101 protein-coding genes, 1 tRNA gene and 4 pseudogenes (1 of these 106 only partly in view) are annotated in these 113338 nt (G+C 70.7%); 61 read left to right on the top strand and 45 right to left on the bottom strand.

Features of this window, described 5'->3' with window-relative positions:
- Positions 1-171 precede the first annotated feature (171 nt).
- From mmsA to iolC, 5 genes and pseudogenes are all read right to left on the bottom strand, one after another.
- A complete protein-coding gene (gene mmsA / locus AC3ETA_RS02775) occupies positions 172-1674 on the bottom strand; it encodes a CoA-acylating methylmalonate-semialdehyde dehydrogenase (protein ID WP_432191189.1) in 1503 nt (500 codons plus the stop codon).
- Positions 1671-3572: a 3D-(3,5/4)-trihydroxycyclohexane-1,2-dione acylhydrolase (decyclizing) gene (gene iolD / locus AC3ETA_RS02780; RefSeq protein ID WP_432191190.1), complete on the bottom strand. Its 1902-nt coding sequence runs from the start codon at positions 3570-3572 to the stop codon at positions 1671-1673. Before iolD ends, mmsA begins: the two co-directional genes overlap by 4 nt.
- A gap of 37 nt (positions 3573-3609) precedes the next feature.
- Positions 3610-3921: pseudogene (locus AC3ETA_RS02785) on the bottom strand (5-deoxy-glucuronate isomerase); the annotation flags it as partial.
- Between the two features lie 64 nt (positions 3922-3985).
- Positions 3986-4867, bottom strand: a complete 882-nt coding sequence (locus tag AC3ETA_RS02790; RefSeq protein ID WP_432191191.1) for a Cgl0159 family (beta/alpha)8-fold protein — start codon at positions 4865-4867, stop codon at positions 3986-3988.
- Positions 4864-5814 (bottom strand): 5-dehydro-2-deoxygluconokinase, encoded by a 951-nt coding sequence (gene iolC, locus AC3ETA_RS02795; protein ID WP_432191192.1) that lies wholly within the window; start codon positions 5812-5814, stop codon positions 4864-4866. Before iolC ends, AC3ETA_RS02790 begins: the two co-directional genes overlap by 4 nt.
- A 513-nt stretch (positions 5815-6327) precedes the next feature.
- On the opposite strand from iolC, the gene AC3ETA_RS02800 reads away from it, so the two are divergent.
- Both AC3ETA_RS02800 and AC3ETA_RS02805 read left to right on the top strand, forming a co-directional pair.
- The gene (locus tag AC3ETA_RS02800; RefSeq protein ID WP_030959066.1) at positions 6328-6528 is read left to right on the top strand and encodes a helix-turn-helix transcriptional regulator; all 201 of its coding nucleotides are present in this window, start codon (positions 6328-6330) and stop codon (positions 6526-6528) included.
- Between the two features lie 52 nt (positions 6529-6580).
- A complete protein-coding gene (locus tag AC3ETA_RS02805) occupies positions 6581-6703 on the top strand; it encodes a hypothetical protein (protein ID WP_432191193.1) in 123 nt (40 codons plus the stop codon).
- Here the strand turns inward: AC3ETA_RS02805 and AC3ETA_RS02810 are convergent.
- Entirely contained in the window at positions 6684-7727 is a 1044-nt protein-coding gene (locus tag AC3ETA_RS02810; RefSeq protein WP_432191194.1) for a zinc-dependent alcohol dehydrogenase family protein, read from the bottom strand. The genes AC3ETA_RS02805 and AC3ETA_RS02810 overlap by 20 nt on opposite strands.
- A gap of 196 nt (positions 7728-7923) precedes the next feature.
- Positions 7924-10149, bottom strand: coding sequence for an MMPL family transporter (locus AC3ETA_RS02815; RefSeq protein WP_432191195.1), 2226 nt, complete (start codon positions 10147-10149; stop codon positions 7924-7926).
- Positions 10150-10309: 160 nt separating this feature from the next.
- Here AC3ETA_RS02815 and AC3ETA_RS02820 point away from each other — a divergent pair, with 160 nt between their 5' ends.
- The 3 genes from AC3ETA_RS02820 to AC3ETA_RS02830 all read left to right on the top strand — a co-directional run bounded on the left by AC3ETA_RS02820 (position 10310) and on the right by AC3ETA_RS02830 (position 13821).
- Positions 10310-10993 carry a TetR/AcrR family transcriptional regulator gene (locus AC3ETA_RS02820; RefSeq protein ID WP_432191196.1) on the top strand — a complete coding sequence of 228 codons (684 nt, stop codon included), beginning with the start codon at positions 10310-10312 and terminating at the stop codon, positions 10991-10993.
- A gap of 240 nt (positions 10994-11233) precedes the next feature.
- Positions 11234-11473, top strand: coding sequence for a heavy-metal-associated domain-containing protein (locus AC3ETA_RS02825; RefSeq protein WP_432191197.1), 240 nt, complete (start codon positions 11234-11236; stop codon positions 11471-11473).
- A gap of 8 nt (positions 11474-11481) precedes the next feature.
- Entirely contained in the window at positions 11482-13821 is a 2340-nt protein-coding gene (locus AC3ETA_RS02830) for a heavy metal translocating P-type ATPase (protein WP_432191198.1), read from the top strand.
- 631 nt (positions 13822-14452) lie between these two features.
- On the opposite strand, the gene AC3ETA_RS02835 is transcribed toward AC3ETA_RS02830, so the two are convergent.
- The 6 genes from AC3ETA_RS02835 to AC3ETA_RS02860 form a co-directional block, all read right to left on the bottom strand.
- Positions 14453-15742: a citrate synthase gene (locus AC3ETA_RS02835; protein ID WP_126899815.1), complete on the bottom strand. Its 1290-nt coding sequence runs from the start codon at positions 15740-15742 to the stop codon at positions 14453-14455.
- 267 nt (positions 15743-16009) lie between these two features.
- Complete coding sequence (gene recD2, locus AC3ETA_RS02840; protein WP_432191199.1) at positions 16010-18265, bottom strand: SF1B family DNA helicase RecD2; 2256 nt, start codon at positions 18263-18265, stop codon at positions 16010-16012.
- 135 nt (positions 18266-18400) lie between these two features.
- Positions 18401-19567: an ATP-grasp peptide maturase system methyltransferase gene (tgmC, locus tag AC3ETA_RS02845; RefSeq protein WP_432191200.1), complete on the bottom strand. Its 1167-nt coding sequence runs from the start codon at positions 19565-19567 to the stop codon at positions 18401-18403.
- Positions 19551-20525, bottom strand: coding sequence for an ATP-grasp ribosomal peptide maturase (gene tgmB, locus AC3ETA_RS02850; RefSeq protein ID WP_432191201.1), 975 nt, complete (start codon positions 20523-20525; stop codon positions 19551-19553). The genes tgmC and tgmB overlap by 17 nt, the downstream gene beginning before the upstream one ends.
- A gap of 5 nt (positions 20526-20530) precedes the next feature.
- Positions 20531-20782: a putative ATP-grasp-modified RiPP gene (tgmA, locus tag AC3ETA_RS02855; RefSeq protein WP_432191202.1), complete on the bottom strand. Its 252-nt coding sequence runs from the start codon at positions 20780-20782 to the stop codon at positions 20531-20533.
- A 464-nt stretch (positions 20783-21246) separates the two neighbouring features.
- Positions 21247-21669 (bottom strand): ATP-binding protein, encoded by a 423-nt coding sequence (locus AC3ETA_RS02860; RefSeq protein ID WP_432191203.1) that lies wholly within the window; start codon positions 21667-21669, stop codon positions 21247-21249.
- A 227-nt stretch (positions 21670-21896) separates the two neighbouring features.
- Here AC3ETA_RS02860 and AC3ETA_RS02865 point away from each other — a divergent pair, with 227 nt between their 5' ends.
- Positions 21897-23153 (top strand): NsdA family TPR-like regulatory protein, encoded by a 1257-nt coding sequence (locus AC3ETA_RS02865; RefSeq protein WP_432191204.1) that lies wholly within the window; start codon positions 21897-21899, stop codon positions 23151-23153.
- On the top strand, positions 23150-23677 hold the full coding sequence (locus AC3ETA_RS02870; RefSeq protein WP_432191205.1) for an NUDIX domain-containing protein: 528 nt from the start codon (positions 23150-23152) through the stop codon (positions 23675-23677). Before AC3ETA_RS02865 ends, AC3ETA_RS02870 begins: the two co-directional genes overlap by 4 nt.
- 329 nt (positions 23678-24006) lie before the next feature.
- Here AC3ETA_RS02870 and AC3ETA_RS02875 read toward each other — a convergent pair whose 3' ends face one another.
- Positions 24007-24597 carry a TetR/AcrR family transcriptional regulator gene (locus tag AC3ETA_RS02875; protein ID WP_432191206.1) on the bottom strand — a complete coding sequence of 197 codons (591 nt, stop codon included), beginning with the start codon at positions 24595-24597 and terminating at the stop codon, positions 24007-24009.
- 160 nt (positions 24598-24757) lie between these two features.
- On the opposite strand from AC3ETA_RS02875, the pseudogene AC3ETA_RS02880 reads away from it, so the two are divergent.
- From AC3ETA_RS02880 to AC3ETA_RS02945, 14 genes and pseudogenes are all read left to right on the top strand, one after another.
- A pseudogene (locus AC3ETA_RS02880) lies at positions 24758-25320 on the top strand (hypothetical protein).
- 167 nt (positions 25321-25487) lie between these two features.
- Positions 25488-26507 (top strand): LacI family DNA-binding transcriptional regulator, encoded by a 1020-nt coding sequence (locus tag AC3ETA_RS02885; protein WP_432191207.1) that lies wholly within the window; start codon positions 25488-25490, stop codon positions 26505-26507.
- A complete protein-coding gene (locus AC3ETA_RS02890) occupies positions 26504-28036 on the top strand; it encodes a sugar ABC transporter ATP-binding protein (RefSeq protein WP_432191208.1) in 1533 nt (510 codons plus the stop codon). Before AC3ETA_RS02885 ends, AC3ETA_RS02890 begins: the two co-directional genes overlap by 4 nt.
- A complete protein-coding gene (locus tag AC3ETA_RS02895) occupies positions 28026-29981 on the top strand; it encodes an ABC transporter permease/substrate-binding protein (RefSeq protein WP_432191209.1) in 1956 nt (651 codons plus the stop codon). Before AC3ETA_RS02890 ends, AC3ETA_RS02895 begins: the two co-directional genes overlap by 11 nt.
- A 122-nt stretch (positions 29982-30103) precedes the next feature.
- Positions 30104-31093 (top strand): ribokinase, encoded by a 990-nt coding sequence (locus AC3ETA_RS02900; protein ID WP_432191210.1) that lies wholly within the window; start codon positions 30104-30106, stop codon positions 31091-31093.
- Complete coding sequence (gene rbsD / locus AC3ETA_RS02905) at positions 31090-31479, top strand: D-ribose pyranase (protein ID WP_126899806.1); 390 nt, start codon at positions 31090-31092, stop codon at positions 31477-31479. The genes AC3ETA_RS02900 and rbsD overlap by 4 nt, the downstream gene beginning before the upstream one ends.
- Before the next feature lie 297 nt (positions 31480-31776).
- Entirely contained in the window at positions 31777-32193 is a 417-nt protein-coding gene (locus AC3ETA_RS02910) for an NUDIX hydrolase (RefSeq protein ID WP_432191211.1), read from the top strand.
- 11 nt (positions 32194-32204) lie between these two features.
- A complete protein-coding gene (locus AC3ETA_RS02915; protein ID WP_432191212.1) occupies positions 32205-32600 on the top strand; it encodes a hypothetical protein in 396 nt (131 codons plus the stop codon).
- A 128-nt stretch (positions 32601-32728) separates the two neighbouring features.
- The gene (locus tag AC3ETA_RS02920) at positions 32729-33760 is read left to right on the top strand and encodes a hypothetical protein (RefSeq protein ID WP_432191213.1); all 1032 of its coding nucleotides are present in this window, start codon (positions 32729-32731) and stop codon (positions 33758-33760) included.
- Positions 33761-33770: 10 nt separating this feature from the next.
- Positions 33771-34544 (top strand): MBL fold metallo-hydrolase, encoded by a 774-nt coding sequence (locus tag AC3ETA_RS02925; protein ID WP_432191214.1) that lies wholly within the window; start codon positions 33771-33773, stop codon positions 34542-34544.
- Positions 34545-34563: 19 nt separating this feature from the next.
- Positions 34564-35205: a hypothetical protein gene (locus AC3ETA_RS02930; protein ID WP_432191215.1), complete on the top strand. Its 642-nt coding sequence runs from the start codon at positions 34564-34566 to the stop codon at positions 35203-35205.
- A 12-nt stretch (positions 35206-35217) separates the two neighbouring features.
- A complete protein-coding gene (locus tag AC3ETA_RS02935; protein WP_432191216.1) occupies positions 35218-35943 on the top strand; it encodes a hypothetical protein in 726 nt (241 codons plus the stop codon).
- A 257-nt stretch (positions 35944-36200) separates the two neighbouring features.
- A complete protein-coding gene (locus AC3ETA_RS02940) occupies positions 36201-37121 on the top strand; it encodes an ATP-grasp domain-containing protein (RefSeq protein ID WP_432191217.1) in 921 nt (306 codons plus the stop codon).
- 23 nt (positions 37122-37144) lie between these two features.
- A complete protein-coding gene (locus AC3ETA_RS02945) occupies positions 37145-37669 on the top strand; it encodes a GNAT family N-acetyltransferase (RefSeq protein ID WP_432191218.1) in 525 nt (174 codons plus the stop codon).
- Between the two features lie 67 nt (positions 37670-37736).
- On the opposite strand, the gene AC3ETA_RS02950 is transcribed toward AC3ETA_RS02945, so the two are convergent.
- From AC3ETA_RS02950 to AC3ETA_RS02960, 3 genes are read right to left on the bottom strand one after another with little or no spacing between them, the layout of a single operon-like run.
- Positions 37737-38543: a sugar phosphate isomerase/epimerase family protein gene (locus tag AC3ETA_RS02950; RefSeq protein WP_432191358.1), complete on the bottom strand. Its 807-nt coding sequence runs from the start codon at positions 38541-38543 to the stop codon at positions 37737-37739.
- Between the two features lie 35 nt (positions 38544-38578).
- Entirely contained in the window at positions 38579-39730 is a 1152-nt protein-coding gene (locus tag AC3ETA_RS02955; protein WP_432191219.1) for a dihydrodipicolinate synthase family protein, read from the bottom strand.
- Positions 39727-40884 (bottom strand): Gfo/Idh/MocA family protein, encoded by a 1158-nt coding sequence (locus AC3ETA_RS02960; protein WP_432191220.1) that lies wholly within the window; start codon positions 40882-40884, stop codon positions 39727-39729. The genes AC3ETA_RS02955 and AC3ETA_RS02960 overlap by 4 nt, the downstream gene beginning before the upstream one ends.
- A gap of 336 nt (positions 40885-41220) precedes the next feature.
- Between AC3ETA_RS02960 and AC3ETA_RS02965 the strand changes: the two genes are divergently transcribed.
- Positions 41221-42267, top strand: coding sequence for a LacI family DNA-binding transcriptional regulator (locus AC3ETA_RS02965; protein ID WP_432191221.1), 1047 nt, complete (start codon positions 41221-41223; stop codon positions 42265-42267).
- Positions 42268-42328: 61 nt separating this feature from the next.
- Here the strand turns inward: AC3ETA_RS02965 and AC3ETA_RS02970 are convergent, their stop codons facing one another.
- Both AC3ETA_RS02970 and AC3ETA_RS02975 read right to left on the bottom strand, forming a co-directional pair.
- Positions 42329-42553: a DUF397 domain-containing protein gene (locus AC3ETA_RS02970; protein WP_432191222.1), complete on the bottom strand. Its 225-nt coding sequence runs from the start codon at positions 42551-42553 to the stop codon at positions 42329-42331.
- Positions 42540-43034, bottom strand: a pseudogene (locus AC3ETA_RS02975) (DUF5753 domain-containing protein); the annotation flags it as partial. The gene AC3ETA_RS02970 and the pseudogene AC3ETA_RS02975, both read right to left, overlap by 14 nt.
- Before the next feature lie 53 nt (positions 43035-43087).
- Here AC3ETA_RS02975 and AC3ETA_RS02980 point away from each other — a divergent pair.
- The 3 genes from AC3ETA_RS02980 (at position 43088) to AC3ETA_RS02990 (ending at position 45610) form a co-directional block, all read left to right on the top strand.
- Positions 43088-43684, top strand: coding sequence for a dihydrofolate reductase family protein (locus tag AC3ETA_RS02980; protein ID WP_432191223.1), 597 nt, complete (start codon positions 43088-43090; stop codon positions 43682-43684).
- Between the two features lie 115 nt (positions 43685-43799).
- Entirely contained in the window at positions 43800-44732 is a 933-nt protein-coding gene (locus AC3ETA_RS02985; RefSeq protein WP_432191224.1) for a bifunctional helix-turn-helix transcriptional regulator/GNAT family N-acetyltransferase, read from the top strand.
- A gap of 77 nt (positions 44733-44809) precedes the next feature.
- Positions 44810-45610 (top strand): sugar phosphate isomerase/epimerase family protein, encoded by an 801-nt coding sequence (locus AC3ETA_RS02990; protein ID WP_432191225.1) that lies wholly within the window; start codon positions 44810-44812, stop codon positions 45608-45610.
- A gap of 20 nt (positions 45611-45630) precedes the next feature.
- Here the strand turns inward: AC3ETA_RS02990 and AC3ETA_RS02995 are convergent, their stop codons facing one another.
- Positions 45631-46044, bottom strand: coding sequence for a hypothetical protein (locus AC3ETA_RS02995; RefSeq protein WP_432191226.1), 414 nt, complete (start codon positions 46042-46044; stop codon positions 45631-45633).
- Positions 46034-46504, bottom strand: a complete 471-nt coding sequence (locus AC3ETA_RS03000; RefSeq protein ID WP_432191227.1) for a plastocyanin/azurin family copper-binding protein — start codon at positions 46502-46504, stop codon at positions 46034-46036. Before AC3ETA_RS03000 ends, AC3ETA_RS02995 begins: the two co-directional genes overlap by 11 nt.
- Positions 46505-46676: 172 nt before the next feature.
- Between AC3ETA_RS03000 and AC3ETA_RS03005 the strand changes: the two genes are divergently transcribed.
- Together AC3ETA_RS03005 and AC3ETA_RS03010 are read left to right on the top strand one after the other, a co-directional pair.
- Positions 46677-47252, top strand: a complete 576-nt coding sequence (locus AC3ETA_RS03005; protein ID WP_432191359.1) for an RNA polymerase sigma factor — start codon at positions 46677-46679, stop codon at positions 47250-47252.
- A gap of 5 nt (positions 47253-47257) precedes the next feature.
- Positions 47258-47920, top strand: a complete 663-nt coding sequence (locus tag AC3ETA_RS03010) for an anti-sigma factor family protein (protein WP_432191360.1) — start codon at positions 47258-47260, stop codon at positions 47918-47920.
- Here the strand turns inward: AC3ETA_RS03010 and aroA are convergent.
- Positions 47917-49161, bottom strand: a complete 1245-nt coding sequence (gene aroA, locus AC3ETA_RS03015; protein ID WP_432191228.1) for a 3-phosphoshikimate 1-carboxyvinyltransferase — start codon at positions 49159-49161, stop codon at positions 47917-47919. The genes AC3ETA_RS03010 and aroA overlap by 4 nt on opposite strands.
- Positions 49162-49596: 435 nt before the next feature.
- Between aroA and AC3ETA_RS03020 the strand changes: the two genes are divergently transcribed.
- Entirely contained in the window at positions 49597-51465 is a 1869-nt protein-coding gene (locus AC3ETA_RS03020; RefSeq protein ID WP_432191229.1) for a glycoside hydrolase family 3 protein, read from the top strand.
- A 141-nt stretch (positions 51466-51606) separates the two neighbouring features.
- Positions 51607-52263, top strand: a complete 657-nt coding sequence (locus tag AC3ETA_RS03025; RefSeq protein WP_432191230.1) for a hypothetical protein — start codon at positions 51607-51609, stop codon at positions 52261-52263.
- A gap of 34 nt (positions 52264-52297) precedes the next feature.
- Here the strand turns inward: AC3ETA_RS03025 and AC3ETA_RS03030 are convergent, their stop codons facing one another.
- The 6 genes from AC3ETA_RS03030 to AC3ETA_RS03055 all read right to left on the bottom strand — a co-directional run bounded on the left by AC3ETA_RS03030 (position 52298) and on the right by AC3ETA_RS03055 (position 60526).
- Entirely contained in the window at positions 52298-53707 is a 1410-nt protein-coding gene (locus tag AC3ETA_RS03030; RefSeq protein ID WP_432191231.1) for an aminopeptidase, read from the bottom strand.
- A 115-nt stretch (positions 53708-53822) separates the two neighbouring features.
- On the bottom strand, positions 53823-54215 hold the full coding sequence (locus tag AC3ETA_RS03035) for a hypothetical protein (protein ID WP_432191361.1): 393 nt from the start codon (positions 54213-54215) through the stop codon (positions 53823-53825).
- Between the two features lie 102 nt (positions 54216-54317).
- Positions 54318-58037 (bottom strand): ABC transporter ATP-binding protein, encoded by a 3720-nt coding sequence (locus AC3ETA_RS03040; protein ID WP_432191232.1) that lies wholly within the window; start codon positions 58035-58037, stop codon positions 54318-54320.
- Between the two features lie 94 nt (positions 58038-58131).
- Positions 58132-59163 (bottom strand): esterase-like activity of phytase family protein, encoded by a 1032-nt coding sequence (locus AC3ETA_RS03045; protein ID WP_432191233.1) that lies wholly within the window; start codon positions 59161-59163, stop codon positions 58132-58134.
- Between the two features lie 75 nt (positions 59164-59238).
- A complete protein-coding gene (locus AC3ETA_RS03050) occupies positions 59239-60117 on the bottom strand; it encodes a serine hydrolase (protein WP_432191234.1) in 879 nt (292 codons plus the stop codon).
- Between the two features lie 124 nt (positions 60118-60241).
- Positions 60242-60526 (bottom strand): hypothetical protein, encoded by a 285-nt coding sequence (locus tag AC3ETA_RS03055; RefSeq protein ID WP_432191235.1) that lies wholly within the window; start codon positions 60524-60526, stop codon positions 60242-60244.
- A gap of 190 nt (positions 60527-60716) precedes the next feature.
- Between AC3ETA_RS03055 and AC3ETA_RS03060 the strand changes: the two genes are divergently transcribed.
- Complete coding sequence (locus tag AC3ETA_RS03060) at positions 60717-60917, top strand: DUF397 domain-containing protein (protein ID WP_432191236.1); 201 nt, start codon at positions 60717-60719, stop codon at positions 60915-60917.
- 4 nt (positions 60918-60921) lie between these two features.
- On the opposite strand, the gene AC3ETA_RS03065 is transcribed toward AC3ETA_RS03060, so the two are convergent.
- Positions 60922-61344, bottom strand: coding sequence for a winged helix-turn-helix transcriptional regulator (locus tag AC3ETA_RS03065; RefSeq protein WP_432191237.1), 423 nt, complete (start codon positions 61342-61344; stop codon positions 60922-60924).
- 129 nt (positions 61345-61473) lie between these two features.
- On the opposite strand from AC3ETA_RS03065, the gene AC3ETA_RS03070 reads away from it, so the two are divergent.
- The 3 genes from AC3ETA_RS03070 (at position 61474) to AC3ETA_RS03080 (ending at position 63739) form a co-directional block, all read left to right on the top strand.
- Positions 61474-62352: an aldo/keto reductase family oxidoreductase gene (locus tag AC3ETA_RS03070; protein ID WP_432191238.1), complete on the top strand. Its 879-nt coding sequence runs from the start codon at positions 61474-61476 to the stop codon at positions 62350-62352.
- A 205-nt stretch (positions 62353-62557) separates the two neighbouring features.
- Positions 62558-63364, top strand: coding sequence for an endonuclease I family protein (locus tag AC3ETA_RS03075; protein WP_432191239.1), 807 nt, complete (start codon positions 62558-62560; stop codon positions 63362-63364).
- Between the two features lie 117 nt (positions 63365-63481).
- On the top strand, positions 63482-63739 hold the full coding sequence (locus AC3ETA_RS03080) for a DUF2147 domain-containing protein (RefSeq protein WP_432191240.1): 258 nt from the start codon (positions 63482-63484) through the stop codon (positions 63737-63739).
- Here AC3ETA_RS03080 and AC3ETA_RS03085 read toward each other — a convergent pair.
- The 3 genes from AC3ETA_RS03085 to AC3ETA_RS03095 are packed head-to-tail and all read right to left on the bottom strand — an operon-like array spanning position 63729 to position 67912.
- Positions 63729-65417, bottom strand: coding sequence for a thiamine pyrophosphate-binding protein (locus tag AC3ETA_RS03085; protein WP_432191241.1), 1689 nt, complete (start codon positions 65415-65417; stop codon positions 63729-63731). The genes AC3ETA_RS03080 and AC3ETA_RS03085 overlap by 11 nt on opposite strands.
- Positions 65414-66394, bottom strand: coding sequence for an agmatinase (gene speB / locus AC3ETA_RS03090; protein WP_432191242.1), 981 nt, complete (start codon positions 66392-66394; stop codon positions 65414-65416). Before speB ends, AC3ETA_RS03085 begins: the two co-directional genes overlap by 4 nt.
- A gap of 57 nt (positions 66395-66451) precedes the next feature.
- Positions 66452-67912, bottom strand: coding sequence for a sodium:solute symporter family protein (locus AC3ETA_RS03095; RefSeq protein ID WP_432191243.1), 1461 nt, complete (start codon positions 67910-67912; stop codon positions 66452-66454).
- 191 nt (positions 67913-68103) lie between these two features.
- On the opposite strand from AC3ETA_RS03095, the gene AC3ETA_RS03100 reads away from it, so the two are divergent.
- Together AC3ETA_RS03100 and AC3ETA_RS03105 are read left to right on the top strand one after the other, a co-directional pair.
- Positions 68104-70218: a PucR family transcriptional regulator gene (locus AC3ETA_RS03100; RefSeq protein ID WP_432191244.1), complete on the top strand. Its 2115-nt coding sequence runs from the start codon at positions 68104-68106 to the stop codon at positions 70216-70218.
- Positions 70219-70292: 74 nt separating this feature from the next.
- Positions 70293-71084 carry a phosphatase gene (locus tag AC3ETA_RS03105; RefSeq protein ID WP_432191245.1) on the top strand — a complete coding sequence of 264 codons (792 nt, stop codon included), beginning with the start codon at positions 70293-70295 and terminating at the stop codon, positions 71082-71084.
- Positions 71085-71175: 91 nt separating this feature from the next.
- Here AC3ETA_RS03105 and AC3ETA_RS03110 read toward each other — a convergent pair whose 3' ends face one another.
- The 3 genes from AC3ETA_RS03110 to AC3ETA_RS03120 all read right to left on the bottom strand — a co-directional run bounded on the left by AC3ETA_RS03110 (position 71176) and on the right by AC3ETA_RS03120 (position 74001).
- Positions 71176-72069 carry an acyl-CoA thioesterase gene (locus AC3ETA_RS03110; protein WP_432191246.1) on the bottom strand — a complete coding sequence of 298 codons (894 nt, stop codon included), beginning with the start codon at positions 72067-72069 and terminating at the stop codon, positions 71176-71178.
- Positions 72070-72107: 38 nt separating this feature from the next.
- Positions 72108-73265, bottom strand: coding sequence for an acyl-CoA dehydrogenase family protein (locus AC3ETA_RS03115; RefSeq protein ID WP_432191247.1), 1158 nt, complete (start codon positions 73263-73265; stop codon positions 72108-72110).
- Between the two features lie 142 nt (positions 73266-73407).
- Positions 73408-74001 carry an SACE_7040 family transcriptional regulator gene (locus tag AC3ETA_RS03120; protein WP_381452850.1) on the bottom strand — a complete coding sequence of 198 codons (594 nt, stop codon included), beginning with the start codon at positions 73999-74001 and terminating at the stop codon, positions 73408-73410.
- Positions 74002-74110: 109 nt separating this feature from the next.
- On the opposite strand from AC3ETA_RS03120, the gene AC3ETA_RS03125 reads away from it, so the two are divergent.
- The 10 genes from AC3ETA_RS03125 (at position 74111) to AC3ETA_RS03170 (ending at position 87245) form a co-directional block, all read left to right on the top strand.
- On the top strand, positions 74111-75763 hold the full coding sequence (locus AC3ETA_RS03125; protein ID WP_432191248.1) for a carboxyl transferase domain-containing protein: 1653 nt from the start codon (positions 74111-74113) through the stop codon (positions 75761-75763).
- Positions 75764-75780: 17 nt separating this feature from the next.
- Positions 75781-77706: an acetyl/propionyl/methylcrotonyl-CoA carboxylase subunit alpha gene (locus AC3ETA_RS03130; RefSeq protein WP_432191362.1), complete on the top strand. Its 1926-nt coding sequence runs from the start codon at positions 75781-75783 to the stop codon at positions 77704-77706.
- The gene (locus AC3ETA_RS03135) at positions 77706-78641 is read left to right on the top strand and encodes a hydroxymethylglutaryl-CoA lyase (protein ID WP_432191249.1); all 936 of its coding nucleotides are present in this window, start codon (positions 77706-77708) and stop codon (positions 78639-78641) included. Before AC3ETA_RS03130 ends, AC3ETA_RS03135 begins: the two co-directional genes overlap by 1 nt.
- 6 nt (positions 78642-78647) lie before the next feature.
- The gene (locus AC3ETA_RS03140; RefSeq protein ID WP_432191250.1) at positions 78648-79808 is read left to right on the top strand and encodes an acyl-CoA dehydrogenase family protein; all 1161 of its coding nucleotides are present in this window, start codon (positions 78648-78650) and stop codon (positions 79806-79808) included.
- A gap of 200 nt (positions 79809-80008) precedes the next feature.
- Positions 80009-81055 carry an ABC transporter substrate-binding protein gene (locus AC3ETA_RS03145; RefSeq protein ID WP_432191251.1) on the top strand — a complete coding sequence of 349 codons (1047 nt, stop codon included), beginning with the start codon at positions 80009-80011 and terminating at the stop codon, positions 81053-81055.
- 117 nt (positions 81056-81172) lie between these two features.
- Positions 81173-82027, top strand: a complete 855-nt coding sequence (locus AC3ETA_RS03150; RefSeq protein WP_432191252.1) for a siderophore-interacting protein — start codon at positions 81173-81175, stop codon at positions 82025-82027.
- 188 nt (positions 82028-82215) lie between these two features.
- Positions 82216-83658, top strand: a complete 1443-nt coding sequence (gene desA, locus AC3ETA_RS03155) for a lysine decarboxylase DesA (protein WP_432191253.1) — start codon at positions 82216-82218, stop codon at positions 83656-83658.
- Positions 83642-84925, top strand: a complete 1284-nt coding sequence (locus AC3ETA_RS03160) for a lysine N(6)-hydroxylase/L-ornithine N(5)-oxygenase family protein (RefSeq protein ID WP_432191254.1) — start codon at positions 83642-83644, stop codon at positions 84923-84925. The genes desA and AC3ETA_RS03160 overlap by 17 nt, the downstream gene beginning before the upstream one ends.
- Entirely contained in the window at positions 84922-85476 is a 555-nt protein-coding gene (locus AC3ETA_RS03165) for a GNAT family N-acetyltransferase (protein ID WP_432191255.1), read from the top strand. The genes AC3ETA_RS03160 and AC3ETA_RS03165 overlap by 4 nt, the downstream gene beginning before the upstream one ends.
- Positions 85473-87245 (top strand): IucA/IucC family protein, encoded by a 1773-nt coding sequence (locus AC3ETA_RS03170; RefSeq protein ID WP_432191256.1) that lies wholly within the window; start codon positions 85473-85475, stop codon positions 87243-87245. Before AC3ETA_RS03165 ends, AC3ETA_RS03170 begins: the two co-directional genes overlap by 4 nt.
- 143 nt (positions 87246-87388) lie before the next feature.
- Here AC3ETA_RS03170 and AC3ETA_RS03175 read toward each other — a convergent pair whose 3' ends face one another.
- Complete coding sequence (locus AC3ETA_RS03175; RefSeq protein ID WP_432191257.1) at positions 87389-88981, bottom strand: beta-N-acetylhexosaminidase; 1593 nt, start codon at positions 88979-88981, stop codon at positions 87389-87391.
- Between the two features lie 95 nt (positions 88982-89076).
- Here AC3ETA_RS03175 and AC3ETA_RS03180 point away from each other — a divergent pair, with 95 nt between their 5' ends.
- From AC3ETA_RS03180 to glmS, 3 genes are all read left to right on the top strand, one after another.
- A complete protein-coding gene (locus AC3ETA_RS03180) occupies positions 89077-89961 on the top strand; it encodes a DUF4429 domain-containing protein (protein ID WP_432191258.1) in 885 nt (294 codons plus the stop codon).
- A 120-nt stretch (positions 89962-90081) separates the two neighbouring features.
- Complete coding sequence (locus AC3ETA_RS03185) at positions 90082-90339, top strand: hypothetical protein (protein ID WP_030944376.1); 258 nt, start codon at positions 90082-90084, stop codon at positions 90337-90339.
- A gap of 14 nt (positions 90340-90353) precedes the next feature.
- Positions 90354-92171, top strand: coding sequence for a glutamine--fructose-6-phosphate transaminase (isomerizing) (glmS, locus tag AC3ETA_RS03190; RefSeq protein ID WP_432191259.1), 1818 nt, complete (start codon positions 90354-90356; stop codon positions 92169-92171).
- Between the two features lie 193 nt (positions 92172-92364).
- Here glmS and AC3ETA_RS03195 read toward each other — a convergent pair whose 3' ends face one another.
- Together AC3ETA_RS03195 and AC3ETA_RS03200 are read right to left on the bottom strand one after the other, a co-directional pair.
- Entirely contained in the window at positions 92365-92931 is a 567-nt protein-coding gene (locus AC3ETA_RS03195; RefSeq protein WP_432191260.1) for a GPR1/FUN34/YaaH family transporter, read from the bottom strand.
- A gap of 151 nt (positions 92932-93082) precedes the next feature.
- Positions 93083-93610 (bottom strand): universal stress protein, encoded by a 528-nt coding sequence (locus AC3ETA_RS03200; protein WP_030944387.1) that lies wholly within the window; start codon positions 93608-93610, stop codon positions 93083-93085.
- A gap of 346 nt (positions 93611-93956) precedes the next feature.
- On the opposite strand from AC3ETA_RS03200, the gene AC3ETA_RS03205 reads away from it, so the two are divergent.
- The 5 genes and pseudogenes from AC3ETA_RS03205 (at position 93957) to AC3ETA_RS03225 (ending at position 97209) form a co-directional block, all read left to right on the top strand.
- The gene (locus AC3ETA_RS03205) at positions 93957-94274 is read left to right on the top strand and encodes a hypothetical protein (RefSeq protein WP_030944390.1); all 318 of its coding nucleotides are present in this window, start codon (positions 93957-93959) and stop codon (positions 94272-94274) included.
- A gap of 377 nt (positions 94275-94651) precedes the next feature.
- Positions 94652-95890, top strand: a complete 1239-nt coding sequence (locus AC3ETA_RS03210; RefSeq protein WP_432191261.1) for a helix-turn-helix domain-containing protein — start codon at positions 94652-94654, stop codon at positions 95888-95890.
- Between the two features lie 106 nt (positions 95891-95996).
- Positions 95997-96599, top strand: coding sequence for an oligoribonuclease (orn, locus tag AC3ETA_RS03215; RefSeq protein ID WP_432191262.1), 603 nt, complete (start codon positions 95997-95999; stop codon positions 96597-96599).
- Between the two features lie 117 nt (positions 96600-96716).
- Positions 96717-96789 (top strand) — tRNA-His (locus AC3ETA_RS03220).
- Between the two features lie 40 nt (positions 96790-96829).
- Positions 96830-97209 (top strand): annotated as a pseudogene (locus AC3ETA_RS03225) (GNAT family N-acetyltransferase).
- 72 nt (positions 97210-97281) lie between these two features.
- Here AC3ETA_RS03225 and AC3ETA_RS03230 read toward each other — a convergent pair.
- The gene (locus AC3ETA_RS03230; protein ID WP_432191263.1) at positions 97282-98337 is read right to left on the bottom strand and encodes a LacI family DNA-binding transcriptional regulator; all 1056 of its coding nucleotides are present in this window, start codon (positions 98335-98337) and stop codon (positions 97282-97284) included.
- Positions 98338-98716: 379 nt separating this feature from the next.
- On the opposite strand from AC3ETA_RS03230, the gene AC3ETA_RS03235 reads away from it, so the two are divergent.
- The 4 genes from AC3ETA_RS03235 (at position 98717) to AC3ETA_RS03250 (ending at position 103536) form a co-directional block, all read left to right on the top strand.
- On the top strand, positions 98717-100042 hold the full coding sequence (locus AC3ETA_RS03235; protein WP_432191264.1) for an ABC transporter substrate-binding protein: 1326 nt from the start codon (positions 98717-98719) through the stop codon (positions 100040-100042).
- A complete protein-coding gene (locus tag AC3ETA_RS03240) occupies positions 100039-101067 on the top strand; it encodes a carbohydrate ABC transporter permease (protein WP_432191265.1) in 1029 nt (342 codons plus the stop codon). Before AC3ETA_RS03235 ends, AC3ETA_RS03240 begins: the two co-directional genes overlap by 4 nt.
- On the top strand, positions 101064-101966 hold the full coding sequence (locus tag AC3ETA_RS03245) for a carbohydrate ABC transporter permease (protein ID WP_432191266.1): 903 nt from the start codon (positions 101064-101066) through the stop codon (positions 101964-101966). Before AC3ETA_RS03240 ends, AC3ETA_RS03245 begins: the two co-directional genes overlap by 4 nt.
- A gap of 139 nt (positions 101967-102105) precedes the next feature.
- The gene (locus AC3ETA_RS03250) at positions 102106-103536 is read left to right on the top strand and encodes a GH1 family beta-glucosidase (protein ID WP_432191267.1); all 1431 of its coding nucleotides are present in this window, start codon (positions 102106-102108) and stop codon (positions 103534-103536) included.
- A gap of 180 nt (positions 103537-103716) precedes the next feature.
- Here the strand turns inward: AC3ETA_RS03250 and AC3ETA_RS03255 are convergent, their stop codons facing one another.
- From AC3ETA_RS03255 to AC3ETA_RS03265, 3 genes are all read right to left on the bottom strand, one after another.
- Positions 103717-105183: a glycoside hydrolase family 18 protein gene (locus AC3ETA_RS03255; protein ID WP_432191268.1), complete on the bottom strand. Its 1467-nt coding sequence runs from the start codon at positions 105181-105183 to the stop codon at positions 103717-103719.
- 106 nt (positions 105184-105289) lie between these two features.
- On the bottom strand, positions 105290-106708 hold the full coding sequence (locus AC3ETA_RS03260; protein WP_432191269.1) for a sensor histidine kinase: 1419 nt from the start codon (positions 106706-106708) through the stop codon (positions 105290-105292).
- Positions 106705-107409 carry a response regulator transcription factor gene (locus AC3ETA_RS03265; protein WP_432191270.1) on the bottom strand — a complete coding sequence of 235 codons (705 nt, stop codon included), beginning with the start codon at positions 107407-107409 and terminating at the stop codon, positions 106705-106707. The genes AC3ETA_RS03260 and AC3ETA_RS03265 overlap by 4 nt, the downstream gene beginning before the upstream one ends.
- Positions 107410-107518: 109 nt before the next feature.
- On the opposite strand from AC3ETA_RS03265, the gene AC3ETA_RS03270 reads away from it, so the two are divergent.
- Positions 107519-108040, top strand: coding sequence for an RAD23 family protein (locus AC3ETA_RS03270; protein WP_432191271.1), 522 nt, complete (start codon positions 107519-107521; stop codon positions 108038-108040).
- A 53-nt stretch (positions 108041-108093) separates the two neighbouring features.
- Here AC3ETA_RS03270 and AC3ETA_RS03275 read toward each other — a convergent pair whose 3' ends face one another.
- Both AC3ETA_RS03275 and AC3ETA_RS03280 read right to left on the bottom strand, forming a co-directional pair.
- Positions 108094-108963 (bottom strand): spermidine synthase, encoded by an 870-nt coding sequence (locus AC3ETA_RS03275; RefSeq protein ID WP_432191272.1) that lies wholly within the window; start codon positions 108961-108963, stop codon positions 108094-108096.
- A 43-nt stretch (positions 108964-109006) separates the two neighbouring features.
- Positions 109007-109462, bottom strand: a complete 456-nt coding sequence (locus tag AC3ETA_RS03280; RefSeq protein WP_185844160.1) for a hypothetical protein — start codon at positions 109460-109462, stop codon at positions 109007-109009.
- A 266-nt stretch (positions 109463-109728) separates the two neighbouring features.
- On the opposite strand from AC3ETA_RS03280, the gene AC3ETA_RS03285 reads away from it, so the two are divergent.
- Entirely contained in the window at positions 109729-111207 is a 1479-nt protein-coding gene (locus AC3ETA_RS03285) for an NsdA family TPR-like regulatory protein (RefSeq protein ID WP_432191273.1), read from the top strand.
- Between the two features lie 228 nt (positions 111208-111435).
- On the opposite strand, the gene AC3ETA_RS03290 is transcribed toward AC3ETA_RS03285, so the two are convergent.
- Positions 111436-112032, bottom strand: a complete 597-nt coding sequence (locus AC3ETA_RS03290; protein WP_432191274.1) for a histidine phosphatase family protein — start codon at positions 112030-112032, stop codon at positions 111436-111438.
- 187 nt (positions 112033-112219) lie between these two features.
- Between AC3ETA_RS03290 and AC3ETA_RS03295 the strand changes: the two genes are divergently transcribed.
- Together AC3ETA_RS03295 and AC3ETA_RS03300 are read left to right on the top strand one after the other, a co-directional pair.
- Positions 112220-113218: a phosphatase PAP2 family protein gene (locus tag AC3ETA_RS03295; protein WP_432191275.1), complete on the top strand. Its 999-nt coding sequence runs from the start codon at positions 112220-112222 to the stop codon at positions 113216-113218.
- Positions 113169-113338, top strand: partial view of a hypothetical protein gene (locus AC3ETA_RS03300; RefSeq protein ID WP_432191276.1) — the beginning only. The gene runs 964 nt beyond the window's last position; the window shows 170 of its 1134 coding nt (coding positions 1-170); it begins with the start codon at positions 113169-113171; its stop codon lies beyond the right edge, outside the window. The genes AC3ETA_RS03295 and AC3ETA_RS03300 overlap by 50 nt, the downstream gene beginning before the upstream one ends.

The raw sequence follows: 113338 nt of genomic DNA on the forward strand, positions 1-113338 counted from the left end.
CATCGCGTCAATGGGTGTTCACCTACGGAATCCGTGGTCCCGGGGCCCGCTTTCACGCGTTAACGTCGCTTCAAGGCCGCATACAGGGCGACTTCCACGAGTGCGGGAACCGCAGCTCGGGCGCACAAAAAAGTGGGACCGTCCGCAATGCGGACGGTCCCCCACCGGGTGTCAGTGGTTGCGCGGGAAGCCCAGGTCGACGCCGGTGGGGGCGTCGGCCGGGTCGGGCCAGCGGGTGGTGACGACCTTGCCGCGGGTGTAGAAGTGCGTGCCGTCGTTGCCGTAGATGTGGTGGTCGCCGAAGAGGGAGTCCTTCCAGCCGCCGAAGCTGTGGTAGCCGACGGGGACCGGGATCGGGACGTTCACACCGACCATGCCGGCCTCGATCTCCAGCTGGAAGCGGCGGGCGGCGCCGCCGTCCCGGGTGAAGATCGCGGTGCCGTTGCCGAACGGCGAGGCGTTGATGAGCGCCACGCCCTCCTCGTACGTCTCGGCGCGCAGCACGCACAGGACGGGGCCGAAGATCTCGTCCTGGTACGCCTTCGCGGACGTGGGCACCTTGTCGAGGAGCGAGATGCCGATCCAGTGGCCGTCCTCGAAGCCGTCGACGGTGTAGCCGGTGCCGTCGAGGACGACCTCGCAGCCCTCGGCCGCGGCGCCGGTGACGTAGGAGGCCACCTTGTCGCGGTGGACGGCGGTGATCAGCGGGCCCATCTCGGAGGCCGGGTCGTTGCCGGGGCCGATCTTGATCTTCTCGGCGCGCTCGCGGATCTTCTCCACCAGCTCGTCGCCGATGGAGCCGACGGCCACGACCGCGGAGATGGCCATGCAGCGCTCGCCCGCGGAGCCGTAGGCGGCCGAGACCGCGGCGTCGGCGGCGGCGTCCAGGTCGGCGTCCGGCAGGACCAGCATGTGGTTCTTGGCGCCGCCGAGCGCCTGGACGCGCTTGTGGTTGGCGGAGGCGGTGGTGTGGATGTAGCGGGCGATCGGCGTCGAGCCGACGAACGACACCGCCTTGACGTCGGGGTGCTCCAGGAGGCGGTCGACGGCCACCTTGTCGCCGTGCACGACGTTGAAGACACCGCCCGGCAGCCCGGCCTCGGCGAGCAGCTCGGCGATCCTGACCGACGCCGACGGGTCCTTCTCGGACGGCTTCAGCACGAAGGTGTTGCCGCACGCGATGGCCAGCGGGAACATCCACAGCGGCACCATCGCCGGGAAGTTGAACGGCGTGATGCCCGCGACGACACCCAGCGGCTGGCGGATCGACGACACGTCGACACGGCTGGCGACCTGCGTCGACAGCTCGCCCTTCAGCTGCACGCTGATCCCGCACGCCAGGTCGACGATCTCCAGGCCGCGGGCGACCTCGCCGAGGGCGTCGGAGTGCACCTTGCCGTGCTCGGCGGTGATCAGCTCGGCGATCTCGTCGCGGTGGGCGTCCAGCAGGGCGCGGAACCTGAACAGGATCGAGGTGCGCTGGGCCAGCGAGGACTGGCCCCAGGTCAGGTATGCCTCCTTGGCGGCCGCGACCGCCGCGTCCACCTCGTCGACCGAGGCGAAGGCGACGTTCGTGGTGACCGCGCCGGTGGCCGGGTCGGTGACCGGCCCGTACGTGCCCGACGCGCCTTCGGCGGTCTTGCCGCCGATCCAGTGGTTGACGATCTTCGTCATGACCGGTTACTCCTTCGCAGATGGCGGCGTCGGGTCGAGACGTGCCGTTCGTACAGCTCACGTGCCTTGACCGCCGACGGTCGGGTCGCGGTCTCGGCCACGGGAACATCCCACCAGGCCTGCGCGGGCGGCGGGCCCGACACTGTGTCTGCCGTTTGGGTCTCGACGTAGACACATGTGGGAGTGTCGGCCCCGCGGGCCTCGGCGAGCGCCTCACGAAGATCGCTGACGGTCTTCGCCCGCAGCACCCGCATGCCCAGGCTCGCGGCGTTGGCGGCCAGGTCGACGGGGAGCGGGGCACCGGTGAAGGTGCCGTCGGCCGCCCGGTGGCGGTAGGCGGTGCCGAAGCGCTCGGCGCCCGTCTCCTGCGACAGTCCGCCGATGGACGCGTACCCGTGGTTCTGCACGAGCAACACCTTGATCGCGACGCCCTCCTGCACGGCGGTCACGATCTCCGTCGGCATCATCAGATAGGTGCCGTCACCGACCAGCGCCCAGACACGGCGCTCGGGAGCCGCCAGCTTCACGCCGATCGCGGCCGGGATCTCGTAGCCCATGCAGGAGTAGCCGTACTCCAGGTGGTACTGGTCGCGCGAGCGTGCCCGCCACAGTTTGTGCAGGTCGCCGGGGAGGGAGCCGGCCGCGTTGATGATCACGTCCGACTCGTCGACGAGCGCGTCCAGGACGCCGAGCACCTGCGGCTGCGTCGGCCGTACGTCGGGTTCGTCGGCCTCGTAGCAGGCGTCGACGCGCTGCTCCCAGCGCTCCTTGTCCTCGGTGTACTCGGCGACGTAGGAGGCGCCGACCCGGTGGGCGTGCATGTCCAGGGCCGCGGTCAGCTCCATCAGGCCGCTGCGGGCGTCCGCGATCAGCGGCATCCCGGCGAGCTTGTGGCCGTCGTAGGGCGCGATGTTGAGGTTGAGGAAGCGGACGTCCGGGTGCGCGAAGAGGGTGCCGGAGGCGGTGGTGAAGTCGGTGTAGCGGGTGCCGACGCCGATGACCAGGTCGGCGGTGCGGGCGAGTTCGTCGGCGGTGGCGGTGCCGGTGTGGCCGATGCCGCCGACGTCCTGGGGGTGGTCGAAGCGCAGGGAGCCCTTGCCGGCCTGGGTGGCGGCGACGGGGATACGGGTGACCGCGGCGAACTCGGCGAGGGCCTCCTCGGCGCGGCTGTGGTGGACGCCGCCGCCCGCGACGAGGAGGGGGCGGCGGGCGCCGCGGATCGCGGTCACGGCCTCGGCGAGTTCGGTCGGGTCGGCGCCCGGCCGGCGCACCACCCAGGTGCGCTCGGCGAAGAACTCCTCGGGCCAGTCGTACGCCTCGGCCTGCACGTCCTGCGGGAGCGCCAGTGTCACGGCGCCGGTCTCGACGGGGTCGGTGAGCACACGCATGGCCTGGAGGGCCGACGGGATCAGGGCTTCCGGACGGGTGATCCGGTCGAAGTACCTGGACACCGGGCGCAGACAGTCGTTGACCGACACATCGCCCGCGTACGGCACTTCGAGCTGCTGGAGGACCGGGTCGGCGGGGCGGGCGGCGAAGACGTCGCCGGGCAGAAGCAGGACCGGGAGGTGGTTGACGGTCGCGAGGGCGGCGCCGGTGACGAGATTGGTCGCGCCGGGGCCGATGGAGGTGGTGACGGCGTGGGTGGACAGCCGGCCCGACTGGCGGGCGTAGCCGACCGCCGCGTGGACCATCGCCTGTTCGTTGCGGCCCTGGTGGTACGGCATGACATCGCCGTACTCGACGAGCGCCTGGCCGATCCCGGCGACGTTGCCGTGGCCGAAGATGCCCCAGGTGGCGCCGATCAGGCGGTGGCGCGTCCCGTCGCGCTCGGTGTACTGGGCGGACAGGAAGCGGACGAGTGCCTGTGCGACCGTGAGCCTCGTCGTTGAGGTCATCGGTAACCCTCCGTAGGTGCCGGATGGAAGCGGATCAGCGATCCTGCGCGAGGGCGTCGGATCCGCCCTCACGCGAGGGGAATACGCGCTGATGACCGAAACCGTTCGGGACCTCCGGCGCGGGGCCGTAGCGGGCGGGGAGTCTTCGCTCGCACTTCGCTCCTGCCAAAGCAAAGCGGCCTTCCGCGCCGGAGGCGATCTGTGCCCGGGCGGCACGGGACACGTGGGCGAAGTCGCAGACTCCACTGAACACGCTCTCCCTGCCCGGGAGTTGGTACTTCTCGTTCTCGACGTCCACAGTGCATCCGCCGTTCAGCGGAGGCACGATCCATGCACTGTCGCCGGTGGTGTCCTGCGGGACGCGGGGTCCGCTGCTCGTCCCGGCGTACGGCTCGCGGTTCGTCATCAGGCCCTCACAGCAGTCCTACGGCGGTGTCGACGGCGGCGGCCACGTCCCCGTCCGCCGGGTAGAGCAACGACCGTCCCACCACCAGACCCCGCACGGTGGGAAGTTGCAGAGCGCCCCGCCACTTCTCATATGCCCCGTCCTGGTCGTCGCCGACCTCGCCGCCGAGAAGGACGGCCGGGAGGGTGGAGGTCCCCATGACCTCGGCCATGTCGTCGGGGTTCTCGGTGACCGGGAGCTTGAGCCAGGTGTAGGCCGAGGTGCCGCCGAGTCCGGAGGCGATGGCGATGGACTTGGTGACGGCCTCGGCGGACAGGTCGTTGCTGACCTTGCCCTCGGGGGTGCGGCTGCTGAGGAACGGCTCCACGAAGACGGGGAGCCGGCGGGCGGCCATGTCGTCGATCGCGCGGGCGGTGGACTCCAGTGTGGTGAGGGAGCCCGGGTCGTCGTAGTCGACGCGTAGCAGCAGCTTGCCCGCGTCGAAGCGCAGCCGCTCGATGTCCTCGGCGCGGTGGCCGGTGAAGCGGTCGTCGAGCTCGAAGCTCGCGCCCTGGAGGCCGCCGCGGTTCATCGAGCCCATGACGACCTTGCCGTCGAGGGCGCCGAGCAGCAGCAGGTCGTCGAGGATGTCGGCGGTGGCGAGGACGCCGTCGACGCCGGGCCGGCCGAGGGCCAGGCAGAGCCGTTCCAGCAGGTCGGCGCGGTTGGCCATGGCGAGCTTGCGGTCCCCGACGCCGAGGGCACCGCGGGCCGGGTGGTCGGCGGCGACGATCATCAGCCGGCCGTTGTCGCCGAGCAGCGGCCGGCGCCTGCGCCGGGCGGCGGCCTCGGCCACGGCCTCCGGGCGCTGGGTGCGCAGACGGACCAGTTCGCAGATGTCGACGTTCACTTGACGGCCCCCGCGGCGATCGCGGCCTCGATCTCGTCGGGCGTCGGCATCGCGGAGGAGCACTCCAGGCGGGAGGCGACGATGGCGCCGGCGGCGTTGGCGTGCCGCATGGTCCGCTCCAGGTCCCAGCCTTCGAGAAGGCCGTGACAGAGGGAGCCGCCGAAGGCGTCGCCGGCGCCGAGGCCGTTGAGGACGTTCACGGGCAGCGGCGGGACCTCGGCCGCCTCGCCGTCGCTGTCGACGGCGAGGACACCCTTGGGGCCCTGCTTGACGACCGCGAGCCGCACGCCCGCGTCCAGCAGCGCGCGGGCGGCGGCGTGCGGTTCGCGTACGCCGGTCGCGACCTCCACCTCGTCGAGGTTGCCGACGGCGACGGTGGTGTGGCGCAGCGCCTCCTTGTAGAAGGGGCGGGCGGCGGCCGGGTCGCTCCAGAACATGGGCCGCCAGTCCAGGTCGAAGACCGTCGTCCCGGCCTTGGCGCGATGGGCGAGGGCCGCGAGCGTCGCCGTGCGGCTGGGCTCCTCGCTCAGGCCGGTGCCGGTGACCCAGAAGATCCGGGCGTCGCGGATGGCGTCGAGGTCGAGCTCATGGGCGTCGATCTCCAGGTCGGGGGCCTTGGGCAGGCGGTAGAAGTACAGCGGGAAGTCGTCCGGCGGGAAGACCTCGCAGAAGGTGACCGGGGTGGGCAGGCCGGGGACCGGGGTGACCCATCGGTCGTCGACGCCGAAGCCCTTGAGGGCCTCGTGGAGGTAGGTGCCGAAGGGGTCGTCCCCGGTGCGGGTGATCACCGCGGTGCTGCGGCCGAGGCGGGCGGCGGCCACCGCGACGTTCGTCGCCGAGCCGCCGAGGAACTTGCCGAAGGAGGTGACCTGCGGCAGCGGGACGCCGGTCTGCAAAGGGTAGAGGTCCACCCCGATCCGCCCCATGGTGATCAGGTCGTACGCCATCGGTTTCCCTCGGTCTCCCTGTGTCGCGGCACCCTTGCCGACGCCGACGCGTGCGCTCGCGGTGTGTCGGGTCTCTCCGGCTTTGTAGCCCTGGTCGGGGAGGCCTGTCAATGTTTTGTCCAGACATTCGAACCATACGCTTGCCGGGTGGCCGGACGCCCTTGCGTCTGCCGGGTTCGGTTCGGGGGCGGGTGCGGCTTGCGGGGGGTTTGTCGCGCAGTTCCCCGCGCCCCTGCCGGGGTTGCTGCGGGACTACGGCCGAGCCGTCCGTTGTCAACGCGCCACGCCCTTGCGCCCGCGTACGCCTTTGCGTCACCTGTGTCACAAAGGCCCCTCCCCTGTCACACATGTCCCGTGTACGCGGGCCCTGCGTCACACCCGCGCACGGACCCTGTCGCGTTCTCACTCTGCGTCGTTGACCGGACACAGGCTTTGTGATCGCCAGCGCAGCGCACGGTCCCCCCGACGACCGGTCCCCGGTCGCCACCGCGGCGCGCGCGGGGAGGTGCACCGATGACCGACCGAAGGCTCTGGTCCTACAAGGAGATCGCCGCGCACATCAAGGTGCAGCCGGACACCGTGCGGTCGTACCGCAAGCACGGGCTGCTGCCCCCGCCGGACCATGTCGAGGGCGGCAAGCCCTTCTGGTACGCGGACACCGTGCGGCTGTGGGTGGCGTCCCGGCCCGGCAACCGCGGCCGAAGGCCGGACTGACCTCCCGGAAAACCACCTGTGCCCCACCCGGTGTGTGGGGCACAGTCGTGGCATGAGCGACTTCTCCAGGGACGGGCAGTGGCGGGACTGGGTGATGATGGCCGTCCTGGACCGCGAGTGGGCCGGCCACCACGGCCACCCCGATACCGGCGCCCTCAGCTCCAGGGCTCGATGACCGTCACTCCCGCGCCCGGCGCCGACCCCATCACCGCCAGCGCCGCCGGCACCGCGTCCAGCGCAATCGTCGACGTCACCAGCAGATCCGGCCGCAGCACACCCGCCCGGACGAGCTCCAGCATCGGCGGGTAGGTGTGCGCCGCCATGCCGTGGCTGCCGAGGATCTCGAGCTCCAGGGCGACGGCGCGGGCCATGGGGACCGGGGTCGTCCCGGACTCCGAGGGCAGCAGGCCGACCTGGATGTGCCGGCCCCGGCGGCGCAGGCCGGCGACGGAGGCGGCGCAGGTGGCGGGCGAGCCGAGGGCGTCCAGGGAGACATGGGCTCCGCCGCCGGTCACGGCGTGGATCGCCGCCGCGGTGTCCGGCACCTTCGACGCGTCCACGCACTCGGCCGCCCCGAACTTCCGCGCCAGGTCCAGGGCCCGCGGTGAGACGTCCACCGCGACGACCCGGGCACCCGAGGCCGCCGCGATCATCACCGCCGACAGACCCACCCCGCCGCAGCCGTGCACCGCGACCCACTCCCCCGCGGCCACCCGCCCCTGCTGCACGACCGCCCGGAACGCGGTGGCGAACCGGCAGCCCAGCGAGGCGGCGGTCGCGAAGGACATCTCCTGCGGCACGGCGACGAGGTTGACGTCCGCGTGGTCCAGCGCCACGTACTGGGCGAAGGAGCCCCAGTGGGTGAAGCCGGGCTGGGTCTGGCGCTCGCACACCTGCTGGTCGCCCGCCGCACATGCCGCGCAGCTGCCGCAGGCACACACGAAGGGCACGGTGACCCGGTCGCCGGGCCGCCAGCCGGTCACCCGCTCTCCCACCGCCTCGACGACCCCGGCGAGTTCATGACCCGGCACATGCGGCAGCGTGATGTCCGGGTCGTGCCCCTGCCAGCCGTGCCAGTCGCTGCGGCACAGCCCCGTCGCCTCGACCCGGACGATCACTCCGTGGGGAGCGAGGTGCGGGTCGGGCACGTCGCGTACCTCGGGCTGTTCCCCGTAGCGCTCGAACACCACTGCACGCATGCCTTCTCCTTTCGGTCACGCCCTTGCCCGGAGATCACCGCGAACGCTGGACGCTCCGTCGGCTGTGTCGACATGCGGCTCCGTCGCAGGGCGCGGCGGTCGCTCGACCGTCTGCGGCACCATCGTGGCTGGTCGCGCCCACGCGGTGGAGCCCGCATATCGACACAGCCCCGCGCCCCTTTCGGGCGCGGCCGGGTCAGCCGGGCGTGCTCACCTTGTCCCGCTCCCGTTCCGGCTCGGCCGCCGGGGACTCCGTCGGCTCCCCCTCGCTGAGCCCGAACCGCTCATGGAACCGCCTGAGCGGTCCCGGCGCCCACCAGGTCGCCCGCCCCGTCAGACGCATGACCGCCGGGACCAGCAGGCTGCGGACGATCATCGCGTCCATGAGGACCGCGAGCGCGATCCCGAGGCCGAGCATCTTGGTGTTGGTCACCCGGGAGGTGCCGATCGCGACCATCACCACCGCGAGGATCACCGCGGCCGCGGTGATCAGACCGCCCGTGCGCTGAAGCCCGTGCCGCACGGCCTCCTCGTGGTCACCCGTCGTGTCGTACTCCTCCTTGATGCGGGAGAGCAGGAACACGCCGTAGTCCATCGACAGCCCGAAGGCGACGCAGAACATCAGCACCGGAAGGGTCGTCTCGATCGAGCCGGGGCTGGTGAAGCCGAGCAGGCCGGACAGATGGCCGTCCTGGAAGACCCAGACCACCGCGCCGAACATCGCCGTCAGGCTGAGCGCGTTGAGCACCACCGCCTGGATCGGGATCAGCACGCTGCCCGTCAGCAGGAACACCAGCAGCAGGGTGACGATCGCGATGAAGGCCGCCGCCAGTGGCAGACGTTCGGCTATGGCGTCCTTGGAGTCGACCAGGACCGCCGCCGCGCCGGTCACCCGGGTGTCGAACGGCGCCTCGGTGGCGCGCAGGTCGTCGACCAGGCCCTGGGCCGGGTCGTCCACCGCCTCGCCCTTCGGCAGCACCGTGAAGTACGCGGAGTCGCCCTTCACCAGGGGTCCGTCGACCCGCAGCACCTCCGGGAGGGCGCCGATGCGCTGCTTGTAGTCGGCGTACTGCGCCTCGGTGGCCCGCCCCTCGGCGAGCACCTCCAGTCCGCCGCCGGGGCTGCCCGGGAAGCCGTCGCGGATGTGCTGCTGCACGACATGGGACTCGGCGCTCGACGGCAGCTGGCGGTCGTCCGCGGTGCCGAACTTCACGCCGAGGAACGGCAGTCCGAGCAGGACCAGGACGGCGGTGGTACCGAGGGCGAAGAAGGGGGCCCGGCGCATGACGAGGTTCGCCGTACGGGCCCAGCCCCTGCCCTCCGCCGCTCCGGCCGCCCCGTCGGACTCCTTCGCCCGCCCGCGCCGCAGCAGCTTGCGCAGGTCCAGGGCGTTGACCCGGTGTCCGAGCAGGACCAGTGCCGCCGGGAGCAGGATCAGGGCGGCCGCGGCGGCCAGCAGCACCACCGCGATGCCGGCGTAGGCGAAGGACCGCAGGAAGTACTGCGGGAAGAGCAGCATCGCCGCCAGGGACACCGCGACGGTGAGGGCGGAGAAGAGGACCGTGCGTCCGGCGGTGCGCAGGGTGGTGCCGACCGCCGCCAGGGGCTCGGCACCGCTCGCGAGTTCCTCGCGGAAGCGGCGGACGATGAACAGGGCGTAGTCGACGGCGAGGCCGAGGCCGAGGGCCGTGGTGAGGTTCATCGCGAAGACCGACACATCGGTGAACTCGGTCAGGCCGCGCAGCACCGCGTTCGTGCCGAGGATCGCGACGATGCCGATGCCGAGGGGCAGCAGGGCGGCGACCGCGCTGCCGAAGACCATGACCAGCAGCACGAGGGTGACCGGCAGGGCGATCACCTCGGCGCGCACCAGGTCCTCCTGGATGGTGGTCTGCATCTCGTGCCGCACCGCGACCGGGCCGCCGACGCTCACCTCCACCGGCCCGTGCGCGCCCCGGAACTCGGGGGCGAGGCGGTCCAGTGTCTCCCCCATCCGCTTCTCGTCTCCGGTGATCCGGGCGGCGATCAGCGCCTCGTGACCGTCCTCGGCGCGCAGGGCCGGCGACTTGGTCTGCCAGTAGGAACCGACACCCACGACGCCCTGCTCGCCGGTCAGGCGGGACACCAGGCGCTGTGCCTCCGCGGCGACCGCGGGGTCGTCCACCGAGGCGCCGCCCGCGTCCACGAGGAGCAGGAGGTTGGGCTGGGAGGCGGGGAACTCACGCTCCAGCGCCTTGGTCGCGTAGGTCGACTCGGCGTCCGGGTCCTCCCAGCCGCCGCTGCCCAGCCGGTCGGCGACGCCGCTGCCGGCCAGCACGGCGAGCGCGGTGATCACCAGGGCCACGAGCAGCGACAACCGGGGGCGTGCCGTCACGAAGCGGGTCCAGCCTCCGACTCGGGGTGGCCTGTTGACTTCGGTCATTGTGCGGTGTCCCCTTCACCCTGATCCATGCTGTGCACGGCAGGCAGCATGGAGCTGTCACTGCCATAGACTGGCAAACACGAGACATCGCTCGCGTTTCTCAAGAATGCGAGCGACCGCTCGCGTTTGTCAATCGCGTTCGGAGAGCTGGGGATAACGCGTGTCCGCGAACCGGGACAAGGACGACCAGGTCCACCAGGAGAAGGAGCAGCCGCGCCGCCGCCAGGCCCGCGGCGAGCGCCGTATCGCCCAGCTGCTGGAGGCCGCGGCCAGCGTCTTCACCACCACCGGTTACACGGCCGCCAGCACCAACGCCATCGCCCGCGAGGCCGGCGTCTCGCCCGGCACGCTGTACCAGTTCTTCCCGAACAAGGAAGCGATCGCCATAGAGCTGGGCGACCGGCTGATCCACGAGATGCGCGAGATGTACGGCGAGGCGCTCGCCCCGGTCGATCCCGCGACGCCCCTGGAGGAGGCCGTCGCCTCGGCCGTCGACCGCTTCATCGCCTTCAACTGCGCCCATCCGGCGTTCTTCGCGCTGATGCACGGCCCCGACGTCCCCGGCCGCATGGCCGAGGAGCACGACGCCCTGCACGCGACCCTGCTCTCCCGGATCGAGGGCCTGCTCTCCTCGTTCCTGCCCGACGCCGCCCCGGCCGACCTCGCCCGGACCGCCCATATGTGCCTGGGCATGTACAAGGCGGGCCTGGAGTTGGTGCTCGCCCACGAGGGCGCCGAACGCGACGCCTACGTCCAGGAACTGAAGTACGCCCTGATCCGCTACCTCGACCCGCTGGTGGGCGACGGACTCGGCCGGACCGAGGCGGCCCGCAGCGCGAAGTAGTGGGCCGGTACCGACAGGCGTGCATGGATCAGCTCCCGGATTCGGGGGACCCCGCGCCCTACTCTCTCCCGCACCCGGCGCACCCGCATCCCGGAGCGATCACCCGACACCCACCGAACGCCCGTGCGGTACCGACAGGGACCATCCCTCTTTGAGCAGTACCCCATAGGGGTATACCTTGAAAGGGAAGGGGACCCCGTGGGTCCCCTCGGCCCCACATGCCTCGACGAGGAGAACCACATGACCGCCCAGACCGACACCCCCGGTTCCGTCACCGCCGTCTACAAGGTGAGCGGCATGAGCTGCGGACACTGCGAGGGAGCCGTCTCCGGCGAGATCTCCGAACTGCCCGGCGTCAGCTCGGTGACGGCCGTCGCCTCGACCGGCGAGGTCACCGTCGTCTCGGCGGCCGCCCTGGACGAGGAGGCCGTGCGCGCCGCCGTCGACGAGGCCGGCTTCGAGCTGGTCGGCAGGGTCTGAGTCCCACCATGACCCGCACCACCGACGAAACGCCGATAACCGGGCCGGCCGGCGCGACCGACACGGCCGGGGCGACCGGCACGGCCAGGGCGACACCCGCGTCCGGGCCGGCCGACCGCGCCGCCGCCTCGGACGTCGAACTGCTCATCGGTGGGATGACCTGCGCCTCCTGCGCGGCCCGCGTCGAGAAGAAGCTCAACCGCATGGACGGCGTGACCGCCACGGTGAACTACGCGACCGAGAAGGCCAGGGTCAGCTACCCCGCGGGCATCGAGGTCGCCGACCTCATCGCCGTGGTGGAGAAGACCGGGTACACCGCCGAGGAGCCTGCTCCACCGCAGCCCGCACCGGAGCAGGACCGGGCTCCGGAGGACCCGGAACCGGCCGCGTACCGCGAGCGCCTGGTCGTCTCCGCCCTGCTCACCGTGCCGGTGATCGTGCTGTCGATGGTCCCGGCCCTGCAGTTCGACAACTGGCAGTGGCTCGCACTCACCCTCGCCGCGCCGGTCGTCGTCTGGGGCGGACTGCCCTTCCACCGGGCCGCGCTCACGAACGCCCGGCACGGCGCGGCGACCATGGACACGCTGATCTCGATGGGCACGCTGGCGGCGTTCGCCTGGTCGCTGTGGGCGCTGTTCCTGGGCGACGCGGGCATGCCCGGCCTGCACGACACCTTCGAGTTCACCCCCGCCGCGACAGCGGCTGATGTCACGGCGCGCGTCGACGGCGCCTCGCAGATCTACCTCGAAGTGGCCTCAGGCGTCGTCACGTTCATCCTCCTCGGCCGCTACCTGGAGGCCCGCTCCAAGCGCCGCGCGGGTGCGGCGCTGCGCGCCCTGATGGAACTCGGCGCGAAGGACGTCGCCGTACTGCGCGACGGGCGCGAGGTGCGCGTGCCGGTCGAGCGGCTGGCGGTCGGCGACCGGTTCGTCGTACGGCCCGGCGAGAAGATCGCCACCGACGGCACCGTCGTGGAGGGCGCCTCCGCGGTGGACGCCGCCCTGCTGACCGGCGAGTCGGTGCCGGTGGACGTCACGGTCGGGGACGCGGTCACCGGTGCCACGGTCAACGCGGGCGGCCGGCTCGTGATCGAGGCGACCCGGGTCGGCGCGGACACCCGGCTCGCGCGGATGGCGCGGCTGGTGGAGGACGCGCAGAACGGCAAGGCCGAGGTGCAGCGGCTCGCCGACCGGATCTCGGCGGTGTTCGTGCCGGCGGTCATCGTCCTCGCGGTCGCCACCTTCGGGGCCTGGCTCGGCCTCACCGACGAACCGGTCGCCGCCTTCACCGCGGCGGTCGCGGTCCTGATCATCGCCTGCCCGTGCGCCCTGGGCCTGGCCACGCCCACGGCCCTCATGGTCGGCACCGGACGCGGAGCGCAGCTCGGCATCCTCATCAAGGGCCCCGAGGTGCTGGAGTCCACGCACCGCGTCGACACCGTCGTCCTGGACAAGACCGGCACGGTCACCACCGGCCGCATGACTCTGCAGAAGGTGTACGTCTCCGAAGGCGCCGACGAGGAACAGGTGCTGCGGCTCGCGGGCGCCGTGGAGCACGCCTCGGAGCATCCCGTCGCCCGCGCGGTCGCCGCCGGCGCGCAGCAGCGGGTCGGACGGCTGCCGCAGGTCGAGGATTTCCGGAACATCCCCGGGCGAGGCGTGCGCGGCCGCGTGGAGGGCCGTGACGTGGCCGTGGGGCGCCTTTTCGACGCCCTGCCCACCGAGCTGGTCCGCGCCCGGGAAGAGGCCGAGAGGGACGGTCGTACGGCCGTCGTCGTCGGGTGGGACGGAGCCGCGCGCGGCGTGATCGCCGTCGCGGACGCGGTGAAGGAGACGAGCGCGGAGGCGGTGCGCGAGCTGCGCGCCCTGGGACTGACCCCGGTGCTGCTGACCGGGGACAACCGGGCGGTCGCCGAGGCGGTGGCGGATGCGGTCGGCATCGATCAGGTGATCGCGGAGGTCCTGCCCGAGGAGAAGGTCGAGGCGGTGCGGAGGCTGCGGCGCGAGGGGCATTGCGTGGCCATGGTGGGCGACGGCGTCAACGACGCGGCCGCGCTCGCCACCGCCGATCTGGGTCTGGCGATGGGCACGGGGACCGACGCGGCGATCGAGGCGAGCGATCTGACGCTGGTGCGCGGCGATCTACGGGTCGCGGCGGACGCCATCCGGCTGTCCCGGCGGACACTGGCCACGATCAAGGGCAACCTCGTGTGGGCCTTCGGGTACAACGTCGCCGCGTTGCCGCTGGCCGCGGCGGGGTTGCTGAACCCGATGATCGCGGGCGCCGCGATGGCCCTCTCCTCGGTGTTCGTGGTCTCGAACAGCCTGCGGCTGCGGACGTTCCGGTGAATTCGTAGTAAGAACCCCGCTGGGTTCCTCTGGAGTCCGACGCCCGGCTCACATAAGCTCTTCACAAGGCTCGCGCATCATCCTTACGCTTGGGCCTCGATCGCCATATCGGGGCTCTTGCGTATCTAACGGACATATGCAAGAGACGCAGATCACAGTGATGTGAACGTAACCATCGAAGGGGTTCGAAGGTCTAAGTTGACGATGTCAGGCAGCGTCTTGGGGGGCGCTTACTGGCATCTGAGGATGTCTTGGGGGACTTCCTCAGAGTTGCGTTGCCGGGGCACGTACGTCGGGAAGCTTTGAGCGGCCCTCCCGACCGTGCGCTGTCCCGGCAGACCGCACTCAACCATGAGTACGACGAGTCCGCTCGTTCCGCTCAAACGGCGACACCGAAAGACAGCGATTTCAGGCGCTGGTCTCTCAGACGCCCGGCCGGATCCCGTGGGGGGAATCCGCACCGGGACATGGGAAGGCGCCCTGGACGTCGGCCCGTGGGGGGACCGCCGCCAGGGCGCCTTCTTCTATTGCCTGCGCTGCACCAAGCCCTGCAGGGGCGCGGGGAACCGCGCGACCGGCCACGACGAACCCGCAGCCGACCGACAACCCCTCACGCGCCCCGGCGGAGCGTCTAGCGCTCTTCGACCGGCACGAAGTCGCGCTCGACCACGCCCGTGTAGATCTGGCGCGGGCGGCCGATGCGGGAACCCGGCTCCTTGATCATCTCGTGCCACTGGGCGATCCAGCCCGGCAGACGGCCGAGGGCGAACAGGACCGTGAACATCTCGGTCGGGAAGCCCATGGCCCGGTAGATCAGACCGGTGTAGAAGTCGACGTTCGGGTAGAGGTTGCGCGAGACGAAGTACTCGTCGGAAAGCGCGTGCTCCTCCAGCTTCAGGGCGATGTCCAGCAGCTCGTCGGACTTGCCGAGAGCGGAGAGGACGTCGTGCGCCGCGGCCTTGATGATCTTCGCGCGCGGGTCGAAGGACTTGTACACCCGGTGGCCGAAGCCCATCAGGCGGACGCCGTCCTCCTTGTTCTTCACCTTGCGGATGAAGGAGTCGACGTCGCCGCCGCCCGCCTGGATGCCCTCGAGCATCTCCAGGACGGACTGGTTGGCGCCGCCGTGCAGCGGACCCCAGAGGGCGGAGATGCCGGCCGAGATCGACGCGAACATGTTCGCCTGCGACGAGCCCACCAGGCGGACCGTCGACGTCGAACAGTTCTGCTCGTGGTCCGCGTGCAGGATGAGCAGCTTGTCGAGGGCGGAGACCACGACCGGGTCCAGCTCGAACTCCTGCGCAGGGACCGAGAACGTCATGCGCAGGAAGTTCTCGACGTAACCGAGGTCGTTGCGCGGGTAGACGAACGGGTGGCCGATCGACTTCTTGTACGCGTACGCCGCGATCGTCGGAAGCTTGGCGAGCAGGCGGATCGTGGAGAGGTTGCGCTGCCGCTCGTCGAAGGGGTTGTGGCTGTCCTGGTAGAACGTGGACAGCGCCGAGACCACCGACGACAGCATGGCCATCGGGTGGGCGTCGCGCGGGAAGCCCTTGTAGAAGTTCTTGACGTCCTCGTGCAGCAGCGTGTGCTGGGTGATCTCGTTCTTGAACGTCGAGAGCTCGTCGACGGTCGGCAGCTCGCCGTTGATCAGCAGGTAGGCCACCTCCAGGAAGGTGGAGCGCTCGGCCAGCTGCTCGATCGGGTAGCCGCGGTACCGGAGGATCCCCTGCTCGCCGTCGAGGTAGGTGATGGCGGATTTATAGGCGGCGGTGTTGCCATATCCGCTGTCCAGCGTCACCAGACCGGTCTGGGCGCGGAGTTTGCCGATGTCAAAGCCCTTGTCGCCGACGGTGCTGTCAATCACCGGGTAGGTGTACTCGCCGTCGCCGTACCGCAGTACTACAGAGTTGTCGCTCACGTCTTCCCTCACCGACGTTGTGCCTCATCTTCGAGGTTGCCCTGACTGTCTCTACCCTCCCCCATTCGGCTCAGGAGAGTGCACTCGGGGTCGACCATTGGGCCTATTGGCGGCACTGAGTGCCGCCAACCTGCCATCCTGCCCGCTGTTTTCCCCATCTGGAAGTGGTCTGTGACCTTCACGACTCGTTTGATCGATCATTTTTTTCGCTGCCTCACGAATCGGCAGGTCAGAAGGGGGTCCGGCGGGGGCGGAGATGCGGGGGTTTCAGGAGCCCGCGAGCCGGAAGTCGAGTGCCGTGCAGCGGCGCCCGGCCGAGACCGTGCGCACCGCCTGGCCGATGGCCTTGCGCGAACCCACGAGGACGACCAACTGTTTCGCCCGGGTGACCGCCGTGTAGAGCAGGTTCCGCTGAAGCATCATCCATGCTCCCGTCGTGACGGGGATCACCACTGCGGGATATTCACTTCCCTGTGAACGGTGGATCGTCACCGCGTACGCATGCGCGAGTTCGTCCAGTTCGTCGAATTCGTACGGCACCTCCTCGTCCTCGTCCGTCAGCACCGTCAGGCGCTGGTCGACCGGGTCGAGCGAGGTGACCACGCCCACGGTGCCGTTGAAGACACCGTTCTCCCCCTTCTCGTAATTGTTGCGAATCTGGGTGACCTTGTCGCCGACACGGAAGACCCGGCCGCCGAGCCGCTTCTCCGGCAGCTCGGGGCGTCCGGGCGTGATGGCCTGCTGGAGCAGGCCGTTCAGCGTTCCCGCGCCGGCCGGGCCGCGGTGCATGGGGGCCAGCACCTGGACGTCCCGGCGCGGGTCGAGCCCGAACTTGGCCGGAATCCGACGCGCCGCCACATCCACGGTGAGCCGGCCGGCCTCCTCCGTCTCGTCCTCGACGAAGAGGAAGAAGTCCTTCATGCCGTCGGTGACGGGATGCTGTCCGGCATTGATCCGGTGCGCGTTGGTCACCACGCCGGACTGCTGGGCCTGCCGGAACACCCGGGTGAGGCGCACGGCGGGGATCGGGCTGCCGTCGGCGAGGAGGTCCCTGAGCACCTCGCCCGCTCCGACGCTCGGCAACTGGTCCACGTCCCCGACGAACAGCAGATGCGCGCCCGGCGGCACCGCCTTCACCAGCTTGTTGGCGAGCAACAGATCCAGCATGGACGCCTCGTCGACCACCACCAGGTCGGCCTGGAGCGGCCGGTCCCTGTCGTAGGCCGCGTCGCCGCCGGGCTTGAGCTCCAGCAGGCGGTGGACGGTGGAGGCCTCGGCGCCGGTCAGTTCGGCGAGACGCTTGGCGGCGCGGCCGGTGGGGGCGGCGAGGACGACACGCGCCTTCTTCGCCCGCGCCAGCTCGACGATCGAGCGGACCGTGAAGGACTTGCCGCAGCCGGGACCGCCGGTCAGCACGGCGACCTTCTCGGTCAGGGCCAGCCTGACGGCGGCCTCCTGCTCCGGGGCGAGCTCCGCGCCCGTACGGCCCTTCAGCCAGCCCAGCGCCTTGTCCCAGGCGACGTCGTGGAACCCCGGCATCCGGTCCTCGTCGGTGCGCAGCAGCCGCAACAGCTGGGCAGAGAGGGAGAGTTCGGCCCGGTGGAAGGGGACGAGATAGACGGCCGTCACGGGCTCCGCGCGGCCGTCGGGGCCGGGCACCTTCTCCCGTACGACTCCCGGGTCCGAGCCGTCCTCGGGGATCTGCGCGAGCTCGGCGAGGCACTCGATGACGAGCCCGGTGTCGACCTGGAGGAGCTTGACCGCGTCGGCGATCAGCTGTTCCTCGGGGAGGTAGCAGTTGCCCTGGTCGGTGGCCTGGGACAGGGCGTACTGGAGGCCCGCCTTGACGCGCTCCGGGCTGTCGTGCGGGATGCCCACGGACTGGGCGATCTTGTCGGCGGTGAGGAAGCCGATGCCCCAGACGTCGGCGGCGAGCCGGTAGGGCTGGTTCTTCACCACGGAGATGGAGGCGTCGCCGTACTTCTTGTAGATGCGCACGGCGATGGAGGTGGACACCTCGACGGTCTGGAGGAAGAGCATGACCTCCTTGATCGCCTTCTGCTCCTCCCAGGCGTCGGCGATCTTCTTCGTGCGCTTGGGGCCGAGTCCGGGGACCTCGATGAGCCGCTTGGGCTCCTCCTCGATGATCTTCAGGGTGTCCAGTCCGAAGTGCTGGGTGATGCGGTCGGCGAAGACCGGGCCGATGCCCTTGACCAGCCCGGAGCCGAGGTAGCGGCGGATGCCCTGGACGGTGGCCGGCAGGAGGGTCGTGTAGTTCTCGACGGTGAACTGCTTGCCGTACTGCGGGTGGGACCCCCAACGCCCCTCCATCCGCAGGGACTCCCCCACCTGGGCACCGAGCAGCGCGCCGACGACGGTGAGCAGATCGCCCCCGCCTCTTCCGGTGTCGACCCGGGCGACCGTGTAGCCGTTCTCCTCGTTGGCGTACGTGATCCGCTCCAGGACACCTTCGAGCGTGGCGAGACGCCGCTCGCCCGTGGGGTTCCCCGCCTGTTGAGCCATGATCCGACGGTACCGGTCGGGTGTGACAGTGGGGGGGGTGCACCTGGGCAGTGCCTTGCCGGTCGTCAAACCGCTCAAGGGCCAGTCGGCCCACCCGAGCACCGAAGTCGGCCGGCAGCGGAACTCGATGGCGGATCAGGCCAGCCGATGTTCCCAACGCAGGGCTTGCCGGTCGCCGATCCAGTAGGTGTGCGTCTCCTTGGTGATGTGGAGGCGGACGCTCGCGATGTCAGGGCTCCCGGATTCCTGCCAGGCGGTCAGCGTCTCCTCGACGGCGTCCCACAGAGCCACGGGCCCGCCCTGGCGGACCGTCCAGCCTGTGGTGTCCTCGGTGAAGGCGGCGAACGACTCTCGCTCGGCGTCGAAGAAGTAGAGATTCCTCGTGCCGTCGCCGCCTGTGGCACGTACGAGCTGTGCGCCGGGCGCAGTGAGCTGGGCCAGGAAGGCGGGCATCCACTCGTCCAGCAGCACGGGCGGAATCTTGGCCGGGCTCTCGGTGTCCACGTAAGCCGTGCGGGCCGACACGTCACCGGCCACGGGTGTGAGGGCCTGTGCGCGGGCGTGCATGAAAGAGGAGCGGCCAATGATCTGTCCCTCCGCCGAGCCGTCGTCGTTCACGGTGACCTTGGCGAGGGCCGTGCCGTACGGCCAGGAGCCGACCGTGGCGAGGATGATCCCACCGGGCTGGGTCTGGCGTACCCAGGTGTAAGGGATTCGCCGTACCGCGCAGGTGGCGATGACACGGTTGTAGGGTGCTCGAACAGGGTGGCCGAGGAGGCCGTCGCCTGTGACAGTCCAGGTGGAGTGTCCAGCTTCTTCCAGGGCGGCATCCGCACGGGCGGCCACCTGGGGGTCGACCTCGACGGTAGTGACGTTGTCCTCGCCGAGGCGGTGGCACATGAGGGCGGAGGAGTACCCAGTGCCGGTGCCGATTTCGAGGACGGTATGGCCATCGGCGACGTGGAGCTGTTCGAGCATGCCGACGACGGTGGTGGGGGTGGTGGACGAAGACGTGGGTACGCCAGTCACGGTCCCGGCTGCCATGTCGGCCGTGAGGTGGCCGTCGAGCTGAGTCGCCAGCGACTCGTCTCGGTAGGCGATCCGCGCCCACTCCTCCGGGGGCGTGCCGAGCGCGGTCACGGGCTGCCAGCGTCCGCCGTCGATCGGCAGGAACACCCCCGGGTGCAGGAACAGTTCACGCGGTACGGCCTCGACTGCCGACCGCCACAGTGAATGCCGGCGCAGGACTCCGGACGTGGTCAGCCGGTCCGCGAGCGCACAGCGTTCACGAGCGGTGTCCATCAAGCTCTCCTTGGATCAGCAAACTTGCGATTGCGGCGGACATTTCCAGGCCGGTCTGCTCCTCCAGCCAACCCCACTGACCGTTCGGGTTCAGTTCCAACCAGTGAAAATCCCCGTCACCGTCCAGCGCGAGGTCGAAGGACCCCGAGACGAGGCCGAAATGGTCCAGGACACGACGCAGGGGCTTCACCAGGCGCTCGGGAAGGCCGACGACGCTGTACGAGAGCGCGTCGTAATCCGTGCGCCAGTCCAACAGGCCGGAGTCGATCCGGACGGCGAACACCCGGCGGCCGACGATCAACACGCGCAGGTCTGCGACCTTCTCCACACGTGCCTGGAAAAGGTGCGGAGCGACACGGAGGGTGTCGTCGATCTCGTCGGTGGCCACCGGTTCTGCCCACGAGGTCATGGGGACGCCGTCACGTTCATACGGCGTCCACCGCAGTGTCTTGGCAATGACCGGACCATAGGCGGCGGTGAACTGGCGGGCCTTGTCAGGGTCATTGGTGACCAAGGTCGGTGGCACGGTCAATCCGAGGCGCTGGGCGACCGCGAGTTGGGCAGGCTTGTAGTCGGCGGCGATGTCACGGAGGGGATGGTTCACCCAGAGAGGGCTGTCGAGGGCGTGGAGAACGCCGCCGAGTCCGTAGCGGACCTGTGCGGCGGCGTAGCGGGCGTCGTCGGCCTGCAGGTGCTCGAAGGTCGGCCAGACGGGACGGCGCCAGTACACCGACCGGACGCGCTTCAGGTCAGCGGTTCTCGACGGGGTGCGGAACTGCCCGACCACGGGGGTGGGGCAGACGCCGAACTGAGCCGAGACCGTCAGGTGCGTGCCGATGTCAGCGGGGTTGAAGCGAACCACCGGAGCGCCCTTGCGGTTCAGCTCGGTGATCACCATGTCGGCTGTCAGGTCGAGAGGTTCGGTGGCCACCAGGACTGGCCTGTCGGTCTGGGTCATGGGCGTCAGTCCTGCTGCGAGTCCTGGTCGGACCCCTGGTCGTTCTTCGAGTCCAGGTTGGTGGTGGTCGTCGTCGAGGTGGCGGAGCTGGTGCCGTGCTTGCCCACCACCTGGCCCTCGGCGTCGCGGAAGATGCCGACCTGTGTGTCCGGGTCGACGGTGACCGTAGTGAACGGCATCTTCACCGTGTTCGGGTACGGCGCGAGTCGGCAAAGGCCCCAAGGGCGTTGTGCCGTTGTCCTCGTTGCGGTCTGCATGATGCTCCTCCCACGGGCAGCGAATGGTGTTGTAGACGGCGACGGAGGTTCATGGGGGACGTCAACGCCGTTACCGTCCGCCCGGCGTCAAAACAGATTCGTTTTCACCGGGCGGAAGTGTGGGGTGGTGGTAGGCCGACACGGAGTTGTCCCGCCGCAGCCCTCCAGCACCCGTCGCAACAGGTTCACCCCCGGGGGCGCGGGACTCGACAGCCGCACGCCCCTCGAAGCGCCGGACTCCGACTGCCCTGCGCCACGCGGCCACGGCCTCCATGGCTGCGACGCAGACCCCGGCCAAGGCGTCTTCGACCTCGATGGCCGGCCGGACAGGATCGGCAGGGGTGATACGTATCGGTCGGGGGACGCGGATCAGGTGACCGTTCTCGGACACCTGCGGGGAAGCTCCAGCTCGACACAGCGCGCCGGGTCGTTGGACAACTCCTGGCCCGCCAGCAGCCGCAGCCTCATACCGGCTCCTCGACGCGCAAGTCAGCCCAGACCAGCTTTCCCCAGCCGTGGCAGTCGGAGCCCCATCTCCAGCTCAGAGCGTCGATCAGTACCAGGCCGCGCCCCTGCTCGATGTCGGCGGCGGGTGTGCCCACCTCAGGGAGGACACGGGAGCGGTCAGCCACACCGACGCGGACAACGCAAGGGGACGGCCGGGAGACGCCGACGCGCAGGAGACGACAGGGCGTGTGGTCGATCGAGTTCGCGACGAGTTCGGAGACAATCAACGTCGCCACTTCGACGAGATCGTTCAGACCCCATGCGCGCAAGGTGAGCGAGACCAGGTGCCGGGCGGCTCGCGCCGACTCCGGTACGGACGGAAGGATCTTGCCGTCGCCGGGCGGGGCAGCGGCTGTGGGGGTAGTCGAAACGGTCACCATGTCTCCTCGGGGCGGACGGCCCGGCTGTGAGGGGGATACGGCCGGACTCCTCTTCACTGCCGCCGCCGAGTTGGGAGTCTGCGGTTCGGCGCCCGGCAACGACTGATGGACAGTCAACGGCCCGCGAGGAGTTGAAGGAGACTCCGAGAGGTGACCCCGACTTGGAGTCACCGCTTGTCCACGCGCGGTAGCGTCGGCAGGCAGGGCGCGCGCTGGTTGGGGGACGCATGGATCGGCAGACACCAGACCCACGAGAAGCGATCGCGGGTTTACTCGACGACGACCGGTTCCATGCGGCCTGCCAGGACAGGGACATGGGCGTCGTGTTCCGGATGCTCAACCACCGTGGCGTCAGCACACGGCGGATCGCGGCGGCCGTCGACATCACCCAGGGCCGCCTCTACGACTATATGAATGCCAAGAGCCGGGTTGAGAAGCTGACCGTGTTCGAGCAGATCGCGGACGCCTTCCACATTCCCGGCCATTTGCTCGGGCTCGCCCGGCGGCCGTGGGAGCCCGCTGTCGCGCCTCAGCCGCAGCAACCCCAACGGCCGTCGGCCGGAGAAGACTTGACAGCCATGGACGCCTTCCGCCTCGCCGACCGGCAGATCGGCGGGGGACGTCTGTACGGGGCCGTCGTACAGCACTTGCGGGATCGCGTTGCGCCCCGCCTGGTAGATCTCTCCGAGGGAACCGGCGTGTTCGCCGCCGCAGCGGCCCTGACCGAGATGGCGGGGTGGATGGCACACGACGGTGGGCGGGACGCTGATGCGGTGGGTCACTTCGGTCGCGCCCTCGCACTGGCTCAGGCGGGCGGAGATCTACCGCTGGCGGCACACGTCACGGCGTCTCTCTCCCACCTCGTCCTCCAAGGCGGCGACGCACCGGGGGCTGCGCGCTGGGCCCAAGCGGGGCTCGACCTCGCCGGCCGAGGCTCGCGGATTCCTGCTCTGGCGTCTCGGCTGCACACGATGCTGGCGCGTGCCATGGCGGCGGCCGAGCAGCGCACAGCTGCTCACCGCGCCCTCGACCAGGCCCACCGCGCCCTCGACTCTTCGGCCGACACCGCACACCCTTGGCTGAGCCCCTTCGACCTCGGTCGTTTGGCGAGCGAGGCTGCGTTGGTCCTGTTGGACCTCGGCGAGTATGACGAAGCCCTGGCCGCTGCCAAACAGGCGGTGACGCTACGGGACAACGACCGAGCGCGGTCACTGGCCCTGGCACGGATCACCCTCGCCGACGTCCAGGTCCGCCGGGGTGACCTCGACGATGCTCTGACCGTCGGCCATGACCTGCTCGCCACGAGCCCCGCCCTCGGCTCCGTACGTGTCGTCCAGCAGCTCGACGGCCTCCGGGCTCTTCTGGAGCCGCACAAGAGCTACGGGCCGGTACGCGAGTACCTGGTGAGATTCGGCGACGCGCGGAGGGCCAGAATGCTCCTGCTCGCTGATCTCATCCCGTCACCGGGAGGCACGCGCAAATGACGCCGAAGCCCGCTCCCACCCCTGCTGATCCCGACTCCTGGAACGCCTATCTTGCCGAGGGCAACGCCAAGCAGGCCCGTAAGCGTGTGGCGGCGGATGTGCTGCTCCGTGACGCGGCTGGGCGGGTACTGCTGGTGAACCCCACCTATAAGCCGGGGTGGGATCTTCCGGGCGGCATGGCCGAGGCGAACGAACCGCCGGAGGAGACTGTCGTGCGGGAGCTTTGGGAGGAGCTGGGCCTCGATGTCGTCGTGCACGGGCTCCTCATCGTCGACTGGGTGGCGCCGCATGACCCCTGGGACGACCAGATCGCTTTCATCTTCGACGGCGGCACCATCGACGTGGAGGAGAAACTGACGCCTCACGACGAGGAGTTGTCGGAAGCCCGCTTCATCGACCTCACCGAGACCGGAGCGCTGCTCCGGGACCGAATGCGACAGCGGCTGGCAGAGGCGGTGCGCGCTCTGCGGGAGGGGCAGACCCTATACCTGCACGACGGGCAGGCGTTCTCGCGTCAGTCGTGAGATACGCACCGGGGCTTGAGACGCCAACCCCGAACCCTCGCAGCCGTTCGAGCACACGGCGGATCAGGAGGACGGGCGGGCCTCGTCCTGGTGCGGGCACGCACCGACGTGTGGGGTCGGCAACCGGGGCAACGTGCGGTGCGAGCCGGGCGCCTTGGGCCTGTTGCGAAGGTGGCGTCGTCGCCAGTACGCCCGGTACGAGGGCTTCCGGGCGGCGCGCCGAGAGGACGCACTGAACGCCGCGCGGCCGCCCTTCAGCGGGCTTTCGGGCGGTGCGGCCAGAAGACGTGCCGGGCGTCGCGCGGCAGGCGCCACCTTCGCAACAGGCTCTAGGACCGCAGGATTCCGTCGACGCCCTGGAGGAAGGTCTCGCAGACCAGTTCCGGGTCGAAGAGGCAGCCGGCTGCCATGGCGCCGTCCCGGAGCATGACGACGTGCCGGCCTGCCGCGTCGGCGGGCGTGCGGCCGGTCCGGGCCAGCAGTTCCGTGACGGTTTCGAGGAACCACTGGCGGTGGGCCAGCACGGCCTGGTGGATGGGGTGGGCCGGGTCGGGGTATTCGGCCACCGCGTTGAGGAAGGCGCAGCCGCGGAAGCCCTCGGACCGGATGCCCTCGGCGATGGACCGGGCGACGGCCCTGACCTTGGCGTCCGCCGAGTCCTCGCTCGCGGCCGCGGCCTCGACCTGCGCCCGGATTCCCTTGTCGGCCAGGTCGAGGTAGGCGAGAACGAGTTCGTCCTTGCCCGCGAAGTGCCGGTACAGGGTCGCCCGGGTGACCTGCGCCTCCGCGACGATCCGGTCGACGCCGACGGAGTGGATCCCCTCGGCGTAGAAGATCCGCGTCGCCGTGCCGAGCAGCCTCGCCCGCGCCTCGGATGTGCTGCCGCCCGCCGTGCCCCGGCTCGTTGTGCCCCGACTCATGAACCCGAGGCTATCAAAGTCATGAGGGAGAACGTTCGGTCTTGACAGCGACCGCGGCAGCCCTCTTTGATACCCAGAGAGACCGAACGTTCTCCCTCCTTCTCCCTCACTCCTTCTCCCTCACTCCCTCTCACTCCCCCTCCCGCCCCGAAAGGCCCCCATGGACACCCTCGTCGACGCATCCCGCGACACCGACGTCACCGCAGCCCTGCGCAAGCTGTATTTCCTGCGCTTCGCGTTCGCCGCAGTCTGGGCGGGCCTGCTGTTCGCCACCGCCGACACACTGACCCCGCTGAGCGGGGCGCTGCTGGTGATCTACCCCTTTTCGACGCGGCGTGTGCCGTCGTCGACGCCCGGTCCGCCAAGGCGGACGACGGCCCGGTGCGCCACCTGTACCTGAACATCGCGCTCAGCACCCTCACCGGCATCGGCCTCGCCGTCGCCGCCACGTCCGGCATCCCGGCGGCACTTCGCGTCTGGGGCGTCTGGGCCATCACGGCGGGCGTCGTCCAACTGATCGTCGGCGCCGCCCGGCGCCGGCTGGGAGGGCAGTGGGCGATGATCGCCAGCGGCGGCATCTCCACCCTCGCCGGCGCCTCCTTCTTCGCGCAGGCCGGCAAGGACGACGCCTCCCTGGGCTCCCTCGCCGGCTACGCCTTCCTCGGCGGAATCCTCTTCCTCGTCTCCGCCCTCCGCCTGGGGCGGGCCGGCAAACACGCATGATCCGAGGGGCGGCCCGGGACCGCCCCGGGCCGCCCTTCCGGTCACGATTGAGTTTCGGCCACCCTCCACCCCCTTGCCCTCGCCCCGTGTAATCGATTCCAATCCCTCATGCAGGTCGATGTAATCGATTCCATGAATTCCGAGTTCCACAAGGAGGTGGAGCGGCGATGGCGAGCATCAAGGACGTCGCTGCCGAGGCGGGGGTTTCCGTCGCCACGGTCTCGCGAGTCCTGAACGACCATCCGTCGGTCAGTGCCGAGGCACGCGCACGCGTGCTGGCCGCCGTCCAGAACCTGGGCTACCGCCCGAACGCCGTCGCCCGCTCTCTGCGCACCGACCAGACCCACACCCTCGGCCTGGTCATCAGCGACGTGATGAACCCCTACTTCACCGAACTGGCCCGCTCCGTCGAGGAGGAGGCCCGCGCGCTCGGCTACAGCGTCATCATCGGCAACGCCGACGAGCGGCCCGACCTCCAGGACCATCACGTACGGAACCTGCTGGACCGCCGTATCGACGGCCTCCTCGTCTCCCCCACCGACGGCGGCTCCCCGCTGATGCTGGACGCGGTCCGCGCGGGGACGCCGATGGTGTTCGTGGACCGGTGGATCCCGGGCGTGGACGTGCCGGTGGTGCGGGCGGACGGACGGACCGCCGTACGGGACCTGGTGGCGCATCTGCACGGGCTCGGGCACCGGCGGCTCGCGATCATCGCGGGGCCCGCGGCGACCACGACCGGGCGTGAACGTGTCGAGGCGTTCCGGGAGGCGCTCGCCACGTACGGCCTCGAACTCCCCGACGCCTACACAGGACAGGGCGACTTCCAGGCCGAGAGCGGCCGGCGGGTCACCGAGGGCTTCCTCGACCTGCCCGTGCCGCCCGAGGTCGTCTTCGCGGCCGACAACCTGATGGCGCTCGGCGCCCTGGACGCCGTACGCGCGCGTGGCCTGCGCATCCCGGACGACATCGCGCTCGCGGCGTTCGACGACATCCGCTGGTTCGTGCACACCGATCCGCCGATCACCGCGGTCGCCCAGCCGACGGGCGAACTGGGCCGGGCCGCCGTGCGGGCCCTGGTGGACCGCATCGAGGGACGGCCCGGCGAGTCCGTCACCCTGCCCGCCCGTCTCGTCGTGCGCCGCTCCTGCGGCGCGAACCCCACTTCAGTGCAAAGGAGCACGTCGTGAGCAACCAGGACGAGTTGCTGCGCATCGAGGGCATCCGGAAGACCTTCCCGGGCGTGGTCGCGCTGGACGGCGTCGACTTCGACCTGCGCCGCGGGGAGGTGCACGTCCTCCTCGGTGAGAACGGCGCCGGCAAGAGCACCCTCATCAAGATGCTGTCCGGTGCCTATACGCCCGACGCCGGGCGGATCCTGGTCGGCGGCGAGGAGAGGCGCATCCACGGTGCGCAGGACTCCGAGCGCCTCGGGATCGCCACCATCTACCAGGAGTTCAACCTGGTGCCCGACCTCACGGTCGCCGAGAACATCTTCCTGGGCCGCCAGCCGCGCCGCTTCGGGATGATCGACCGGAAGCGGATGGAGGCCGACGCCGAGGTCCTGCTGAAGCGGGTCGGTGTCCATGTGTCGCCCCGCGCTCGGGTGCGTGAACTCGGCATCGCACGGCTCCAGATGGTCGAGATCGCCAAGGCACTCAGCCTGGACGCGCGCGTTCTGATCATGGACGAGCCGACCGCGGTGCTCACCTCCGAGGAGGTGGAGAAGCTCTTCGCGATCGTGCGCAGGCTGCGCGAGGACGGCGTCGGGATCGTCTTCATCACCCATCACCTGGAGGAGATCGCCGCGCTGGGCGACCGGGTCACGGTCGTCCGGGACGGCAAGAGCGTCGGGCAGGTCCCCGCCGCCACACCGGAGGCCGAGCTCGTGCGGCTGATGGTGGGCCGTTCGATCGAGCAGCAGTACCCGCGTGAACGGGCCGACAAGGGCGCCGCGTTGCTCACGGTCGAGGGCCTGACCCGCGACGGCGTCTTCCACGACGTCGGCTTCGAGGTGCACGCCGGTGAGGTCGTCGGCATCGCCGGGCTCGTCGGCGCCGGACGCACCGAGGTGGTGCGCGCGGTGTTCGGGGCGGACCCGTACGACAAGGGCGCCGTCAAGGTCGCCGGTGCGGCCCTGAAGGGGCACGACGTGGTCGCCGCCATGGCGGCCGGCATCGGACTGATCCCGGAGGACCGCAAGGGCCAGGGCCTGGTGCTCGACCAGTCCGTGGAGGAGAACCTCGGCCTGGTGACCATGCGGGCCGCCACACGCGCGGGGCTCGTCGACCTCAGGGCTCAGCGGGAGGCGGCCGCGAGGATCGCGGGGCAGCTGGGCGTGCGGATGGCCGGGCTCGGCCAGCATGTGCGCACCCTGTCCGGCGGCAACCAGCAGAAGGTCGTCATCGGCAAGTGGCTGCTGGCGAACACCAAGGTGCTGATCCTCGACGAGCCGACGCGCGGCATCGACGTCGGCGCCAAGGTCGAGATCTACCAGCTGATCAATGAACTCACCGCCGCCGGCGCGGCCGTACTGATGATCTCCAGCGATCTGCCGGAGGTGCTCGGCATGAGCGACCGCGTGCTGGTGATGGCCCAGGGCCGTATCGCGGGCGAACTCTCCGCCGACGAGGCGACCCAGGACTCCGTGATGGCACTCGCCGTCAGCAACCCCACCACCGACTTCAAGACCGGCAAGGAGGCCGCTCGTGGCCACTGACACGCTCAAGAGGACACCGGGCGCCGGTGGCGCCGCCGGCGGACTGCGCCGCCTGCTGCTGGAGAACGGCGCGCTCACCGCGCTGATCGTCCTCGTCATCGCCATGTCGGCGCTGTCAGGCGACTTCCTGACCACCGACAACCTGCTCAACGTCGGCGTCCAGGCGGCCGTGACCGCCGTCCTCGCCTTCGGCGTCACCTTCGTCATCGTCTCGGCGGGCATCGACCTGTCGGTCGGCTCGGTGGCGGCCCTGTCGGCCACCGTCCTCGCCTGGACCGCGACCTCGCACGGCGTACCGGTCTTCATAGCGGTGCTGCTGGCCGTCGCGACCGGCATCGCGGCCGGACTCGTCAACGGCTTCCTCATCGCCTACGGCAAGCTCCCGCCGTTCATCGCGACGCTCGCCATGCTCTCGGTGGCCCGCGGTCTGTCGCTGGTGATCTCCGAGGGCTCCCCGATCCCCTTCCCCGACTCGGTCTCGCACCTCGGCGACACGCTCGGCGGCTGGCTGCCGGTGCCGGTCCTGGTGATGATCGTGATGGGTCTGATCGCCGCCTTCGTGCTCGGCCGGACCTACATCGGCCGCTCGATGTACGCGATCGGCGGCAACGAGGAGGCCGCGCGCCTGTCCGGCCTGCGGGTGAAGAAGCAGAAACTCGCCATCTACGCCCTGTCCGGCGTGTTCGCCGCCGTCGCCGGCATCGTGCTGGCCTCGCGGCTGTCCTCCGCGCAGCCCCAGGCCGCCGACGGCTACGAGCTGGACGCGATCGCCGCGGTCGTCATCGGCGGCGCCTCGCTCGCGGGCGGCACCGGCAAGGCGTCCGGCACCCTGATCGGCGCGCTGATCCTCGCGGTGCTGCGCAACGGCCTGAACCTGCTGAACGTGTCCGCCTTCTGGCAGCAGGTCGTCATCGGCGTCGTGATCGCGCTGGCGGTGCTCTTCGACACGCTGCGCCGCAAGGCCGGCGCCACCCCGGTGGCCGCGGGCACGGGTGCGGGTGGCGGCAAGGGCAAGCAGGCCGGGACGTACGCGCTCGCGGCGGTCGTCACCGTGGCGATCGTCGGCGCGACCTCTTTCCTGCACAACGGCTCCTCCTCGTCGGCCGACCGGAAGGTGGGCCTGTCCCTGTCGACCCTCAACAACCCCTTCTTCGTGCAGATCCGGGCGGGCGCCGAGGCCGAGGCGAAGAAGCAGGGCGTGGACCTGACCGTCACGGACGCCCAGAACGACGCCTCGCAGCAGGCCAACCAGCTGCAGAACTTCACCAGTTCCGGCGTCGGCGCGATCATCGTCAACCCGGTGGACTCGGACGCGGCGAGCAACTCCGTGAAGGCCGCCGACAAGGCGGACATCCCGGTGATCGCCGTCGACCGGGGGGTCAACAACGCGAAGACGGCGGCCCTGGTCGCCTCCGACAACGTCGCCGGCGGTGAGCTCGCCGCCAAGTCGATCGCCGAGAAGCTCGGCGGCAAGGGCAAGATCGTGATCCTCCAGGGCCAGGCCGGTACGTCCGCCGCCCGCGAGCGCGCCCAGGGATTCGCGAACGGCCTCAAGGCCTTCCCCGGCATCCGGGTCGTCGCCCAGCAGCCCGCCGACTTCGACCGCACCAAGGGCCTCGACGTGATGTCGAACCTGCTCCAGGCGCACCCGGACGTGCAGGGCGTCATCGCCGCCAACGACGAGATGGCGCTCGGCGCGATCAAGGCGCTGGGCTCCAAGGCCGGCAAGTCGGTCTCGGTGGTCGGCTTCGACGGCACGCCGGACGGCCTGAAGGCGGTGGAGGGCGGCTCGCTGTACGCGTCCGTCGCCCAGCAGCCGACCCAGCTCGGCCGGATCGCCGTGGACAACGCGCTGAAGGCGCTCGACGGCGAGCCCGTCCAGCAGACGGTGAAGGTGCCGGTGAAGGTGGTCACGAAGGAGAACGTGGCGGGCTTCAGCGGCTGACATCGGCCGGTGTCCGCCGACATCGGCGAACGGCGAACGGACGGGCGGTCGTTGCAGGAGCATGGACCTGGGGGCGGCCGCCCGCCGCACGTCACCACGGGGACTATCAGGGGAGCGATCTCATGTACGACTACGACCTCCTGGTCGTAGGGTCGGCCAACGCCGACCTGGTGATCGGTGTCGAGCGCCGGCCGGGTGCCGGCGAGACCGTGCTCGGCTCCGATCTGGCCGTCCACCCGGGCGGCAAGGGTGCGAACCAGGCGGTGGCGGCCGCCCGGCTCGGCGCCCGCACGGCGCTGCTGGCCCGCGTCGGCGACGACGCGCACGGCCGGCTGCTGCTGGACTCGCAGCGGGAGTCCGGCGTCGACACGGTGGGCGTCCTCGTCGGCGGCGCGCCGACCGGCGTCGCACTGATCACGGTGGACCCGTCCGGGGACAACAGCATCGTGGTGTCGCCGGGCGCGAACGGCCGGCTCACCCCGGGCGACGTCCACGCCGCCGCGAGCCTCTTCCAGGCGTCGCGGGTGGTGTCGGCGCAGCTGGAGATCCCGCTGGAGACGGTCGTCGAAGTGGTCCGCAGCCTCGCGGAGGGCAGCCGGTTCGTCCTGAACCCCTCGCCGCCGCGCCCGCTGCCCACCGAGGTGCTGGCGGCCTGCGACCCGCTGATCGTGAACGAGCACGAGGCAAAGGTGATCCTCGGCGACTTGGCGGTGGGCGACACCCCCGAGGACTGGGCGCGGATCCTGCTGGCCAGGGGCCCGCGTTCGGTGGTCGTGACGCTCGGTGCCGAGGGCGCGCTGGTGGCTTCCGCGCAGGGCACGGCCCGGATCCCGGCCGTCAAGGTGGACGCGGTGGACACGACGGGCGCGGGCGACGCGTTCACGGCGGCGCTGGCCTGGCGGCTCGGCACCGGCGCGTCCCTCCCGGAGGCGGCGGCGTACGCGGCCCGGGTCGGTGCGGTGGCCGTGACCCGGCAGGGCGCGCAGGTGTCCTTCCCGACGGCGGCGGAGGTCGACGCCCTGCGCTGTGCCGATCCGGGGGACGCCCCCCGGACAGACGGCAGAGGGTCGGGCAGCGCCGCCGGTATGCCGTCGCGAGACGAGGTTCGGTGAAGCGCGCCGGCATCCTGAACCGCCATCTCGCCGGCGCCCTCGCCGAGCTGGGCCACGGCGACGGCGTCCTGGTCTGCGACGCGGGCATGCCGATACCCGACGGTCCCCGGGTCGTGGACCTGGCCTTCCGCGCCGGGGTGCCCTCGTTCGCCGAGGTGCTGGACGGGCTGCTGGCCGAGCTGGTGGTGGAGGGCGCGACGGCCGCGAAGGAGGTCCGGGACGCCAACCCCGCGGCGGCCGCCCTGCTGGAGGGCGAGTTCCCCGAGCTGGAGCTGGTCCCGCACGAGCGGCTCAAGGAGCTGTCGGCCGGGGCGCGGCTGATCGTCCGCACCGGCGAGGCACGGCCGTACGCGAATGTGCTGCTGCGCTGCGGCGTCTTCTTCTGACACCACGGCCGATACCACGGCCCGGAGACGTTTCGAGGGGCTCGGTCTGCAGACCGAGCCCCTCGGGTTTTCCCCTCCTGTCAGAACCCCCGCGATCCCCCCGGATCCCCCTCCAAGAGTCCTGATGCCAAGTACGACCGGCGAGGTGGGGGGAGGGTTGTACGCCTTGCCAAGATTCTTTCTGCGGGTGGGCAGGGAACTGTCGACGTCAGCGTTCGCCACCGGGTGAGGTGCCTCATGTCTTGCAGGACGCACGTCACAGCTAGCTAAAATGCCTCACGACCATCGGGGGGCGCTGTGGAATCCGATCTCGTGTTACCACTTCATGCCGTCAGCGTCACCGGCATCGTTCTGAAGGACGATGGCCGCCTCCTCGCGATCAAGCGGGTGGACGACGGCACCTGGGTGCCGCCGGGAGGGCTACTAGAAGTCGGCGAAGGGCTGGAGCGGGGACTTGTCCGCGAGGTCCTGGAGGAGACCGGCGTCACCGTCCGTCCCGTGAAACTGACCGGGGTCTACAAGAACATTTCTCGCCGGACGATATCCATGGCCTTCCTCTGTGAGGTAGTGGAGGGCGAGCCGCGTGTCTCGGACGAAGCTTCGGACGTCGTGTGGATGACCCCGCGGCAGGCCTGCGCAGTCATGCCACCGCTGCGGGTTCTCAGGGTCAGCGACGCTCTGGACGCCAACGGCCCTTTCGTCCGGTCCTATTAGCGCGGCAGGAGGTGCGTATCACGTTCTACGCGCGCGTGTTGTGGGTGCCCGTACTGCTGATGATCCTGGCGACCCTCGCGGTTCACGAGGCGACCGAACGGTTGTCGATCAGTCACGACACCACGGTCATGGGGCTGCTCTCGCAGTTTGACGGCACGGCTACCACAGTCTTCGTGGCCCTTGCCACGTTGCGTACGTCGACGAGATCCACGACCCCGAAGGGAAACGCGCGCATGTGGCGTCGCACAGTACGGTTCCAATTCGCGGCGGCGTTCGCGCTCGCCGCGTTCGTCGTCGCGACCGCCGCAGCGCATTACACCAGTCTGGGCTCATGGGCGGTGGCACTCAACGTGACCACGGCAGCCGCAGTGCTCTGGGCACTCATCGGCCCCCTCGACCCGGCATGACGTTACGGCTCGAGTACGACCTCGTCCTCGCCCCGTCCTCACATGTGGACCGGGTCGTGGCAGCCGTCCGGGCAGGACTCCTTGCCCACCGGACCGACAGCCAGGCGGAAGTCGACATGACGTACCGCGTGAGCACCACACCGGACGACTTGCGTTTGTCCCTGAGCGTCGACCTCGAACTGAGTTCCATCGGCGTGGCAGAGCGCGGCTCGGCGGGACTGGTCGCAGTACTCGGCGGCACAAGTTTCCGCGATCCCGCCATCAGAAGCGTGACGCTCAGCGCATTCAGCTGCCTCCGCAACGACACGTTCTTCCCCGGTCCGGTCCACGGAACCGGCCTCCTGGATGGCTCCGCCGCTCCCGCCCCCTGGCTCTCGGTGCCCGTGCCGAAGACGGCAGCCCGTCAGTCGTGGGACGAGGTGAGCCGCGCCCTGGTAAAAGCCGGCGTACAGGTGGTCACCGACCTCAGTCTGAATGTGACAGACCAGGAATTGACCGCACGCGCTGCCGCCGTGGCGGAGGAAGCAACTACGGGCCGCCCTGTAGCTCTTTTCTTCAACGCGACGAGCCGGCTGGAGTACGCAGTCCGGCTGGTCGAGAAGATCGCCACGACGCTGCAACCAACGGTCCCAAACGTCACAGTGGGCATCCGTATGTGCCCGGTAGCAATGGGATTCTCCGTCTTCGAGTACCTGCGGACCTGGAATGTGCCCATCTTCGCGTACACCCTGACCTCGTACCCCTCGGGCCGTACGTCCTGGAGCCAGGCCGCCTATGCCTCGATGATCCATGCCATGGGCGGGGACGTCGTCAACATAGGGCTGCTGAGCATCCCCGCCCTACGCAGCGGAACACTCTACGAAGCCATCATGCCGCTGTTGAGCACGAGAAACACCAGTAAGGCCAGCCTGCCGGCGCTGACCGGCGGCGTAGAACCGCGCGTGGCGTACGAGTACGCCGCCGCGGTCCGTGATCCGGTACTTCTGCACACCATGACCCCGATCTTCCGGGGCGGCCTGGAACGGCGGAGCATCCGAAAACGCGTCAAGGCACTCCGCGAAGCGGTGGAAGCAGGTCGCCAGTCACTGGACATCGAGCGCCTGTTCGCCGAGCGCAATTCCAGTGTGCGCAACTGGCAGGAACTCGAAGAGGAAGGATGAGAGGACGTAAGTGAACGAAGAACGACGCACATTGCATGTACTGGGGAGCGGTTCGGCCAAGCCGAGCGCACTACGAGCCAACTCCTCGTATCTCATCGAGGCGAGCGACGCGTTGTTGGCGATCGACTGCAGTGGCAGCCCCACGCACCAGATCCTGCACCGGGGCCTCGACCCAGGGGCCCTTCGCCATCTGTACCTGACCCACGGCCATGTCGACCACATCTACGGCCTGCCCAGCCTCATCCACTCCCTGTGGATGCTGGGCCTCTTCCGGCAGGAGTCGCTCACGGTCCATGGCACACCGGAAACGATCCGTATCGCCAGGTCGCTGCTCACCCCCTTCGGACTGGAGGAACGGCGCAACGCCCCCCGCATCGACTGGAGGCCGGCCGATGCGGACCGCTCCGGTGAAATCGAGGGTGCCGCAGGACTGCCGGTCATCGCTTTTCCCGTCACGCACGCGGGCACAGAGGCCCTCGGCTATCGGGTAGGCGACACGGTGTTCTCGGGCGACGCCATCTGTGACAGCCGTCTGCTGAGCGCGGTGGACGATTCTGCGCGGATGCTCGTCGTCGACTGTGGCGGCGGCGTAGCCGGAAACGCCGGGCATGCAGGAGCAGTTGACATCGCCGAACTGGTGCGTAAACGCGAGTCGCTGCAGTCCGTACTCCTGACACACATCGGATTTCCACCGTCGGAGAACGACGCGGTACTCGGCGCCTTCGACGGGTGTCGGGCGGAAGTTCACATTCTCTCGGACGGTGATCGCTTTGAACTCGTCTGACCCAGTGATCTTTTGCAGCATGGGCGGATCAGGCTCGACCTATCTGAGACATGCTTTGGCGCGGGCCGGCCTGACCGTTCACAACAAGCCGGACATCATTCACCATCGTTACTGGGTGAAACAAGGGCGTGCCGCGCAGCGAGAGGAGTTCACGCGGCGGACCGACGGGTTCGCCCTGGACGCCACCGGACTGGCGGGCATCCAGCAGTACCTCGACCGCCTGGCCGCGACCTCGGCAACAACCGCCGTACTGAGTACCTGGGCGGAGCAGCAACTTCTACGGCACACCACGCCACGGCGCGTCGTCTTTCTCCTGCGCGAACCCGCAGCGGCCTACCGCTCCATGTGCGACCCCCGTCGGCACGGGGACATCGCCGAACAGTACGGCGGTCCTGACTCCTGGTACGCCGTCTTCTATGCCGAACGCTGGCGGAAGATCGCCGAGGAATACCTGGCACTGCGCGCGGTCGGCTGGGATGTCTCGCTCTGGTCCTATGAGCAGTTACCCAATCACGCGCGCAGGGACGGCTACGGCGAGATCGTCACCGAATGGCGACGCTCCGAACCCTGCCTGAAGCCCGCGCTGAGCGAGGACACGATCGAGCTGATCAGAATGTGCACCGGTGGCGTACGCAAAGCCCTGGACATGCCCGATTGGTGAGAGGCGGCTGCCATGGTCAAGGAGCCGACGACAATCGGCGACGTCACAATGGGTCGGGGAAACACATTCCAGCACGGCGTGGTGATCCACGGCCCGGCGGTCATAGGGGACGACAACTTCTTCGGTGCCTATTCGGTCATTGGGGGGCGGTGTCGACAGGCGCATCGGCAGCGCGCCACGCGCCGAAGAACCGGCATGGTCAGCATCGGATCCGGCAATTACTTCGGCGAGCACTCCGTCATGCACGCTCCGGTCGACAGGAATACTGCCCTGGGCGACAACAGCTCCGTGGGCGCGGGAAGCCTGCTCGCACATGACTCGTGGATCGGCTCCCACGTCACTCTGTCGGTCCACTGCACGGTGGGGGGACACAGCATCATGCTCGACTGGAGTGGCCTGGGCATCGGAAGTTCCCTGCACCCCCGCACGGTGATGGGCCACTGGTCCTTCGCGGGCATGGCAGCCGTGGTAACCCGCACTGTGGGCATAGGCCACCTTGTGGTGGGCAACCCGGCCGGCTTCCTCCGCCTGAACTACGAGGCGTTCGTCCGATCCGGCCTGGACAGCGCCGCCCTGGCCCAGCTCCGCGAATTTTTGGACGCCGGGAAGATGCCGACTGGTTCGAACCCCGTCTCCCGTGCGGTAGCGGAGTTCCAGGCCGCTACATCACGGACGGTCAGGAATCCTGTATTGCGCAGTTGGTCGGACGTGGAGCGGTCGCGTGAGGGGGCACATTGACCAGTGCTCTGTCGGCCCCGGTTCGTCCATTGCCCTCGAAGCTCGCCGCACGGTTCGTGTGCGGGCTGCATCGCAGGCAGCTGACGGCAGCCAACGCCCCACGCCTGACATGGGGAACCGCCCTGGTCGCGACGACCGGCGCGGGACCTACCGCCCGGGCATTGCGCTCCGTCGTATACGGGGCGAGAGGCGCCACGGACGTGTGGCGCCACCGGCAGGCGATCAGGCAGAACCATCCGCTTCTCGACGCCCTGTTCATGGCACTGCGCACCAGCTGCGACAGCCGTGACATCGCGGCGCTCGGCAAGTGCGGCGGACGGAATTTGGCGGCATTGCACGGAGTGGTACCGCGAGCACGTCGCACCGAGTACCGCGATTGGAACAACTGCGCCGTGGCGGCCGCACTCGTCAACGACAAGGCGGAGTGCAACCGTCGGCTTACCGCCGCCGGAATCAGGGTTCCGTACCAGACCTCTCTCGGCCCAGGGGCGATGGTGTGGTCTGTCACCCACACCGGAGGCATGACGCGCGGCATGCTGGAGTTCTTCGACGCGAAAGTCCCTCTCGGAACGCATTGGATGCTGAAGGATCGATACGGCCTGCAGGGAGACTCGGTATGGGCCGCACGGGCGGTGGACGGGCCGGGCGGCGGAAGACCTGAACTGCGGGACCTCCTTCTCTCAGGCCGACTTGTGGCCGAGGAACTGCTCCGCCCGGAGGAGTGGTTCGCTCGGGAGGGCGACACCGCTCTGCCGACCCTGCGGGTTGTCACTTCCCGGCTCCGGGAAGGTACGGAAGCCATGGGAATGGTCCTGTTCCGAGGTGCCCCGGGAACGATAGCGGCCAACCGAAGACAGGGCGGTACCGCCCACTTGGTCCACGACGACGGTTCGTGCGAGGACGGGCTGGACGCGTGGGGCGCGAACAGGGGCCGATGTTCCTACGTACTTCCGCCGTCCCGGGCGAGGACCGCGCGACGTATGTGCATCGAGGCACACGATCTGTTTCCCTGCGTCGGATCGATTGGCTGGGACGTGGGACTGTCTGACCGCGGGCCCGTCCTCCTGGAGGGCAACCCGAATTGGGGCATGAACGTGCCGCAGTTGATGCCAGGCAGGCCCATGCTCGAGGAGTTCAAAAGCGCCCGCTTCCGCGCCGGTTGGCAGGTCGAGCGTTGAGCCTCCGGGGGCTTGGGGGACTCTTGATCGAGAAGACGGACGTTCGCATAGAGCGACTCGACCACCGACGGATGGCCGCATTCATTTCGTTCGCGGATCGGGCCACCCTGGACAGCCTTGCCCACATACGCGCCATCCGCCGCCCCGCCTTCGGGCAGACCTATCTCTGCGCCCTGTACCGGGATCAGGTGATCGGCTGCACATCCTGGCACGAGAGGCATCGACACGAGTACGTGAGCCTGGAGGGAAGGAAGACCCACACCACGAGCGTTTACTTGTGCTCCTCAGAAATTCTGCCGGAGTTCCGCGGCAAGGGAATCGGCGGCATGCTCTATGCACACCGCCTTGCCGCATGCGGCAGGGACGCTGCGGCCGTCAGCGTCGAGATCCTCGGACAGGGAACTCCCCTATCCGTCGACGCCGACGCCCGGCCTGGCCTTGTCTGGCACCTCGCGCATGGCTTTGTGATCATCGGCCACAGCTGCGCTGCGGACGCCGGCCCAGTACTCGCCCGCTACTCAGCCACACCCTCCTTCACATCCGACTGAGACCCGGTGAACCGACCATCCGCCACGCTCGATGCCCAGATCTGCGGGACAGCGCATCGAGCGTGAGTCAGGCCGGATCACTGGTGTGCTCCACGAAACGCCGGGCCGTCTCCGCCAGCACCTCCCGGCCGTCCCGGGCCCACAGTCCGTCGTTGAAGAGCTCGACCTCGATGGCGCCGTCGTACCCGGCCGCCTCGACGTACCCCTTCCACTCCCGCATGTCGATCGCCCCGTCGCCGATCTGCCCGCGTCCGGTGAGCACGCCCTCGGGGAGCGGGGTCGTCCAGTCGGCGAGCTGGAAGGTGTGGATACGGCCGCCCGCGCCCGCCCGGGCGATCTGCGCCGGAGCCATGTCGTCCCACCAGATGTGGTACGTGTCCACCGTGACGCCGACCTGGTGGGCCGGGAAGCGTTCCGCGAGGTCGAGGGCCTGGGCCAGGGTCGACACCACGCAGCGGTCGGCGGCGTACATCGGGTGCAGCGGCTCGATGGCCAGTTTCACGCCCCGCTCCTCGGCGTAGGGGCCGAGCTCGCCGAGCGCGTCGGCGATCCGCTCCCGCGCCCCGTGCAGGTCCCTGGACCCGGCGGGCAGTCCGCCGGAGACCAGCACCAGGACGTCGGTGCCCAGCGTGGCCGCCTCGTCGACGGCCAGCCGGTTGTCGTCGAGCGCCTTCGCCCGCTCGTCCGGTTCGATCGCGGTGAGGAAGCCGCCGCGGCACAGGGTGGTGACCGTCAGGCCCGCGTCGCGGACCAGCTCGGCCGTCGCCGCCAGGCCGTACGACCGCACGGGCTCGCGCCACAGGCCGACGTTGCCGATGCCCAGCCGACCGCATTCCTCGACGAGTTCGGGCATCGACAGCTGCCTGACCGTCATCTGGTTGATGGAGAAGCGGGAGAGATCGCCGGTGTTCACTGGGCCACTCCGTACAGGGCGAGCAGGTTCCTCATCCGTTCCTCGGCCTGCTTCGGGTCCGGGAACAGGCCCAGTCGGTCGGCCAGTTCGTAGGCGCGGGCGAAGTGCGGGAGGGAACGGGCCGACTGCAGGCCGCCGACCATGGTGAAGTGGCTCTGGTGGCCGGCCAGCCAGGCCAGGAAGACCACGCCCGTCTTGTAGAAGCGGGTCGGGGCCTGGAAGAGGTGGCGGGAGAGCTCGACCGTCGGGTCCAGCAGCTCCCGGAACCCGGCCACGTCCCCCGTGTCCAGGACCCGGACGGCCTCGGCGGCCAGCGGGCCCAGCGGGTCGAAGATGCCGAGCAGGGCGTGGCTGAAGCCCTTCTCGTCGCCGGCGATCAGCTCGGGGTAGTTGAAGTCGTCGCCGGTGTAGCAGCGCACGCCCTGCGGGAGCCGGCGGCGGATGTCGATCTCCCGCGCGGCGTCCAGCAGCGACACCTTGATGCCGTCCACCTTGTCGGGGTGCGCGGCGATGACCTCCAGGAAGGTGTCCGTGGCCGTGTCCAGGTCGGACGAGCCCCAGTAGCCCTCCAGCGCCGGGTCGAACATCGGGCCGAGCCAGTGCAGGATCACCGGCTCGCGGGCCTGGCGCAGCAGATGGCCGTAGACCTCCAGATGGTCCTCGGGCCCTGAGGCCACGGCGCACAGCGCCCGGGAGGCCATCAGGATCGCCTGGGCGCCCGACTCCTCAACCACCGCGAGCTGCTCCTCGTAGGCGGCCCGGACCTCCCCGAGGGACCCGGCGGCGATCTGGTCGGTGCCGACCCCGCAGGCGATCCGCCCGCCCACCGACGTCGCCTCGGCGGCGCTGCGGCGGATCAGCTCGGCCGCGCCCGCCCAGTCCAGGCCCATCCCGCGCTGGGCGGTGTCCATGGCCTCGGCGACCCCGAGCCCGTGGGACCACAGATGGCGGCGGAAGGCGAGCGTGGCGTCCCAGTCGACGGCGGCGGGCGCGTCGGGGCTCGTGTCGGCGTACGGGTCGGCGACGACGTGCGCCGCCGAGAAGACCGTACGGGAGGTGAGGGGCGCGCCCGGGGTGAGCGCGAGGGGCTCGGCGCGCGGCTCGTACGCCCGCAGGCCGCCCCGCAGGTCGGGCAGTCGGATCGTCACGGCTGGATCTCCGGTACGTCGATACGGCGGCCCTCGGCCGAGGACTTCAGGCCCAGTTCGGCGAGCTGGACGCCGCGGGCGCCGGCGAGGAGGTCCCAGTGGTAGGGGGCGTCGGCGTGGACGTGCCGCAGGAACAGCTCCCACTGCGCCTTGAAGCCGTTGTCGAACTCCTCGTTGTCCGGGATCTCCTGCCACTGGTCGCGGAAGGAGTAGCCGGCCGGGATGTCGGGGTTCCACACCGGCTTGGGCGTCGTGCTGCGGTGCTGGACACGGCAGTTGCGCAGGCCCGCGACGGCCGAGCCCTCGGTGCCGTCGACCTGGAACTCGACGAGCTCGTCGCGGTTGACGCGCACGGCCCAGGACGAGTTGATCTGCGCGACGGCGCCGCCGTCGAGTTCGAAGATGCCGTAGGCGGCGTCGTCGGCGGTGGCGTCGTAGGGCTTGTCGTTCTCGTCCCAGCGCTGCGGGATGTGGGTGGTGGCGATGGCCTGGACGGACTTCACGCGCCCGAAGAGCTCGTGCAGCACGTACTCCCAGTGCGGGAACATGTCGACGACGATGCCGCCGCCGTCCTCGGCGCGGTAGTTCCAGGACGGGCGCTGCGCGCTCTGCCAGTCGCCCTCGAAGACCCAGTAGCCGAACTCGCCGCGCACGGACAGGATCCGGCCGAAGAAGCCGCCGTCGATGAGGCGCTTGAGCTTGAGCAGGCCGGGGAGGAAGAGCTTGTCCTGGACGACGCCGTGCTTGATGCCGGCCGCGTCGGCCAGGCGGGCCAGCTCCAGTGCGCCCTGCAGACCGGTGGCCGTGGGCTTCTCGGTGTAGATGTGCTTGCCGGCGGCGATCGCCTTCCTGATCGCCTCCTCGCGGGCGGAGGTGACCTGGGCGTCGAAGTAGATCTCGACGGAAGGGTCGGCGAGGACCGCGTCGACGTCCGTCGAGATGTTCGCCGCGTCCAGTCCGTGCTGCTCGGCGAGCGCCTTCAGGGCGTGCTCGCGGCGGCCGACCAGGACCGGCTCCGGCCACAGCAGGGTGCCGTCGCCCAGGTCGAGGCCGCCCTGCTCGCGGATGGCCAGGATGGAGCGGACCAGGTGCTGGCGGTAGCCCATGCGCCCGGTCACGCCGTTCATGGCGATACGCACCGTCTTGCGTGTCACGTCGTTCCCTTCCAGTCGTCGTGCGCAACGTTCGTGCGCGCCTCGTACACGGTTGTGCGCGCCGCGTGCGCCTTTCCCTGCCAAGCGTCACAGCAAGCGCTTTCTATCTGATGAGAAGCTAGCCTCTGAGCAGCGGTGCAGACAAGACCGTGACGGGGTTGAGTTGTTCGAGGGGACGAACAACCGGGGTTGTTGGCCTTAAGGTCTGCTCGACATACACGGAACCGTGGTCGCGGATGGCCTGTCTACGAGGGGGCAGGACCTGTCCGTGAACACGTGGTGACCACTCACGTACGACAGGTGGTACGACGAGATGCGCGACCGGAGGACGACGAGATGACGGTGACCCTTGCGGACGTGGCGGCCCGCGCCCAGGTCTCGCCCGCGACGGTGTCGCGCGTGCTGAACGGGAACTATCCCGTGGCGGCCTCCACCCGCGAGCGGGTGCTGCGCGCGGTGGACGAGCTGGACTACGTGCTGAACGGTCCCGCGAGCGCGCTCGCCGCCGCCACCTCCGACCTGGTCGGCATCCTGGTCAACGACATCGCCGACCCCTTCTTCGGGATCATGGCGAGCGCGATCCAGTCGGAGATCGGGGGTCCGGGCGGCCGGGCGGGCGGCGAGCGGCTGGCGGTCGTCTGCAACACCGGGGGGTCGCCGGAGCGCGAACTGACCTATCTGACCCTGCTCCAGCGTCAGCGGGCGGCGGCGGTGGTCCTGACCGGCGGCGCCATGGAGAACGCCCCGCACGCGGCGGCGGTCGCGGCGAAGCTGCGCAAGCTGGCGGAGGCCGGGACACGGGTGGTGCTGTGCGGGCGGCCGCCGGCCCCGGACACCGGTGCGATCGCGCTGACCTTCGACAACCGCGGCGGCGGACGCGAGCTGACCGAGCACCTGATCGGCCTGGGCCACCGGCGGCTGGGCTACATCGCGGGCCCGGAGGAGCGCACCACGACCCGGCACCGCCTGGAGGGCCACCGGGCCGCGCTGGAGGCGCACGGCATCGAGGAGGACACCGGCTGGACCGTCCACGGCCGCTACGACCGCCAGTCCGGCTACGAGGCCACGCTGGAACTGCTGCGCCGGGACCCGTCCCTGACGGCGGTGGTCGCGGCCAACGACTCGGTCGCCCTGGGCGCGTGCGCGGCCCTGCGGGACTCCGGTCTGCGCATCCCCGAGGACGTCTCGGTGGCCGGCTTCGACGATCTGCCGTTCAGCATCGACGCGGTGCCTTCGCTGACGACGGTGAGGCTGCCGCTGTCGGAGGCGGGGGCGCGGGCCGGGCGGATCGCGATGGGGCGGGAGGAGCCGCCGCCCGGGGGGATCGCGACGATTCGGGGCGAGTTGATGGTCCGGGGGTCTTCCGGGGGTCCCAGGAGGTAGGGGCGGACGCCGTCCCTCACGGGCCGGTGTCCGCCACACGGTGGACGCCGGGCCCCGCGGCTCAGGCGCCTATGCGGTCCGCCTTCACCGCGTCGACGAACGAGGCCCAGCCGTCCGCCGAGAAGAGCAGTGCGGGGCCGGGTATGGCCTTGCTGTCGCGGACGGGGACGGTGTCGTGGCCTCGGGCGACCTCAAGGCAGTCCCCCTGGTCGCCGCCGCTGTAGCTGGACTTGTACCACCCGGTGAGGGTGGACGAGTCGGAGACCGTGTGCTCACTGCTCACCATGCGCGTGATCCTCTGCTGCCGCCCGGACGAGGGCCAGTGACTGCTGCTGCGACAACGCGTCGCTCAGCGCAAGAGCGTAGGCGGTCTGACTGGCGGTCACCAGCGCCGGATCGTCCATCAAATGGCCGGTGAGAAAGGCTTCGACGTAGGCCACGGGGGCAGAGTCCTCAAAGCTCATGAGGGTGAGATAGCTCTGCTGGAGCGCGTGTGCGCCCACGCCGTACGGCAGCACATGCAGGCGCAACCGTCCCGCCTCGGCCAAGTCCGCGATCTTGTGGAGTTGTTCCGCCATGACCTGCGGGCCGCCGACGCGTCGCCTGAGCACACACTCGTCCAGCAGCGTCCAGATGACCGGTTGCAACGGCCCATCGAGAATCCGGGCACGCCTTGTTCGAATGACAACGGCTTCGTCAAGTTCCTCTGCGGTGTGGTTCGACCGGTAGGCGCGGAACACGGCACGCGCGTAGTCGTCGGTCTTAACACCTCGGCGGCACACCGCACGCCCGATACAACCGATACCCAGGAGTGAGCCCCATGCGCATCGTGATCACCGAGTTCATCAGCCTCGACGGCGTCGTCCAGGCCCCCGGTGGCCCCGAGGAGGACACCGACGGCGGGTTCGCGCACGGCGGCTGGTCGCACCCGTACTTCGACGCCGAGGTCCTCGGCGGTGCCTTCGACGCGGGGATGCGGAGCGCCGACGCGCTGCTCTTCGGGCGTCGTACCTGGCAGACCATGGCGGGGGCGTGGCCGGAGCGGGCCGGGGACCCCTTCGCCGACCGGATGAACTCGATCAAGAAGTACGTCGTCTCCGGCACCCTCACCGACGCCGATCTGACCTGGAACAACACCACCCTGATCCCCGGTGCCGACGCCGTCGCCCGGGTGCGGGAGCTGCGCGCGGCCGAGGGCGGCGACCTGGCGATGATGGGCAGCCCCACCCTCGTACGCACCCTCATCCAGGAGGGTCTGGTCGACGAGCTGCAGCTCATCGTGATGCCGGTGCTGCTCGGCGGCGGAAAGTCGATCTTCCCGGCCGACGGCGGCAGGCGTCCGCTGGAACTCGTCTCCACGACCACCGCGAAGACCGGGGCGCAGGTGTGCGTGTTCCGGCCGGCCGCGGAGGGATGACGGCCGAGGGGTAGCCGCGAGGGCGCGGGCGTCCTACGCTCGAACCGACGGAATCTCTGACTGAGTCAAACATCGGCGACACGCCTCGCCACGGAGTCCACCGGGGTCGACGATCATGAGCGTCCACGACATCCGCGCCTTCAACCGCTTCTACACGAACGTCATCGGCGCCCTCGACTACAGCCGCCACCTCTACGCGCCGTACACCCTCACCGAGTCCCGCGTCCTGTACGAGCTCGCGCACTCCCCGCGTACCGACGCGGCCGATCTGCGCACCGAGCTCTCGCTGGACGCGGGATATCTGAGCCGGATCCTGAACAAGTTCGAGCAGGACGGGCTGATCGAGCGCACCCCCTCGCAGCAGGACCCGCGGCGCCGGCGCGTCACGCTCACCGCGCGCGGCCGGGAGACCGGCAAGCTGCTGGAGGAGCGGGCGAGCGAATCGGTCGGCGCACTGCTGTCGACCGTGCCGGCCGCCGAACGGCCCCGCCTCGCCGAGGCGATGACGACCGTCCGCACGATCCTGTCCGAGGGTCGCCCTCCCCGCCGCGAGGACGTCCTGCTGCGCGAGCCCGGCCCCGGCGACCTCGGCTGGATCGTGCAGCGCAACGCGGCCCTGTACGCGGCGGAGTACGGCTGGAACGCCGACTACGAGGGGCTGGTCGCGAGGATCGTCGCCGACTTCGCCGAGGACCACGACCCCCACCTGGAGCGGGTGTGGATCGCCGAGCTGGACGGCCGCCCGGTGGGCTGCGTGATGTGCGTCCGCGACGAGGCCCCCGCCACGGCCCGGCTGCGCCTGCTGCTGGTCGAGCCCGACGCCCGCGGCCTGGGCATCGGCGACCGCCTCGTGACGGCCGTCGTCGACTTCGCCCGCGGCGTCGGCTACCGCGACCTGGTGCTGTGGACCAACGACGTCCTGTCCGCGGCCCGCCGCATCTACCAGCGCCACGGCTTCGTCCTGGCCGCCGAGAAACCCCACCGCTCCTTCGGCAAGGACCTGACGGGCCAGGACTGGCGTCTGGACCTGCACGGCACGACGGAGTGAGGCCGAGGATCCGGGCATACGGCTCCCGAACGCCCGGCCGGATGGGCGTCCCTCCGTTTCCCTGGCAAGGTGGAGGCATGAAACTGGCGTTCTCCACCCTCGGCGTCCCCGGTCTCCCCCTCCCCGACGTGCTGCGGCTTGCGAGTGTGCACGGGTATCACGGGGTCGAGTTGCGTGCGCATCCGGAGGAGCCGGTGCATCCGGGGCTCGGGCCCGGGGAACGGGCCGATGTGGCGGCCGAGTTCAAGGCCGCCGGGATCGAGCCGGTGGGGATCGCCGGGTATGCCCGGGTCGCCGCGCCGGGTGACGACGGGCCGGTGATCGAGGAGGTCCGCAGGCTCATCGATCTGGCCCACGATCTCGGCACGCCCTTCGTCCGGGTCTTCCCGGGCGCCGATCCCGAGCAGAGCCGTGAGTCGGCGGACGCGATCGCCGCGCGGCGGCTGGGCACGGCCGCGGAGTACGCCGCCGACATGGGCGTACGGATCCTGCTGGAGACCCACGACTCGCACCGCGCCGCCGGCGACGCGATCCGGGTGCTCGGTCTGGTCGGCCACCGGCACGTCGGCTCGCTCTGGGACGTCATGCACACCTGGCTGGCCGGCGAGCAGCCCACGGAGAGCTACGCGGCCCTGTCGCCGTACCTCGGCTACGTCCAGGTCAAGGACATCGCCTCCGCCGACGACACGACCCCGGTGCCGCTCGGTGCCGGGGTGCTGCCGCTCGCCGAGTGCGTGGAGGTCCTCTCCCGCCACAGCTGGGACGGCTGGCTGTGCTGGGAGTACGAGAAGCGCTGGTACGAGGACGTGCCCCCGCTGCCCGAGCTGCTCGGCGCGGGGCGGGAGCACCTGTCGCGGCTGTTGAACGAGTCGGCCTAGAAGCCGGAGAGGGGCGTCCCCTAGCGGCGGTTCCGGTGGCGGTGGGCGTGGCCGAACGCGGTCACCGCCAGGGCGGTCAGCACGACCACGCCGGCCGTCTCGACGTACAGGGTCGGACGGACCAGCTCCGCGTCGATCGACTCGCCGAATCCGAACAGGATCGCGTTGAGGCTCAGGAACAGCGCGCCCAGCGTGCCGGCCGTGAACAGCGCGGTGCCCGCCGCGACGAAGCCGAGCAGGCGCAGGGGCGCCACCAGCAGGGCCAGTGCGAGCAGGATGCCGACGACGCCGTTGAGCAGGAAGAGCGGCCCGATGGTGGCGAGGTCCCGGTAGCCCCCGGCCCACAGCCGCAGATGGATCGCGGCCATCGTCGCCGTCAGCCCGGCCCCGGCCAGCCGCAGGACGAGCCGGACGGCGGCGCCCTCAGTAGCCATTGCCGGGAGAGGCGTTGCCGTCGGTCGACGGTGCCGGGGCTCCGCCGACGGTGATCTCGGTCTTCATGCCGAGGTCCTTGTGTCCGTCGACCGGGCAGTAGACCTCGTAGGAGCCGGACTTCAGGTTCACCGTGAGGGTCGTGGACTGCCCCGGCTCGATGTCCTTGCTGCGGTTCTCGCCGCCGGGGCCCTCGATCTGCAGGCCGTGCGTGTGCCCGCCCTTGTTGTGCACGGTGAAGATGTGCTCGCCGGGCTGGAACTTCTGCGTCGAGAGGTCGATGTGGAAGTCGGTCATCTCCGCGGTGACCTGGGTACCGGAGCCGGAGCCGGTGCTGTTGTCGCTGCTGCTGTCGCCACTGCTGCTGCCGTTGCCGCCGCCTCCGCAGGCGGCGAGGACGGCGGCCAGGCCCCCGGCGGCCACGCCGAGGAGCACGCGGTTTCGGATGTGCGGGATGGTCATGAGTCGGTCCTCCGGAACGTCCCCCCGCAAGGGGTACGGCGCTCCCGGACCGAGGGATTGAGGCCCCGCGGAATGGCGCGGGCGGAGAATGGACCCACGGCACATCCGCACATCCGCACATCCGCACATCACGTACGGCAATCCCTTCCGGGCGACGGAACGTATCCCTGATATGTGGCGCAAGGGCCTTTCCCTCGGGCGGGTCCCCGACGAGGCACTCCTCTCCGGCCTGACGACGGGCGATCCCGAACTCGCCGTCGCGTTCGTGCGCCGGTTCCAGCGCACGGTCTTCGGCGTCGCCGTGAGCGTCCTGGGCGACCCGCAGCTCGCCGAGGACGTCGCCCAGGAGACCTTCGAGCGGGCTTGGCGCCACGCGCAGGTGTACGACCCCCGGCGCGGTTCGGTACGGGCCTGGCTGACGGCCATCGCGCACAATCTGGCCATCGACGCGGTACGGGCCCGGCGGGCCGGCCCCGTCGCCCCGGAGGACCTGGACGCCCTGCTCGGCATCGTCACCGAGACACCGGAGCGTCGGGCCCTCGCCGACGACAGCGCGGAGCGGGTGCGGCGGGCCGTCGCGGAGCTGCCCCGGGAGCAGGCGCGGGCCCTGGTGATGGCCGGGATCTACGGGATGACGGCGCGGGAGGTCGCGGACTGCGAGGGCGTTCCGCTGGGCACGGCGAAGACCCGGATCCGGACCGGGACGCTCAAGGTACGGGCCCTCCTCGACGCGGCGGAGAAGCGGTGAGCGGCATGGAGTGCGAGCGGCTGCGGGAGCTGGACGCCGAGCTGGCGCTCGGGGTCCTGCCCGCTCGCGAGCGGGCCGAGGCGGTCGCGCATCTGGACCGCTGCCCGGACTGCCGGGAGCACATCGAGCGGCTGACCACGGTCGGCGACGGTCTCCTCGCCCTGCTGCCGGGCGCCGAACCGCCGGTCGGCTTCGAGAGCCGCGTCGTGCGGGCACTGGGCGCCGCACCCGCGCCCAGGCCCCGCAGGCACCGGCTCCGGCTGGCGGCGGCCGCCGTGGCGACGGCCCTGGCCTGCGGCTTCGGCGGCTGGGCGGTCGGCACGGCGGTCGAGGCCGCGCCACCGCCGCCGGCCCAGCGGACCCACGACAGCCTGCGCGAGGCGTCCCTGATGTCCGAAGGCCACGAAGTCGGCCGCATCTACGCGCACGCCGGCGACGAGGGCTGGGTGTACATGTCCGTCGACCTCGACGGCTCCGGCCGGGGCCCGGTGCGCTGTCTGCTCGTGCACGCCGACGGATCGACCGTCCCGGCGGGTTCGTTCCCGCTCAAGGACGGCTACGGCTACTGGGCGACGCCCGCCGGAACCGACCCGGCGGCCCTCACCGGCGCCCGCCTGGTGGCCGCGGACGGAAGCGTCCTGGCCACGGCGTCCTTCCCGACCGGCTAGGCCGATTCCAGGCGTGCGCGCAGCGCCCCGAACTCCTCGTGGAAGCCGGGGAAGGTCTTCCGTACGCAGCCGGGGTCGTCGAAGGAGATGCCGGGCACCCGCAGCCCGGTGACCGCGAAGGACATCACGATGCGGTGGTCGCCGTGGGACTTGATGTCCGTGCCGCCGACGAGGGGTGCGCCGGGGCGGATCTCGATCCAGTCCGGGCCCGTCGCCACGTCCGCCCCGAGCCGGCGCAGGTTCTCCGCGCAGGCCTCCAGGCGGTCGCACTCCTTGACCCGGGTGTTCGCCACGTCCTCGATGCGCACCGGGCCGGACGCGAAGGGGGCGATGGCCGCGAGGGTCGGCATGGTGTCGGAGATGTCGCGCATGTTGACGGTGAGGCCGCGCAGTTCGCCGGTGCCGCGGACGGTCGTGGCGTCCGGGCCGACCGTCACCCGCGCGCCCATCCGCCGCAGCACCTCGACGAAGCCCAGGTCGCCCTGGAGCGCGCCCTCGCCCAGGCCCGGCACCGTCACCTCGCCGCCGGTGACGGCCGCCGCGGCGAAGAAGTAGCTCGCGGTCGAGGCGTCCGGCTCCACCGAGTACGTCGTGGCGCGGTAGCCGCCGGGCGGGACCACGAAGGTGTCGCCCTCGCGGCGCACCTCCACGCCGAAGGCCCGCATCATCGCGATCGTGATCTCGACGTACGGCACCGAGACCAGGTCGGTGACGGTGATCCTCAGTCCCTCGCGGGTCAGCGGGCCGAGCAGCAGCAGCGCCGTCAGGTACTGCGACGACTGCCCCGCGTCCAGCGTCACCTGCCCGCCCACGACGCCGGCCGCCCGCACGGTCAGCGGGTGGTGGCCCTCCCGCTCCTCGTGCCGCAGGTCCACGCCGAGGTCGCGCAGGGCGCGGGTCAGCGGGAGCAGCGGGCGGCGGCGCATCTGCGGCGAGGCGTCGAAGCGGTAGGTGCCGTGGCCGGCGGCGGCCAGCGTGGGCAGGAAGCGGGCCGTGGTCGCGCCGTCGCGGCAGTAGACGTCCGCCTCGGCGGCCGCGGGGCCCTGCGGGCGGCCGTCGACCTGCCAGGTGTCCGGGGTCCGGCCGACCCGGTGGCCGAGCCGGGTCAGCCCCTCGGCGAAGCCCTCGGTGTCGTCCGAGCGCAGCGGCCGCAGCAGGGTGGTGACACCGTCGGCCGCGGCCGCCAGGAACAGGGCGCGGGCGGTGATGGACTTGGAGCCGGGAACGGCGACTTCGGGCATGCGCCCATGATCGCCCGGTCGGCCGTGCGGGTGCCCGGACGTCCACGGGATGGACCCGTGCCGGTCGCCGGCCGTCGCCCTTCCGTCTGCTCATCCGTCACGCCCGCCTCCCGCTCACCGACTTCGCCGTTTCCGCCCGTCGCGGGGAACCCAGCCCCATGCCCGCTCGTCCAACACGCAAGCTGCCGGAGAGTCACCGTGGTGCGGTGTCGGCCCTCGCTGCTGGCTGCGATCGCTGACCAACCCTCTCCGCCGTGCCGCGGCCGGCAGCACGCCGCCATCGGCGCGCCCCCCTCCAACTGCGCCGATGGCGGCCCCTTTCCGGCCGCCGTCCGCCTTCCGGTCACGGCCGATTCCCTTGACTGGCAGAAACTTCCCGGTTATTGGTGACTCCTGGAAGTTTCCTTCAGCGCACCACCTCCGGAAGGAGCGCACGTGCCCGACAGCAGCACGGGAAGCAGAGGAAGCACAGGAAACACAGGAAACACAGGAAACACCGCACCACCGTCGAGACGTACGGTCCTCGCGGCCGGCGCGGGCGTCACCACCGCGCTGGCCCTGGGCGGCACCGCGCACGCCGCGCCCGACGACCGGAAACTGCGCGCCCTCATCGCCCGGATGACCCTGCCGGAGAAGGTCGGCCAGCTTTTCGTCATGCGGGTCTACGGCCACTCCGCGACCGCCCCCGACCAGGCCGACATCGACGCCAACCTCAAGGAGATCGGCGTCCGCACGGCCGCCGAGCTGGTCGCCGAGTACCGCGTGGGCGGCATCATCTACTTCACCTGGGCGCACAACACCCGCGACCCGCACCAGATGGCCGACCTGTCGAACGGCATCCAGCGGGCGTCCCTCAGCCGGCCCCGCGGCCTGCCCGTGCTCATCTCCACCGACCAGGAGCACGGCATCGTCTGCCGGGTCGGCGAGCCCGCCACCCTGTTCCCGGGCGCCATGGCCATCGGCGCCGGCGGCTCGCGCACCGACGCCCGCACCCTCGGCCGGATCGCCGGTCAGGAGCTCAGGGCGCTCGGCATCCGGCAGAACTACTCCCCCGTGGCCGACGTGAACGTCAACCCGGCGAACCCGGTGATCGGCGTGCGCTCCTTCGGCGCCGACCCGGTCGCGGTGGCCGGCATGGTCGCCGCCGAGGTGGCCGGATACCAGCGCGGCCGGCAGGTCGCCTCGACCGCCAAGCACTTCCCGGGGCACGGCGACACCGCCGTCGACAGCCACTACGGCTTCCCCGTCATCACCCACACCCGGGAGCAGTGGGAGACCCTGGACGCGCCGCCCTTCCGGGCCGCCGTCCGCGCCGGCATCGACTCGATCATGACCGCGCACATCATGGTCCCGGCCCTCGACGACTCCGGCGACCCGGCCACCCTCTCCCGCCCGATCCTCACCGGCATCCTGCGCGAGGAACTGGGCTACGACGGGCTGGTGGTGACGGACTCGCTGGGCATGGAGGGCGTACGGACGAAGTACGGCGACGACCGCGTCCCCGTCCTCGCGCTCAAGGCGGGTGTGGACCAGCTCCTCAATCCGCCGTCCCTCGACATCGCCTGGAACGCGGTCCTGAAGGCCGTGCGGGACGGCGAGCTGACCGAGGCGCGGCTGGACGAGTCGATCCTGCGGGTGCTGCGGCTGAAGGCGAAGCTGCGGCTGTTCGACACGCCGTACGTCAGCCAGGACGGCGTCGACCGGAACGTCGGCACCCCGGCCCACCTCGCGGCCGCCGACCGTGTCGCCGAGCGCACCACGACCCTGCTGGTCAACGAGGGCTCGCTGCTGCCGCTGTCCCGACGCACCCACCCGAGGGTCCTGGTGGTGGGCGCCGACCCGGCCTCCCCGTCCGGCACGACGGGCCCCCCGACCGGCGTGCTCGCCACCGCCCTCGGCGAGCTGGGCTTCACGGCGACGGCCCTGTCGACCGGCACCGCGCCGTCCGCGGCGACCGTCGCGCGGGCCGTCGCGGCGGCGGGCGAGGCGGACGCGGTGGTGGTGGGGACGTACAACGTCACGGCGGCCAGTGCGCAGAAGGTGCTGGTCGAGCAGCTCCTCGCGACGGGGCGGCCGGTGGTGGCGGTGGCGATCCGCAACCCCTACGACGTGGCGCAACTGCCCGCCGTGCGGGCCGTCCTGGCGTCCTACTCCTGGACCGACGTCGAACTGCGGGCCGCGGCCCGGGTGATCGCCGGACGGGTGGCCCCCCGCGGACGGCTCCCGGTGCCGGTGCAGCGGGCGGACGACCCGGCCGAGGTCCTGTATCCGGTCGGCCACGGACTGACGTACGGGCACCGCTAGCGACCCGTAGCACTTTGGGCGTAGACCGCGTACGCCGCACCACGGCCACTCTCACCCCCAATCTACGCAAAGGACACCAATCGCCTGGCGTGCGCCCGCTACGACGGGCCACGCTGGACAGGGGTCGCCGGGGGGAGTGCGATGGGTGGGAGACGTGTTGCCGGGGTGGCGTGCGCACTGCTTGTGCTGCTCGTCGGACTGCTGACGGGATGCCAGAGTCAGTCACGGGCGGCAGGGGAGGACGGGCGGCTCGCGGGGAGCGGGAGCGCCACCGCGAGCGGGCGGCAGGTGTCGCCGACGCGGCCCGCCGGGTACGGCGCGCTGTTCCTCGGCGTCGACGAGTGCAGTTCCTTCGGCACGACGAGCTTCACCGAGGTGTCCTGCGCCGGCGAGCGGGCGGCGGCACGGGTCGTCGCGCGGCACGACGGCAAGGTGGGCGACGGCCCGCTGTGCCCGGCGACCACGGACTTCGTGCTGCACATCAGCGAGCAGAGCCGCACCTCCGACGAGGACGGCGACGGCGCGATCCCGCAGGGCTACGCCTGTATGCGCAATCTCACCGCGCCCCACCCCGGCGACCCCGGCGGCGGAGGCGGCCCCCGCACGATCGTCGGCGACTGCGTCTACGACTCCGGCGACGGCCAGGTCCGCGAGACGTCCTGCGACGGCAAGGCGGAGCAGAAGCCGGAGTACGAGGTGACGAAGGCCGCCGACCGGCGGACCGACTGTCCGCTGTCGACGGCCCTCTACGTCCAGCTGGGCGGCGAGAAACCGGTGGGCTGCGCGCGACCGGTGTGAGGACGTACGGCCCGTGGCCACCGGCCGGCGCACCTCACGGCCGCAGCGCGAACTCCCGTTCCGGTTCCCGGACGTCGAGCCTCGCGTCGAACTTCGCCAGCGGCCTCGGCTCTGCCGCGGTGGCCGCGACGCCCGCCCAGTGCAGGATGCGGGCCGTGGCCAGGGTGCGCTCCCGCTCCACCAGTCCCGCGACGAGGGCGCCGTGGTTGGCTCCCGGCGCGGCGAAGACGTACGAGTCGCGTGCGCCCTTGCCGACGCGGAAGCGTTCCGCGCCCCACGGGTCGTTCTGACCGTAGACGAAGAGCATCTGCCGGGCGTGGTGCCGGACCCAGGTGTCCACGTCGCGCATGGCGTGGGGCTGGAACCTCGTCGGGATCTCGCGCGGGACGAAGTCGCGGGGCGGGAGGTAGCCGTAGCGGATCAGCTTGCGCTCGATGTGGGGGAACCCGATCATCGGCGCGCCGAGCTGGGTGGCCGCCTGGTAGTAGTACGGCGTGTACGGCTCCAGGCCCTGGTCCGTGTAGAAGTCGAAGCCGCCGCTCGCGTCGATGGCGTCCCAGATCGCCTGGTCGGTGGCGTGCGCCGCGTCCGCCGGGACGGTCTCGCAGTCCTTGAGCAGGCTGTACTGCCAAAAGCCCCAGACGTAGTCGAGGACGACCGCCTCGTACGCCTTGTCCAGGCTGCCGATGGTGCGGAAGGTGTAGCCGTGCTCGGCCGCGTGCGCCGCGAACCGTTCCTTCATCGGCTCCCGGCGCACCAGCGCCTCCCGCTGCACCGCGTTCACCCGGTCCCGGCACTCCTTGGTGCCGACACGGGCGAAGAAGCGGTCGTAGGCGGAGTCCTCGTGGTCGACCACGTCGTTGGGGGCCACGTAGGCGACGACGCCGTCCATGTCACGGGGGTAGAAGCGCTCGTAGTAGGTGGCGGTCATGCCGCCCTTGGAGACGCCGGTGGAGAGCCACTTGCGGTCGTAGACCGGCTCCAGCGCCTTGAAGATGCGGTGCTGGTCGGAGGCCGCCTGCCAGATGTCCAGCTTCGTCCAGTCGGCCGGCTCGGGCCGGGACGGCGTGAAGAAGCGGTACTCCATGGAGATCTGGTTGCCGTCGACGATCTGCGTCGGCTCACGGCGGCTGGGCCGCGTGGAGACCTCGTAGCCGCTGGTGTAGAAGACGGTCGGGCGGGAGACGTCCCTGTGCAGCACGGTCAGGCGCTGCTGGAAGGTCCCCGCGGACGGGTTCCGGTGGTCGACCGGCTGGGTGTACGACAGGACGAAGAAGCGGTAGCCGGGGTACGGCTTCTCCTCCACGAGGCTCATGCCCGGTATGGACAGCAGCCGTTCCTCGATGTCCGGCTCGGCGGCGGTGGCCGCCTTTGCCGTGGCCGTGCCGAGCGCGCCGGTCAGCAGCGCGAGCGCCAGCAGCCATCTGAGGGTCTTGCGGACCATTCACCCTCCCCTGGGAAGCGGATGTGCGCCGCAAGCTAGCGAGCAACTACCAACCGCACCAGGGGAGATGGGGAATTCGCCACGGGGATGGCCGAACGACGGCGAGGGGCACCGCTCAGCAGAGGATCCAGCCCTTGCTGACCGAGCCCCGTCCCACCCGGCCCTTCACCCACACACAGCGCTGCCCGGCGTGGACGGTGACCGGGCCGGCCCGGCGGGAGCGCCGGCCCTCGTCGGCGACCGGGTGCGCCCGGTACGCCTGGACGCTGGCCTTCATCCACTGCGAGCGGCCGGGGTTCTTGGGCAGGGTGACGACGCAGACGTGACCGCCGCGCTTGTAGACGTAGAGCGTGCCGGTCGAGAACGGGTACGTCTTCACCTTGCGTCCCTCGCAGCGCGTGGGCGCGGCGGCATGCGCCTGCGCCGGAACCGCCACCGCGAGCACACCGGACGCCGTCAGCAACGCCAGGCCGACCGCCAGTCGTCGGCGTATCGCACCTTTGTCCACCGTCTTGTCCTCCCCGTACACCGGCAATGAGCGTACTGATGTACGGACGCACGGCGTATGCCGGATGGTTGCACGACCGTCACGGCGACACGGGGCGGGACCTCACCGGGCCGCCCCGACCGGCTCCTCCGGCTCGGCCTCGCCGAGGAAGGTCCGCCACAGCTCGGCGTACTGCCCGCCGAGCGCCAGCAGCTCCTCGTGCGTGCCGTCCTCGGCGACCCGCCCGTGGTCCATGACGACCACCCGGTCCGCGCGGGCGGCCGTCGTCAGCCGGTGGGCCACCACGAGGGTCGTACGGCGACCCGCGAGGCGGTCGGTGGCCTGGTTGACCTGGGCCTCCGTGGCCAGGTCCAGCGCGGCCGTCGCCTCGTCGAGGAGCAGGACGTCCGGGTCGACCAGCTCGGCGCGGGCCAGCGCGATCAGCTGGCGCTGGCCGGCGGAGAGGTTGCGGCCGCGCTCGGCGACCTCGTGGAGGTAGCCGCCCTGAAGCGTCGCGATCATCTCGTGCGCGCCGACCGCCCGGGCCGCTGCCTCGACCTCGGCGTCCGTGGCCTCGGGGCGGCCGTACGCGATGGCGTCGCGGACGGTGCCCTGGAAGAGGTACGCCTCCTGCGGCACGACCCCGAGACGGTGCCGGTACGACGTGATGTCCAGGGCCCGCAGGTCCTGGCCGTCGGCGGTGACCCGGCCACCGGTCGGGTCGTAGAACCGTGCCACCAGCTTGACCAGGGTCGACTTGCCGGCGCCGGTCTCGCCGACGAACGCGACCGTCTGCCCGGCGGGGATGCGGATGTCGATCCCGCCGAGCGCCTCCTCCTCGTCGCCGTAGCTGAAGTGCACGTCCTCGAAGGCGACCTCGCCGCGCAGCGACAGCACCTCCAGCGGCTCGGCGGCGGACTTCGTCGAGGTCGGTTCCCGCAGCAGTTCCTGGATGCGGCCGAGCGAGACCGTGGCCTGCTGGTAGCCGTCGAAGACCTGGGAGAGCTGCTGCACCGGGGCGAAGAACAGGTCGATGTAGAGCAGGTACGCCACCAGCGCGCCGGTCGTCAGCGTGGCCGCGTCGATCCGTGCGCCGCCCACGATCAGCACCGACGCCGCGGCCGCCGACGACAGGAACTGCACGAAGGGGAAGTAGATCGAGATCAGCCACTGGCCCCGGATACGGGCCTGGCGGTAGCTGTCGCTGCGCTCGGCGAACCGTGCGCCGCCGTCCTGCTCGCGCCGGAACGCCTGCACGATCCGCAGCCCGGACACCGACTCCTGGAGGTCGGCGTTGACCACCGACACCCGCTCACGGGCGAGTTCGTACGCCTTCACACTCGCCCGGCGGAAGTAGTAGGTGGCCACGATCAGCGGCGGCAGCGTCGCGAACACGACGAGCGCGAGCTCGATGTCGATGACCAGCAGGGCGACCATGATGCCGAAGAAGGTGACGACCGAGACGAACGCGGTGACCAGGCCGGTCTGGAGGAACGTCGACAGCGCGTCGACGTCCGTGGTCATCCGGGTCATGATCCGGCCGGTCAGCTCGCGCTCGTAGTAGTCGAGGCCGAGCCGCTGGAGCTGGGCGAAGATCTTCAGCCGCAGCGAGTACAGCACCCGTTCGCCGGTGCGCCCGGTCATCCGGGTCTCGGCGATCTGCGCCGCCCACTGCACGATCACCGCGCCCAGGCCCAGCAGGGCCGCCGCCCAGACCGCGCCGAGCGCCGCCGCCGTGACACCGTCGTCGATGCCGTGCCGGATCAGCACGGGCAGCAGCAGCCCCATGCCGGCGTCCATGGCGACCAGGCCGAGGCTGATCAGCAGCGGCGGCCCGAAGCCGCGCAGCAGCCGCTTGAGTCCGTAACTCTCCTCCGGCCGCACCGCGCGCGCCTCGTCGATGTCGGGGACGTCGGTGGCCGGGGGCAGCGCCTCGACCTGGGCGAGCAGCTCGGGCGTCGCCGGGGACTCCGCGAGCGCCAGGCCCTTGGGCTCCCGGTCCCCGGTCCACAGGCGCGGCGTCACCCCGCGTTCGGCGTCGAACTCCGCGTCCAGTTCGTCGCGTACGGAGGTGTCCTCGCGCGGGCAGGCCGGCTGGGCGTGGCCGGGTGAGACGCCGCCGAGTTCGTCGGGGTCGGTGAGCAGGCGCCGGTAGAGGGCGGAGCGTTCCTGGAGCTCGTCGTGGGTGCCGATGTCGGCGAGGCGGCCGGCGTCCAGGACCGCGATGCGGTCGGCGAGGCCCAGAGTGGAGCGGCGGTGGGCGATGAGCAGGGTCGTGCGGCCCTCCATCACATGCTTCAGCGCCTCGTGGATCTCGTGCTCGACGCGGGCGTCCACCGCCGAGGTCGCGTCGTCGAGGACGAGCAGCCGGGGGTCGGTGAGGATCGCGCGGGCGAGTGCGACGCGCTGGCGCTGGCCGCCGGAGAGGGTGAGGCCGTGCTCGCCGACCTTGGTGTCGTAGCCCTCGGGCAGCTCGGCGATGAAACGGTCCGCCTGGGCGGCGCGCGCGGCGGCGGCGATCTCCTCGTCGGTGGCGTCGGGGCGGCCGTAGGCGATGTTGTTGCGGACGGTGTCCGAGAAGAGGAAGGAGTCCTCCGGCACCAGTCCGATGGCGGCCCGCAGCGAGTCGGTGGTCAGCTCGCGCACGTCGTGGCCGCCGACCAGGACGGCGCCGCGCGTGACGTCGTAGAAGCGCGGGAGGAGGAGGGAGACGGTGGACTTGCCGGAGCCGGAGGAGCCGACGACGGCGAGGGTCTCGCCGGGCCGGATCTCGAAGCTCAGCCCGTCGAGGACCGGGCGCTCGTCGGCGTAGCCGAAGGCCACGTCGTCGAACTCGACGGTCGCGGGCGCGTCGGCGGGCAGGGTCTTGGTGCCGTCCTTGATCGACGGCTCGGTGTCGATCAGCTCAAGGACCCGCTCGGTGCCGGCGCGGGCCTGCTGGGCGACCGTGAGCACCATCGCGAGCATGCGGACCGGGCCGACCAGCTGGGCGAGGTAGGTGGAGAAGGCGACGAACGTACCGAGGGTGATGTGCCCGCGCACCGCCAGCCACCCGCCGAGGGCGAGCATCGCGACCTGGCCGAGGGCCGGTACGGCCTGGAGCGCCGGGGTGTACTTGGAATTGAACCGGATGGTGCGCAGACGGCCCGCGAAGAGCCGGCGGCCGACCTCGCGCAGCTTGCCGGTCTCCTGGTCCTCCTGCCCGAAGCCCTTCACCACGCGGACGCCGCTGACGGCCCCGTCGACCACGCCCGCGACGGCGGCGGCCTGGGCCTGGGCGTACCAGGTGGAGGGGTGCAGCTTGGCCCGGCTGCGCCGCGCGATCCACCACAGGGCGGGGGCCACCGCGAGGGCGACCAGCGTCAGGGGCAGCGACAGCCAGGCCATGACGACCAGGGAGATCAGGAACAGGGCGAAGTTCCCGATGGTCATCGGGAGCATGAAGAGCAGGCCCTGGATCAGCTGGAGGTCGCTGGTGGCCCGGCCGACGACCTGCCCGGTGGACAGCTCGTCCTGGCGCCGGCCGTCGAGCCGGGTGATCGTCCCGAACATCTCGGTCCGCAGGTCGTGCTGGACGTCGAGGGCGAGACGGCCGCCGTAGTAGCGGCGGACGTAGGTGAGGACGTAGACGACCAGCGCGGCGCCCACCAGCAGCCCCGCCCAGACGGCCATGCTGCGGTTGTCGCCGCCGATCACGTCGTCGATGATCACCTTGGTGATCAGCGGCACGATCGCCATGACCGCCATACCGGCGAGGGACGAGCCGAGCGCGAGGACCACGTCCTTGGGGTAACGCCAGGCGTAACCCCACAGCCGTCGTGCCCATCCCCGTTGCGCTGCCACGCGGTGCCCTCCGATCGTCCTGATCTGCCGGAAGGCACCAACGCCGACGAGCCCCGATTTCATCCCGCCACGACGAACGCGGCGGGTGCCGTGCTCAGATCCGTACGCGCAGCCGGTAGAAGCGGGTCGTCTGAGCGGCGTTCTGGTTGTCGTCGCTGACCAGCAGCACCTTCAGGCGGCCCTTCGAGTACCCCGTGACCGCCATGCCCTCGATGTTGTCGAGGAGCGGGTTGGGCTGGGGCTGCTTGGCGGTCGCTCCCAGTGACGGGCAGTTCACGATGTCGGCGAGCAGGGTCTTCCTGATCAGGCGCACGTCGCCTTGGCCCGTGAGGTTCTCGACACCGCTCGTGTCCGTCGCGCGGCGCGGGTCGGCCAGGTAGAGGCGGACCGTGTTGCCGACACCGGCGGTGAAGCCGCGCTCCAGGACGAGGAGGCGGCCGTCGGGGGTGGCCTGGACCTCGGGGACGCCGAGTCCGGTGTCGGTGCGGTAGGCGTACTGGCGGCCGAGCTCGAAGCGGTCGCCCCTGGTCCGGTTCCAGGTCTGGAAGCGGACGATGCCCGCGCTGTCACCGGCGAGCGCGTACTCCATCGACGCGAGCAGGGTGCGGCCGCCCGGGAGCAGGGTCAGGCCCTCGAAGGTGCCGTTGGAGACGGCGCGGCCGGCCGGGGCGACCCGCAGGGCGTCCGGGACGGGGAGGCGGTCGAGGATCCTGCCGTCGCGGGAGTAGCGGCGCACGGACGGCTCGGTCTCACCGGAGACCAGCCGGGTGCCGTCCCGGTCCACGACCAGGCCCTCGGAGTCGAGGGCGGCGCCGCTCTCGTCGGCGAGCGGGACGACGCTCTCGGGCGCGAGGGTCCTCCCGTCCAGGCCGAAGAGGGCGGAGCGGTCGGAGACGGCGGCGAGCGAGCCGTCCCGGTCCACGGCGAGCGCGGAGAAGTTGCCGACGAAGGTGCCCTCGTAGGTCGTCTTGTCGAGCGCGTCGGAGAAGCGGTCGATGGAGACGGTGGGCGAACAGGCGTGGCCGGCCGAGGAGTCGGGGCGGGCGTTCGCCGGGCCGGCGGCGGTCAGACAGGTGGCCGCCGCCAGGCCCGCTGTGGCGGTCGCGAGTACGGTTCTCAGGCGCATGGAGTCACCGTAGGGCGGGTCGGTGACGCAGGGGAGACCGGCTCGTGAAGCGTCGTCCTCGGCTCCCCCGGACCGTCAGCTCGCCGCGAGATCCTTGTGGACGGCCTTGGCCACGCCCTGGATCGTCGCGATGCCGTAGTTCATGGTGCTGTTGTCGTGGGTCAGCACCGTGATCACGTAGTCGTGGCCGCCGCCCTTGAACGCGCCGACGCTGTGCACCCGCCAGCCGTGCGTCGAGCGGGACAGCCAGCCGTTCTTCACGGCCACCGAGACACCGGACGGCACCCCGTACGGGGTGCCCCAGCGCTGCGAGGAGACGACCTGGCCCATCAGCTTCAGGATGTAGGCGCGGGCGTTGTCGCTGAGCACCGTGTTCCTAGCGGTGACGAGCTTCAGCAGCTTCTGCTCGTCGGTGACGGTGATCTGCGTCAGACCCCAGTAGCCGTTCGCACCGGGCTTGGTCTGGGTCATGCCGGCGGCGGCCAGGAAGCCCTTGACCTTCGTCATCCCCAGCTGCTTCCAGAGCGTGCTGGTCGCGGCGTTGTCCGACTTGGTGATCATGGCCTTGCTGAGCGAGACCTCGCGGTCGGTGAGATAGCGGTTGTGCTTCTTCGCGTCCCACAGCAGCGTGGCCAGCACGGTGACCTTGACGACGCTGGCGGAGTCGTAGGCGCTGGAGGCCCGCAGGCCGCAGTTGGTGTTCGTCGAACGGTCGTACAGCCCGACGGCGACCGTGCCCTTGCGGCCCGCGAGAGCCGCCGTGATGTCCTTCTTCAGCTTGGTGGCGAGGCCGGCCTTGGCGGACGTACAGCTGACGGTGGGTGCGGCGGCAACGGCGGGTGCGGCGGCAGCGACGGACGCTATGACGACGCCGACACCCACACCCGCCGCGACGACCGTTCTCGCGCGTCTGGAGACGCCCCTCGACTTCTCGTGCGTTGTCCCGTGAGTCATGTCCTGATGACCAACGAGGGCGCGTGAAAGGTTGTACGCATAGTGCCCGCCGACGGCCTATCGCTCCGCCGTGCGCCTGCTCCACCGGGCGCGGCCCGGCCGCGGACTGCGGCAGGCGCGGCAGTCATGCGCCCCGGCTCTCCGCGATACGAAGCACGTCGGTCAACGACTCACTCATCCGGGCCGGCAGGAACCTGAGCTGCCCGGGTGTCGCCCGGCGGTCGGCGAGCATGTCGGCCGCGTGGTCGAGGAGGTCGTCGGCCCTTCCCAGCTGCACTCTCTCGACGGTGTCGGCAAGGCGGGCGACCGGGCCGAGGCCGTCGCTCACGAGATAACAGGGCTTGCCCTGCACCCCGGCCCAGGGCAGAAGCCGTACGCCCGCCCAGGGCAGAAGCCGTACGCCGCTCATGTCGCCCCTCACTTCCTGCCCCTCACGACCACCGAGGGCATACCGACCGACCCGACGCCGACCCCGAGTACGGCGGCGGGCCGTGCGGCAGGGGAAGGCCGGGAGCCGAGGTGGTGGACGGTCGGCCCGACGGGACCGGACGAATACCGGCCGGGCCGGCGCAGAAGCCGTGGCAACGGCCCGAAGAGAATTGGGCGGTTGGCGAAAGTCGTCCTACAGCGGAACTGAGGCCGACAGCTGCCTCGAAGTCCTCGACAACCACCCCTCCGGCGTCCCCGTCCGCGACTCCAAGACCCCGCACGGCCCGGCGCTGGTCTTCTCCGCCGCCGACTGGTCGGCCTTCGTCGCGGCCGCGAAGGACGGCGAGTTCAGCGGCTCCCGGCCGATCTGAGTCGTCAGGACGTGCGAGCGTCGTAGTTCTCGCGGTGTGCGAGGACCTCGGCCATGTGCGTCTGCGCCCAGTTTCTGAGTCCGCGCGTCATGTGGTGGAGCGAGAGACCGAGGTCGGTCAGTTCGTAGGAGACCGTGACGGGGACCGTCGGCGTCACGGTACGGGTGAGCAGGCCGTCGCGCTCCAGCGACCGTAGCGTCTGGGTCAGCATCTTCTGGCTGACCCCGGCCAGAAGACGGGAGATCTCCGAGTACCGCATCGCCTTCGACGCGTCTGCGCTGTTGTCGCCGCCCAGCGCACACAGGATCAGGACGACCCACTTGTCCGAGATCCGGTCGAGCAGCTGCCGGCTGGGACACCCCGCCAGGAACGCGTTGTACTCCACCTTGGCCTGAGCCCTCTTCCGGGCCGCGTTCGTCGTCGTCACTGATCGCACCTCTCACCGATGGGTGGGTTACGCACTCCAAAGTACCTACTTCCTGACAGGAAGTTTCTCTCCAATGCTGGTACAGGGAGGCAGCAGGCGCCCCCCAAGTGCGCGACGAAAGGCAACAAGTTGAACACCCCCTCCCCCTCCCCCTCCCTTCCAGGCGGCACCTGGACTCTGGGCGACCTGACCGTCACCCGGTTCGGCTACGGCGCCATGCAACTGGCCGGCCCCTGGGTCATGGGGCCGCCCGCCGATCGCGAGGGCGCCCTGGCCGTTCTGCGTGAAGCGGTCGACGCCGGCATCACCCATATCGACACCAGCGACGCCTACGGGCCGCGCGTCACCAACGAGTTGATCCACGAGGCACTGCACCCCTATCCCGAGTCGCTGCGCATCGCGACCAAGGTGGGCGCGACCCGCGACGAACAGGGTGGCTGGCCCACGGCCCGGCGCCCCGAAGATCTGCGCCGCCAGGTCCACGACAACCTCAGGTCCCTCCGGCTCGACGTACTCGACCTGGTCAACCTCCGACTCGGCAACGCCGAAGGTCCCCAGCCCGGCTCGCTCGCCGAGGCGTTCGAGACGCTCGCCGAACTCCGGCAGCAGGGCCTGATCCGCCACCTCGGGGTCAGCAACGCCACCGAGGAGCAGGTCACCGAGGCACAGAGCATCGCGCCGATCGTGTGCGTGCAGAACATGTACAACCTCGCCCACCGCCACGACGACAAGCTCATCGACCGGCTCGCCACCGACGGCGTCGCCTACGTGCCCTTCTTCCCCCTCGGGGGCTTCACCCCGCTGCAGTCCTCGGCACTCTCGGCGGTCGCCGCCCGATCGGGGGCGACATCGATGTCGGTCGCACTGGCCTGGCTGTTGCGGCGATCACCGAACATCCTGCTCATCCCCGGCACGTCGTCGACAGCACACCTGCGTGAGAACATCGCCGGCGCGGGACTCCCCCTCTCCCATGAGGACTTGACCGAGCTGGACGACATCGACCGCTGAAGGCCCACCCCGCACCCCACGGCCCCCGGCTCACCGCCGGGGGCCGTTTTCGGCGCGTCAACTCGCGTAGCGCTGCCCCGATTTGCCGTTCCCCGTCACCCAATGGACACGTGCAAGCCCTCGACAGCACTGCATGTTCATGCCACTCTCCCGTTTGCCGCCTCCGTTCAACCCGCGTAGATCCCTGCGTAGATGGGAACCCCACATGCTGGCGACACACATAGGCCGCCGCTGGAAGTCAGTGGCGCTGACGACGGCCGCCGTCCTGGTCGGCCTGACCGCCCCCGCGCTCACCGCCTCCCCGGCCGCGGCGACGACGACGGAGTACGACGACACGTACTACGCCGATGCGATCGGCAAGACCGGCACGGCGCTGAAGGACTCACTGCACACGATCATCAGCGACCAGTACGCGATCTCGTACTCGGCCGTCTGGAACGCCCTGAAGGTCACCGACCAGGACCCGAACAACAGCAGCAACGTGATCCTGCTGTACAGCGGCATCTCCCGCAGCAAGTCCCTCAACGGCGGTGACGTCGGCGACTGGAACCGTGAGCACGTCTGGGCCAAGTCCCACGGCGACTTCGGCACCTCCACCGGCCCCGGCACCGACCTGCACCATCTGCGCCCCGAGGACGTCCAGGTCAACAGCATCCGCGGCAACAAGGACTTCGACAACGGCGGCAGCAGCTTCACCAACTCCGGCGGCAGCCTGACCGACTCCAACTCCTTCGAGCCGCGCGACGCCGTCAAGGGCGACGTGGCCCGCATGATCCTGTACATGGCCGTCCGCTACGAGGGCGACGACAGCTGGGCCGACCTGGAGCCCAACGACAGCGTCAACAACGGCTCCAGCCCCTACATCGGCCGCCTCTCCGTCCTCAAGCAGTGGAACGACGAGGACCCGCCGGACGCCTTCGAGGAGCGCCGCAACGAGGTCATCTACGACTCCTACCAGGGCAACCGCAACCCGTTCATCGACCACCCGGAGTGGGTCGAGGCGATCTGGTAGGCGACCGGACCCTTCCGGCAGCCGTGGACGCGCCAGGGGCCCCGTCGGCCCCGGCGCGTTCATTCACCACCTGTGCAGCGGAGTGACCTGCGCCGATCCGATGCCGTTGACCCGGCCATGAAGAAGATCAGCGCGCTCGCCGCGTTCACCATGGCAGCCCTCGTACTCGCCGCCCCGGCCCAGGCCGACGACGGCGACCGGGGTCGTATCACCATCGCCGGCCACTCCGGCGCCGGCCTCTGCAGGGAAACACTCGCGCTCGTCCCGTGGGCCCTGCCGCTGACCGGCCCCGCGGTGGACGACGCCTGTCACAACCGCGACCACGACGACATGCGTGACCGGTCCGCCGGGCCGGTCCCGGTCCTCACGCCGTGAGGTGAGTCGGCTCGAACATCCGCAGTACCGCCGGGAGTACGACCACCGAAGGGCCGGGCTCGGACAGGGCCTTGGTCAGGTCGGCCTCCAGGGTCTCCGGGGTCGTGCGGACCCCGGGGACGCCGAAGGACTCGGCCAGGGCCACGTAGTCCGGCCGGGTCAGCTCGGTGGCCGTCGCCTGGCCGAAGGCGTCGGTCATGTACTCGCGCAGGATGCCGTAGCCGCCGTCGTCGACGATGAGCCAGGTGACGTTCAGGTCGTACTGGCGGGCCGTGGCGAGCTCGGCGATCGAGTACAGGGCGCCGCCGTCACCGGACACCGCGAGGACCGGACGGGTCGGATCGGCCACCGCGCCGCCGAGCGCCGCCGGGAAGCCGTAGCCGAGGCCGCCGGCGCCCTGGGCGGAGTGCAGGTGGTTGGGGCCCTTGGCGTCGAAGGCCGACCAGGCCCAGTAGGCCAGGATCGTCATGTCCCAGAAGGACGGGGAGTCGGCGGGCAGGGCGCGGCGCACGGACGCCAGCACCTGCTGTTCCAGGGTGAGTTCCTGGGCGGCGATGCGCTCGGCGACCTTGGCCAGGACCGTCGCCACCCGCTCGGGTGCGGTGGGGTCGGTGCGCCCGGACACCGTCTCCAGCAGGGCCTGCAGCGCGAGGCGGGCGTCCGCGTGGATGCCGAGGGCCGGGTGGTTGGACTCCAGCTTGCCGAGGTCGGCCTCGATCTGGACGACCCGGCCGCGCGGCTTGAACGTGTGGTAGTTGGAGGACAGTTCCCCCAGTCCCGAGCCGACCACCAGCAGTACGTCCGCGTCCTCCAGGAACTCGGTCGTGTACCGGTCCTCGATCCACGACTGGAGCGAGAGCGGGTGGTTCCAGGGAAACGCCCCCTTGCCGCCGGGGGTGGTGACCACCGGCGCCTGGATCAGCTCCGCGAGCTGTCGCAGCTTGCCGCTCGCGTCGGCCCGTACCACTCCCCCGCCCGCGATGATCGCCGGGCGGGCCGCCTTCGACAGCAGGTCGGCGGCGACCGCGGTCAGTTCGGGGCGCGGGGGCAGTTCCTCCGGGAACGCGTCGCCGCCCGTCACCACCGGGACCGACGTCCCGGCCAGCAGCACGTCCTGCGGGATCTCCACCCACACCGGCCCGTGCGGGGCCGTCAGCGCCGACTTCCAGGCCGCCTCGATCGCGGACGGGATCTGGGACTGGGTGCGGACGGTGTGGACCGACTTCACCACACCCCGGAACGAGGCCGACTGGTCGGGGAGTTCGTGCAGATAGCCGTGCCGGCCGCCGCCCAGGCCCGCGGTGGGGACCTGGCTGCTGATCGCCAGCACGGGGGCGGAGGCCGCGGCCGCCTCCTGGAGCGCGGCCAGCGAGGTGAGCGCGCCCGGTCCGGTCGACAGCAGCAGCGGGGCCGCCTCGCCGGTCAGCCGGCCGTACGCGTCCGCCGCGAACCCGGCGTTGTTCTCCACGCGCAGGCCGATGTAGCGCAGATCGCTGCGGCGCAGGGCGTCGAACATGCCGAGGGCGTGCTGGCCGGGGAGGCCGAAGACCGTCGTCGCACCGAGCGCCGCCAGCGTCTCCACGACCAGGTCCCCGCCGCCTCGGCCGGGTGGAGGGTTCAGCGCCGCCTCCGTCTGGGCGGCGGTGGGGCGGAGTACCAGGTCGTGGTCGTGGGTCACTTCGCTTCCGAGTCCTTCCGGGCCGCCGCGATCTGGCGGGACATGATCGTGGTCAGTTCGTACGCGGTGTGCGAGGCCGCCACCGATGTGATCTCGGCGTGGTCGTACGCCGGGGCCACCTCGACGACGTCCGCCGACACCAGGTTGCAGGATGCCAGGCCCCGCAGGATCTCCAGCAGTTCGCGCGAGGTCATGCCGCCGGCCTCGGGGGTGCCGGTGCCGGGCGCGTGGGCCGGGTCGAGGCAGTCGATGTCGATGGAGATGTACAGCGGGCGGTCGCCGATGCGCCGGCGCAGCTGGTCGGCGACCTCGTCGGCGCCGCGGCGGTAGATGTCCGCCGAGGTGACGATGCCGAAGCCCATCTTCTCGTCGTCGGTGAGGTCCTGCTTGCCGTACAGCGGGCCGCGGGTGCCGACGTGGGAGAGCGCCTCGGTGTCGAGGATGCCCTCCTCCACCGCGCGCCGGAACGGCGTGCCGTGGGTGTACTCGGCGCCGAAGTACGTGTCCCAGGTGTCGAGGTGGGCGTCGAAGTGCAGCAGCGCGACCGGGCCGTGCTTCTTGGCGACCGAGCGCAGCAGGGGCAGCGCGATGGTGTGGTCGCCGCCGAGCGTCATCATGCGGGCGCCGGTGCCGAGGAGGTCGTCGGCGGCGGCCTCGATCGTCTCGACGGCCTCGTTGATGTTGAACGGGTTCGCGGCGATGTCCCCGGCGTCCGCGACCTGGGCGAGCGCGAAGGGGGACGCGTCCTGCGCCGGGTTGTACGGGCGCAGCAGCCGGGACGCCTCGCGGATGGCGTTGCCGCCGAAGCGGGCGCCCGGCCGGTACGAGACGCCCGAGTCGAACGGCACGCCGACCACGGCGACGTCGGCGCGGCCGACCTCGTCGAGGCGCGGGAGCCGGGCGAAGGTCGCGGGTCCGGCGTACCGCGGGATGCGGGAGGAGTCGACAGGGCCGCGGGGCGTCTCGTTGCTGGTCATATGGAAATGCCTTCTTTCCTACGCTTCATCGCGTATGCGGGATATCTGCCTATGACTCTACTGGTGAGCCGGTACCGGTTCGGACACGAGTTCGGGGTCCCGCCCGGCCAGGCGCTCGCGCCAGGCGGCGAGTACGGCGGCATCGGTCGGCTTCGTCAGCAGGGAGACGGCGACGTACACGGCGAGGGAGGCAAGCAGGCCGTAGTACACGGGCTCGTTGGCGAGGATGCCGTAGGTCGCCATCAGGCCGATGACGGCGAGGCCGCCGACCGCGACGGAGGCGAGCGCGCCCTGGGCCGTCCCGCGCCGCCACAGCAGTCCGCCGAGGATCGGTACGAGCAGTCCGCCGACCAGGAGGTTGTAGGCGACGGTCAGCGCCTCGACGACGTTGTTCAGCGCGATGGCCGTACCGATCACGGCGAGGCCCATGACGAGGATGAACGCGCGGTTGCCCTTGACCTCGTCGTGCGCCCGGCCGTCCGGGCGGACCACGCCGCGCAGCCGGGACCAGATGTCGTTGTTGGCGACGGTCGCGCAGGCGATGAGGGCGCCGGAGGAGGTGGACATCACCGCGGCGAGGGCGGCGGCGAGCACCAGGCCCCGCACACCCATGGGCAGTTCGTCCTTGACGATGGTCGCGAAGGCGTCGTCCGGGCTGCCGAGCTTGGGGTAGAGCACCTTGGCCGCGGTGCCGATGACGGCGCCGGCGAGGGCGTAGGCGAGGCAGTAGGTGCCGGCGACGGTGCCGCCCCACTTGGCGGTCGTGTCGCTGCGCGCGGTGAACACGCGCTGCCAGATGTCCTGACCGATCAGCATGCCGAAGGTGTAGATCAGGACGTAGGTGAAGATCGTCTCGCCGCCGATGCCCAGCGGGTCGAAGTACTCGGTCGGCAGCTTCGCCTTCATCTCGCTGAACCCGCCGGCCTTGACGACGGCGATGGGCAGGAGCAGCAGGAGCACGCCGATCGTCTTGACGACGAACTGCACCATGTCGGTGAGGGTGATCGACCACATGCCGCCGAGCGTCGAGTAGGCCACGACGATCGAGCCGCCGAGGATGATCGCGACGGTGCGGTTCATGTCGAAGAGGACGTCGAAGATCGTGGCGTACGCGATGGTCGACGTGACGGCGAGCATGAGGGTGTACGCCCACATGACGAGGCCGGAGATGACGCCGGCCCGGCCGCCGTAGCGCAGGTCGAGCATCTCGGAGACGGTGTAGACCTTCAGCCGGGCTATGCGGGCGGAGAAGAAGACGCTCAGCGCGAGCAGGCCGAGGCCGATGGTGAACACCATCCAGGCGCCGGAGAGGCCGTACTGGTAGCCGAGGCCCACGCCGCCGATGGTGGACGCGCCGCCGAGGACGATCGCCGCCATGGTGCCGGAGTACATCGTCGGGCCGAGCCGGCGGCCGGCGACCAGGAACTCGCTCTTGGACCTGGCGCGGCGCATGCCCCACCAGCCCATGGCCAGCATGCCGGCCAGATAGACGACGATGACGGTGTAGTCGACGGCCATGGTGGGGCCTCCTTCACGAACATTCCGGTGGCGTGTCGTGCAAATGGGGGGTGGGGACGGTCGGCAGCGGCTCGCGGGGACATCCGCCCGTACCCGCGGCTGCCGGTCCGGAACGACAGTAGGTGGCCGGAAAGTGACTGCGAAGTGTACGTTTCATCCATCCGAGACCGCGTGAGTGTAGGAAACGTCCCATGCCGGATCCCGCTGTTCCGCCCACACCCCCCGTAGCGCTGTCGGCGCTCCTGGCCCGTGCGGACCTTGGCCTGCGCCAGATCGCCGGCCCCACGGACAGGGACACGGTGATCCACTGGGCGCACACCTCGGAGATGGCCGATCCGTACCCCTACCTGCTGGGCGGGGAGCTGCTGCTGTCGGCCGGGGTGCACATTCCGGAGGCGGCGGGGTCGGATGGGGGTCCCCCCTGCTCGAGCGAAGCCGAGAGCTTGGGGGACTACTTCGACGCCTACGTGTCGCGGATCGTCGCGGCGGGCGGCGCCGCCCTCGGCTTCGGCCTCGCCCCGGTGCACGACACGGTGCCGCGCGCCCTGGTGGAGGCCTGCGACACCTATGAGCTGCCCCTGCTTGAAGTCCCGCCGCAGACCACGTTCTCGGGCGTGGCCCGCGCGGTCTGGCAGCTCATGGCCCAGGCCCGCCACGCCGAACTGCGCCGGGTGACGGAGGCCCAGCAGAGCCTGGCGGCAGCGGCCTCACGCCCGGACCCGGTACGCGCGGTGCTGCGGCAGCTCGCCCAGCGGGTGGGGGGGTGGGCCGTGCTGTACGGGCCGGAGGGGACGGAGAGCGCGCCGGCGCCACCGGGTACGGAGGGCAAGCCGACCGGGCGAGGTCCGGAAACCACGTCCACCGGGCAGCCGGCGGAAACCACAGGCGCCAGACGGCGAACCGCAGCCCCAACGGCCGGCCCGAGAGCGGAGGGCGTATCGGCCGCGCCGGGGCCGGAGGACGTATCGGCCGCGCCGGGGCCGGAGGGCGTATCGGCCGGGCAGGGGCCGGAGGCCGCGTCCGCCGGGCGGGCGGCGGCCGTCACGGCTGCCGGGCAAGGGCCGGAGGCCGCGTCCGCAGGGCGGGCGGCGGCCGTCACGGCTGCCGGGCAGGAGCCGGGAACCACGCCCACCAGACAGGCGGCGGCAGCCGCGTCCGCCGGGCAAGGGCCGGGAACCACGCCCACCGGGCAGGCGGCTGCCGGGCAAGGGCCGGAAACCACACCCACCAGACAGGCGGCGGCAGCCGCGTCCGCCGGGCAACGGCCGGAAACCACACCCGCCAGACAGGCGGCGGCAGCCGCGTCCGCCGGGCAACGGCCGGGAACCACACCCACCGGGCAGACGGCGGCCGTCACGGCTGCCGGGCAAGGGCCGGAGGCCGCGTCCGCCGGGCGGGCCGGGGAAGTCGCGTCCGCCGGGCGGGAGCCGGGGGACGTGGTGCGTGGGGCGTTGGCCGAGCTCGCGGCGGTCGTGCGCCCCTCGGGTCCCGGGACACCCACCTCCGCCACCGACACCGCGGCCGGCACCCACCTCGCCGCATACGCCCTCGGCGCAGGTCAGGGCTTCGTTCTCGGTGTCGCCGCCCCGCAAAGGGACACCGGCGACCACACCATCGCCTCCGTGGCGGCCGTGCTGCTCTCCCTGCTCACCGGCGAGCACCAGAGCGGCTCCGGCGCCGCCCGCTCCTCCGCGCTGGTGCGGCTGCTGCTGGGCGCCGAGCCGCAGGCGGTGGCCCCGCTGCTGGGCGGCGACGGCTGGCTCGTGGTGCACGGCAGCCCCGACGCCCAGCCCTGCGACCCCGTGGCGGCCGCCGCGCTGGGCGCGGCCCTCGGCTCCCCGCTGGTCGACCTGGCCCGGGACGTCGTACGCGTCCTCGTCCCGGCGGACCGCGAACCGGCCCCGCAGCCCGGCTGGACCCTGGGCGTCAGCGCCCCCGCGTCGGCTCGGGACTGGCCGGCGGCCGACACCCAGGCGGCCCGTGCCCTGTCCCGCGCGCGGGCCACCCGCACGCCCCTGCACCGGCACGGCACCCACCGCCCCGCCCTCACCGACCTGCTCTCCCCCGGCACGGCCGAGGCCCACGCCCGCGCACTCCTCGCCCCCCTCACCCCGCCCCTCGCCGAGACGCTGCGCACCTGGCTCTCGCTGCACGGCAGCTGGGACCGCACGGCCGTGGCCCTCGCCGTGCACCGCAACACCGTCCGTCGGCGCATCGCCCGCTGCTCGGCAGCGCTCGGCACGGACCTGGACGACCCGGACGTACGAATGGAGCTGTGGTTCGCCCTGCGGCACGGCGAGCGATGATCCGCGCAGTGACCCATGTCGCACGCACCCCGGAGGCGGCCGTTCCCGTAGTTGTCTGCCTCACAATGGGAAGCATGCCGATACCCGGGACACCCAGCCGCGCCGAGCTCGTCGACCACCTCGTCAGAACCCGCATCGCGGGCGACGTCGCCACTCCCCGCGAGAACAACCTCTCCCACTACCGCAAGCTGGCGAACGGCGACCGTCACTACTGGCTCGGCCTGGAGCTCGGCGAACGCTGGACCGACGAGCAGGACGTGCTCGCGGTGATGGCGGAGCGCGTCGGCGTGAACGACGACGCCGAGCACCGCCACGGCCAGGACACCATCGACCCCGAGCTGACCGTGGCCGCGCTGGAGCGCATGGCGGCCCGGCTGCGCAAGGCCGCGGACGGCGGCCAGCGCGTCCTGTTCGCGACCGGCCACCCCGGCGGCCTGCTGGACGTGCACCGCGCGACGGCCGACGCGCTGCGCGCCGCCGGCTGCGAGATCGTCGTCATCCCCGAGGGCCTGCAGACCGACGAGGGTTACGTCATGCAGTTCGCGTCCGTCGCGGTCCTCGAACACGGCGCCACCCTCTGGCACACCCACTCCGGCGAGCCGATGAAGGCCATCCTCAAGGGACTCGAGCGCGAGGGACGTCCGCTGCCGGACCTCGTGGTGGCCGACCACGGCTGGGCGGGATACGCCGGCCGGCACGGCGTGGACTCCGTCGGCTACGCCGACTGCAACGACCCGGCGCTGTTCCTCGCGGAGTCGGAGGGCACCGTGCAGGTCGTGGTACCGCTCGACGACCACGTCGTCAGCCCGCGCCACTACGACCCGATGACGGCGTATCTGCTGCGTGAGGCGGGCCTGGTCGAGTAAGGGCGGTACTCGACCGGTCCAAATTGATCCCCGCCCGGCGGCGGAACGCGGCGCGGGGTACGAGGTACCGGGGCCCGGCGGGCCCCGGCACTCAGCGCGGGACGCGGACCACGCCCTCCTGGATCACGGACACCGCGAGCCGCCCGTCCTGTGTGTAGATCCGCGCCTGTCCGAGCCCGCGCCCGCCGTACGCGGACGGTGACTCCTGGTCGTACAGGAGCCACTCGTCGGCCCGGAAGGGCCGGTGGAACCACATCGCGTGGTCCAGCGAGGCGCCGACCACGTCCCCGACCGCCCAGCCGCCCCGGCCGTGCGCGAGCAGGACGGAGTCGAGGAGGGTCATGTCGGAGACGTACGTGGCGAGCACGACGTGCAGGTGCGGGTCCCCCCAGACGGCGTCCGGGGGAGGGTCGTCGGCGAGCTTGCCGTTGGTGCGGAACCAGACCTGGGAGTGCGGCTCGCGCGGCTCGCCGAACCTGCCGTACGGCGGCTCGTCGACATAGCGCAGTTCGATCGCCCGGCGTGCCTCCAGGAACCGCTCGACGACGGCCGGGTCGAGGTGGTCGTAGCCGCGCAGGCGCTCGCCGGAGGCGGGAAGCGTCTCCGGGTCGGGCGAGGCCGGCATCGGGGCCTGGTGGTCCAGGCCGTCCTCGTACTTCTGGAAGGACGCCGACAGCCCGAAGATCGGCTTGCCATGCTGGACGGCGACCACACGGCGGGTGGTGAAGGAGCGGCCGTCGCGCATGCGGTCGACGTTGTACACGATGGGCGCGCCCGGGTCCCCCATGCGCAGGAAGTACGCGTGGAGGGAGTGGGCGGGCCGGTCCGCGGGCACCGTGCGGCCGGCGGCGACGAGCGCCTGGGCCGCGACCTGACCGCCGAAGACCCGCGGGACGACGGCGGAGCGGGACTGGCCGCGGAAGATGTTCTCCTCGATCTGTTCCAGGTCGAGCAGATCGAGGAGATCTTGAAGTGCCTCGTTCATGGCACCTTTTCTTCTACTGGCAGGGGATGTAAGGAGCCTTACAGGCCCATGTCCTTCGCGATGATCGACTTCATGATCTCGCTGGTGCCGCCGTAGATGCGGTTGACGCGGTTGTCCGCGTACAGGCGAGCGATCGGGTACTCGTTCATGAAGCCGTAGCCACCGTGCAGCTGGAGGCAGCGGTCGATCACTCGGTGGGCGACCTCGGTGCAGAAGAGCTTCGCGGAGGCGGCCTCGGCGGGCGTCAGCTCACCGGCGTCCAGGGCCTCCAGTGCGCGGTCGGCGACGGCCTCGGCCGCGTCCACCTCGGCCTGGCAGGCGGCCAGCTCGAACTTGGTGTTCTGGAACGCGGCGACGGGCTTGCCGAAGACGGTGCGCTCGGTGACGTACTGCTGGGCGAACCGCACGGCGGCCTTGGCCTGGGCGTAGGCGCCGAAGGCGATGCCCCAGCGCTCGGAGGCCAGGTTGTGGCCGAGGTAGCGGAAGCCCTTGTTCTCCTCGCCGAGGAGGTCCTCGACGGGCACCTTGACGTCGACGAAGGCGAGCTCGGCGGTGTCGGAGGTGCGCAGGCCCAGCTTGTCCAGCTTGCGGCCGATGGAGTAGCCCTCGGACTTGGTGTCCACGGCGAACAGGGAGATGCCGTGGCGGCGGTCCTCGGCGCTGGGCGCGTCGGTGCGGGCGCAGACGATCACGCGGTCGGCGTGCACACCACCGGTGATGAAGGTCTTGGAGCCGTTGAGGACGTAGTGCGTGCCGTCCTCGGAGAGCTTGGCGGTGGTCTTCATGCCGGCGAGGTCGGAGCCGGTGCCCGGCTCGGTCATCGCCAGCGCCCACATCTCCTCGCCGGAGACGAACTTCGGCAGGAAGCGCTTCTTCTGCTCGTCGGTGGCCAGCATCTTGATGTAGGGCAGGCCGAGCAGCACGTGCACGCCGGAGCCACCGAACTGCACACCGGCGCGGGCGGTCTCCTCGTACATCACCGCCTCGAACTTGTACGAGTCGATGCCGGCGCCGCCGTACTCCTCGTCGACGCGGATGCCGAAGACACCCAGCTCGGCGAGCTTGTAGTAGAAGTCGCGGGGCGCTTGGCCCGCCGCGAACCACTCGTCGTAGACCGGCACGACCTCGGCCTCGATGAAGGCGCGGATGGTCTCCCGGAACGCCTCGTGATCCTCGTTGAACACCGTACGGCGCACGCCGCCACCTCCACCGGTACATGTCTAAGCGCTTGCTCACTCAACCGTACCGGCGAGTACGAACAGCCGTCCAGGGGTCCGGCTCCGTAACGCTCGTCACTCCCCGGCCCTGCCGTAGCGGCGGAACTCGCGTCGGTGCAGCTCAGCCGCCCGCCGCCCCGAACGCCCCCCGCGCCATCCGGTGCAGCAGCACCGCCGTGACGCCACGGCCCGGGAGCGCCCCCGGCCGGCCCAGGTGCGGTGTCGAGTTGAGCAGACCGAAGACCGAGTGCACGGCCGAGCGGGCCGTCGGTTCGGTCAGGCCCGGGTACACCTCGCGGACCACCTCCACCCACAGCTCGACGTACTGCCGCTGGAGCTGGCGCACGAGCTTGCGGTCGCTGTCGCGCAGGCGGTCCAGCTCGCGGTCGTGCAGGGTGATCAGGGGGCGGTCGTCGAGGGCGAAGTCGATGTGGCCCTCGATGAGGGAGTCGAGGACCGCCTCGGCCGGCACCCCGTCGGCCTCCGCGAGGCGTCGCTTCGCGCCCGTCAGCAGCTGACCGCTGATGCCGACCAGCAGCTCGGCGAGCATCGCGTCCTTGCCGGCGAAGTGCCGGTAGAGACCGGGGCCGCTGATGCCCACGGCGGCGCCTATCTCGTCGACTCCGACGCCGTGGAACCCGCGCTCGGCGAAGAGCCGCGCGGCCTCCTTGAGGATCTGTTCGCGGCGGGTGGGGGCGTCGGTTCTGGTGGCCATGGAGGCAATTCTAGACAGGGAGGTTAGCGGTCGTTAACCTGAAGGAAATGGTTAACGCTCATTAACAGTCGCTCATGAACAGTCGATCACCGGGTGAGGGGACCGCAGGATGCATGAGGCACCGGAGCTCCACAGCGATGGGGGTCCCCCCGCGCGAGTCCTTTCGAGCGTGGGGGAAGATCCCGCGTCGGAGGCCTTTCGGTCCAACGAGGAGGCCCACCGGGCGCTCGGCGAGGAGCTGCGCGGCAAGCTCGCCGCGGCCCGGCTCGGCGGCGGCGAGAAGGCCCGCGCCCGGCACACCGCACGCGGCAAGCTGCTGCCGCGGGACCGGGTGGACACCCTCCTCGACCCCGGATCGCCCTTCCTGGAGCTCGCTCCGCTCGCCGCCGACGGGATGTACGACGGCCAGGCCCCGGCCGCCGGTGTCATCGCCGGGATCGGGCGGGTCAGCGGGCGCGAGTGCGTGATCGTCGCCAATGACGCCACCGTCAAGGGCGGCACGTACTACCCGATGACCGTGAAGAAGCACCTGCGCGCGCAGGAGGTGGCCCTGGAGAACCGGCTGCCGTGTCTGTACCTGGTCGACTCGGGCGGCGCCTTCCTGCCGATGCAGGACGAGGTCTTCCCGGACCGGGAGCACTTCGGGCGGATCTTCTACAACCAGGCCCGGATGTCGGGCGCGGGCATCCCGCAGATCGCGGCCGTGCTCGGCTCGTGCACCGCGGGCGGCGCCTACGTCCCCGCCATGAGCGACGAGGCCGTCATCGTCCGGGGCCAGGGCACGATCTTCCTCGGCGGTCCCCCGCTGGTGAAGGCCGCCACCGGCGAGGTCGTCACCGCGGAGGAGCTCGGCGGCGGCGAGGTCCACTCGCGGGTGTCCGGCGTGACCGACCACCTCGCGGAGGACGACGCGCACGCGCTGCGCATCGTGCGCAACATCGTCGCCACCCTGCCCGCGCGCCGCGCCGTCCCCTGGGAGGTCGTGCCCGCCGCGGAGCCGAAGGTCGACCCCTACGGCCTCTACGGCGCCGTCCCCGTCGACTCCCGCACCCCCTACGACGTACGCGAGATCATCGCGCGCGTGGTCGACGGCTCCCGTTTCTCGGAGTTCAAGTCCGAGTTCGGGCAGACCCTGGTCACCGGCTTCGCCCGGATCCACGGCCACCCGGTCGGCATCGTCGCCAACAACGGCATCCTGTTCTCCGAGTCCGCCCAGAAGGGCGCCCACTTCATCGAGCTGTGCGACCAGCGCGGCATCCCGCTGGTCTTCCTGCAGAACATCTCCGGGTTCATGGTCGGCAAGGACTACGAGGCCGGCGGCATCGCCAAGCACGGCGCCAAGATGGTGACGGCGGTGGCCTGCACGCGCGTGCCGAAGCTGACGGTCGTCGTCGGCGGTTCGTACGGCGCCGGCAACTACTCCATGTGCGGGCGGGCGTACTCGCCCCGCTTCCTGTGGATGTGGCCGGGCGCCAAGATCTCCGTCATGGGCGGCGAGCAGGCCGCCTCGGTCCTCGCGACCGTCAAGCGCGACCAGCTTCAGGCGCGCGGCGAGGACTGGCCCGCGGAGGCCGAGGAGTCCTTCAAGGCGCCCGTGCGGGAGCAGTACGAACGCCAGGGCAACGCCTACTACGCCACCGCCCGCCTCTGGGACGACGGCGTCATCGACCCGCTGGAGACCCGGCAGGTGCTGGGCCTGGCACTGACCGCCTGCGGCAACGCGCCCCTGGGTGACCCCCAGTTCGGCGTCTTCCGGATGTGAGGGGGACTTTGATGAGCATGTTCGAAACCGTCCTCGTGGCCAACCGGGGCGAGATCGCCGTCCGCGTGATCCGCACGCTGCGCTCGATGGGCGTGCGCTCGGTGGCCGTCTTCTCCGACGCGGACGCCGACGCCCGGCACGTGCGTGAGGCCGACACGGCGGTACGGATCGGTCCCGCCCCGGCGTCCGAGAGCTATCTGTCCGTGGAGCGGCTCCTGGAGGCCGCCGCCCGCACCGGCGCCCAGGCGGTCCACCCCGGCTACGGCTTCCTCGCGGAGAACGCCGAGTTCGCGCGCGCGTGCGCCGACGCGGGGCTCGTCTTCATCGGGCCGAGCGCCGACGCGATCTCCCTGATGGGCGACAAGATCCGCGCCAAGGAGACGGTGAAGGCGGCCGGCGTGCCGGTCGTGCCCGGCTCCAGCGGCAGCGGCCTCACCGACGCCGAACTCGCGGGCGCCGCCCGTGAGATCGGCATGCCGGTACTGCTCAAGCCGTCCGCCGGCGGCGGCGGCAAGGGCATGCGGCTGGTGCGGGACGAGGCGCAGCTGGCGGACGAGATCGCCGCCGCCCGCCGCGAGGCCCGCGCCTCCTTCGGCGACGACACGCTCCTCGTCGAGCGGTGGGTGGACCGGCCCCGGCACATCGAGATCCAGGTGCTGGCCGACGGCCACGGGGGTGTCGTCCACCTCGGCGAGCGCGAGTGCTCGCTGCAGCGCCGGCACCAGAAGATCATCGAGGAGGCGCCCAGCGTGCTCCTCGACGAGGCCACGCGCGCGGGGATGGGCGAGGCGGCCGTGCAGGCGGCCCGCTCCTGCGGCTACCGGGGCGCGGGCACGGTGGAGTTCATCGTGCCCGGCGGCGACCCCTCCTCCTACTACTTCATGGAGATGAACACCCGCCTCCAGGTGGAGCACCCCGTCACCGAGCTCATCACCGGCCTCGACCTGGTGGAGTGGCAGCTGCGGGTGGCGGCCGGCGAACGCCTGGCCTTCGGGCAGGACGACGTGACGCTCACCGGCCACGCGGTCGAGGCCCGTATCTGCGCGGAGGACCCCGCGCGCGGGTTCCTGCCGTCCGGCGGCACGGTCCTCAGGCTGCGCGAGCCCCAGGGCGACGGTGTGCGCACCGACTCCGGGCTCAGCGAGGGCACCGAGGTCGGCAGCCTGTACGACCCGATGCTGTCCAAGGTGATCGCGTACGGCCCCGACCGCGCGACCGCGCTCAGGAAGCTCCGGGCGGCGCTCGCGGAGACGGTCACGCTGGGCGTGCAGACCAACGCCGGGTTCCTGCGGCGGCTGCTGGCCCATCCGGCGGTCGTGGCGGGCGAGTTGGACACGGGCCTGGTCGAGCGTGTGGTGGACGACCTGGTCGCCACGGACGTGCCCGACGAGGTGTACGAGGCGGCGGCGGCCGTACGGCACGAGGCGCTGCGGCCGAAGGGCGAGGGCTGGACGGACCCGTTCTCGGTGCCCAGCGGCTGGCGGCTGGGCGGCACCGCGCGGCCCGTGAGCTTCCATCTGCGCGCCCAGGAACCGGTGGAGTACACCCCGCGGGGTTCCGCGGCGGTCTCGGACGACGGCGTGTCCGTGACCCTCGACGGCGTACGCCACACCTTCCACCGCGCCGCCGACTGGCTGGGCCGGGACGGCGACTCCTGGCACGTGCGCGACCACGACCCGGTGGCCGCCTCGCTCACCGGAGCCGCCCACGCGGGCGCCGACTCGCTCACCGCGCCCATGCCGGGGACGGTGACGGTGGTGAAGGTCGCCGTCGGGGACGAAGTGACCGCCGGGCAGAGCCTGCTGGTGGTGGAGGCGATGAAGATGGAGCACGTCATCTCCGCCCCGCACGCCGGCACGGTCGCCGAACTGGACGTCACACCCGGCTCCACGGTCGCCATGGACCAGGTCCTGGCGGTCATCACCCCGGTGGAGGAGGACTGATGACGCTGCCCATGACGGTGCCGGCGGCGGACCTGCCCGCCCGGGTCCGCATCCACGAGGTCGGCGCGCGCGACGGCCTGCAGAACGAGAAGTCGACCGTGCCCACCGAGGTCAAGGCGGAGTTCGTGCGCCGGCTCGCCGACGCGGGGCTGACCACGATCGAGGCGACGAGCTTCGTGCACCCGAAGTGGGTGCCCCAACTCGCCGACGCCGAGGACCTGTTCCCGCGTGTCTGCGGCCTGGCGGGCGTGCACCTGCCCGTCCTGGTGCCCAACGCCCGCGGCCTGGACCGCGCCCTGACCCTGGGAGCCCGCCGGATCGCGGTCTTCGCGAGCGCCACGGAGTCCTTCGCCAAGGCCAACCTCAACCGGACCCTGGACGAGTCCCTCGGCGTCTTCGACCCGGTGGTCCGCCGCGCGAAGGACGAGGGCCTGCACGTCCGCGGCTATGTGTCGATGTGCTTCGGCGACCCCTGGGAGGGCGCGGTCCCCCTCCACCAGGTCGCCCGGGTCTGCAAGGCGCTCGTCGCGATGGGCTGCGACGAGCTGAGCCTCGGCGACACCATCGGCGTCGCGACCCCGGGCCATGTGCTCGAACTGCTCTCCCTGCTGAACGAGGAGGGTGTGCCGACGAACGTCATCGGCGTGCACTTCCACGACACCTACGGCCAGGCGCTCGCCAACACCTACGCCGCCCTGGAACACGGCGTCACGACCGTCGACGCCTCGGCCGGCGGCCTGGGCGGCTGCCCGTACGCCAAGTCCGCCACCGGAAACCTCGCCACGGAAGACCTCGTGTGGATGCTGCGGGGCCTCGGCATCGACACCGGAGTCGACCTCGACCGCCTCGTCGCCACGAGCGCGTGGATGGCCGAACAACTGGGCCGACCCAGCCCGTCCCGCACCGTACGAGCCCTCTCCCACAAGGAGCAGTGAACAGCCATGAACCACCGTCTGACCCCCGAACTGGAGGAACTCCGCCGTACGGTGGAGGCGTTCGCCCACGACGTCGTGGCGCCGAAGATCGGCGATTTCTACGAGCGTCACGAGTTCCCGTACGAGATCGTCCGGGAGATGGGCCGCATGGGCCTGTTCGGACTGCCGTTCCCCGAGGAGCACGGCGGCATGGGCGGCGACTATCTGGCGCTGGGCATCGCGCTGGAGGAGCTGGCCCGGGTGGACTCCTCGGTCGCCATCACGCTGGAGGCGGGCGTCTCGCTGGGCGCGATGCCGATCCACCTCTTCGGCACCCAGGAGCAGAAGCGCGAGTGGCTGCCCCGCCTGTGCGCCGGTGAGATCCTCGGCGCCTTCGGCCTGACCGAGCCCGACGGCGGCTCCGACGCGGGCGCGACCCGCACCACGGCCCGCCTCGACGAGTCGACGGACGAATGGGTGATCAACGGCACCAAGTGCTTCATCACCAACTCCGGTACGGACATCACGGGCCTGGTCACGGTCACGGCGGTGACCGGCCGGGGGCCCGACGGCAAGCCGCTGATCTCCTCGATCATCGTCCCGTCCGGCACCCCCGGCTTCACGGTCGCCGCCCCCTACTCCAAGGTCGGCTGGAACGCCTCCGACACCCGTGAGCTGTCCTTCCAGGACGTCCGCGTCCCGGCGGCCAACCTGCTGGGCGAGGAGGGCCGCGGATACGCCCAGTTCCTGCGCATCCTGGACGAGGGCCGGATCGCGATCGCGGCGCTCGGCACGGGCCTGGCGCAGGGCTGTGTGGACGAGTCGGTCAAGTACGCCAAGGAACGCCACGCCTTCGGCCGCCCCATCGGCGCCAACCAGGCCATCCAGTTCAAGATCGCCGACATGGAGATGAAGGCCCACACGGCCCGCCTCGCCTGGCGCGACGCGGCCAGCCGCCTCGTCTCCGGCGAGCCCTTCAAGAAGGAGGCGGCCCTGGCGAAGCTCTACTCGTCGACGGTCGCCGTGGACAACGCCCGCGACGCCACCCAGATCCACGGCGGCTACGGCTTCATGAACGAGTACCCGGTCGCCCGTATGTGGCGCGACTCCAAGATCCTGGAGATCGGCGAGGGCACGAGCGAGGTCCAGCGGATGCTGATCGCCCGGGAACTGGGGCTGGTGGGCTGAATCCACCGCCCGCCCGCACGAGGCTCAACGTCCCTTGATTGCAAGGGCGTTGGGCCTCAGTCGTCATGTGAGACACCCTCACAGCAGGCGAACAGCTTCGATCACAAGGACCCCCACCCCCTGGACATCAGCTCAGGTTAGGCTAACCTACCTTCGAATTGTCCGGCGGGTGATCCGCCCTGTTCGAAAGCAGCGTACCCATGCCCAACGCCAGAGCCACCCACCTCACCCGCCGCGGCATCCTCGCCGCGGGCGGCGCCCTCGGCCTCGGGGCCGTGCTGGCAGCGTGCGGGGACGACGACGGGAAAAGCGGTGGCTCCGGCGATGCCACGACCGCTGCCAAGTCCGGCCCCTGGACGTTCAAGGACGACCGCGGCACCACGGTGAAGCTCGACAAGGTCCCGACGAAGATCGTCGCCTTCGTCGGCGTCGCGGCCGCCCTGTTCGACTACGGCATCGAGGTCAAGGGCGTCTTCGGCCCGACCAAGACGCAGGACGGCAAGGCCGACGTCCAGGCCGGCGACATGGACGTCAGCAAGCTGACGGTCTTCGGCAACGTCTGGGACCAGTTCAACGTCGAGCAGTACGCGGCGTTCGCCCCCGAGGTCCTCATCTCCACGACCTTCGACAGCGCCGGCACCCTCTGGTACGTCCCCGAGGCGTCCAAGGACAAGATCGCCAAGCTCGCGCCGAGCGCCGCCATCTCCGTCTACGACCGCCAGATCACCCAGCCGCTGGAGCGGATGTGGGAGCTGGCCGAGTCCCTCGGCGCGGACCTGAAGGCCGACAAGGCCGTCCAGTCCAAGAAGGACTTCGAGGCCGCCGCCGAGCGCCTGCGCAAGGCCGCCAAGTCGCGCCCCGAGATCAAGGTGATGGCCGGTTCCGCCAGCCAGGACATCTTCTACGTCTCCGGCACCAACCTCTCCATCGACCTGGAGTACTTCAAGGCCCTCGGCGTGAACTTCGTGGAGCCGCCGGAGAGCGCCAAGAAGGAGGGCGGCGGCTGGTTCGAGAGCCTGAGCTGGGAGAACGTCGACAAGTACCCGGCCGACATCATCATGATGGACGACCGCACCTCGACGATCCAGCCGAAGGACATCACCGAGGCGACCTGGAAGAAGCTGCCGGCGGTCAAGGCCGGGCAGGTCATCGCCCGTTCGCCCGAGCCGATTCTGTCGTACGCCAAGTGCACGCCGCTGCTGACGAGCCTGGCCGAGGCCATCGAGAAGGCCAAGAAGGTCGCCTAGACAAGGGCCACTTGGGATCACGGGGCGACTGCGGGTCCGTTGTGGCCGGTCGCGCAGTCGCCCCGCGCCCCCGAAATCAGGTCGGATTCCCTGACGTCGATTCAGGAGTTGCCCCCCATGACCACCGCCGTAGCCGCCCCGTTCCGTTTCTTCTCCCTCCAGGTCGTACGGACGAGGCGGCTCGGTCCGTCTCTGGTGCGCGTCACCTTCGCCGGGGAGGACCTGCAGTACTTCTTCTCCGACGGCTGCGACCAGTCCCTGTCGCTGTTCCTGCCGCACCCGGGGCAGAGCGGACCGCAGGTTCCGGTCGAGCTCGGCGACGGATGGTGGCAGGGGTGGCGTGAACTGCCGGACGACGTGCGGGCGGTGATGCGGTCGTACACGCTGCGGGCCCTGCGCCGGGACCCCGACGAGATCGACGTCGACTTCGTCCTGCACGGCATCGAGCCCGGCGCTGCCACCCCGGCCGGTCCCGCCTCCCGCTGGGCCTCCCGGGCCGCCGCCGGTGACCGGGTCCTGCTGCTCGGGCCCGCCGTCGCGGACAACCGGGCGATCCGGTTCCGGCCCCCGCAGGACACCGGCCTCGTGGTGATCTGGGGCGACGACACCGCCGTTCCCGCCGTCTCCGCGATCCTCGAAACGCTGCCGGCAGGCACCCGTGCGCGGGTGTGGCTGGAGGTGCACGACGCCCGGGACATCCAGGACCTGGTGACCGAGGCCGACGTCGAGATCACCTGGCTCGTGCAGGAGGAGACGCACGCCGAGGGCTCCCCCATGGCCCTCGACGCCATCCGGGACGCCCGGCTCCCGGCCGCCGAGCACCCGTACGTCTGGATCGCGGGCGAGTCGGGATGCGTGAAGGCACTGCGCCGGCACTTCGTCGGGGAGCGCGGGGTGGACCGGCGCCGGGTCACCTTCGTGGGGTACTGGCGGCGGGGGCTGAGTGAGGAGCAACTGCGCGAGCAGGCGTAACTGCCGCTGAAAGCAAGGCGATCGGGCACCTACCGCGGCGTAAGTGATCGTAGTCACCCGCGATGCCACCCTGATCCAATGGAACTTAGGTTAGGCTAACCTAAGTTGAACGCCACGCCATCCCCTGCACGGCACCCCCCGCACGGCACCCCGCACTTCACGGCCCGTCCCCACCGGAGGACCTCCCCATGCGCTCGCACCTGCTCAATGACACGACCGCGGAGCGGTACCGCAGCTCCGTGACCGAAGGTATAGAGCGGGTGGCAGCCAAACTCGCCGCCACCGACCGTCCGTTCACCGGTGTCACCGTCGACGCCCTCGCCCCGGCCATCGACGCGATCGACCTCGACAAGCCGCTGCTCGACACCGCCGCGGTGCTCGACGAGCTGGAGGACGTCTACCTCCGGGACGCGATCTACTTCCACCACCCCCGCTATCTCGCCCACCTCAACTGCCCGGTCGTCATCCCGGCCGTGCTCGGCGAGGCGATCCTCTCCGCCGTCAACTCCTCCCTGGACACCTGGGACCAGTCGGCCGGCGGCACCCTCATCGAGCGCAAGCTCATCGACTGGACGACGGCCCGAATAGGTCTGGGCGAGAACGCCGACGGTGTCTTCACCTCGGGCGGCACGCAGTCCAACCTCCAGGCGCTGCTGCTGGCGCGCGAGGAGGCCAAGTCCGACTCGTTCGCGAAACTGCGCATCTTCGCCTCCGAGGTCAGCCACTTCAGCGTGAAGAAGTCGGCGAAACTGCTCGGCCTGAGCCAGGACGCCGTCGTGTCGATCCCCGTCGACCACGACAAGCGGATGCAGACCGTCGCGCTCGCCCATGAGCTGGAGCGCTGCACGAAGGACGGCCTGGTGCCCATGGCGGTCGTCGCCACCGCCGGCACCACGGACTTCGGCTCCATCGACCCGCTGCCGGAGATCGCCGAGCTGTGCGAGCAGTTCAACACCTGGCTGCACGTCGACGCCGCATACGGCTGCGGTCTGCTCGCCTCCGTGAAGTACCGGGGCCGTATCGACGGCATCGAGCGGGCCGACTCGGTCACCGTCGACTACCACAAGTCCTTCTTCCAGCCGGTGAGTTCGTCCGCCGTGCTGGTCCGCGACGCCTCGACCCTGCGCCACGCCACCTACCACGCGGAGTACCTCAACCCGAAGCGCATGGTGCAGGAGCGCATTCCCAACCAGGTCGACAAGTCCCTCCAGACCACCCGCCGGTTCGACGCCCTCAAGCTGTGGATGACGCTGCGCACGATGGGTGCCGACGGCATCGGGCAGCTCTTCGACGAGGTCTGCGACCTGGCCGTCGAGGGCTGGCAGCTGCTGGCGTCCGACCCGCGCTTCGACGTGGTCGTGGAGCCGACGCTCTCCACCCTCGTCTTCCGCTACATCCCGGCCGCCGTCACCGACCCGGCCGAGACCGACCGCGCCAACCTGTACGCCCGCAAGGCCCTGTTCGCCTCCGGCGACGCGGTGGTCGCGGGCACCAAGGTCCAGGGCCGCCACTACCTGAAGTTCACCTTGCTCAACCCCGAGACGACGACCGAAGACATCGCCGCCGTCCTCGACCTGATCGCCGGCCACGCCGAGCAGTACCTGGGAGAGTCCCTTGACCGCGCGTCCTGAAAACCCGACCAAGACCCATGACTTCGTGGGGATCGGGCTCGGCCCGTTCAACCTCGGCCTCGCCTGCCTGACCGAGCCGATCGACGAGCTCGACGGTGTCTTCCTGGAGTCGAAGCCCGACTTCGAGTGGCACGCGGGCATGTTCCTGGACGGCGCCCACCTTCAGACCCCGTTCATGTCGGACCTGGTCACCCTGGCCGACCCGACCTCGCCGTACTCCTTCCTGAACTATCTGAAGGAGAAGGGCCGACTGTACTCGTTCTACATCCGCGAGAACTTCTACCCGCTGCGGGTCGAGTACGACGACTACTGCCGCTGGGCCGCGGGCAAACTGAGCAGCATCCGCTTCGGCACGACGGTGACGGAGGTCACGTACCAGGACGAGGACGCGGTCTACGTCGTGCGGACCACCGCCGGTGACGTCTACCGCGCCCGTCACCTCGTCCTCGGCACGGGCACCCCGCCCTACATACCCGAGTCCTGCCGGGAGCTCGGCGGCGACTTCCTGCACAACTCCCGTTATCTCCAGCACAAGGCCGAGCTCCAGAAGAAGGAGTCGATCACGCTGGTCGGCTCCGGGCAGTCCGCGGCGGAGATCTACTACGACCTGCTCAGCGAGATCGACGTCCACGGCTACCGGCTGAACTGGGTCACCCGCTCCCCGCGGTTCTTCCCCCTGGAGTACACCAAGCTCACGCTGGAGATGACCTCGCCGGAGTACGTCGACTACTTCCGCGAGCTGCCGGAGGCGACCCGCTACCGTCTCACCGCCGAGCAGAAGGGCCTGTTCAAGGGCATCGACGGCGACCTGATCAACGAGATCTTCGACCTGCTCTACCAGAAGAACCTCGGCGGCCCGGTCCCGACGCGTCTGCTCACCAACTCCTCGCTGAACGGCGCGAAGTACGAGAACGGCACGTACACCCTGTCCTTCCGCCAGGAGGAGCAGGGCAAGGACTTCGACCTCGACTCGCAGGGCCTGGTGCTGGCCACCGGCTACAAGTACGCCGAGCCGGAGTTCCTCACGCCCGTGAAGGACCGCCTGGTCCACGACTCCCAGGGCAACTTCGACGTCGCCCGCAACTACGCGATCGACGTCACCGGCCGCGGGGTCTTCCTGCAGAACGCCGGTGTCCACACCCACAGCATCACCAGCCCCGACCTCGGCATGGGCCCGTACCGGAACGCGTACATCATCCGCGAGCTGCTCGGCACCGAGTACTACCCGGTCGAGAAGACGATCGCGTTCCAGGAGTTCTCCGTATGAGCATCGGCACGTTCACCCTCCGCGCGCTCGACCCGCTCAAGGACGCCGAGCTGCTGCACGGCTGGGTCACCGACCCCAAGGCGGCGTTCTGGATGATGCAGGACGCGAAACTCCAGGACGTCGAGCGCGAGTACATGCGCATCGCGGCCCATGAGCACCACCACGCCTACCTGGGCCTGCACGACGGCGAACCGGCCTTCCTGATGGAGAGCTACGACCCCCGGTACGTGGAGCTGGTCGGCCTGTACGAGCCCGAGCCCGGCGACGTCGGCATGCACTTCCTGGTCGCGCCGACCGACCGGCCGATCCACGGCTTCACCAAGGCGGTCATCACCGCCGTGATGGACGAGCTGTTCGCCGACCCGGAGACCCGGCGGGTCGTCGTCGAGCCCGACGTCGGCAACAAGGCCGTGCACGCGCTGAACGAGGCCGTCGGGTTTGTGCCCGTCCGTGAGATCGACAAGCCGGAGAAGCGCGCCCTGCTGAGCTTCTGCACCCGCGACCGCTTCTTCAACAGGCACAGCCTGGCCGCCCGAGGAGTTGCCGTATGACCCTGTCCGACGCCGTGGCGCACCTGTCCCCCCACCGCTGGGCGCGGGCCAACCGCCTCCTGATCCGCAAGGCCCTCGCCGAGTTCGCGCACGAGCGGCTCATCACGCCGGAGTCCACCGGCGCCGGCGAGTACGTCGTCCGCAGCGACGACGGCCTGACCCGGTACACCTTCACCGCGGTGCTCCGCGCGCTCGACCACTGGCAGGTCGACGCCGGCTCGATCACCCGGCACCGGGACGGGGCCGAACTCCCGCTCGCCGCCCTGGACTTCTTCATCGAGCTGCAGAAGTCCCTCGGCCTGAGCGACGAGGTCCTGCCGGTCTACCTGGAGGAGATCTCCTCCACCCTCTCCGGCACCTGCTACAAGCTCACCAAGCCCGAGGTCACGGTCGCCGAGCTGGCCGGGTCCGGCTTCCAGGCCATCGAGACCGGCATGACCGAGGGCCACCCCTGCTTCGTCGCCAACAACGGACGGCTCGGCTTCGGCATCCACGAGTACCTGTCGTACGCCCCGGAGACCGCGAGCCCGATCCGGCTGGTGTGGCTGGCCGCGCACAAGTCGCGAGCGGCGTTCACCGCGGGAGTCGGCATCGAGTACGAGGCCTTTCTGCGGGACGAGCTGGGCGATGTGACGCTGAACCGTTTCCGCGACACACTCACCGACCAGGACCTCGACCCCGCCGACTACCTCCTCATCCCCGTCCACCCCTGGCAGTGGTGGAACAAGCTCACGGTCACCTTCGCCGCCGAGGTCGCCCGCGGGTACCTGGTCTGCCTGGGCGAGGGCGACGACGAGTACCTGGCCCAGCAGTCCATCCGGACCTTCTTCAACACCTCAAGCCCCGAGAAGCACTATGTGAAGACGGCCCTGTCCGTCATCAACATGGGCTTCATGCGCGGTCTTTCGGCGGCCTACATGCAGGCCACGCCCGCGATCAACGACTGGCTGGCGCAGCTCATCGACAACGACCCGGTCCTCAGGGCCACCGGTCTGTCGATCATCCGCGAGCGTGCCGCCGTCGGCTACCGGCACCTGGAGTACGAGGCCGCGACGGACCGCTACTCGCCGTACCGCAAGATGCTCGCGGCCCTGTGGCGCGAGAGCCCGGTGTCCTCCCTGCGCGAGGGCGAGTCGCTGGCGACCATGGCCTCCCTCGTCCACGTCGACCACGAGGGCGCCTCCTTCGCGGGCGCGCTGATCGAGCAGTCGGGTCTGACGCCGGCGGAGTGGCTGCGCCGCTACCTGAAGGCGTACTTCACCCCGCTGCTGCACAGCTTCTACGCCTACGACCTGGTGTACATGCCGCACGGCGAGAACGTCATCCTCGTCCTGAAGGACGGCGTCGTGGAGCGGGCGATCTACAAGGACATCGCCGAGGAGATCGCCGTCATGGACCCGGACGCGGTACTGCCGCCGGCGGTCGAGCGGCTGCGCGTGGACGTGCCGGAGGACAAGAAGCTCCTGTCGATCTTCACCGACGTCTTCGACTGCTTCTTCCGCTTCCTCGCCGCGAACCTCGCGACCGAGGGGATCCTGCAGGAGGACGACTTCTGGCGCACGGTCGCCGAGGTCACCCGGGACTACCAGCACTCGGTGCCCGAACTCGCCGACAAGTTCAAGCAGTACGACATGTTCGCCCCCGAGTTCGCCCTGTCCTGCCTCAACCGCCTCCAGCTGCGCGACAACAAGCAGATGGTGGACCTGGCGGACCCGGCGGGCGCCCTCCAGCTGGTCGGCAACCTGAAGAACCCCATCGCGGGGCTGTAATCACGGCCCCACACGGACAGACGGGCACCCCGGGGTACGGTCCCCCGGGGTGCCCGTCGGCGCGTTCTAAGGGGCCTTGGCGGCAACGCGCCCAAGGGGCGCGGGGAACTGCGCGACCAGCCCCCACCGGGCCCGCAGCCGAATCACTGTGCCGACACCGTGTCCCACGGAACCTGCGGCGACCGGTAGAAGTCGATCCCGAGCGCCTCCCACCGCACAGCCTGCGCAGCCAGCCGCACCTTGTAGGCATCCCAGTCATGCGTCGCAGCCGGCGACCACCCCAACTCGGCCACCCCCGGCAGCCTCGGGAACGCCATGTACTCGATGTCGTCGGAGTTGGTGAGCGTCTCCGACCACAGCGGCGCCTCCACACCCCGGATCGCCGCAGCCGGCAGCCCCGGCAGATAGTCGCCCGGGTCCCAGTCGTACGACCGCTTCACCTCGACCAGCCCGGCCCAGTCCAGCCCCAGGGGCGTGTCGGCGGTGTACTTCATGTCGAGGTAGATCCGGTCGGCCGGAGACAGCACGATCCCCGTCCCGTTCCGCGCGGCGGCCGCGACCTGCGCCTTCTCCTCGGCACTCGTACCGTCCAGCCCCCAGTACTGCGCCAACGCCCCCCGCGAGGGGTTCGCCCCGGTCAGCTGGTGCCAGCCGATCACGGTCTTGCCGTACCTGGCGACGAGCGGCTGCACACGGTCCATGAACGTCACATAGTCCGCGTGGCTGGTGGAGTGCGCCTCGTCGCCGCCGATGTGCAGGTACTTGCCCGGCGTGAGCGCGGCGAGCTCGCGGATCACGTCGTCCACGAAGTCGTAGGTGATCTCCTTGTTCACGCACAGCGAGCTGAAGCCGACCTCGGTGCCGGTGTAGAGCGGCGGCGCGACGCCGTCGCAGTTGAGCTCGGCGTAGGAGGCCAGCGCCGCGTTGGTGTGGCCCGGCATGTCGATCTCCGGGACGACCTCCAGATAGCGGGAGGCCGCGTAACGGACGATCTCCTTGTAGTCGGCCTTGGTGTAGTACCCGCCGGGGCCGCCGCCGACCTGGGTCGAGCCGCCGTGGGCCGCCAGCCGCGGCCAGGAGTCGATGGCGATGCGCCAGCCCTGGTCGTCGCTGAGGTGCAGATGCAGCTTGTTGATCTTGTACAGGGCGAGCTGGTCGATGTAGCGCTTGACCTGGTCGACGGTGAAGAAGTGCCGGGAGACGTCCAGCATCGCGCCGCGCCAGCCGTAGCGCGGGGTGTCCTTGACCGTGCCGCCCGCGACCAGCCAGGGGCCGGGCTGGACGGAGTCGTTCTCGACGGCCGCCGGGAGCAGCTGGCGCAGGGTCTGGACGCCGTGGAAGAGCCCGGCGGGGGCCGCGGCGGTGATGGTGACGCCCTTGCTGCCGCTGTCGAGGCGATAGCCCTCGGGCCCGAACGAGCCCTTGGACAGCCGGAGTCGAATGCCTCCGGCGCCGCCGTCCGTGACCGGGAGGCGGTAGCCGGTGGAGGGACGGAGGATGCCCGCGAGGTACTCGCCGACGCGGCGGCTCTCGCGGGAGTCGTCGACCCGGATCCGAGTGTCGCGGGTGATCCGGTAGGGGGTCGCGCCCGGGGTGACCGACGCGGGCGCGGGGACCACGCGGTCGAGCGGGGTGGGCCGGGCCGCCTGGGCGGGGGCGGCTCCCGTCACCGAGGCGCCCACCGCGACCAGCAGCAGGGAACCGAGAAGGCGGAGCGTTCTGTGGTGCTGTCTCACGCGGCGATCTCTCACAGAAGTGTCCCTTCCTTGAGCCATGGCGCTCCAAGAGGTCTGGACCACTCTCTCGTGAGTCTGGTGGAACAATCCACCCCATGGCGGAAATCATCCAGAAGGACGGCACGTGGGTCTTCGACGGCGACGCACTGCGGCTGACTCCCGGACGGGACAAGAACGTCAGCCTGTTCCGCAAGACGCTGGGTGAACTGACGCTCCCGCTGGGGGCGCTGGCGGGGGTCTCCTTCGAGCAGGGCAAGAAGGCCGGACGGCTCCGGCTGCGCCTGCGCGACGGCGCCGACCCGCTGCTGCACGCCACCGGCGGCCGGCTGACCGAGCCCAACGACCCGTACCAGCTGATCGTGGAGTCCGACCGCTACGGCGTCGCGGAGTACTTCGTGGACGAGGTGCGCAACGCCCTGCTGCTGGACGAGGTGCCGGGCGACCCGGTCGACGCGTATCTGGTGCCGAGCCCCTCGGTCCCGCTGTCGGTCTCCGCCGGGGACGCCACCGCCAGCTTCGACGGCGAGCGGGTCCGTCTGGAGTGGAACTGGAAGACGGAGGACGCCAAGGCCGCCGCGGGCACCCGCTCCCTCACGCTGGCCGACATCACGGCCGTGGAGTGGCATCCGGCGGCGGGCCTGGAGAACGGCCACCTCCGCTTCACCGTCAGGAACGCCTCCACCAAGGCGCCGCCCAAGTACGACGCCAACGCCGTGGAGCTGTGGGGCTTCAAGAAGGACCCGCTGATGGCCCTGGTCGCAGCGGCGGTCCAGGCCCGCCTGCCGCATCCGGCCAGGGCCACCGCCGCGGACGTACCGCAGGCGCGAGCGGAACTGCCCGCCACCCCGGTCGCGTCCGCCGAGGACGACCACGACGCGCTCCTGCGCCGCCTGCGCGAACTCGGCGAGCTCCATCGCACCGGCGTACTGACGGACGAGGAGTTCACGATGGCCAAGCAGGCCGTGCTGAAGCGGATTTAGCACTTCTGGGTGACCTGGAGATGCCGAGGCCGGCGGGGATCTCGCACCCCCCGACACCCTCCTGCCCGAAATCGGGCAGAATTCTTGCGAAGCGGCCCCCGATACCCCAGGATCTACCGAGTGCACGACGACCTTGTTGATCATCTGACCCGGAGCACGCCCCTCAGCCGGGGCGAGGCGCTGCGGGTGATCCAGGACGTGCTCGCCTACTTCGACGAGACGACCGAGGAGTTCGTCCGTCGCCGCCACCGCGAGCTCCAGGCCCAGGGCCTGGTGAACGCGACGATCTTCGAGCGGATCGAGGCGGACCTGAAATACCGGACGGTGGCACCGCCGGAGCTCACGCTCCGGCAGCTGCGCCGGATCGTCTACGGCTAGGGATACCTATATATATGTGCGGAATCGTCGGATACATCGGGAAGCGTGACGTGGCCCCCCTCCTGCTGGAGGGGCTCCAGCGCCTGGAGTACCGCGGCTACGACTCGGCCGGCGTGGTCGTCTCCTCCCCGAAGGCGCCCGCCCTGAAGATGGTCAAGGCCAAGGGCCGGGTCCGCGACCTGGAGGCCAAGGTCCCGGCGCGCTTCAAGGGCACCACCGGCATCGCCCACACCCGCTGGGCCACCCACGGCGCCCCCTCCGACGTGAACGCCCACCCGCACCTGGACGCCGAGGGCAAGGTCGCCGTCGTCCACAACGGCATCATCGACAACGCCTCCGACCTGCGGCGCAAGCTGGAGGCCGACGGCGTCGAGTTCCTCTCCGAGACCGACACCGAGGTCCTCGTCCACCTCATCGCCCGCTCGCAGGCGGAGAAGCTGGAGGACAGGGTCCGCGAGACGCTGCGCCTCATCGAGGGCACGTACGGCATCGCGGTGCTGCACGCCGACTTCCCGGACCGCATCGTGGTCGCCCGCAACGGCTCCCCGGTCGTCCTCGGCATCGGCGAGAAGGAGATGTTCGTCGCCTCGGACATCGCCGCGCTGGTCGCCCACACCCGGCAGATAGTGACCCTCGACGACGGCGAGATGGCCACCCTCAAGGCCGACGACTTCCGCACCTACACGACGGAGGGCACCCGGACGACCGCCGAGCCCACCACCGTCGAGTGGGAGGCCGCCTCCTACGACATGGGTGGCCACGAGACCTACATGCACAAGGAGATCCACGAGCAGGCCGACGCCGTGGACCGCGTGCTGCGCGGCCGCATCGACGACCGCTTCTCCACCGTGCACCTCGGCGGCCTCAACCTGGACGCCCGCGAGGCCCGCCAGATCCGCCGGGTGAAGATCCTCGGCTGCGGCACCTCGTACCACGCGGGCATGATCGGCGCCCAGATGATCGAGGAGCTGGCCCGCATCCCCGCGGACGCCGAGCCGGCCTCGGAGTTCCGCTACCGCAACGCGGTCGTGGACCCCGACACGCTCTACATCGCCGTCTCCCAGTCCGGTGAGACCTACGACGTCCTCGCCGCCGTGCAGGAGCTGAAGCGCAAGGGCGCCCGGGTGCTGGGCGTCGTGAACGTCGTCGGTTCCGCCATCGCCCGCGAGGCCGACGGCGGCGTCTACGTCCACGCCGGCCCCGAGGTCTGCGTGGTCTCGACGAAGTGCTTCACCAACACCACGGTGGCCTTCGCCCTGCTCGCCCTGCACCTGGGCCGCACCCGCGACCTCTCCGTCCGGGACGGCAAGCGGATCATCGAGGGCCTGCGCAAGCTGCCCGCCCAGATCGCCGAGATGCTGGAGCAGGAGGAGGAGATCAAGAAGCTGGCCCAGGAGTACGCCGAGGCCCGTTCGATGCTCTTCATCGGCCGTGTCCGGGGCTACCCGGTCGCCCGCGAGGCCTCCCTGAAGCTCAAGGAGGTCTCCTACATCCACGCCGAGGCCTACCCCGCCTCCGAGCTGAAGCACGGCCCGCTGGCCCTGATCGAGCCGGCGCTCCCCACGGTCGCGATCGTTCCTGACGACGACCTGCTGGAGAAGAACCGCGCCGCCATGGAGGAGATCAAGGCCCGCAGCGGCAAGATCCTCGCGGTGGCCCACCAGCACCAGGAGAAGGCCGACCAGACGATCGTCGTCCCGAAGAACGAGGACGAACTCGACCCGATCCTGATGGGCATCCCCCTCCAACTCCTCGCCTACCACACGGCGCTGGCGCTGGGCAGGGACATCGACAAGCCGAGGAACCTCGCAAAGTCGGTCACGGTCGAATAGAGGCTTCTGGCTTTTGGGCTCTGGCTTTCAGGGGCGCGGGGCTGTATCGATCTGCGGCTCCGCCGCGTGGGCGCGATCAGCGCACACACACCCGCAGAGGCCAACGAAACAGCGACGAACCCCCCGTGATGCCACCACTGACGGGGGGTCCGTCATTTCGCCGGGGGGCCGCCCAACCCCCCAGCCTGCGCAGCTAACCGGCGGCCGTCACCCCCCGGCCCGCAGCGCGTCGAGGAAGTGCGGTAGGCCAGTGGGCCAGGGCGGCCGTCGCGGCGTACCAGGCAACGGCCCCCGCGGCGACGGCGAACCAGCCGCCCACCTTGGTGAGTCCGTCGTTGTCGGCGAAGCTCGCGATGGCCATGAGGAGCAGGCCGACGAAGAACAGCCCGTACGTGCCCTGACCGAGCTGGTCGCCACCGGCGAGTGTGAGGGACAGCGCCACGAGGGCGAACAGCAGCAGGAAGAGCCCCGCGGCATTGGCGGACACCTGGCTGCCGGCGGCGACGGCCCAGGTGAACCAGAGCGCGCCGAGGGCCACGAACGCGGTGCCGTTCGCGGCGTCACGATCCCTGAGGGCCATCAGCCCGGCGACGAAGAGGGCAATGCCGCCCACGTACTGGGCGATTGATACGGCGTCAGCGGCCGACACGCCGTCGATCACATCGGCGTACCCGAGGCCGAAGGCCAACAGGGTGATTCCGAGGGCGAGTCGGCCGACCACGCCGGTGATTCCGCTTCCCGCAGAGACGTCGTTGTCCACGGCGGGCTCCCTTCATGCATGTGCAGTTGTGCGGTGTGCGATATATGCCCTTCACAAGGGCACAAACACCTCTACGCCTGGGTAAGTTCACGCTTCGCAGATAAGGAGTGCGCCGTCCCGAACGACTCATCTCACCTGGGACAACGGCGAGTCACGGAATGACAACGACGGGACGCTTGGCCCGCTTGGCGAGCCGCCCCGCGACGGACCCGAAGATCCGCCCGACGATGCCCTGCGTGGAGCCGACGACGATCGCGTCCGCCTCGTACTCCCGCCCCACCTCTTCGAGTTCGTGGCAGATGTCGCCGCCGCGCTCGACGAGGATCCACGGCACCTCGGCGAGGTAGTCCGCGCACGCGAGTTCGAGGCCGAGGACCTCGGTGCGGTGGTCCGGTACGTCGACGAAGACCGGCGGCTCGCAGCCCGCCCACACCGTGGTGGGCAGCCGGTTGGCGACATGGACGATGATCAGGCCCGACCCGGAGCGATGAGCCATGCCGATGGCGTACGCGAGGGCGCGCTCACTGGAGGTGGAGCCGTCGAAGCCGACGACGACGCCGTGCTTGAAGGCTGGATCGCAGGAGTGGCGTGGCTCTTCCGCCGCCAGGGGCTCGGCCGCCGTGGGGTCGGCGACGGGCCGCTTGCGGTCCGCTGGTTCGAAGAATTCGTGACCGGCCATGGCTGTCTCGGCGTATTGATCCTTATATGGGGGCCCGCGAGCGGAGCTCGTTGATGGATGCGGCAGTGTGCGGCGGAGCTGTGTCCGGGAATGGTCTTCCCAACCCCATACCCCAAGGGTACGGCGGCACGCCTCCTTAGCCCAGATACCCGCTCACGGTCGGTGCGGGTTCCAGGGAGCATGCACGAGGGGACGCCCGTAACGCAATGCTTGCTGCGGTGTACAGGCGGTTTGCACAGGATTCACCTGCGCGCGCCGTACGGACGGCCGTTCACCAGTGACCGACCGCCCCGCCCCGCGTTGATCACCACGAGCCACCGCCCAGGCAGCCCAGGAGCACATATCCATGTCCGGACCTCGCACCCCCGCCGAGGACAGCACCACCGACGTGGTCCGCTGGGCGGCCTTCAGCTGCGTCCTGGTCCCCGTGGTCCTGCTCTGGTACGGCACCTCGTTCGCCGGCGCCACCGGCACGGCCCTCGGCCTCGCCGCCGTGACGGCCGTGTGCCGCCTGCTGCTGCGCCAGTCGGAGCGCGGCGCGACGCGGCTGCGGCAGGAGGAACTGCACGGCCCGTCGCCCCGGCGCCGCGGACGCCATCACCGCACCGGAACCGGGGCTCATAGAGGCGGACGTCACACTGGGGGAAATACACCGGTCGGCTGACCGGTTTTCACGCACGGGCACGCCACTTTTCAGCCAACTTCTGGCGCGCATGCATCCCCCGCCCAGAACACCCCCCAACCCCCGTTCCACCTGCACGGAAAGGGCCTCAGGGGGTCTGCGCACCCTACGTGGATTGGCCACTGCGACAAGGCGCACTTCCCTGCACGGCCCGCGAGTGCAACGCTTCGTGATCGAATGCTTCACGCCAAGTTGCCAAGTCGACAATGTGCCGAGTGCCGAACCGGCCACTGCGGCGCGACGCGACACAGTAGATTCGATCTTGACTGTCTACGGCGGGGGACTCGTGCAGGACCGAGGGGAAACGTGCAGGAGCGACACAACCGAGGAGCCGCGACCACCGAGGGGGGCTTAGCAGTATGAGCCACGACTCCACTGCCGCGCCGGAAGCCGCGGCCCGGAAGCTTTCCGGGCGACGCCGCAAGGAGATCGTCGCGGTGCTGCTGTTCAGCGGCGGCCCCATCTTCGAGAGTTCCATACCGCTGTCGGTGTTCGGGATAGACCGCCAGGACGCCGGCGTGCCGCGCTACCGACTACTGGTGTGCGGCGGCGAGGAAGGCCCACTGCGGACCACAGGGGGCCTGGAACTCACCGCGCCACATGGCCTGGAGGCGATCTCACGGGCGGGCACGGTCGTCGTGCCGGCCTGGCGTTCGATCACTTCGCCGCCACCGGAGGAGGCGCTCGACGCTCTGCGCCGGGCGCACGAGGAAGGCGCCCGCATCGTCGGGCTGTGCACCGGCGCCTTCGTCCTCGCGGCGGCGGGCCTGCTGGACGGCCGTCCCGCGACGACACACTGGATGTACGCACCGACGCTGGCCAAGCGCTATCCGTCGGTTCATGTGGATCCACGTGAACTGTTCGTCGACGACGGCGACGTGCTGACATCGGCCGGCACCGCGGCCGGAATCGACCTCTGTCTCCACATCGTGCGGACGGACCACGGCAACGAGGCGGCCGGAGCGCTCGCCCGCCGCCTGGTGGTCCCGCCGCGCCGAGCCGGCGGTCAGGAGCGCTACCTCGATCGATCTTTACCGGAGGAGATCGGCGCGGACCCGCTCGCGGAGGTCGTCGCCTGGGCGCTGGAGCACCTGCACGAGCAGTTCGACGTCGAGACGCTGGCGGCGCGCGCGTACATGAGCCGCCGGACCTTCGACCGCCGGTTCCGCTCGCTGACGGGAAGCGCTCCGCTCCAGTGGCTGATCACCCAGCGGGTCCTTCAGGCGCAGCGTCTGCTGGAGACGTCCGACTACTCGGTGGACGAGGTCGCGGGCCGCTGCGGCTTCCGTTCGCCGGTGGCGCTGCGCGGCCACTTCCGCCGCCAGCTCGGCTCGTCACCGGCCGCGTACCGGGCGGCGTACCGTGCCCGGCGTCCGCAGGGCGACAAGCCCACGGACCCGGAGCCCACGGTGGGACCGAGCATGACGCAGGGCCCACCGCCCTCCGTGTACCCCGACGCCGGACCGGTCCCGCTCCAGGCCCGGCGCACACCGGCGCCGATGGGCACGTCCGCGCCCCTCTCGGTGGCGTCGGACAACGGCCGCGAGGCGTACGCGGCCAGCCGCGCCGGCCTGCCGAGCCAGCGCAGCGGCATGTGACGTCGTAGACACCGGACGGGCCGATCCACTCGGCCCGTCCGGCGTTCGAGGACCTCCACACCGACGCGGGGCACCCAAGAACGGACGTCAGCCGTAGGGTGGGCGCATGAACGATCGCATGGTGTGGATCGACTGCGAGATGACCGGCCTCTCGCTGTCCGACGACGCGCTCATCGAGGTTGCCGCCCTCGTCACCGACTCCGAGCTGAACATCCTCGGCGAGGGTGTGGACATCGTCGTCCGCCCGCCGGACGCGGCGCTGGAGACGATGCCGGAGGTGGTGCGTCAGATGCACACCGCGTCCGGGCTGCTCGCCGAACTCGCCGGCGGCACGACCCTGAAGGACGCCGAGGAGCAGGTCCTCTCCTACGTCCGCGAGCACGTCAAGGAACCCGGCAAGGCACCGCTGTGCGGGAACTCCGTCGGCACCGACCGCGGCTTCCTGCTGCGCGACATGCCGACCCTGGAGGACTACCTCCACTACCGGATCGTGGACGTCAGCTCCATCAAGGAGCTCGCCCGGCGCTGGTACCCGCGGGCCTACTTCAACAGCCCGGAGAAGAACGGCAACCACCGCGCCCTCGCCGATATCCGCGAGTCCATCGCCGAACTCCGGTACTACCGCGAGGCCGTCTTCGTGCCCCAGCCCGGCCCCGACTCGGACACCGCGAAGGCGATCGCCGCGAAGCACGTCCTGCCTGCTCAGTAGGTGTGCGAGGGGGGTGCGCAAGGGTGCCGCGAAAAGGCGTGCGCGAGCACCCCTTCGGACCCTGTACACTTTTTCTCGGCCGGTCGGGGACTCCACGGACGTCAACAACCGGTCATGGTGGGTGTAGCTCAGCTGGTAGAGCACCTGGTTGTGGTCCAGGATGCCGCGGGTTCGAGTCCCGTCACTCACCCTTGGTGGTCAGCCGGTGACTTCGGCGATGAAGTCACCGGCTGACTGCGTTTCCCGGCGGTTCCGAACCTCGCGTATCCGCCGAGCCCCTGCGCGTCGAGCACGCCGAGGAGATGGCCGCCGTCCTCGCGGACCCCGCGCTGCACCGCTTCATCGTTACGAACGTCTCGTCGCCGGCTCCGGCGACCCGGCCGTGTCCCGGTGCAACTGGGTGCTGCGGCTGCGCGCCGGGGCGTGCCTCGTGGGCACGGTCCAGGCGACGATCACCGCGGACGGCGTCGCCGGGATCGCCCGGGTGATCGGCACGCCGTGGCAGCGGCGCGGCCCCGTCCGCACGGTCGCCGCGGCGGCGGGCCTCACCCCGACCGAGGAGCGGCAGGACGGGAAGGTCCGGTGGCACCGACAACAGTTGCCCCGGTGACGTCACACCGCGGCTGACGCCGGGTCCCGCACACCGGCCGCCCGGCGCGACCGGCGGTCGGAGCCCCCGCGTTCAGGACGACGCCCGCGTCACCAACTCCGTGGCCAGGACGGCCTGGGTCCGTTCCAGGTCCCTCGACGCCGCCGGGCGGCGGTCCGCGATCTCGGCGAGCAGGAGGTCGATCATGCGGCGGCCCATCTCCTCGATGGGCTGGCGGACGCTGGTCAGGGGCGGGTCCATGTGGCGGGCTATGGCGGAGTCGTCGTAGCCGACCAGGGCGACGTCCTCGGGGATGCGGCGGCCCGCCTCGCGCAGGGCCTGGCGGGCGCCGGCCGCGGTGACGTCCGATGCCGCGAAGACCGCGTCGAGGTCGGGGCGGCGGTCCAGCAGGGCCCGCATCGCGCGGACTCCCCCCTCCTCCGTGAAGTCGCCGGACTCGATCAGCCCGTCGTCCACCGGGCGGCCCGCGTCACGCAGGGCGTCGCGGTAGCCGTCGACGCGGCGCTGGGCGCCGTAGACGTCGAGGCGGCCGGTGATGTGCGCGATGCGGCCGCGGCCGCGGTCCATCAGGTGCTCGACGGCCGAGCGGGCACCGCCGTAGTTGTCCGAGTCGACCGAGGTCAGCGTCTCGGCGGCCGATCTCGGACCGCTGATCACCGCCGGGATCTCCAACTGGGCCAGCAGGTCGGGCAGCGGGTCGTCCGCGTGGACCGAGACCAGCAGGACGCCGTCCACGCGGTGCGCGGCCAGGTACTGGGCCAGGCGGCGCCGTTCCTTGTCGCTGCCCGCGAAGATCAGCAGCAACTGCATCTCGGTGTCACCGAGCTCGGCGCCCACACCCTTGAGCATGTCCGAGAAGTACGGCTCCGCGAAGAACCGGGTCTCCGGCTCGGGCACGACCAGCGCGATGGCGTCCGTGCGGTTCGCCGCGAGGGCGCGGGCGGCGGTGTTGGGGACGTAGCCGAGTTCGGCGACGGCCGCCTCGACCGCCGCGCGGGTCGCGTCGCTGACCCGGGGCGAGCCGTTGATCACCCGGGATACGGTGCCGCGTCCGACGCCCGCGCGGGCCGCCACCTCTTCGAGGGTGGGCCGACCGCCGCTCCGGCCCCGCGCTCCGTGGGTTGCCATGGGCTCCGCCTCCCGTTGACCATTCCGTTGGCCTGGAATTTAACAGTCCCGCCGCTGCCGTGACCGGCCGCGGGGACCGTGGATCAAGGCCCCCGCCGCGGCCGAATTCCCGCGATCTTGGCCGAGTTCGTACCCGTGCCACCAGCCCTGCCGAGTTAGCTAACGGGCCGATAACTGAACACATAACTCCGCGTCCGCTCCCTTGACACCCCCGCTCGGACCGACGAACCTTCAACACATCACCTGTGGGAGCGCTCCCACAGTACCTGACACCTACACATCCCGCACGTTCCCCGCCCGAGCCGCAGCGAGTACAAACGAACGGGCCCAACAATGCAGTTGGCCGGGGGGTCGGCACGTCAGGCAACAGGAGGACGCAATGCGCACGAGTACCCGCAGGTCCCGCCGGCTGATGGCCCTCGCGGCCGCAGCCGCGCTGACGACAGGGCTGCTCGCCGGCTGCGCCGAGGACTCGGACGACGGCTCTTCGAACGAGGGCGGTGGCAACGGAGGCGGTGGCAAGACCACACTCACCATCGGCACCTTCGGTGTCTTCGGCTACAAGCAGGCCGGCCTCTACGACGAGTACATGAAGCTCCACCCCGACATCAACATCAAGGAGAACGTCACCACCCGCACCGACGTCTACTGGCCCAAGACCCTCACCCGCCTCCAGGCCGGCTCCGGCACCGACGACATCCAGGCGATCGAGGTCGGCAATGTCACCGAGGCCGTGCAGACGCAGGCCGACAAGTTCGTCGACCTCGGCAAGGAGGCCGACAAGTCCCAGTGGCTGGACTGGAAGAACGCCCAGGCCACCACGAAGGACGGCAAGCTGATCGGGCTCGGCACCGACATCGGCCCGATGGCGATCTGCTACCGCAAGGACCTGTTCGAGAAGGCCGGTCTGGAGACCGACCGCACCAAGCTCGCCGAGCAGTGGAAGGGCGACTGGGGCAAGTACGTCGACCTCGGCAAGGACTACATGAAGAAGGCGCCGAGCGGCACCAAGTTCGTGGACTCCGCCTCCTCCGTCTACAACGCGGCCCTCGGCGGTGAGGTCGAGCGGTACTACGACAAGGACGGCAACGTCGTCTGGGACAAGTCCGCCGGTGTGAAGAAGGCCTGGGACGTCGCCATGGACGTGGCGACCAGCAACATGTCCGCGAAGCTGAAGCAGTTCGACAAGCCGTGGGACCAGGGCTACGCCAACGGCACCTTCGCCACCGTCGCCTGCCCGGCCTGGATGATCGGTTACATCCAGGAGAAGTCCGGTGAGGCCGGCAAGGGCAAGTGGGACGTGGCGGCGGCGCCGACCGCGGCCAACTGGGGCGGTTCGTTCATCGGTGTGCCGACGGCGAGCAAGCACCAGAAGGAGGCCGTCGAGCTGGCGAAGTGGCTGACCGCGCCCGAGCAGCAGGCGAAGGTCTTCGCCAAGCAGGCCAGCTTCCCGTCGGCCCCCTCGTCGTACCCGAGCCTGAAGCCGGCGGCCGCCACTCAGGCGTACTTCTCCGACGCGCCGATCACCGAGATCTTCTCGGCCTCCGCCGAGACCATCCCGACCCAGTACCTGGGCACCAAGGACCAGCCGATCGGCACCGCGATCACCGACATCGGCATCCTGCAGGTCGAGCAGAAGGGCAAGAGCCCGGAGCAGGGCTGGGACGCCGCGACCAACGAGATCAAGGACGTGCTCGGCCAGTGAGCAGTTCCAAGCAGGCCCTCGCGCATCCCGCGTCGAGTGCCGACGCCGCGCCCGGTGACCAGCCGGGCGCGTCCGGCCGCGCGCACGGTCGCGGTACCCCGCCGCCGGGGAGCAGTTCCTGGCGGAGCCGGCTGTACCGCTGGGACATGAAGGCATCGCCGTACGCGTTCATCGCCCCCTTCTTCATCGTGTTCGGAGCGTTCTCGCTCGTCCCGCTGCTGTACACGGCCTGGTACTCGCTGCACAACGTGCAGCTGGCCAATCTCGACGGCCAGACCTGGGCCGGCCTGAAGAACTACGAGAACCTGCTCTCCTCGGACTTCTTCTGGAACGCGCTGTGGAACACCTTCACCATCGGTGTGATCTCCACGGTGCCGCAGCTGCTGATGGCGATCGGCCTGGCGCATCTGCTCAACTACAAGCTGCGCGGCTCGACCGTGTGGCGGGTCGTGATGCTCACCCCGTACGCCACCTCGGTGGCGGCGGCGACGCTGGTGTTCGTGCTGCTGTACTCCTGGGACGGCGGCATGATCAACTGGCTGCTGGACTTCGTCGGCATCGACCCGGTCAACTGGCGCGAGTCCGACTGGGGTTCGCAGTTCGCGGTGTCCTCGATCGTGATCTGGCGCTGGACCGGCTACAACGCGCTGATCTACCTGGCGGCGATGCAGGCGATCCCGGTCGACCTCTACGAGTCCGCGGCGATCGACGGCGCGGGCCGCTGGCAGCAGTTCATCCATGTGACGATCCCGCAGCTGCGGCCGACGATCCTGTTCACGGTCGTCGTCTCCACGATCGGCGCGACCCAGCTCTTCGGTGAGCCCCTGCTGTTCGGCGGGGTCTCCGGTTCCAAGGGCGGCTCCGAGCACCAGTACCAGACGCTCGGTCTGTACATGTACGACCAGGGCTGGATCATCGGCAACCTCGGAAAGGCGTCCGCGATCGCCTGGTCGATGTTCCTGATCCTGCTGATCGTCGCCGTGATCCAGCTGCTGATCTCCCGACGGCTGAGGAAGTCGCAATGACCACGACCGAACTGACGACGCCTCCGTCCACGGAGCCCGTGAGGACCCGGCGCGAGCGGCCCCGGATCATGGGTGCCGGCAAGCAGCTGCACGCCGGCCCGCTCACCTATGTCGTCCTGTCCCTCTTCGCGCTGGTCTCGCTGGCCCCGCTGGTGTGGACGGCGATCGCGGCCTCGCGCAACAACCAGCGCCTCGCGGAGACCCCGCCGCCGCTGTGGTTCGGCGGGAACCTGTTCAAGAACATGGAACGGGCATGGGAGGAGGGCGGGCTCGGCACGGCGATGTTCAACACCATCTTCGTGGCGGGCATGATCACCATCAGCACGGTGCTGTTCTCCACGCTCGCCGGTTTCGCCTTCGCCAAGCTCCGCTTCAAGTTCTCCGGCGCCCTGCTGCTGCTGACGATCGGCACGATGATGATCCCGCCGCAGCTGGCGGTCGTACCGCTGTATCTGTGGATGGCGGACCTCGGCTGGTCGAACCAGCTCCAGACGGTCATCCTGCCGACGCTGTGCACGGCCTTCGGCACGTTCTTCATGCGGCAGTACCTGGTGCAGGCGCTGCCGACCGAGCTGATCGAGGCGGCCCGGGTGGACGGCGCGAGCAGTCTGCGGGTCGTCTGGCACGTGGTGTTCCCGGCGGCGCGGCCGGCGATGGCCGTCCTCGGACTGCTGACCTTCGTGTTCGCCTGGAACGACTTCCTGTGGCCGATCATCGCCCTGAACCAGGAGAACCCGACCGTGCAGGTGGCGCTCAACTCCCTGGGCACCGGCTATGTCCCCGACCAGGCGGTGATCATGGCGGGCGCGCTGCTCGGCACGCTGCCGCTGCTGATCGCCTTCCTGCTGTTCGGCAAGCAGATCGTGGGCGGCATCATGCAGGGCGCGGTCAAGGGCTGACGCCGCCGCGCCCCGCTCGGGCCGTACGACCCCAAGGGCCGAGTCACCGCTGCCTCGGCCCCCGGCCCCTCCCGCTCTCCCCCTTGTCCCCTCCTACTCGTACTCGTCGGTCTCCACGACCCCATATGGGAGCGCTTCCATGCCTGAGCCCATGACACCCGTGTCCTTTCCGCCCGCCTTCCTCTGGGGTGCCGCGACCTCCGCGTACCAGATCGAAGGAGCGGTCCGGGAGGACGGCCGCACGCCGTCGATCTGGGACACCTTCAGCCACACCCCGGGCAAGACGGCCGGCGGCGAGCACGGTGACATCGCTGTCGACCACTACCACCGCTACCGCGACGACGTGGCGCTGATGGCCGACCTCGGCCTGGGCGCGTACCGTTTCTCGATCTCCTGGTCACGGGTGCAGCCCACGGGGCGCGGGCCCGCGGTCCAGCGGGGCCTGGACTTCTACCGCCGGCTGGTGGACGAGCTGCTGGCGAAGGGCATCAAGCCCGCCGTCACCCTCTACCACTGGGACCTGCCGCAGGAGCTGGAGGACGCGGGCGGCTGGCCGGAGCGCGACACCGCCCACCGCTTCGCCGAGTACGCGCAGATCGTCGGCGCGGCGCTCGGCGACCGCGTGGAGCAGTGGATCACGCTCAACGAGCCGTGGTGCAGCGCCTTCCTGGGCTACGGCTCCGGCGTCCACGCGCCGGGCCGCACCGAGCCCGTCGCCACACTGCGCGCGGCCCACCACCTCAACCTCGCGCACGGCCTCGGCGCCACGGCCCTGCGCTCGGTGATGCCCGCCCGCAACTCGGTGGCCCTGAGCCTCAACTCCTCCACCGTGCGGCCGGTTTCGCAGGACCCCGCGGACCTGGTGGCGGCCCGGAAGATCGACGACCTGGCCAACGGGATCTTCCACGGCCCGATCCTGCACGGCGCCTACCCGGCCACCCTGTTCACGGCGACGGAGCAGCTGACGGACTGGTCGTACGTCCTGGACGGCGACCTGGCGGCGATCAACCAGCCGCTCGACGCGCTGGGCCTGAACTACTACACGCCCGCACTGGTCTCCGCGTCCGACGCCGAGCAGGCCGGCCCGCGCGCCGACGGCCACGGGGCGAGCGCGCACTCGCCGTGGCCCGGCGCGGACGACGTGCTGTTCCACCAGACCCCCGGTGACCGCACGGCCATGGGCTGGTCCATCGACCCGACCGGCCTGCACGAGCTGATCATGCGGTACACACGGGAGGCGCCGGGCCTGCCGCTGTACATCACCGAGAACGGCGCGGCCTACGACGACAAGCCCGACTCCGAGGGCCGGGTCCACGACCCGGAGCGCATCGCCTATCTGCACGGCCACCTCGCGGCGGTCCGCCGCGCGATCACCGACGGCGCGGACGTCCGCGGCTACTACCTGTGGTCCCTGCTGGACAACTTCGAGTGGGCGTACGGCTACGAGAAGCGGTTCGGCGCGGTGTACGTCGACTACGCCACCCTCACGAGGACGCCGAAGTCGAGCGCCCACTGGTACGCGAAGGCGGCCCGGACGGGCACGCTGCCCGAGGTGGACGAGGTGTTCTAGCCGACGGGGGTCCGGGGGACGGGGCGCGGCGCGGTGAGGGAGCGTGCCGCGCCCCGCGGTCGTGCGTGACCGCCGGGCCGGAGGGAATCTCCAGGGGCCCCGGACAGACATGCGCGCCCCGGCCGGATGGGGGGAAGACCGGCCGGGGCGCGCCCCCCGTGGTCGGGTGGGCCTACCGGGTCAGTTGTAGGCCGCGAACGCCTTCGAGAAGGCGAACTTGTCCTGGAGGATCGAGCTGCACGTGGCGTCGGCCGCCGGCTTCTCGCCGCCCGCGCACTGCTTGTCACGGGTGGCCGACCACATCGAGAGCCAGCCGAGGCCCTTGGACTTGGCGAAGCTCACCAGCTGGGCGGCGTCGTCGACCTTGAAGATCTCCGTGGTGACGTCGTTGACGCCGATCATCGGGGTGACCGCGACCGTCTTCCAGGCGTCGCTGTCGGAGAGGCCGAGGACGCTCTTGACCTGGGCCTGGGTGGCGGTGGCGGCCTGCTCGGCGTAGGTGCCCATGTCGCCGCTGTAGGCGGGGCCGTAGTCCATCGCCATGATGTTGACGGTGTCGATCCGTACTCCGTTCCGCTTGGCGTCGGCGAGCAGGTCCACGCCCGGCTGGGTCAGGCCCTCCGGCATGACGGGCAGGGTGTAGGAGACGTCCAGGTCGGCGTGCTGCTGCTGGAGCTTGGCTATCGCCTGGGCCCGGCGGGTGTTGGCCGCCGCGTCCGGCAGCGCGCCACCTTCGACGTCGAAGTCGACCTTCGTCAGCTTGTACGCGTCCACGACCTTGCCGTACGCCGCCGCCAGCGCGTCCGCAGAGGAGCACGTCGTCGCCAGCTCGCTGCCGGCCGCGCCGCCGAACGAGACCCGGACATCGCCGCCCTTGGCCCGCAGGTCACCGATCTGCGCGGCCACCGCGTCGGTGCCGAGGTCGGTGACGCCGCCCCACTTGGGGGTGCAGCCGCCGCCGTCGGTGATGAAGGCGAGGTTGTAGTTCTTCACGCCGGTCGCCTCGGCGCTCGCCGCCATGTCGAAGGCCGGGTAGAGCGAGGTGTCGATGTACGGGGCGAAGCCGGCGGATGCCTTCGTGCCGGTGCCGGGGCTCTGCGTGGGCTTGGCGGTGGGGGTCGCTGTGGGGGTGGCCGTCGCGGTGGGCTTCGCCGTCGCGGTCGGTGTCGGAGAGGGCGACTGCGGCTGCGTCGGGCGGCCGCTCGGCTCCGGGGTCGCGGTGTCGTCCGTGGAGCACTTGGCGTCGTCGATGAGGCAACCCGTGGGCGCGGCGGTGCCGTTGACCACGAAGCCGACGGTGACCGACTCGCCGGCGGCCAGGCCGTCGGTGTCCCACTTCGGCGGTGTCACGGTGACGTGGCGGCCGCTCACGCTCGACTCGGCGTTCCACAGGGAGCTCAGCTTCGTGCCCGACGGCAGGTCGAACTCCAGCTTCCAGTCCTTCTTGGTCTGCGCGCTGTTGTTCGTGACGACGTACTGGGCGGTGTAACCCGTCGACCAGTCACTGGTCTTCGTGTACGCCGCTCCGATGCCGGCCGCCTGGGCGGTGCCGGTGAACACGATCGCGCCCCCGCCGACCGCGGCCACGGCGACCAGTCCGCCGATCGCCTTGCTCCTGCCGCTGACCCTGCGCCGGTGCGTCCTCATCGCGTTCTGCCTTTGCTGTTCGGGGGTGGGGTGCGGCAGCACGCTAGCGACCCCGAATCGGGCAAAGTGCCTGATCCGGACGGGGGTTGAGGAGCTTATGGCGCCCTTAAGGAAGGGATCGGGGACGGTTAAAGGCAGAGACCAATCTGCCGGGCCGGCGGCGGCGAACGGACCCGCGGTGCCCTCGCCGAACCGGCTCCCTGCCGTCCAGCTGGATCCAGATCCGTACCTCGGTCCCGCCGAGCACCGACGACCCGATCCGTACGTCCCCGCCCGTCGACTCCGCGAGCCGGCGCACGATGTCAAGGCCGAGCCCGGTCGACCCGGCGCTGCCGGAGCCCCGTCCGCGCGCCATCGCCGCCTCGGGGTCGGATATGCCGGGTCCCGCGTCCGAGACGAGCACGATCACCGCGTCCTCGCCGTTGTGCACGTCGACCGCGAACGCCGTGCCCTCGGTGGTGTGCCGGAAGACATTGCCGAGCAGGGCGTCCAGCGCGGCCGCCAGATCCGCCCGGGCCACCGGTATCCGCACCGGCCGGTCCACGCCGGCCACCCGCACCTTGCGGCCCTCGTCCTCCGCCAGCGCCGACCAGAACGTCATGCGCTCGCGCACCACTTCGGCCGCGTCGCATCCGGCGCCGGGACCCGCGGCCACCGTCTGCGGCTTGGCCTCGCGGGCGGTACGGATGATGGTGTCGACCTCGCGCTCCAGCTGGGCGACGGCCGTCCGGGTCTGCTCGGCGGCCGGACCGTCCCCGAGCGAGGCCGCGTTCAGCCGCAGCACGGTCAGCGGGGTGCGCAGCCGGTGGGACAGGTCGGCCGCCAGCTCCCGCTCGTTGGCGAGGAGTTGCACGACCTGGTCGGCCATGGAGTTGAACGCCACCGCCGCCAGCCGCAGTTCGGTCGGCCCCTCCTCGGGAACCCGGGCGCCCAGCTTGCCCTCCCCCAGTTCGTGCGCGCCCTCGACCAGACGCTGCGCCGGCCGCACCATCCGCACTCCCAGCCGGTCCGCGACGGCGACCGAGCCGACGATCAGCGCGAGGCCGACCCCGGCGAGCACCGTCCAGGCCGTCGTGAGCCCGTTGGTGACCTCCGCGTCGGGGACGAACACCTCGACGACGGCTATCTCCCCGGAGCTGAGCGCGACCGGCTGGAGCAGCGTGGACCCGCCGGGGACGTCGCTGGTCGAGGCGCGGCCCAGCCGTCGTACGGTCGCGATGTCTGCGGCGGCGGCGCGCTGCCGGCCGAGGTCGACGGCACTCGTGCCGCCGGACGCCTTGTCGGCGGAGGCCGGAATGTGCACGGCCATGCCCGAGTCGGAGCCGGCCGAGGCGACGACCCGCTCCAACTGGTCCCGGTCGGTGGTGATGGACAGCGCCGGGGCGACGGCGGCGGCCTCCCGCTCGGCGTTGGAGAAGGCGCGGTCGCGGGCCATCTCGCGGATGACGAGTCCGAGCGGGACGGCGAAGGCGACCACGACCATGGTGGTGACCGCCAGGCAGACCTTGACCAGGGCCCATCTCATCGCGGCAGCTCCCCACCGGGCGGTTCCAGCTTCACGCCCACGCCGCGCAGGGTGTGCAGATAGCGCGGTCGCGCCGCGGTCTCCCCGAGCTTGCGCCTGAGCCAGGACAGATGGACGTCGATCGTCTGGTCGTCACCGTAGGACTGCTGCCACACCTCGGCGAGCAGTTCCCTGCGGGGCACGACCACGCCGGGCCGGGTGGCCAGGAAAGTGAGCAGGTCGAACTCGCGGCGGGTGAGGTCGAGTCGGACGCCGTCCAGCTCGGCCTGGCGGCGCAGCGGGTCGACGGTGAGGCCGCCGACGCGCAGCACGGCCTCCGGCGGCAGGTCACCGGCACCGGCCCGGGAGCGGCGCAGGACGGCCGCCATGCGGGCCGAGAGGTGCTCGACCGAGAAGGGCTTGGTGAGGTAGTCGTCCGCCCCCGCGTTGAGCAGCCGGACGATCTCCGTCTCGTCGTCGCGCGCGGTGGCGATGATCACAGGGACGTCGGTGATTCCGCGCAGCATCTTCAGGGCCTCGGAGCCGTCCAGATCGGGCAGTCCGAGGTCCAGGATGACCACGTCGAAACGGAGATGGGCGACCTCGCGCAGCGCCTCCAGCGCCGTCCCGACGCTGCGGACGGTGTGCGCCGCGTCGGTCAGGTGCCGGATGAGCGCCGAGCGAACGAACGGGTCGTCCTCGACCACGAGCACACTTGCCATGCGCCGCACCGTACGCCATGCCGCGGAGCCGGGTCCGGGCCTGTGGACAACTCACTCCCTGTGGACAACCGGGCGACACTCCTGGGACGCGTGAGGCAGTATGGCCGCGATGCGCAGAGGACTCGTTCACGTACTTGCCTGGTCGCTCGCCACCGGTGCGGCGGTCACGCTGTCGTGGTGGGGTGTCCACACGGTGATGGCGGGCACGGTCTACGACCGCCCCCGCGCACTGCCCATCACGGCGGCCGACGCGACGACGCAGGGTTCCAAGCCGCTCGCGTCCTCGACGCGGTCCCCCAAGGCGCCGACCCCGTCGAAGAGTCCCTCGCCGAAGCCGGCCGGGACGCCCCGCACCCCGACCCCGTCGAAGCCGACGACCAGCGCCCCGGACCCCTCCCCCACCTCGTCCGGCCAGGTCAAGGGCTACGACACCGACGGCGGCCGGGTGGTCTTCGACATCGGCGACGCCTCCGCGACCCTCGTCTCCGCCACCCCGGGCTCGGGCTGGTCGATGCAGGTGTGGAAGACGGAGACGTGGATCCGGGTGGAGTTCGGCGCGGGCGCGGACCGGGTGTCGGTGTTCTGCACCTGGCACGACGGGCCGCCACGGGTGGAGATCGGGAACTACTGACTCACCGCGGGGCTCCGGCTCACATGAAGCGGGTGCTCAGGTAGAGCGAGTGCTCAGGTGAAGACGGACGCCGGTGGTGCCGGCGACGCCACCGCCGCCGCGTCCGTGACCGGTACGGCGCCCCCCGTGAAGTCCCTGAGGGAGCGGCCGTGTTCGACCCGGGCGGGGTGCGGGTCGGAGGCGGCACGGCGGGTCAGCTCGGCGACCGGCAGCGGGAGGTCGGCGGCGACCAGGACCGCGTTGCCGAACCGCTTCCCGCGCAGCACCGCCGGGTCGGCGATCAGCGCCGGCTCGGCGAACCGGGCGGCGGCGGTGGCGATCTGGCCCCGCAGATGCGCGAGCGGCGGTCCGTCGGCGAGGTTGGCGGCGTACCAGCCACCGGGCCGCAGAGCGCGGCGGACCTCGTCGAGGAACTCCGTGGAGGTGAGGTGGGCCGGGGTGCGGGCTCCGCTGAAGACGTCGGCGATGACGAGATCGGCCCAGCCGTCGGGCACCTTGGCGAGCCCCTCGCGGGCGTCGGCCGAGCGCACCCGGACGCGGGCGGCGCGGTCCAGCGGGAGTTCGCGGCGGACCAGCCGGACGAGGGCGGCGTCGCGCTCGACGACCTGCTGGGTGGAGCGGGGCCGGGTGGCGGCGACGTAGCGGGCGAGGGTGAGGGCCCCGCCGCCGAGGTGCACGGCCCGTACCGGCTTGCCGGGCGCGGCGACGAGGTCGATGACGTGTCCGAGGCGGCGCTGGTACTCGAAGGAGAGGTGGGCGGGGTCGTCCAGGTCGACGTGCGACTGCGGCGCCCCGTCGATCAGGAGCGTCCAGGCCCGCGCACGGTCCCGGTCGGGTATGAGCTCGGCGAGTCCGCCGTCGACGCTCTCGACGACGGAGGCGAGGTCCGCGGCTGAGCGCCGGGGCTTTCTGGACTTTCCCACCCGGCCATTATCAGGGGCGGCGGCGGCACCGCGCCTGCGCCGGTCACCGGCAGTTGTCGGCCGCCTCGATCAGCCGCGCCGCCTCGCCCAGCGCCGCCCGCAGCACCGCGGGATCGGTCGCCAGGTCCGCCTCCCCGGGCGGCAGGAGCCAGTCCGAGCCCTCGACCGGCGGCTCGGGGTTCAGGTCGAGGCTCAGGCCCCGCCCGTCGGTCTCCGTGCAGGTGCTGCCCGGCACGTCCCAGGCGGCGGCCGTGCCCGGCGGGACCACGAAGCCGAGGGTGTCGCCGCCGTCGTCGTGCAGGACGGGCCCCACCGCCTCGCAGGCTCCCCGCCGCAGGATGTCGACGGCCTCCAGGCCCTGGCGCGCGGGGACGGTGACCACGTCGCACCCCGACTCCGGGTCGCAGCCCTCGCCCGGCGGCGCGCTGCACTCTGCGGTCGGCGCGTGCCTCGCCGTTGTCGACGGCGTACGAGGAACGACGCTCTGGCTGGTCTCCATCCCGACCTCCACCACGGAACCCCTTTTGCAGTCCGAAGAGTTCAACGCCTCGCGGCGTCAACGGCTACGGCGGAAGTCCGCCGCAAAGGATGGCAGTTCATGGCAGATCACGTATGAGATATCCGGTTTGTAGCCAAACCCTGCGTGGTGACTCCGCTACAGCAGGTACGTTCTTGCCCGCCGGACACAAGGGCACCACACGGATTTTCGGTTCAACTCGTCCTCGTCCCGGCATGGTTCGACGGTTCGCACGAGAGGACCCGGCCATGGCGTCGTCAGAGCTGACCTCGTCCCAGCCTTCGAGGCCACCACGGCCGAACATCGCGTTCCGGCAGTTGCGCGGACAGCGCTCGCCGGCCGAGTTCGCCGCGGTGGTGCGACGGGCCGCTCGCGAGATCGATGAGCGGGTCAGCTGTGACGCGCGCTACATCGGCAGAGTCGAGGCCGGCGAGATCCGCTGCCCCAACTACGCGTACGAACGGGTGTTCCTGCACATGTTCCCCGGTCGCACCCTCACCGACCTCGGCTTCGCGCCCCGCTCGTCCGTACGCGGACGCCAGGCGCGCGCCGAGGACGACGCGCCCCTGGCACGCACCACGTGCCCGGCGCACGCCACGAGTGAGACGCCAGGGGCTCACGAGCCGTATGACCCACTGAACCCGCAGGACCCGTACGACCCGTGTGACGCGTACGGCACAGCGCAGAACGACGAGAACCACGAGGAGAGCGACGTGCTACGTCGCGCATTCATGACCGGCGGAGGCGCCACGGTGGCCGCCGCCTCACTGAGCCCCCTGGGGCTCGCCCACGACGCCGCGGCCGCGGGGCGTCCCCACAGACGTGTCGGGGGGCGGGAGGCGGACGCGCTCGAGCAAGCCGTGCGCCGCATCCGGCTGCTAGACGACCGGCACGGCGCCGACGGCCTCTACCGCCGCGCCGCCGCCCCGCTGCGGGCCGCCTACGCGCTGCTCGACGCCGGTACGACCCGGCAGGCGACCGGCGACCGGCTCCACGCGGGCGCGGGTGAACTGGCCATCTCGGTGGGGTGGCTGGCGCACGACTCGGGGCGGTTCGACGACGCCCGCTCGCACTACGCGGAGGCCCTCGCGACGGCCCGGATGGCGGGCGACCCGGCCCTGGAGGCGCACGCCTTCTGCAATACGTCCTTCCTCGCGCGGGACGCGGGCCGGCCGCGCGAGGCGGTGCGGGCGGCGCAGGCCGCGCAACGGGTCGCGCGCACCCTGGGCTCGCCCCGGCTGATGTCGCTGCTCGCGCTGCGCGAGGCGGGCGGCTGGGCGGGGCTCGCCGACCGCACCGGCTGCGAACAGGCCCTCGCCCGTGCGCAGGCCTTCTTCCAGCGGGGCCGCTCGGAGCCCGACCCGGAGTGGATGAGCTTCTACGGGGAGGCCGAGCTGGAGGTCCTGGAGGCGCAGTGCTGGTCGACGCTGGGGAACTGGCAGCGGGCGGCGCGGCACGCGGGGCGGGCGGCCCAGCTCCAGGATCCGCACTTCACCCGCAACATCGCCCTGTACACCGCTCAGCTGGCGGACGACCTGGCGCGGGGCGGACGCCCCGACGAGGCGGCGGCCGCCGGGATGCGGGTGCTGGACCTCCTGGACCTGGTGCAGTCGTCGCGGGTCCAGACGATGCTCGCGGGCACGGCCCGGGTGCTGCTGCCGCACCGGCGGGCGAGCGGGGTGTCGGCGTTCCTGGAGCGGCACGCGACGGCGCCGCGCGCGGTGTGACCCGCGGGGCGACCGAGCGTTCCGCCAACAGGACTGCAATGGATGTACGGGCCGGCGGGGGGCCGGTCGCGCCCGCGCGGCGGTAGCCGCAGATTCGACACAGCCCCCCGCCCCTTACGGTGCCGACCGGGCGTTCCGCCGACAGGACGGCGATGGATGTACGGGCCGGCGGGGGGCCGGTCGCGCCCGCGCGGCGGTAGCCGCAGATTCGACACAGCCCCGCGCCCCTTACGGTGCCAGGTGCCCCGAGTCGTTCCAGCTCTCGATCGCGGGCTCGCCGTAGGCCCAGCCCAGTACCGACAGCGAGGTCGGGTTCAGCCGGATCCGGGCCGCGAAGTCGAGCGGCAGCCCCAGCCAGCGGGCGCCGATGGACCGCAGGATGTGCCCGTGCGCGAACACCAGCACATCCCGGTCCGCCTCGCGGGCCCAGGCCACCGCCTCGTCGGCCCGGGCCGCCACCTCGGACAGGGTCTCCCCCTCGGGCACGCCGTCGCGCCAGATGAGCCAGCCCGGGCGTATCGCCTGGATGTCAGCGGGCGTCATGCCCTCGTAGGCGCCGTAGTCCCACTCCATGAGCGTGTCCCAGGTGGGGGCGCGGTCGCCGAAGCCGGCGAGTTCGCACGTCTCACGCGCGCGTGACAGCGGGCTGGTGCGGACCTCGACGCCGTCCAGTCCGTCGTACGGCGGCCGGTGCAGGCGCTCACCCAGCAGCTTCGCGCCCCGGCGGCCCTCCTCCAGGAGGGGCACGTCGGTCCTGCCGGTGTGCTTGCCGGACAGCGACCACGCCGTCTGTCCGTGCCGGGCCAGCAGGATGCGCGGTGCCATTGCGGGGCCTTCCGGGAGAAATGAGAGGCGGAACGCCTACATCATCGCGCACGCTGGGCGCGGGCAACCCGCCGGGCGATCTCTGCGTCTTGAGGGCCGGGGCGCCCGAAAGGGGCGCGCGCGTACACCGTAAAGTGGTTCGACCGGTCCACCGGGCGCCGTGAAGAACGAAGGGGGAGGCGATCGGATGCCGCACGCCGACATAGCTGGCGTGGAGGCGACGCCGCGGACCCGCCTGCGCTGGTGGACCGAGCTGCCGCTGATATTGCTGGTCTACGCCTGCTACTCGGCGGGCCGGCTGCTCGCCCGGGGGGACGTCTCCACCGCCGTCGACCACGGCCTGGCGATCCTGGACATCGAGAAGGCCCTGCACCTCAACGCGGAGCACCCCCTCAACCGCCTCTTCACCCGTGAGCCCTGGATCGGCGTCCCGGCCGACTTCTGGTACGCCTCGCTGCACTACCTGATCACGCCGGTGCTGCTGGTGTGGCTGTTCAGGTCCCGCACCGTGCACTACCGCGCGGCCCGCACCTGGCTGATGACGTCGACCTTCATAGGTCTGATCGGCTTCACCCTGCTGCCGACCTGCCCGCCCCGGCTGCTCGCCGACGGCCACGGCTTCGTCGACACGATGGCCCAGTACAGCACCTACGGCTGGTGGGGCGGCGAGGCCAGTGCGCCGAAGGGCCTGGGCGGCATGACGAACCAGTACGCGGCGATGCCGAGTCTGCACGTGGGCTGGGCGCTGTGGTGCGGGGTCATCCTGTGGCGGTTCGGCGGGACGCGCCTGACGAAGGTCGCCGCGGTCGCCTACCCGCTGATCACGACGATCGTGGTGATGGGCACCGCCAACCACTACTTCCTCGACGCGGTCGCGGGCGCCGCCGTGATGGGCGCCGGCCTGCTCCTGGCGCCGTATGTGATGCGGATCATGGACCGGGCCCGGGCACGGTTCTGGCCGGGGGCGACGCCCGGCGCGGCCCCCGCCGATCCGGTCACCGCGGGCGCGGGCGCCACCGTCACGGTGGGCTCCGCCGCCACTTCTTCCTCGATTGTCAGTGGCGGATGCCAGACTTCCGCGGGTGAGCGAATTCCACGGCAGCGCGAGTCCCGGTTCGGATCCGGAGCCGAGCCGAGTGCCTCTCCCCAGGACGCGGGGGACGGCGCTCCGGCACCGGCTCGCTGAGCTGCGCGGTCCCGACGTACCGGCCAAGGCGCTGGACGCGCGTGCCCTGGCCGCCCTCGCCGCCAACCCCGGCTGCAAGCGGCGCGCGATCCTGGACGGCGCCGGGGTGAACAAGGCGGC

This window comes from Streptomyces sp. bgisy027, from assembly GCF_057710365.1.

Bases quoted from the DNA above. Each gene is read 5' to 3' on its own strand.
- AC3ETA_RS03050 (WP_432191234.1), bottom strand. From the start codon at position 60,117: ATGACTCACGGGACAACGCACGAGAAGTCGAGGGGCGTCTCCAGACGC.
- AC3ETA_RS03265 (WP_432191270.1), bottom strand. From the start codon at position 107,409: ATGGCAAGTGTGCTCGTGGTCGAGGACGACCCGTTCGTTCGCTCGGCG.
- AC3ETA_RS02970 (WP_432191222.1), bottom strand. From the start codon at position 42,553: ATGGTGAGCAGTGAGCACACGGTCTCCGACTCGTCCACCCTCACCGGG.
- AC3ETA_RS02950 (WP_432191358.1), bottom strand. From the start codon at position 38,543: ATGACGGTCAGGCAGCTGTCGATGCCCGAACTCGTCGAGGAATGCGGT.
- AC3ETA_RS03005 (WP_432191359.1), top strand. From the start codon at position 46,677: ATGTGGCGCAAGGGCCTTTCCCTCGGGCGGGTCCCCGACGAGGCACTC.
- recD2 (WP_432191199.1), bottom strand. From the start codon at position 18,265: ATGGCTCAACAGGCGGGGAACCCCACGGGCGAGCGGCGTCTCGCCACG.
- AC3ETA_RS03055 (WP_432191235.1), bottom strand. From the start codon at position 60,526: ATGAGCGGCGTACGGCTTCTGCCCTGGGCGGGCGTACGGCTTCTGCCC.
- AC3ETA_RS02830 (WP_432191198.1), top strand. From the start codon at position 11,482: ATGACCCGCACCACCGACGAAACGCCGATAACCGGGCCGGCCGGCGCG.
- AC3ETA_RS03260 (WP_432191269.1), bottom strand. From the start codon at position 106,708: ATGAGATGGGCCCTGGTCAAGGTCTGCCTGGCGGTCACCACCATGGTC.
- mmsA (WP_432191189.1), bottom strand. From the start codon at position 1,674: ATGACGAAGATCGTCAACCACTGGATCGGCGGCAAGACCGCCGAAGGC.
- tgmB (WP_432191201.1), bottom strand. From the start codon at position 20,525: ATGACCCAGACCGACAGGCCAGTCCTGGTGGCCACCGAACCTCTCGAC.
- AC3ETA_RS02980 (WP_432191223.1), top strand. From the start codon at position 43,088: ATGCGCATCGTGATCACCGAGTTCATCAGCCTCGACGGCGTCGTCCAG.
- AC3ETA_RS03295 (WP_432191275.1), top strand. From the start codon at position 112,220: ATGCCGCACGCCGACATAGCTGGCGTGGAGGCGACGCCGCGGACCCGC.
- AC3ETA_RS02985 (WP_432191224.1), top strand. From the start codon at position 43,800: ATGAGCGTCCACGACATCCGCGCCTTCAACCGCTTCTACACGAACGTC.
- iolD (WP_432191190.1), bottom strand. From the start codon at position 3,572: ATGACCTCAACGACGAGGCTCACGGTCGCACAGGCACTCGTCCGCTTC.
- AC3ETA_RS03095 (WP_432191243.1), bottom strand. From the start codon at position 67,912: ATGGCCGTCGACTACACCGTCATCGTCGTCTATCTGGCCGGCATGCTG.
- AC3ETA_RS03075 (WP_432191239.1), top strand. From the start codon at position 62,558: ATGCTGGCGACACACATAGGCCGCCGCTGGAAGTCAGTGGCGCTGACG.
- AC3ETA_RS03080 (WP_432191240.1), top strand. From the start codon at position 63,482: ATGAAGAAGATCAGCGCGCTCGCCGCGTTCACCATGGCAGCCCTCGTA.
- AC3ETA_RS03170 (WP_432191256.1), top strand. From the start codon at position 85,473: ATGACCCTGTCCGACGCCGTGGCGCACCTGTCCCCCCACCGCTGGGCG.
- AC3ETA_RS03100 (WP_432191244.1), top strand. From the start codon at position 68,104: ATGCCGGATCCCGCTGTTCCGCCCACACCCCCCGTAGCGCTGTCGGCG.
- tgmC (WP_432191200.1), bottom strand. From the start codon at position 19,567: ATGGACACCGCTCGTGAACGCTGTGCGCTCGCGGACCGGCTGACCACG.
- AC3ETA_RS03165 (WP_432191255.1), top strand. From the start codon at position 84,922: ATGAGCATCGGCACGTTCACCCTCCGCGCGCTCGACCCGCTCAAGGAC.
- AC3ETA_RS03025 (WP_432191230.1), top strand. From the start codon at position 51,607: ATGGGTGGGAGACGTGTTGCCGGGGTGGCGTGCGCACTGCTTGTGCTG.
- AC3ETA_RS02870 (WP_432191205.1), top strand. From the start codon at position 23,150: ATGACGCCGAAGCCCGCTCCCACCCCTGCTGATCCCGACTCCTGGAAC.
- desA (WP_432191253.1), top strand. From the start codon at position 82,216: ATGCGCTCGCACCTGCTCAATGACACGACCGCGGAGCGGTACCGCAGC.
- AC3ETA_RS03270 (WP_432191271.1), top strand. From the start codon at position 107,519: ATGCGCAGAGGACTCGTTCACGTACTTGCCTGGTCGCTCGCCACCGGT.
- AC3ETA_RS03180 (WP_432191258.1), top strand. From the start codon at position 89,077: ATGGCGGAAATCATCCAGAAGGACGGCACGTGGGTCTTCGACGGCGAC.
- aroA (WP_432191228.1), bottom strand. From the start codon at position 49,161: ATGCCCGAAGTCGCCGTTCCCGGCTCCAAGTCCATCACCGCCCGCGCC.
- AC3ETA_RS03140 (WP_432191250.1), top strand. From the start codon at position 78,648: ATGAACCACCGTCTGACCCCCGAACTGGAGGAACTCCGCCGTACGGTG.
- AC3ETA_RS03125 (WP_432191248.1), top strand. From the start codon at position 74,111: ATGCATGAGGCACCGGAGCTCCACAGCGATGGGGGTCCCCCCGCGCGA.
- AC3ETA_RS02885 (WP_432191207.1), top strand. From the start codon at position 25,488: ATGGCGAGCATCAAGGACGTCGCTGCCGAGGCGGGGGTTTCCGTCGCC.
- AC3ETA_RS03205 (WP_030944390.1), top strand. From the start codon at position 93,957: ATGTCCGGACCTCGCACCCCCGCCGAGGACAGCACCACCGACGTGGTC.
- AC3ETA_RS03030 (WP_432191231.1), bottom strand. From the start codon at position 53,707: ATGGTCCGCAAGACCCTCAGATGGCTGCTGGCGCTCGCGCTGCTGACC.
- AC3ETA_RS02810 (WP_432191194.1), bottom strand. From the start codon at position 7,727: ATGCGTGCAGTGGTGTTCGAGCGCTACGGGGAACAGCCCGAGGTACGC.
- AC3ETA_RS02825 (WP_432191197.1), top strand. From the start codon at position 11,234: ATGACCGCCCAGACCGACACCCCCGGTTCCGTCACCGCCGTCTACAAG.
- AC3ETA_RS02865 (WP_432191204.1), top strand. From the start codon at position 21,897: ATGGATCGGCAGACACCAGACCCACGAGAAGCGATCGCGGGTTTACTC.
- AC3ETA_RS03105 (WP_432191245.1), top strand. From the start codon at position 70,293: ATGCCGATACCCGGGACACCCAGCCGCGCCGAGCTCGTCGACCACCTC.
- AC3ETA_RS02815 (WP_432191195.1), bottom strand. From the start codon at position 10,149: ATGACCGAAGTCAACAGGCCACCCCGAGTCGGAGGCTGGACCCGCTTC.
- AC3ETA_RS03145 (WP_432191251.1), top strand. From the start codon at position 80,009: ATGCCCAACGCCAGAGCCACCCACCTCACCCGCCGCGGCATCCTCGCC.
- AC3ETA_RS03045 (WP_432191233.1), bottom strand. From the start codon at position 59,163: ATGCGCCTGAGAACCGTACTCGCGACCGCCACAGCGGGCCTGGCGGCG.
- AC3ETA_RS02900 (WP_432191210.1), top strand. From the start codon at position 30,104: ATGTACGACTACGACCTCCTGGTCGTAGGGTCGGCCAACGCCGACCTG.
- AC3ETA_RS03285 (WP_432191273.1), top strand. From the start codon at position 109,729: ATGGCGTCGTCAGAGCTGACCTCGTCCCAGCCTTCGAGGCCACCACGG.
- AC3ETA_RS03280 (WP_185844160.1), bottom strand. From the start codon at position 109,462: ATGGAGACCAGCCAGAGCGTCGTTCCTCGTACGCCGTCGACAACGGCG.
- AC3ETA_RS02930 (WP_432191215.1), top strand. From the start codon at position 34,564: ATGGGCGGATCAGGCTCGACCTATCTGAGACATGCTTTGGCGCGGGCC.
- AC3ETA_RS02940 (WP_432191217.1), top strand. From the start codon at position 36,201: ATGGCACTGCGCACCAGCTGCGACAGCCGTGACATCGCGGCGCTCGGC.
- AC3ETA_RS02800 (WP_030959066.1), top strand. From the start codon at position 6,328: ATGACCGACCGAAGGCTCTGGTCCTACAAGGAGATCGCCGCGCACATC.
- AC3ETA_RS02965 (WP_432191221.1), top strand. From the start codon at position 41,221: ATGACGGTGACCCTTGCGGACGTGGCGGCCCGCGCCCAGGTCTCGCCC.
- AC3ETA_RS03245 (WP_432191266.1), top strand. From the start codon at position 101,064: ATGACCACGACCGAACTGACGACGCCTCCGTCCACGGAGCCCGTGAGG.
- AC3ETA_RS02875 (WP_432191206.1), bottom strand. From the start codon at position 24,597: ATGAGTCGGGGCACAACGAGCCGGGGCACGGCGGGCGGCAGCACATCC.
- AC3ETA_RS03110 (WP_432191246.1), bottom strand. From the start codon at position 72,069: ATGAACGAGGCACTTCAAGATCTCCTCGATCTGCTCGACCTGGAACAG.
- AC3ETA_RS03010 (WP_432191360.1), top strand. From the start codon at position 47,258: ATGGAGTGCGAGCGGCTGCGGGAGCTGGACGCCGAGCTGGCGCTCGGG.
- AC3ETA_RS03250 (WP_432191267.1), top strand. From the start codon at position 102,106: ATGCCTGAGCCCATGACACCCGTGTCCTTTCCGCCCGCCTTCCTCTGG.
- AC3ETA_RS02935 (WP_432191216.1), top strand. From the start codon at position 35,218: ATGGTCAAGGAGCCGACGACAATCGGCGACGTCACAATGGGTCGGGGA.
- AC3ETA_RS03255 (WP_432191268.1), bottom strand. From the start codon at position 105,183: ATGAGGACGCACCGGCGCAGGGTCAGCGGCAGGAGCAAGGCGATCGGC.
- AC3ETA_RS03150 (WP_432191252.1), top strand. From the start codon at position 81,173: ATGACCACCGCCGTAGCCGCCCCGTTCCGTTTCTTCTCCCTCCAGGTC.
- AC3ETA_RS03130 (WP_432191362.1), top strand. From the start codon at position 75,781: ATGTTCGAAACCGTCCTCGTGGCCAACCGGGGCGAGATCGCCGTCCGC.
- AC3ETA_RS03000 (WP_432191227.1), bottom strand. From the start codon at position 46,504: ATGACCATCCCGCACATCCGAAACCGCGTGCTCCTCGGCGTGGCCGCC.
- AC3ETA_RS02860 (WP_432191203.1), bottom strand. From the start codon at position 21,669: ATGGTGACCGTTTCGACTACCCCCACAGCCGCTGCCCCGCCCGGCGAC.
- glmS (WP_432191259.1), top strand. From the start codon at position 90,354: ATGTGCGGAATCGTCGGATACATCGGGAAGCGTGACGTGGCCCCCCTC.
- AC3ETA_RS03120 (WP_381452850.1), bottom strand. From the start codon at position 74,001: ATGGCCACCAGAACCGACGCCCCCACCCGCCGCGAACAGATCCTCAAG.
- tgmA (WP_432191202.1), bottom strand. From the start codon at position 20,782: ATGCAGACCGCAACGAGGACAACGGCACAACGCCCTTGGGGCCTTTGC.
- AC3ETA_RS02995 (WP_432191226.1), bottom strand. From the start codon at position 46,044: ATGGCTACTGAGGGCGCCGCCGTCCGGCTCGTCCTGCGGCTGGCCGGG.
- AC3ETA_RS02805 (WP_432191193.1), top strand. From the start codon at position 6,581: ATGAGCGACTTCTCCAGGGACGGGCAGTGGCGGGACTGGGTGATGATG.
- iolC (WP_432191192.1), bottom strand. From the start codon at position 5,814: ATGGCGTACGACCTGATCACCATGGGGCGGATCGGGGTGGACCTCTAC.
- AC3ETA_RS02990 (WP_432191225.1), top strand. From the start codon at position 44,810: ATGAAACTGGCGTTCTCCACCCTCGGCGTCCCCGGTCTCCCCCTCCCC.
- AC3ETA_RS03135 (WP_432191249.1), top strand. From the start codon at position 77,706: ATGACGCTGCCCATGACGGTGCCGGCGGCGGACCTGCCCGCCCGGGTC.
- orn (WP_432191262.1), top strand. From the start codon at position 95,997: ATGAACGATCGCATGGTGTGGATCGACTGCGAGATGACCGGCCTCTCG.
- speB (WP_432191242.1), bottom strand. From the start codon at position 66,394: ATGACCAGCAACGAGACGCCCCGCGGCCCTGTCGACTCCTCCCGCATC.
- AC3ETA_RS03210 (WP_432191261.1), top strand. From the start codon at position 94,652: ATGAGCCACGACTCCACTGCCGCGCCGGAAGCCGCGGCCCGGAAGCTT.
- AC3ETA_RS03290 (WP_432191274.1), bottom strand. From the start codon at position 112,032: ATGGCACCGCGCATCCTGCTGGCCCGGCACGGACAGACGGCGTGGTCG.
- AC3ETA_RS03230 (WP_432191263.1), bottom strand. From the start codon at position 98,337: ATGGCAACCCACGGAGCGCGGGGCCGGAGCGGCGGTCGGCCCACCCTC.
- AC3ETA_RS03200 (WP_030944387.1), bottom strand. From the start codon at position 93,610: ATGGCCGGTCACGAATTCTTCGAACCAGCGGACCGCAAGCGGCCCGTC.
- AC3ETA_RS03235 (WP_432191264.1), top strand. From the start codon at position 98,717: ATGCGCACGAGTACCCGCAGGTCCCGCCGGCTGATGGCCCTCGCGGCC.